102 protein-coding genes and 1 tRNA gene (1 of these 103 running past the window's edge) are annotated in these 114,196 nt (G+C 63.3%); 53 read left to right on the top strand and 50 right to left on the bottom strand.

The features are described 5' to 3' along the window. From JET14_RS18295 to JET14_RS18265, 7 genes are all read left to right on the top strand, one after another. A protein-coding gene (locus tag JET14_RS18295) for a DUF624 domain-containing protein (protein ID WP_200335392.1) crosses the window boundary here: on the top strand, positions 1 to 136 show its end. The gene continues 596 nt to the left of window position 1, outside the view; only the last 136 of its 732 coding nucleotides appear in the window; its start codon lies beyond the left edge, outside the window; the stop codon is at positions 134 to 136. 14 nt (positions 137 to 150) lie between these two features. Beyond that, positions 151 to 1,410 carry an ABC transporter substrate-binding protein gene (locus JET14_RS18290; protein ID WP_200335391.1) on the top strand — a complete coding sequence of 420 codons (1,260 nt, stop codon included), beginning with the start codon at positions 151 to 153 and terminating at the stop codon, positions 1,408 to 1,410. A gap of 170 nt (positions 1,411 to 1,580) precedes the next feature. Beyond that, positions 1,581 to 2,738 (top strand): galactokinase, encoded by a 1,158-nt coding sequence (locus JET14_RS18285; protein WP_200335390.1) that lies wholly within the window; start codon positions 1,581 to 1,583, stop codon positions 2,736 to 2,738. A gap of 15 nt (positions 2,739 to 2,753) precedes the next feature. Continuing rightward, positions 2,754 to 3,809 (top strand): UDP-glucose--hexose-1-phosphate uridylyltransferase, encoded by a 1,056-nt coding sequence (locus JET14_RS18280; RefSeq protein ID WP_246750371.1) that lies wholly within the window; start codon positions 2,754 to 2,756, stop codon positions 3,807 to 3,809. Positions 3,810 to 3,887: 78 nt separating this feature from the next. Then, positions 3,888 to 6,911 (top strand): glycoside hydrolase family 2 TIM barrel-domain containing protein, encoded by a 3,024-nt coding sequence (locus JET14_RS18275; protein ID WP_200335389.1) that lies wholly within the window; start codon positions 3,888 to 3,890, stop codon positions 6,909 to 6,911. Between the two features lie 44 nt (positions 6,912 to 6,955). After that, positions 6,956 to 7,948 carry a UDP-glucose 4-epimerase GalE gene (gene galE, locus JET14_RS18270; protein ID WP_200335388.1) on the top strand — a complete coding sequence of 331 codons (993 nt, stop codon included), beginning with the start codon at positions 6,956 to 6,958 and terminating at the stop codon, positions 7,946 to 7,948. A gap of 147 nt (positions 7,949 to 8,095) precedes the next feature. After that, positions 8,096 to 9,052: an IS481 family transposase gene (locus JET14_RS18265; RefSeq protein WP_200335386.1), complete on the top strand. Its 957-nt coding sequence runs from the start codon at positions 8,096 to 8,098 to the stop codon at positions 9,050 to 9,052. Positions 9,053 to 9,116: 64 nt separating this feature from the next. Here JET14_RS18265 and JET14_RS18260 read toward each other — a convergent pair whose 3' ends face one another. Beyond that, a complete protein-coding gene (locus JET14_RS18260) occupies positions 9,117 to 10,283 on the bottom strand; it encodes a pyridoxal phosphate-dependent aminotransferase (protein WP_200335384.1) in 1,167 nt (388 codons plus the stop codon). A gap of 164 nt (positions 10,284 to 10,447) precedes the next feature. Here JET14_RS18260 and JET14_RS18255 point away from each other — a divergent pair, with 164 nt between their 5' ends. Next, positions 10,448 to 13,951, top strand: coding sequence for a PAS domain-containing hybrid sensor histidine kinase/response regulator (locus JET14_RS18255; protein WP_200335383.1), 3,504 nt, complete (start codon positions 10,448 to 10,450; stop codon positions 13,949 to 13,951). 117 nt (positions 13,952 to 14,068) lie between these two features. On the opposite strand, the gene JET14_RS18250 is transcribed toward JET14_RS18255, so the two are convergent. Further along, complete coding sequence (locus JET14_RS18250; protein ID WP_200338162.1) at positions 14,069 to 15,136, bottom strand: DUF475 domain-containing protein; 1,068 nt, start codon at positions 15,134 to 15,136, stop codon at positions 14,069 to 14,071. 392 nt (positions 15,137 to 15,528) lie between these two features. On the opposite strand from JET14_RS18250, the gene JET14_RS18245 reads away from it, so the two are divergent. Then, positions 15,529 to 15,602: transfer RNA gene (locus JET14_RS18245), tRNA-Gly, on the top strand. Positions 15,603 to 15,682: 80 nt separating this feature from the next. Here JET14_RS18245 and JET14_RS18240 read toward each other — a convergent pair. The 4 genes from JET14_RS18240 to JET14_RS18225 all read right to left on the bottom strand — a co-directional run bounded on the left by JET14_RS18240 (position 15,683) and on the right by JET14_RS18225 (position 19,843). Further along, positions 15,683 to 17,509: a glycosyltransferase family 2 protein gene (locus JET14_RS18240; RefSeq protein WP_200335382.1), complete on the bottom strand. Its 1,827-nt coding sequence runs from the start codon at positions 17,507 to 17,509 to the stop codon at positions 15,683 to 15,685. 393 nt (positions 17,510 to 17,902) lie between these two features. After that, complete coding sequence (locus JET14_RS18235) at positions 17,903 to 18,319, bottom strand: tellurite resistance TerB family protein (protein WP_061449737.1); 417 nt, start codon at positions 18,317 to 18,319, stop codon at positions 17,903 to 17,905. 94 nt (positions 18,320 to 18,413) lie between these two features. Further along, complete coding sequence (locus JET14_RS18230; protein WP_200335381.1) at positions 18,414 to 19,091, bottom strand: S24 family peptidase; 678 nt, start codon at positions 19,089 to 19,091, stop codon at positions 18,414 to 18,416. Positions 19,092 to 19,195: 104 nt separating this feature from the next. Next, on the bottom strand, positions 19,196 to 19,843 hold the full coding sequence (locus JET14_RS18225) for a response regulator (protein WP_061449735.1): 648 nt from the start codon (positions 19,841 to 19,843) through the stop codon (positions 19,196 to 19,198). 259 nt (positions 19,844 to 20,102) lie between these two features. Here JET14_RS18225 and JET14_RS18220 point away from each other — a divergent pair, with 259 nt between their 5' ends. Both JET14_RS18220 and JET14_RS18215 read left to right on the top strand, forming a co-directional pair. Continuing rightward, positions 20,103 to 20,450 carry a DUF952 domain-containing protein gene (locus tag JET14_RS18220; RefSeq protein ID WP_200335380.1) on the top strand — a complete coding sequence of 116 codons (348 nt, stop codon included), beginning with the start codon at positions 20,103 to 20,105 and terminating at the stop codon, positions 20,448 to 20,450. Continuing rightward, on the top strand, positions 20,447 to 21,529 hold the full coding sequence (locus JET14_RS18215; protein WP_200335379.1) for a quinone-dependent dihydroorotate dehydrogenase: 1,083 nt from the start codon (positions 20,447 to 20,449) through the stop codon (positions 21,527 to 21,529). Before JET14_RS18220 ends, JET14_RS18215 begins: the two co-directional genes overlap by 4 nt. Here the strand turns inward: JET14_RS18215 and JET14_RS18210 are convergent. Together JET14_RS18210 and JET14_RS18205 are read right to left on the bottom strand one after the other, a co-directional pair. Further along, on the bottom strand, positions 21,526 to 22,017 hold the full coding sequence (locus tag JET14_RS18210) for a CAP domain-containing protein (protein WP_200335377.1): 492 nt from the start codon (positions 22,015 to 22,017) through the stop codon (positions 21,526 to 21,528). The genes JET14_RS18215 and JET14_RS18210 overlap by 4 nt on opposite strands. Further along, positions 22,014 to 22,280 (bottom strand): DUF6460 domain-containing protein, encoded by a 267-nt coding sequence (locus JET14_RS18205; RefSeq protein WP_183487819.1) that lies wholly within the window; start codon positions 22,278 to 22,280, stop codon positions 22,014 to 22,016. Before JET14_RS18205 ends, JET14_RS18210 begins: the two co-directional genes overlap by 4 nt. A gap of 160 nt (positions 22,281 to 22,440) precedes the next feature. On the opposite strand from JET14_RS18205, the gene JET14_RS18200 reads away from it, so the two are divergent. The 5 genes from JET14_RS18200 (at position 22,441) to pdeM (ending at position 27,802) form a co-directional block, all read left to right on the top strand. Continuing rightward, complete coding sequence (locus JET14_RS18200; RefSeq protein ID WP_246750370.1) at positions 22,441 to 23,394, top strand: class I SAM-dependent DNA methyltransferase; 954 nt, start codon at positions 22,441 to 22,443, stop codon at positions 23,392 to 23,394. 48 nt (positions 23,395 to 23,442) lie between these two features. After that, positions 23,443 to 23,748 (top strand): XRE family transcriptional regulator, encoded by a 306-nt coding sequence (locus JET14_RS18195; RefSeq protein WP_246750369.1) that lies wholly within the window; start codon positions 23,443 to 23,445, stop codon positions 23,746 to 23,748. Positions 23,749 to 23,870: 122 nt separating this feature from the next. Beyond that, the gene (locus JET14_RS18190) at positions 23,871 to 24,506 is read left to right on the top strand and encodes a YitT family protein (protein ID WP_200335375.1); all 636 of its coding nucleotides are present in this window, start codon (positions 23,871 to 23,873) and stop codon (positions 24,504 to 24,506) included. A 42-nt stretch (positions 24,507 to 24,548) separates the two neighbouring features. After that, positions 24,549 to 27,092 carry a ligase-associated DNA damage response DEXH box helicase gene (locus JET14_RS18185; RefSeq protein WP_200335373.1) on the top strand — a complete coding sequence of 848 codons (2,544 nt, stop codon included), beginning with the start codon at positions 24,549 to 24,551 and terminating at the stop codon, positions 27,090 to 27,092. Continuing rightward, a complete protein-coding gene (gene pdeM / locus JET14_RS18180; protein WP_200335371.1) occupies positions 27,089 to 27,802 on the top strand; it encodes a ligase-associated DNA damage response endonuclease PdeM in 714 nt (237 codons plus the stop codon). Before JET14_RS18185 ends, pdeM begins: the two co-directional genes overlap by 4 nt. An 11-nt stretch (positions 27,803 to 27,813) precedes the next feature. Here the strand turns inward: pdeM and JET14_RS18175 are convergent, their stop codons facing one another. The 7 genes from JET14_RS18175 to acnA all read right to left on the bottom strand — a co-directional run bounded on the left by JET14_RS18175 (position 27,814) and on the right by acnA (position 39,559). Then, the gene (locus tag JET14_RS18175; protein WP_200335369.1) at positions 27,814 to 28,605 is read right to left on the bottom strand and encodes a TIGR02186 family protein; all 792 of its coding nucleotides are present in this window, start codon (positions 28,603 to 28,605) and stop codon (positions 27,814 to 27,816) included. After that, positions 28,602 to 29,528, bottom strand: coding sequence for a sulfite exporter TauE/SafE family protein (locus tag JET14_RS18170; RefSeq protein ID WP_200335367.1), 927 nt, complete (start codon positions 29,526 to 29,528; stop codon positions 28,602 to 28,604). Before JET14_RS18170 ends, JET14_RS18175 begins: the two co-directional genes overlap by 4 nt. A 120-nt stretch (positions 29,529 to 29,648) precedes the next feature. After that, positions 29,649 to 33,851 (bottom strand): peptidoglycan-binding protein, encoded by a 4,203-nt coding sequence (locus JET14_RS18165; protein WP_200335365.1) that lies wholly within the window; start codon positions 33,849 to 33,851, stop codon positions 29,649 to 29,651. Positions 33,852 to 34,028: 177 nt separating this feature from the next. Then, positions 34,029 to 34,766: a DUF1223 domain-containing protein gene (locus JET14_RS18160; protein WP_200335363.1), complete on the bottom strand. Its 738-nt coding sequence runs from the start codon at positions 34,764 to 34,766 to the stop codon at positions 34,029 to 34,031. Positions 34,767 to 34,892: 126 nt separating this feature from the next. Beyond that, positions 34,893 to 35,486, bottom strand: a complete 594-nt coding sequence (locus JET14_RS18155) for an exopolysaccharide biosynthesis protein (RefSeq protein ID WP_200335361.1) — start codon at positions 35,484 to 35,486, stop codon at positions 34,893 to 34,895. A 99-nt stretch (positions 35,487 to 35,585) separates the two neighbouring features. Then, positions 35,586 to 36,671, bottom strand: coding sequence for a Gfo/Idh/MocA family protein (locus tag JET14_RS18150; protein WP_200335359.1), 1,086 nt, complete (start codon positions 36,669 to 36,671; stop codon positions 35,586 to 35,588). A gap of 194 nt (positions 36,672 to 36,865) precedes the next feature. Then, positions 36,866 to 39,559 carry an aconitate hydratase AcnA gene (gene acnA / locus JET14_RS18145; protein ID WP_200335357.1) on the bottom strand — a complete coding sequence of 898 codons (2,694 nt, stop codon included), beginning with the start codon at positions 39,557 to 39,559 and terminating at the stop codon, positions 36,866 to 36,868. A gap of 285 nt (positions 39,560 to 39,844) precedes the next feature. On the opposite strand from acnA, the gene ccmA reads away from it, so the two are divergent. From ccmA to JET14_RS18120, 5 genes are read left to right on the top strand one after another with little or no spacing between them, the layout of a single operon-like run. Beyond that, the gene (ccmA, locus tag JET14_RS18140; protein WP_200338159.1) at positions 39,845 to 40,501 is read left to right on the top strand and encodes a heme ABC exporter ATP-binding protein CcmA; all 657 of its coding nucleotides are present in this window, start codon (positions 39,845 to 39,847) and stop codon (positions 40,499 to 40,501) included. Between the two features lie 3 nt (positions 40,502 to 40,504). After that, complete coding sequence (gene ccmB / locus JET14_RS18135; RefSeq protein ID WP_200335356.1) at positions 40,505 to 41,164, top strand: heme exporter protein CcmB; 660 nt, start codon at positions 40,505 to 40,507, stop codon at positions 41,162 to 41,164. Positions 41,165 to 41,204: 40 nt separating this feature from the next. Continuing rightward, a complete protein-coding gene (locus JET14_RS18130; RefSeq protein WP_200338158.1) occupies positions 41,205 to 41,981 on the top strand; it encodes a heme ABC transporter permease in 777 nt (258 codons plus the stop codon). Further along, the gene (ccmD, locus tag JET14_RS18125) at positions 41,978 to 42,139 is read left to right on the top strand and encodes a heme exporter protein CcmD (RefSeq protein WP_138747548.1); all 162 of its coding nucleotides are present in this window, start codon (positions 41,978 to 41,980) and stop codon (positions 42,137 to 42,139) included. Before JET14_RS18130 ends, ccmD begins: the two co-directional genes overlap by 4 nt. Beyond that, positions 42,136 to 42,735 (top strand): DsbE family thiol:disulfide interchange protein, encoded by a 600-nt coding sequence (locus JET14_RS18120; RefSeq protein ID WP_200335354.1) that lies wholly within the window; start codon positions 42,136 to 42,138, stop codon positions 42,733 to 42,735. The genes ccmD and JET14_RS18120 overlap by 4 nt, the downstream gene beginning before the upstream one ends. A gap of 77 nt (positions 42,736 to 42,812) precedes the next feature. Here JET14_RS18120 and cydX read toward each other — a convergent pair whose 3' ends face one another. The 9 genes from cydX to JET14_RS18075 all read right to left on the bottom strand — a co-directional run bounded on the left by cydX (position 42,813) and on the right by JET14_RS18075 (position 52,620). Continuing rightward, positions 42,813 to 42,935, bottom strand: a complete 123-nt coding sequence (cydX, locus tag JET14_RS18115) for a cytochrome bd-I oxidase subunit CydX (RefSeq protein ID WP_200335352.1) — start codon at positions 42,933 to 42,935, stop codon at positions 42,813 to 42,815. Between the two features lie 67 nt (positions 42,936 to 43,002). Beyond that, a complete protein-coding gene (gene cydB, locus JET14_RS18110; protein WP_200335350.1) occupies positions 43,003 to 44,154 on the bottom strand; it encodes a cytochrome d ubiquinol oxidase subunit II in 1,152 nt (383 codons plus the stop codon). A 6-nt stretch (positions 44,155 to 44,160) separates the two neighbouring features. Next, the gene (locus tag JET14_RS18105) at positions 44,161 to 45,753 is read right to left on the bottom strand and encodes a cytochrome ubiquinol oxidase subunit I (RefSeq protein ID WP_200335348.1); all 1,593 of its coding nucleotides are present in this window, start codon (positions 45,751 to 45,753) and stop codon (positions 44,161 to 44,163) included. Between the two features lie 91 nt (positions 45,754 to 45,844). Then, positions 45,845 to 47,545 (bottom strand): thiol reductant ABC exporter subunit CydC, encoded by a 1,701-nt coding sequence (cydC, locus tag JET14_RS18100; RefSeq protein WP_200335346.1) that lies wholly within the window; start codon positions 47,543 to 47,545, stop codon positions 45,845 to 45,847. Continuing rightward, the gene (gene cydD / locus JET14_RS18095) at positions 47,542 to 49,329 is read right to left on the bottom strand and encodes a thiol reductant ABC exporter subunit CydD (protein ID WP_200335345.1); all 1,788 of its coding nucleotides are present in this window, start codon (positions 49,327 to 49,329) and stop codon (positions 47,542 to 47,544) included. Before cydD ends, cydC begins: the two co-directional genes overlap by 4 nt. 3 nt (positions 49,330 to 49,332) lie before the next feature. Then, positions 49,333 to 49,911 carry a GbsR/MarR family transcriptional regulator gene (locus JET14_RS18090; protein ID WP_200335344.1) on the bottom strand — a complete coding sequence of 193 codons (579 nt, stop codon included), beginning with the start codon at positions 49,909 to 49,911 and terminating at the stop codon, positions 49,333 to 49,335. Between the two features lie 275 nt (positions 49,912 to 50,186). Further along, entirely contained in the window at positions 50,187 to 51,389 is a 1,203-nt protein-coding gene (locus JET14_RS18085) for an MFS transporter (RefSeq protein ID WP_200335343.1), read from the bottom strand. A 48-nt stretch (positions 51,390 to 51,437) separates the two neighbouring features. After that, entirely contained in the window at positions 51,438 to 51,758 is a 321-nt protein-coding gene (locus JET14_RS18080) for an ArsR/SmtB family transcription factor (RefSeq protein WP_024709175.1), read from the bottom strand. Positions 51,759 to 51,852: 94 nt separating this feature from the next. Continuing rightward, on the bottom strand, positions 51,853 to 52,620 hold the full coding sequence (locus JET14_RS18075; RefSeq protein ID WP_200335342.1) for a LamB/YcsF family protein: 768 nt from the start codon (positions 52,618 to 52,620) through the stop codon (positions 51,853 to 51,855). Positions 52,621 to 52,846: 226 nt separating this feature from the next. Between JET14_RS18075 and pyrC the strand changes: the two genes are divergently transcribed. After that, on the top strand, positions 52,847 to 53,887 hold the full coding sequence (gene pyrC / locus JET14_RS18070; protein WP_200335341.1) for a dihydroorotase: 1,041 nt from the start codon (positions 52,847 to 52,849) through the stop codon (positions 53,885 to 53,887). Between the two features lie 92 nt (positions 53,888 to 53,979). Here pyrC and JET14_RS18065 read toward each other — a convergent pair whose 3' ends face one another. The 9 genes from JET14_RS18065 to obgE form a co-directional block, all read right to left on the bottom strand. Beyond that, positions 53,980 to 55,365: a S41 family peptidase gene (locus JET14_RS18065; protein WP_200335340.1), complete on the bottom strand. Its 1,386-nt coding sequence runs from the start codon at positions 55,363 to 55,365 to the stop codon at positions 53,980 to 53,982. Then, positions 55,355 to 56,746, bottom strand: a complete 1,392-nt coding sequence (locus tag JET14_RS18060) for a murein hydrolase activator EnvC family protein (protein WP_246750368.1) — start codon at positions 56,744 to 56,746, stop codon at positions 55,355 to 55,357. The genes JET14_RS18065 and JET14_RS18060 overlap by 11 nt, the downstream gene beginning before the upstream one ends. A 102-nt stretch (positions 56,747 to 56,848) precedes the next feature. After that, positions 56,849 to 57,331 carry a 23S rRNA (pseudouridine(1915)-N(3))-methyltransferase RlmH gene (gene rlmH / locus JET14_RS18055; RefSeq protein ID WP_200335338.1) on the bottom strand — a complete coding sequence of 161 codons (483 nt, stop codon included), beginning with the start codon at positions 57,329 to 57,331 and terminating at the stop codon, positions 56,849 to 56,851. Positions 57,332 to 57,511: 180 nt separating this feature from the next. Beyond that, the gene (gene rsfS / locus JET14_RS18050) at positions 57,512 to 57,943 is read right to left on the bottom strand and encodes a ribosome silencing factor (RefSeq protein WP_200335337.1); all 432 of its coding nucleotides are present in this window, start codon (positions 57,941 to 57,943) and stop codon (positions 57,512 to 57,514) included. 111 nt (positions 57,944 to 58,054) lie between these two features. Then, the gene (locus JET14_RS18045; RefSeq protein WP_246750367.1) at positions 58,055 to 58,927 is read right to left on the bottom strand and encodes a hypothetical protein; all 873 of its coding nucleotides are present in this window, start codon (positions 58,925 to 58,927) and stop codon (positions 58,055 to 58,057) included. Beyond that, positions 58,911 to 59,504, bottom strand: a complete 594-nt coding sequence (locus JET14_RS18040; RefSeq protein WP_200338155.1) for a nicotinate-nucleotide adenylyltransferase — start codon at positions 59,502 to 59,504, stop codon at positions 58,911 to 58,913. Before JET14_RS18040 ends, JET14_RS18045 begins: the two co-directional genes overlap by 17 nt. Positions 59,505 to 59,544: 40 nt before the next feature. Then, the gene (locus tag JET14_RS18035) at positions 59,545 to 60,825 is read right to left on the bottom strand and encodes a glutamate-5-semialdehyde dehydrogenase (RefSeq protein WP_200335336.1); all 1,281 of its coding nucleotides are present in this window, start codon (positions 60,823 to 60,825) and stop codon (positions 59,545 to 59,547) included. Then, positions 60,818 to 61,981, bottom strand: coding sequence for a glutamate 5-kinase (gene proB / locus JET14_RS18030; protein WP_200335335.1), 1,164 nt, complete (start codon positions 61,979 to 61,981; stop codon positions 60,818 to 60,820). The genes JET14_RS18035 and proB overlap by 8 nt, the downstream gene beginning before the upstream one ends. A 2-nt stretch (positions 61,982 to 61,983) precedes the next feature. After that, positions 61,984 to 63,042 (bottom strand): GTPase ObgE, encoded by a 1,059-nt coding sequence (gene obgE / locus JET14_RS18025; protein WP_200335334.1) that lies wholly within the window; start codon positions 63,040 to 63,042, stop codon positions 61,984 to 61,986. 197 nt (positions 63,043 to 63,239) lie between these two features. Here obgE and purD point away from each other — a divergent pair, with 197 nt between their 5' ends. After that, the gene (gene purD, locus JET14_RS18020; RefSeq protein ID WP_200335333.1) at positions 63,240 to 64,511 is read left to right on the top strand and encodes a phosphoribosylamine--glycine ligase; all 1,272 of its coding nucleotides are present in this window, start codon (positions 63,240 to 63,242) and stop codon (positions 64,509 to 64,511) included. Between the two features lie 235 nt (positions 64,512 to 64,746). Then, positions 64,747 to 66,150, top strand: a complete 1,404-nt coding sequence (locus JET14_RS18015) for an MATE family efflux transporter (RefSeq protein ID WP_200335331.1) — start codon at positions 64,747 to 64,749, stop codon at positions 66,148 to 66,150. On the opposite strand, the gene JET14_RS18010 is transcribed toward JET14_RS18015, so the two are convergent. Together JET14_RS18010 and JET14_RS18005 are read right to left on the bottom strand one after the other, a co-directional pair. Further along, on the bottom strand, positions 66,147 to 67,580 hold the full coding sequence (locus tag JET14_RS18010) for an FAD-binding oxidoreductase (RefSeq protein WP_200335329.1): 1,434 nt from the start codon (positions 67,578 to 67,580) through the stop codon (positions 66,147 to 66,149). The two genes, JET14_RS18015 and JET14_RS18010, sit on opposite strands and share 4 nt — an antisense overlap. A gap of 4 nt (positions 67,581 to 67,584) precedes the next feature. Then, positions 67,585 to 68,562, bottom strand: coding sequence for an L-threonylcarbamoyladenylate synthase (locus tag JET14_RS18005; protein WP_200335327.1), 978 nt, complete (start codon positions 68,560 to 68,562; stop codon positions 67,585 to 67,587). A gap of 68 nt (positions 68,563 to 68,630) precedes the next feature. Here JET14_RS18005 and JET14_RS18000 point away from each other — a divergent pair, with 68 nt between their 5' ends. From JET14_RS18000 to JET14_RS17985, 4 genes are all read left to right on the top strand, one after another. Further along, the gene (locus tag JET14_RS18000) at positions 68,631 to 69,005 is read left to right on the top strand and encodes a RidA family protein (protein ID WP_246750366.1); all 375 of its coding nucleotides are present in this window, start codon (positions 68,631 to 68,633) and stop codon (positions 69,003 to 69,005) included. A 126-nt stretch (positions 69,006 to 69,131) separates the two neighbouring features. Further along, positions 69,132 to 70,376, top strand: coding sequence for an aromatic ring-hydroxylating oxygenase subunit alpha (locus tag JET14_RS17995; RefSeq protein ID WP_200335326.1), 1,245 nt, complete (start codon positions 69,132 to 69,134; stop codon positions 70,374 to 70,376). A 1-nt stretch (position 70,377) separates the two neighbouring features. Then, positions 70,378 to 71,463 carry a hybrid-cluster NAD(P)-dependent oxidoreductase gene (locus JET14_RS17990; RefSeq protein WP_281435275.1) on the top strand — a complete coding sequence of 362 codons (1,086 nt, stop codon included), beginning with the start codon at positions 70,378 to 70,380 and terminating at the stop codon, positions 71,461 to 71,463. A 111-nt stretch (positions 71,464 to 71,574) separates the two neighbouring features. Then, positions 71,575 to 72,402, top strand: a complete 828-nt coding sequence (locus tag JET14_RS17985) for an SDR family NAD(P)-dependent oxidoreductase (protein ID WP_200335325.1) — start codon at positions 71,575 to 71,577, stop codon at positions 72,400 to 72,402. Between the two features lie 138 nt (positions 72,403 to 72,540). Here JET14_RS17985 and xylA read toward each other — a convergent pair whose 3' ends face one another. The 5 genes from xylA to JET14_RS17960 form a co-directional block, all read right to left on the bottom strand. Then, positions 72,541 to 73,851 (bottom strand): xylose isomerase, encoded by a 1,311-nt coding sequence (gene xylA / locus JET14_RS17980; protein ID WP_200335324.1) that lies wholly within the window; start codon positions 73,849 to 73,851, stop codon positions 72,541 to 72,543. Positions 73,852 to 73,931: 80 nt separating this feature from the next. Then, entirely contained in the window at positions 73,932 to 75,389 is a 1,458-nt protein-coding gene (gene xylB, locus JET14_RS17975; RefSeq protein ID WP_200335323.1) for a xylulokinase, read from the bottom strand. 33 nt (positions 75,390 to 75,422) lie between these two features. Next, entirely contained in the window at positions 75,423 to 76,451 is a 1,029-nt protein-coding gene (locus JET14_RS17970; protein WP_200335322.1) for a LacI family DNA-binding transcriptional regulator, read from the bottom strand. A gap of 217 nt (positions 76,452 to 76,668) precedes the next feature. Then, a complete protein-coding gene (locus JET14_RS17965; RefSeq protein ID WP_200335309.1) occupies positions 76,669 to 77,820 on the bottom strand; it encodes an extracellular solute-binding protein in 1,152 nt (383 codons plus the stop codon). Between the two features lie 191 nt (positions 77,821 to 78,011). Beyond that, positions 78,012 to 78,773 (bottom strand): DeoR/GlpR family DNA-binding transcription regulator, encoded by a 762-nt coding sequence (locus JET14_RS17960; RefSeq protein WP_200335307.1) that lies wholly within the window; start codon positions 78,771 to 78,773, stop codon positions 78,012 to 78,014. 224 nt (positions 78,774 to 78,997) lie between these two features. Here JET14_RS17960 and JET14_RS17955 point away from each other — a divergent pair, with 224 nt between their 5' ends. The 10 genes from JET14_RS17955 (at position 78,998) to JET14_RS17910 (ending at position 90,025) form a co-directional block, all read left to right on the top strand. After that, complete coding sequence (locus JET14_RS17955) at positions 78,998 to 80,275, top strand: hypothetical protein (protein ID WP_200335305.1); 1,278 nt, start codon at positions 78,998 to 79,000, stop codon at positions 80,273 to 80,275. A 61-nt stretch (positions 80,276 to 80,336) separates the two neighbouring features. After that, a complete protein-coding gene (gene phoR, locus JET14_RS17950) occupies positions 80,337 to 81,602 on the top strand; it encodes a phosphate regulon sensor histidine kinase PhoR (protein ID WP_200335303.1) in 1,266 nt (421 codons plus the stop codon). Between the two features lie 270 nt (positions 81,603 to 81,872). Beyond that, complete coding sequence (locus JET14_RS17945) at positions 81,873 to 82,901, top strand: substrate-binding domain-containing protein (protein WP_200335301.1); 1,029 nt, start codon at positions 81,873 to 81,875, stop codon at positions 82,899 to 82,901. 73 nt (positions 82,902 to 82,974) lie between these two features. After that, a complete protein-coding gene (gene pstC / locus JET14_RS17940) occupies positions 82,975 to 84,465 on the top strand; it encodes a phosphate ABC transporter permease subunit PstC (protein ID WP_200338152.1) in 1,491 nt (496 codons plus the stop codon). Then, the gene (gene pstA, locus JET14_RS17935) at positions 84,462 to 85,790 is read left to right on the top strand and encodes a phosphate ABC transporter permease PstA (protein ID WP_200335299.1); all 1,329 of its coding nucleotides are present in this window, start codon (positions 84,462 to 84,464) and stop codon (positions 85,788 to 85,790) included. Before pstC ends, pstA begins: the two co-directional genes overlap by 4 nt. Positions 85,791 to 85,825: 35 nt before the next feature. Continuing rightward, on the top strand, positions 85,826 to 86,593 hold the full coding sequence (gene pstB / locus JET14_RS17930; protein WP_200335297.1) for a phosphate ABC transporter ATP-binding protein PstB: 768 nt from the start codon (positions 85,826 to 85,828) through the stop codon (positions 86,591 to 86,593). 40 nt (positions 86,594 to 86,633) lie between these two features. Next, on the top strand, positions 86,634 to 87,347 hold the full coding sequence (gene phoU, locus JET14_RS17925; RefSeq protein ID WP_138750288.1) for a phosphate signaling complex protein PhoU: 714 nt from the start codon (positions 86,634 to 86,636) through the stop codon (positions 87,345 to 87,347). Between the two features lie 32 nt (positions 87,348 to 87,379). Next, positions 87,380 to 88,063, top strand: coding sequence for a phosphate regulon transcriptional regulator PhoB (gene phoB, locus JET14_RS17920; protein ID WP_024709144.1), 684 nt, complete (start codon positions 87,380 to 87,382; stop codon positions 88,061 to 88,063). Between the two features lie 256 nt (positions 88,064 to 88,319). Continuing rightward, a complete protein-coding gene (locus JET14_RS17915; RefSeq protein ID WP_200335295.1) occupies positions 88,320 to 89,015 on the top strand; it encodes an orotate phosphoribosyltransferase in 696 nt (231 codons plus the stop codon). An 83-nt stretch (positions 89,016 to 89,098) separates the two neighbouring features. Beyond that, positions 89,099 to 90,025, top strand: a complete 927-nt coding sequence (locus JET14_RS17910) for a carbohydrate kinase family protein (protein ID WP_200335293.1) — start codon at positions 89,099 to 89,101, stop codon at positions 90,023 to 90,025. A 33-nt stretch (positions 90,026 to 90,058) separates the two neighbouring features. On the opposite strand, the gene JET14_RS17905 is transcribed toward JET14_RS17910, so the two are convergent. Both JET14_RS17905 and JET14_RS17900 read right to left on the bottom strand, forming a co-directional pair. Beyond that, positions 90,059 to 90,274 (bottom strand): helix-turn-helix domain-containing protein, encoded by a 216-nt coding sequence (locus tag JET14_RS17905; RefSeq protein ID WP_024707696.1) that lies wholly within the window; start codon positions 90,272 to 90,274, stop codon positions 90,059 to 90,061. 3 nt (positions 90,275 to 90,277) lie between these two features. Then, positions 90,278 to 90,829: a DUF2975 domain-containing protein gene (locus JET14_RS17900; protein WP_200335291.1), complete on the bottom strand. Its 552-nt coding sequence runs from the start codon at positions 90,827 to 90,829 to the stop codon at positions 90,278 to 90,280. A 73-nt stretch (positions 90,830 to 90,902) separates the two neighbouring features. Between JET14_RS17900 and JET14_RS17895 the strand changes: the two genes are divergently transcribed. After that, positions 90,903 to 91,511 (top strand): hypothetical protein, encoded by a 609-nt coding sequence (locus JET14_RS17895; protein ID WP_200335289.1) that lies wholly within the window; start codon positions 90,903 to 90,905, stop codon positions 91,509 to 91,511. A gap of 113 nt (positions 91,512 to 91,624) precedes the next feature. After that, entirely contained in the window at positions 91,625 to 92,197 is a 573-nt protein-coding gene (locus JET14_RS17890) for a hypothetical protein (protein WP_200335287.1), read from the top strand. Positions 92,198 to 92,337: 140 nt separating this feature from the next. Here JET14_RS17890 and JET14_RS17885 read toward each other — a convergent pair whose 3' ends face one another. Beyond that, a complete protein-coding gene (locus JET14_RS17885; RefSeq protein ID WP_200335285.1) occupies positions 92,338 to 93,492 on the bottom strand; it encodes a GNAT family N-acetyltransferase in 1,155 nt (384 codons plus the stop codon). A 259-nt stretch (positions 93,493 to 93,751) separates the two neighbouring features. Between JET14_RS17885 and JET14_RS17880 the strand changes: the two genes are divergently transcribed. Continuing rightward, complete coding sequence (locus tag JET14_RS17880) at positions 93,752 to 94,147, top strand: DUF2794 domain-containing protein (protein ID WP_200335283.1); 396 nt, start codon at positions 93,752 to 93,754, stop codon at positions 94,145 to 94,147. A gap of 6 nt (positions 94,148 to 94,153) precedes the next feature. Here the strand turns inward: JET14_RS17880 and JET14_RS17875 are convergent, their stop codons facing one another. Together JET14_RS17875 and JET14_RS17870 are read right to left on the bottom strand one after the other, a co-directional pair. Further along, complete coding sequence (locus JET14_RS17875; RefSeq protein ID WP_200335281.1) at positions 94,154 to 94,687, bottom strand: GNAT family N-acetyltransferase; 534 nt, start codon at positions 94,685 to 94,687, stop codon at positions 94,154 to 94,156. 82 nt (positions 94,688 to 94,769) lie between these two features. Continuing rightward, positions 94,770 to 95,546 carry a Bax inhibitor-1/YccA family protein gene (locus JET14_RS17870; RefSeq protein ID WP_138750277.1) on the bottom strand — a complete coding sequence of 259 codons (777 nt, stop codon included), beginning with the start codon at positions 95,544 to 95,546 and terminating at the stop codon, positions 94,770 to 94,772. Between the two features lie 281 nt (positions 95,547 to 95,827). Between JET14_RS17870 and JET14_RS17865 the strand changes: the two genes are divergently transcribed. After that, positions 95,828 to 96,031: a YqaE/Pmp3 family membrane protein gene (locus JET14_RS17865; RefSeq protein ID WP_106312048.1), complete on the top strand. Its 204-nt coding sequence runs from the start codon at positions 95,828 to 95,830 to the stop codon at positions 96,029 to 96,031. A 69-nt stretch (positions 96,032 to 96,100) separates the two neighbouring features. Here JET14_RS17865 and JET14_RS17860 read toward each other — a convergent pair whose 3' ends face one another. Next, the gene (locus tag JET14_RS17860) at positions 96,101 to 98,650 is read right to left on the bottom strand and encodes an ABC transporter permease (protein WP_200338151.1); all 2,550 of its coding nucleotides are present in this window, start codon (positions 98,648 to 98,650) and stop codon (positions 96,101 to 96,103) included. Beyond that, positions 98,650 to 99,345: an ABC transporter ATP-binding protein gene (locus JET14_RS17855; RefSeq protein WP_200335279.1), complete on the bottom strand. Its 696-nt coding sequence runs from the start codon at positions 99,343 to 99,345 to the stop codon at positions 98,650 to 98,652. Before JET14_RS17855 ends, JET14_RS17860 begins: the two co-directional genes overlap by 1 nt. A 110-nt stretch (positions 99,346 to 99,455) precedes the next feature. Between JET14_RS17855 and JET14_RS17850 the strand changes: the two genes are divergently transcribed. After that, the gene (locus JET14_RS17850; RefSeq protein ID WP_200335277.1) at positions 99,456 to 100,103 is read left to right on the top strand and encodes an arylesterase; all 648 of its coding nucleotides are present in this window, start codon (positions 99,456 to 99,458) and stop codon (positions 100,101 to 100,103) included. A 65-nt stretch (positions 100,104 to 100,168) separates the two neighbouring features. After that, positions 100,169 to 100,762, top strand: coding sequence for an RNA 2',3'-cyclic phosphodiesterase (thpR, locus tag JET14_RS17845; protein ID WP_200335275.1), 594 nt, complete (start codon positions 100,169 to 100,171; stop codon positions 100,760 to 100,762). Here thpR and JET14_RS17840 read toward each other — a convergent pair. Beyond that, on the bottom strand, positions 100,714 to 101,184 hold the full coding sequence (locus JET14_RS17840) for a low molecular weight protein-tyrosine-phosphatase (RefSeq protein ID WP_200335273.1): 471 nt from the start codon (positions 101,182 to 101,184) through the stop codon (positions 100,714 to 100,716). The genes thpR and JET14_RS17840 overlap by 49 nt on opposite strands. A 56-nt stretch (positions 101,185 to 101,240) precedes the next feature. Between JET14_RS17840 and JET14_RS17835 the strand changes: the two genes are divergently transcribed. From JET14_RS17835 to rlmN, 4 genes are all read left to right on the top strand, one after another. Next, a complete protein-coding gene (locus JET14_RS17835) occupies positions 101,241 to 101,546 on the top strand; it encodes a 4a-hydroxytetrahydrobiopterin dehydratase (protein WP_200335271.1) in 306 nt (101 codons plus the stop codon). Positions 101,547 to 101,590: 44 nt separating this feature from the next. Beyond that, positions 101,591 to 101,968 (top strand): YkvA family protein, encoded by a 378-nt coding sequence (locus JET14_RS17830; RefSeq protein WP_200335269.1) that lies wholly within the window; start codon positions 101,591 to 101,593, stop codon positions 101,966 to 101,968. 209 nt (positions 101,969 to 102,177) lie between these two features. Beyond that, positions 102,178 to 102,681 (top strand): invasion associated locus B family protein, encoded by a 504-nt coding sequence (locus JET14_RS17825; protein WP_200335267.1) that lies wholly within the window; start codon positions 102,178 to 102,180, stop codon positions 102,679 to 102,681. A 274-nt stretch (positions 102,682 to 102,955) separates the two neighbouring features. Next, a complete protein-coding gene (gene rlmN / locus JET14_RS17820) occupies positions 102,956 to 104,179 on the top strand; it encodes a 23S rRNA (adenine(2503)-C(2))-methyltransferase RlmN (protein WP_200335265.1) in 1,224 nt (407 codons plus the stop codon). Positions 104,180 to 104,499: 320 nt separating this feature from the next. Here the strand turns inward: rlmN and JET14_RS17815 are convergent, their stop codons facing one another. Next, the gene (locus JET14_RS17815; protein ID WP_200335263.1) at positions 104,500 to 105,150 is read right to left on the bottom strand and encodes a LysE family translocator; all 651 of its coding nucleotides are present in this window, start codon (positions 105,148 to 105,150) and stop codon (positions 104,500 to 104,502) included. 151 nt (positions 105,151 to 105,301) lie between these two features. On the opposite strand from JET14_RS17815, the gene JET14_RS17810 reads away from it, so the two are divergent. The 5 genes from JET14_RS17810 (at position 105,302) to JET14_RS17790 (ending at position 112,957) form a co-directional block, all read left to right on the top strand. After that, positions 105,302 to 106,267: a phosphoribosylaminoimidazolesuccinocarboxamide synthase gene (locus tag JET14_RS17810; RefSeq protein ID WP_200335262.1), complete on the top strand. Its 966-nt coding sequence runs from the start codon at positions 105,302 to 105,304 to the stop codon at positions 106,265 to 106,267. Beyond that, entirely contained in the window at positions 106,267 to 106,869 is a 603-nt protein-coding gene (locus JET14_RS17805) for a TetR family transcriptional regulator (protein WP_432443046.1), read from the top strand. The genes JET14_RS17810 and JET14_RS17805 overlap by 1 nt, the downstream gene beginning before the upstream one ends. Positions 106,870 to 107,122: 253 nt before the next feature. After that, complete coding sequence (locus JET14_RS17800; RefSeq protein WP_210342048.1) at positions 107,123 to 108,277, top strand: efflux RND transporter periplasmic adaptor subunit; 1,155 nt, start codon at positions 107,123 to 107,125, stop codon at positions 108,275 to 108,277. 48 nt (positions 108,278 to 108,325) lie between these two features. Further along, positions 108,326 to 111,460 (top strand): efflux RND transporter permease subunit, encoded by a 3,135-nt coding sequence (locus JET14_RS17795; RefSeq protein ID WP_200335259.1) that lies wholly within the window; start codon positions 108,326 to 108,328, stop codon positions 111,458 to 111,460. 99 nt (positions 111,461 to 111,559) lie between these two features. Beyond that, positions 111,560 to 112,957, top strand: coding sequence for an efflux transporter outer membrane subunit (locus JET14_RS17790; protein ID WP_200335258.1), 1,398 nt, complete (start codon positions 111,560 to 111,562; stop codon positions 112,955 to 112,957). Positions 112,958 to 112,966: 9 nt separating this feature from the next. On the opposite strand, the gene JET14_RS17785 is transcribed toward JET14_RS17790, so the two are convergent. Next, on the bottom strand, positions 112,967 to 113,959 hold the full coding sequence (locus JET14_RS17785; protein ID WP_200335257.1) for a P1 family peptidase: 993 nt from the start codon (positions 113,957 to 113,959) through the stop codon (positions 112,967 to 112,969). Between the last annotated feature and the right edge of the window lie 237 nt (positions 113,960 to 114,196).

The raw sequence follows: 114,196 nt of genomic DNA, 5'->3' as shown, positions 1-114,196 counted from the left end.
GGTGGTCTTCAACTTTTCCCTTGGCGCGCTCGCATTGGCATTTGGCGCGCACAAGGCAACCGGTTTCGCGTTCTCCCGCATCAATCAGGGTGACGAGGACGCGAAAACCATGGCAACGGCGCAAAAGCGCGCCTAAACGGAGGAGTAATCATGAAAAACCTGCTCAAACTGACCCTTCTGGCAACGGTCGGCCTGATGCCGCTTGCCGCCCAGGCACAGGAGAAGACGACCATCAACTGGGCGCTCTGGGACTGGGACGCGACGGCCTATTACCAGCCGATCATCGACGCCTTCGAGGCCAAGTACCCCGACATCACCGTCGAACACACCGATCTCGGTTCGGCCGATTTCTCCACCATGCTGATGACCCAGCTTTCCGGCGGCGGCTCAGACCTCGATGTCGTCCAGGTGAAGGACATTCCGGGATACGCCAATCTGGTGAAGGCCAATCTTCTCGCTCCGCTCAACGACGATATCGCCGAAAACGACATCGACACAAAAGCCTATGGCGGCCTGATCGAGGCGTTGACGGTTGACGGCAATGTCTATGCCCTGCCGTTCCGTTCCGATGTCTGGATCCTTTACTACAACAAGGACCTCTTCGATGAGGCCGGCGTCGAGTATCCGACCAACGACATGACCTGGGACGAATTCGCCGAAAAGGCGCGCGCGCTGACCTCGGGTTTCGGCGCCAACAAGACCTATGGCGGCCTGTTTCACACGTGGCGTTCCACCGTGCAACTGCCCTGCATCATGGACGGTGAACATACGCTCGATGGTGGTTCCTACGAATTCCTGCAGTCCTGCTATGAACGCGTTCTCAGCCTCCAGGAAGACGGCGCCGTGCCGTCCTATGCCCAGCTGAAGACCTCCGGCACGCACTATTCCGGCCCGTTCTACAACGGCGCGGTTGCCATGCTGCCCATGGGAAGCTGGTTCATCGGCACGCAGATCCAGAAGGTTCAGTCGGGCGAATCGCTGGCCACCAACTGGGGCATCGCCCGCTATCCGCATATGGAAGGCGTCGAGGCCGGCACCACGGCTGCCACCGTCACCTCGATCGGCGTTGCGGCCAATTCCGAGAACAAGGATGCCGCAATGAAGTTCGCAAACTTCATTGCCGGTCCCGAAGGCGCCAAGGTGATCGCCGAAACCGGCACCTTTCCGGCGCTGATGACGGACGAGGTTCTCGCGACGATCACGTCGAAGGATGGTTTCCCGACGGACGAGACCAGCAAGGGGGCGCTCAAGACCGTCCAGAGCTATCTCGAAATGCCGGTCAACCTGAAGGCGGCCGATATCGAGGTTGTCTTGAACCGTGCCCATGACAACATCATGACCGACAACATCTCGGTCGAAGATGGTCTGAAGACCATGGATGAAGGCGTCCAGCAGGAACTCAACAAGTAAGTCCTGAACACAGGATACGCGTCCCGGCTGCTCCGCCGGGGCGCGCTTTTCTGCTATCCCCGCATTTTTTGGCATGTCTGCCCATAAAAAACCGGTCTTCTTGACAAGTCTGGTTGACGCCAAACCTCATTCATCATCACATGCGCCCGTCTTATTTTCAGGGAGGGAAGATGTCCGACACCGTTTCACTGCGTGAGGCCTTCGCCGAGCGTTTCGGCGGGAGCCCTCGATTTTTCCGCGCGCCGGGACGCGTCAACCTGATCGGCGAGCATACCGATTACAATGACGGTTTCGTCATGCCGGCGGCGCTCGAATTCGAGGCGGAGGCGGCGGCCGCCGCGCGCCAAGACCGGATCATCACGATCCACTCCCTCAACAACGGCAGGAGCGCCGAAATCGATCTCGACGCAGAGGCGAACGCGCCGCGCGGCGACTGGACGGATTACGCCTTCGGCGTCGCCGTCATGATCGAAAAGGCAGGCACGACGCTCAAGGGCGCGGATATTCTGGTCTCATCGAGCGTGCCCGTCGGTTCCGGCCTTTCCTCGTCGGCTGCCCTCGAAGTGGTGGTCGGCTATGCGCTTCTGTCGCTTTCCGGCTACGCGGTCGATACCGTCGAACTCGCGAAAATCTGCCAGAAGGCGGAAAACGAGTATGTCGGCATGCGCTGCGGCATCATGGACCAGTTCATCTCCTGCAACGGCGTGCATGACCATGCGCTGATGATCGATTGCCGCTCGCTGGAGCGCAAACCGGTGCCGATCGACCCGAAGGCGCGGATCGTGGTCGCCAATTCCATGGTCCATCATGCGCTTGCCGACGGCGAGTACAACAAGCGCCGGAACTCCTGCGAGGAGGGCGTGCGCCTGCTTCAGCCCGCGCTGGGCGACATTAAGGCTCTGCGCGATGTCAGTTTCGACGCGCTCGAGGAGCATCGCGATCTTCTGCCGGAGGCAACCTACCGACGCTGCCGCCATATCGTGACAGAGAACGGGCGCGTGCTCGCCGCCGCCGAGGTGCTGGAGCGCGGCGACCTGGACGCTTTCGGACGATTGATGAACGCCTCCCACGTTTCGATGCGCGATGATTACGAGATTTCCTGCGCCGAGGTCGATAAGCTGGTTGAGATTGCTCAGTCGCTGCCGGGCGTTTTCGGCGCGCGAATGACCGGCGGCGGTTTCGGCGGCTGCGTGGTCAGCCTTGTCGCCGTCGAGGCGGTTGATGACTTTATTGAAAGTGTGCGTGCGGCCTATTTCGAAGCCACGGGCCACACCTCCGACATCTTTGCCTGCGCCCCGCAGGATGGCGCCGGTCCCCTTTTCGGATGAAGGAAGGCCGGATGAATGAGAGGAGTTGAAACGATGAACGCGTTTTCCGATCACCCGCATCGCCGCTACAATCCGCTTTCGGGCGATTGGGTGCTGGTCTCCCCGCATCGCGCCAAGCGCCCCTGGCAGGGCCAGGTCGAGGACGCGGCGACGCAGGAGATGCCAGCCCATGATCCGGATTGCTATCTCTGCCCCGGCAATACCCGCGTTAACGGTGAGAAGAACCCCGATTACACGGGCACTTATGTCTTCGACAATGATTTCGCGGCGCTGACGGAGCACGCGCCGAAGGAGCGTTTCGAAGACGGGCTTCTTCTGGCAGAGGGCGAGAGCGGCATATGCCGCGTCATCTGCTTTTCGCCCCGCCACGACCTGACGCTGGCCCGCATGGCGGTCGCCGATATCGCCAAGGTGGTCGATAGCTGGGTCGCGCAATATGAGGAACTTGGCGTCCACCCCGACATCAATCACGTCCAGATCTTCGAAAACCGCGGCGCGATGATGGGGTGTTCCAATCCCCATCCGCACGGCCAGATCTGGGCAAGCCGCAGCCTGCCGAACGAAGCGGCAAAGGAAACGGAGAACCAGCGCGCCTATTACGAGAAGCATGGAAAGCCGCTTCTGATGGCCTATCTCGAGCAGGAACTGGCGCTCGGGGAGCGCATCCTGTTCGAAAACGAGGGCTTCGTGGTGCTGGTGCCCTATTGGGCTGTCTGGCCATTCGAGACCATGGTGCTGCCGAAGCGTCATATCCGCTCGATGGAGGAGATGACGGAGAGGGAACGAGAGGAACTCGCCGAGGCGCTGTCGAAGGTCACCGTGCGCTATGACAATCTTTTCAAGACGTCGTTTCCCTATTCCATGGGCTTCCACCAGCGGCCGACCGACGGCGATGATCATGATGAATGGGTGATGCATGCCCATTTCCTGCCGCCGCTCTTGCGCTCGGCCACGGTGAAGAAATTCATGGTCGGCTTCGAATTGCTCGGCTCGCCGCAGCGCGACCTGACGCCGGAGCAGGCGGCAGACCGGCTGCGCGACCTGCCCGACATCCACTATCTCGCAGACTGATTGGCCGGAAAGCCAGGATATTGAAACCGGCGGCTGTTGCCGCCGGCCACGACGCGTGAAGACCGAGAAAGACCGAAAATGACCATAAAGCCGCGTATCGATTGGCTTTCCGATCCCGAAATCTTCGCGGTCAACCGCCTTGATCCCGTTTCCGATCACATCGCCTGGCCTTCGGCGGAAGACGCGGCCGGCAGCACGCCCAATGCCTTGAGGCAGAGCCTGTCCGGGCGCTGGGCCTTCCGCCTGGCGCGGGACCTCGCCACGCGGACGGAAGGGTTCGAGGCGCGGCGTTTCGACTGTTCCGGCTGGGATTCGATCGAGGTGCCCGGCTACATGCAGCTTCAGGGCTTCGGGCAGAACCAGTACGTCAACACGCAATATCCTTGGGACGGGATCGAGGCGCTGCGTCCGCCGGCTGTGCCCGAGACCAATCTGGTCGGCTCCTATCTGCGGGATTTCACCTTCGAAAAACGCGCCGGAACCGGTCGCGTGGTGCTCACCTTCGACGGCGTCGAGACCGCCTTCTTCGTCTGGCTCAACGGCGTCTTCGTCGGCTATAGCGAAGACAGTTTCACGCCGGCGCGCTTCGACATCACCGACCTTCTGGAGGAGGGCGGGAACCGGCTGGCGGTTGAGGTGTTCCAGCGCTCCTCGGCCAGCTGGATCGAGGATCAGGATTTCTGGCGCCTGACCGGTATTTTCCGCGATGTCTGGCTGGAGCAGCAGCCCGCTCTTCACCTGGAAGACCTGTTCGTGACCACCGATCTTGCCGACGATTATGCCTCGGCGAAGCTCAGGTTGCGTATGCGGCTCGCGCCGGCGTGGAAGGGCGGGACGGTCGAAGTCGCGCTTTCGGACGAGACCGGCGAAACGGTCGTCGGCCAGAAGCGTTTCGAAGCGGCGGAGGAGATGGACCTCGCCTTCGACATTGCCGCGCCGAAGCTCTGGAGCGCGGAAGCGCCGCACCTCTACGATCTCGCCATCACGCTGATTGACGCGGCCGGGCAGACGGTCGAGTTCATCCCCGAACGCGTCGGCTTCCGCCGTTTCGAGGTCATCGACCGCATCATGCATCTGAACGGCAAACGCATCGTCTTCAACGGCGTCAACCGGCATGAGTTCAACCCGGTTCGGGGCCGGGCCGTGACCTATGAGGACATGCTGTTCGACGTTCGCTTCTTCAAACGCAACAATATCAATGCCGTGCGCACCAGCCACTACCCGAACCAGTCGGCCTTCTACAGGCTTTGCGACGAATACGGGCTCTATGTCATCGACGAGGCCAATCTCGAGAGCCACGGCTCCTGGCAGAAGGATGGCGCGGTGGAGCCGAGTTGGGTCGTGCCTGGCGACCGGGTCGAGTGGCGCGCCGCCGTTCTCGACCGCGCCCGTTCCATGCTGGAGCGCGACAAGAACCATGCCTCGATCCTGATCTGGTCCTGCGGCAATGAAAGCTTCGGCGGCAGCGTCATTTTCGACATGTCGAACTGGTTCCGCGAACGCGATCCCTCGCGGCTCGTGCACTATGAAGGCATTTTCCACGACCGGCGTTTCGACGGCACGTCGGACATGGAAAGCCGCATGTATGCGAGACCGCAGGATGTCGAAGCCTGGCTGAAGAATGATCCGCAAAAGCCGTTCATCCTCTGCGAATACACCCATGCCATGGGCAATTCCTGCGGCGGCATGCACCTCTACACCGATCTTGTCGACAAATATCCGCACTATCAGGGCGGTTTTATTTGGGACTATATCGACCAGGCGCTGGCGCTCGGCGACGGGCAGGGCGATCGCTGGCTCGGCCTAGGCGGCGATTTCGACGACCGGCCGTCAGACTATACTTTCTGCGCGGATGGCATCGTCACGGCATGGCGGCAGGAGACGCCGAAATTGCAGGAGGTGCGGGCGCTTTACCAGCCCTTCGACATCACGCCGGCGCGCGATGCGGTCACCATCCGCAACAGGAACCTGTTCGTGTCCTCCGCTGCCCTTCTGCTCAAGATCCGGTTGCTGAAGGAGGGCGTCGAGGTTTTCTCAACGGCCCTGGATCAGGAGATTGCGGCCGGCGAAACGGCGACGCTGCCGCTCGAACTGCCCGGCGACCTGCCCGCCGGCGAATATGCCCTGCAGGCTTCGCTTTGCCTGAAGCAGAAGACGGCATGGGCCGATGCCGGCCACGAAATGGCTTTCGGCGAACATGTCTTCATGATCGAAGGCGCGCCCGCCATGCCTGAACCGGTGCCGCTGAGGTTGGTACGCGGCGATCTTCATCTCGGCGTCGAGACGCCGGGCTATTTTGCGCTGTTTTCAGAAATCTTCGGCGGCATGACGTCGCTGAAGGCCGACGGCATCGAGCTGATGCATCGCCCGCCGCGCCTCACCTTCTGGCGAGCGATGACCGACAATGACCGCGGTCGTAATCACGGCTTTGAGCATGCCATCTGGCAGACGGCGAGCCTCTATGCGAAACGCGGTCCTGTCGACTTTGATATGAGCGGCGATGAGCCCGTGGTCCGCTATCGCTTTCCGCTTCCGGGTGTCCCGGTCATGCCGGAGGTTTCATACCGGGTCGGGCGCGATGGACTGATCCATGTGAAAGCCGATTTCCCCGGCGGCGAGGGGCTGCCGGATCTGCCGATTTTCGGCCTCCAGTTCACGCTTCCGCCGGCCTTCGATCGCTTTCGCTATTACGGGCTCGGGCCGGAGGAAAATTATGCAGACCGGCGCCGCGGCGCCCGCCTCGGCATTTTCGAGCGCTCCGTCATCGGCAATCTGTCGCCCTATTCCGTGCCGCAGGAATGCGGCAACCGGATGGGCACGCGCTTTGCCGAGGTGACGGACGAGGCCGGCAGGGGGCTTCGCTTTGCAGCGGAAGGCGCGCCGTTTGAATTCAATGCGCTGCCCTATGGCACGATGGAGCTTGAAACAGCCGAGCGGCCGGAGCATTTGCCGCCGGTGACCAAGACGGTGGTGACGATTGCGGCGCGGCAAATGGGCGTCGGCGGGGATGACAGCTGGGGTTCGCCCGTGCATGACCCCTACCGCATCGCTTCCCATAAGCCGCTTTCTCTTGCATTCTCTGTCGCGCCGATCGGCGTCTAGAACAACGTTGAGCAGGGCGCGTTGCGCCAGAAGGAGGTCCAGATATGGCAATACTCGTAACAGGCGGCGCCGGTTATGTCGGCAGCCACATGGCGCATGCGCTCATCGATCGCGGCGAGGACGTCGTGGTCATCGACGATCTGTCGACCGGCCACCGCGAGTTGATCCCCGAAAAGGCCAAGCTGGTCGAGGGGGATATCGCTGACAAGAAGCTGGTCTCGAAGCTGATCGCGGATGAGAAGATCAACGCCGTCGCCCATTTCGCCGGCTCGATCGTGGTCTCCGACTCGGTGTCCGATCCTCTGACCTACTACGAAAACAACACGGTCAAATCACGCGCGCTGATCGAAACGGCCGTGGCGGCCAAGATCGAGGCCTTCCTGTTTTCCTCGACGGCCGCCGTATACGGAGAACCCGGCGTTGATCTTCTCGATGAGGAACAGAACCTGCAGCCGGTCTCGCCCTATGGCTGGTCGAAGCTGATGACCGAAGTGATGCTGCGTGACAGCGCGGCCGCCTATGGTTTGAAATATGCGGCCCTTCGCTATTTCAACGTCGCCGGCGCCGATCCGGAAGGCCGCACCGGCGAGACCCGCGAACATGCCACGCACCTGATCGAGATCGCCGCCCAGGCGGCAACCGGACGACGCAATCGCATGCAGATCTTCGGCACGGACTATCCGACGCCGGACGGCACCTGCCTCAGGGACTACATTCACGTCACCGACCTGATTGACGCCCATGTGAAGGCGCTGATGCATCTTCTGAACGGCGGCGAGAATTTCGTTGCCAACTGCGGCTATGGCCACGGTTTTTCCGTGCTGCAGGTGGTTGATGCGATCAAGCAGGTTTCCGGCGTCGACTTCCGCGTGGACATGGCCGAGCGTCGTCCCGGCGATCCGCCGGCACTGGTCGCCGATTCAACGCGCGTGCGTGAAATCCTTGGCTGGGAGCCGCAATATGACGACCTCGAAACCATTGTCCGCCATGCGCTTGCCTGGGAAGACCAGTTGGTGAAGGGGCGGGTGAAGCTCTAGCGCATCGGCCCGAAAATCGGAATCGATTTTCGGAAAGCACGATGCGTAGATTCAATAGGTTAGATGTGGGCTTTCAGGAGGTTGTCCATTCGGAGCGGACCGAGGAGACTGGAGTTACCACGCTTCAGCACTCACCGGAGGCTCCGAATGAACATTCACAAGAATGCCCGACTGACCCCGCTGCGTCGAGAGGAGATGGCTGTTGCCGTTCTGTCTGGCGCGCTCACGAAAGCGCAGGCGGCTTTAGTCTATGCCGTTTCCCACAAGATCGTGTCTCGTTGGGTCGAGCGCTTCAGAAAGGGTGGACGCGCTGCAATGGCTGACCGGTCGTCGCGGCCCAGGAGCAGTCCCCGGCAGACCGATGCCATCTTGTGCGAGCGCATTGCCGCCCTTCGTCGTCAGCGCCTGACCGGCAGGCACATCGCCATGGAGACAGGCGTGTCACCGGCCACCGTCAGCCGCGTTCTCAAGCGGGTCGGTTTGTCCCGGATGAAGGACATTGCTCCAGCCGAACCGGTCGTGCGTTACGAATATGACGAGCCGGGCGGCCTGATCCATCTCGACATCAAGCGCCTTGGCCGCTTTAATCGCGTCGGCCACCGCATCACAGGCGACAGAACCGGCCAGAGCAATTCACGCGGCATCGGCTGGGAATATGTGCATGTGTGTATCGACGATGCATCCCGGATCGCATTCACTGACATCTTGCCCAACGAGAAGGCTGAAAGCGCCGTCGCCTTTCTCAAGGCGGCAGTCGCCTATTATCAAAGCTTCGGCATCACGGTGAAGCGGGTCATGACCGACAATGGCTCGTGCTACATTGCCGGGGATTTCGCGAAAGCCTGCAAGGCGCTCCATCTGAAGCACATCCGTACCAAACCCTATACACCAAAGACAAACGGCAAGGCCGAGCGCTTCATCCAGACGGCATTGCGCGAATGGGCCTATGCGCGCGCCTATCCATCCTCAGAGCACCGAAAACGGCATCTGCCGAACTGGAACCACATGTACAATTGGCACCGTCCGCATGGCGGCATAAAGTCAAAAACACCGATCAGTCGACTCGGCATGAACCGAGACAACCTCTTGAGGCTCCACAGTTAGAGCGTCCTTTGTGCGTCCGAAAGGACGCACGGCGCTCTAGGGGTACGCCCGCCCCGTCGCCCTCTCAAGTCCCCGCAATATAGTCCGCCAGCCGCTCTGCGGCGTCTTCCAACTGGCCGGCATTGCGCAGGAAACAGGCCCTGAGGAAGGGTTCCCCGCCTGGTCCGAAAGCCGAGCCGGGAGCGAGGCCGACGCCGGTCTTGTCGAGGATATCGAGCGCGGCCCGGCGGCTGTCGGTGAGGCCGTCCACCTTCAGGAAGGCATAGAGCGCCCCGTCGGGCTTCAGCGTCTCCACCCGGTTGGTGGCAAGCAGCCGGTCGCAGAAAATGTCGCGTCCGATCCGCGCGCGCTCATAATTCTCGGCAATCACAGGGTCGCCGTCGCGGATTGCGGCGAGCGCACCCTGCTGCATGAACTGGGCAACGCCCGACGTCGTGTATTGGACCAGGTTTTCGATCGTGTCGCCGATCTCGGGCGGGGCGACCAGCCAGCCGACGCGCCAGCCGGTCATCGACCAGTTCTTGGAGAAGGAATTGATGAACACGATCCGGTCGCCCTCTTCCATGATGTCGAGGAAGGAGGGCGCGCGGCCGCCGGCGAAATGATAGAGCGCGTAGATCTCGTCGGCGAGGATCCAGATGCCGTGACGGCGCGCGATCTCCAGAAGGGCGGAAAGATCGGCAAGACTTGCCGTCCAGCCGGTTGGGTTGGCCGGCGTGTTGACGAAGATCATCCGGGTGTTTTCGGTGATCGCCGCTTCCACGCGGGCGGGATCAAGGTTCCAGCGACCATCGGCGAATTCAAGCGGCACGCCGACCTTCTGCGCGCCGGAGACGCCGAGCGCTGCGGCGATATTCGGCCAGGCGGGCGTAAAATAGATCGCCTCGTCGCCGGGCTCCGTCATCGCCTCGACCATGATCTTGATCGCATGCATGCCGGAGCCGGTGACATAGACATGCTGCGGCGAAAGCTTCGCGCCGAAATGGCGGGCGTAGTAATCGGCGATCGCTGCGCGCAGCGGCGGGATGCCGCGCTGATGGGTATAGAAGGTCTCGCCGTTGTCGAGCGCCGCCTTGGCCGCATCACGGATGAACTGCGGCGTCGGCAGGTCGCCTTCACCCGCCCAGAGCGGCAGAAGCCTGTCGCGGTCGCGGCCATAATTGATGATTTCGACAATGCCGCTTTCCGGCGCGTCCTGTGCCCTGAGGCTGAGGCTTTTCGTGAGTGTCATGCGGTTCTCCGTGCTCAATCCGTTTTAATGCGGAGAACGGCCTGCATTCCATCAAATTCAGGAACGAAATCATTGTTTTTTGTGATGGCATCTGCTGCGACAGTCGCATTTGAAACCGGCCGCCGATAGCCTATGGTGGAAAAGCTCGCGAAGGGAGGCGTTTCATGCTGCCGGGCTGGCTGATCTTGTTGGCGGCGCTGCTTTACATCATGCTGCTGTTTGCCGTGGCGAGTTACGGCGACCGGCGGGCAAAGCGCGAGCTGGCGCCGCGGTCGGGCCGCAACTTCGTCTATGCGCTGTCGCTCGCCGTCTATTGCACCTCATGGACCTATTTCGGCGGCGTTGGCCTCGCCGCAACGCGCGGGCTCGAGTTTCTTGGCATCTATATCGGCCCCATTCTTGTCTTCACCGTTGGCATGCCGGTGGTTCGGCGCATCGTCTCTCTGGCGAAATCGGAAAAGCTGACCTCGGCGGCCGACTTTCTCGCCGCCCGCTATGGCAAGAACCCGATGGTGGCGGGGCTTGTGGCGTTGATTTCGCTTGCCGCCGCCATTCCCTATATCGCGCTGCAATTGAAGGCGGTCTCCGATTCGGTCGCCGTCATGGTCGGTGGTACGGTCGATCCGCCCTCCGTCGGCGCGGCCTTCGGCGTCGGCCTGCCGCTCGCCGTCACGCTGGCCCTTGCAAGCTTTGCCATCGTCTTCGGCACCCGCCACACGGACGCGACGGAGCATCAGGACGGGCTGATCCTGGCGATCGCCATGGAATCGGTGGTCAAGCTGGTGGCCTTCGGTTCCGTTGGCCTGTTCGTGCTGTTCGCACTCTATAACGGTCCGGCCGATCTTCTCGCCGCAGCCCGGGAAAATGCGGCGGCTGCGGCGGCGCTCACTTACGAGACGCCGATGAGCCGCTGGGTTCTGCTCACCGTGCTGTCGGCCTTCGCCATCCTGCTTCTGCCGCGCCAGTTTCACGTCACCGTTGTTGAAAACCGGACCGAGGGCGAGCTCAGTCTCGCCCGTTTCCTGTTCCCCGCCTATCTGATCGCGATCAACCTGCTGGTGCTGCCGGTTGCGATCGGCGGGGCGATAACGCTGGGGCCCGGCGTCGACCCTGATCTCTACGTGCTGCAGCTGCCGCTCACCCAGGGGCAGCCGCTGATCTCGCTGGTCACCTTCCTTGGCGGCTTTTCGGCGGCAACGGCCATGGTCATCGTCGCCTCGGTGGCGCTCGCCATCATGCTCTCGAACGATATCGTCAACCCCATCCTGCTCAGACGCCGGATGATTGCCGGCGGCGCCCACCGCCAGGATTTCTATTCGCTGCTGCTCAATATCCGCCGCGCATCGATCCTCGGCGTCATGCTGCTCGGCTATGCTTATTACCGTCATATCGACAGCGACCGGGGCCTGTTCTCCATCGGCCTTCTGGCCTTCGCGGCAATCGCCCAGGTGGCGCCGGCGCTGTTCATCGGCCTTGTCTGGCGCACGGCCAATGCACGCGGCGCCATTCTCGGCCTGTCGCTGGGCTTCCTCACCTGGGTCTATCTGCTGTTCGTGCCGAGCCTTGGCGGGCCGGACCATTCGGCGATTGCCGGCGAAGTGATGAACTTCATCATTCCGGGAACCGGACTTTTCGTCGGCCCGGATGCCGATATTCTTCTCAACGTCACTTGCCTGTCGCTGCTGATCAATGTCGCCGGCCTCGTTCTCGGCTCGCTCAGCCGCCAGGCGCGTCCGCTGGAGCGCATCCAGTCCGGCATCTTCGTCAAGCGCCAGGCCCGCTGGCAATCGTCCGCGCGTGGCATCGGCACGGGCGTTTCCGTCGGCATGCTGCGCGAGACCCTGAACGGCTATCTCGGCACGGAACGCACGGCGCGCTCCTTCGCCACATTCGAGCGCAATGCCGGCCGGCGCATGGGCGATGACGAACAGGCCGACATGGCGCTCATTCACTTTTCCGAGCAATTGCTCGGCAGCGCCATCGGCTCGTCCTCGGCGCGCCTCGTCCTGTCGCTGGTGCTGCAGCGCGCCGAAGCGGCCTCCGGCGATGCCGCCTTCCTGCTCGATCAGGCAAGCGAGGCGCTGCAGTACAATCAGGGCCTGTTGCAGACGGCGCTCGCCCAGATCGATCAGGGCATTGCGGTCTTCGACGCGTCTAACAGGCTTACGGTCTGGAACAAGAGGTTCCGCGCGCTGCTCAACCTGCCCGAAGAGGTCGGCCAGGTGGGCTATCCGCTGATCAACATCATGGGCCGGTTGTCCTCGCGCGGCGATCTTACCGGCGACGAGGCGCGAGAGGCGCTGCGCCGGCTGCGCGCGCACGAGAGCGCCTTTCCGATGGTTCTCGACAAGGGACGGCGCATCATCGAGGTGCAGTCGCGCGCCATGCCCGAAGCCGGCATGGTCGTCACCTTCACCGATGTCACCCAGCGGGTGGAGGCCGATCTGGCGCTCAAGCAGGCCAATGAGACGCTGGAACAGCGCGTGGCCGCGCGCACGGCGGAGCTCACCGAGGTCAACAAGGCGCTGCGTGTCGCGCGTGCGGCCGCCGACGAGGCCAATATCGGCAAGACGCGGTTCTTCGCCGCCGCCGGGCATGACATCCTGCAGCCGCTCAACGCCGCCCGGCTTTATGCAACTGCGCTGGGCGAGCGCATGCCCGCCGACGGCGAGGATCGCGCATTCGCCGAGAAGATCGATTCCGCGCTGCAATCGGTCGAGGATATTCTGGGTGCTGTTCTGGACATTTCCAGGCTCGACGCCGGCGCGATGAAACCGCATTTCACCGCGGTGAATCTCGGCGACATGTTGAAGCGGGTCGAAACCGACTTTCGTCCGCTTGCCGATGAGCGGGGGCTGAAATTCACCGTGGTCAGATCGTCGCTCAAGGTGCGCTCGGACGCCCACGCCCTCAGGCGTCTGGTGCAGAACCTGGTGTCAAACGCGATCAAGTACACGATTTCCGGCAAGGTGCTGGTCGGCGTGCGCCGCCATGGTGATCACGCGGTGATCGAGGTGCATGACACCGGCATCGGCATTCCGGCCTCAAAGGCGGAAAGCGTGTTCAAGGAGTTCACCCGGCTGGACGAGGGCGCGCGCGCCGCCCAGGGGCTCGGTCTCGGCCTTTCGATCGTCGACCGGTTGGCCCGCATGCTCGAACACCCGGTCGCGCTTTCTCCTGCGCCTGGCGGGGGCACCGTGTTCCGGCTGACCGTGCCGCTTGCCGACGCCGGAGCCGAGACCGCGCCGCAGGCGGCAAAGCCGACGGGCCGTTTGCCCGGCCAGGCCATCGCCGGCCTCAAGGTGCTCTGCATCGACAATGAGGAGGCCATTCTCGAGGGGATGCGGGTGCTCCTCGGCGGCTGGGGAGCGGATGTCCACGTCGCCCGCAGCGCGGAAACAGCCGGTGCGATCGACATTGTGCCTGACGTCATCATCGCCGACTATCACCTCGACAATGGCGGCAGCGGCGTGCGCGCGGTCGTTGCCCTTCGCGAGCATTACCAGCGTCACGTTCCGGCCCTTCTGCTGACGGCGGACCGCACCCAGGACGTGCGCGACCTGGCGGAGGAGGAGGACATTGTCGTTCAGCACAAGCCGCTGAAACCGGCTTTGCTGCGCGCCTTCCTCAATCAGATCGCGATCTTCCACCGGGCGGCGGCGGAATAGGGGGCGCCCCTCGTTTATGTCTCCGGTCAGTCAGGCCATCCTTTGACCGCGCGAACCGACGCGACGCCTGAGCAATCCCAGCGAGGGCGAAAACCGGCCTTGCGGGTCGGCAATGTTCTAAAGCGCCTGTTTTATCCGCTCCAGCTTTCGCCAGCGCAGCGATGACCAGAGCGAAAGCCCGATCAGGCCCGCGCCGACAAGCCCGGTCACTGCTTCGGGAATATGAACGAGGGTCTGGGCGAACATGATTACCGCGAGCACCAGGATGGCGTAGAAGGCGCCATGCTCGAGAAAGCGGAATTGGGACAGCGTCTTGCGGTCGACCAGCAGGATTGTCAACGAGCGCACATACATCGCGCCGATGCCAAGTCCGATGGCGATCACCAGCAGGTTTTTCGTCAGGGCGAAGGCACCGACCACGCCGTCGAAGGAAAAGCTCGCGTCCAGCACTTCCAGATAGATGAAGGCGCCGAGCCCGCCTTGGGCCGCCGTTTTTGCCGCCTTGGCCTGGCTTGCATCCAGAAAGCCGCTCAGGATTTCGACGGCAAGGAAGGTGATCAGGCCGTAAAGCGCGGGATAGAGGAAATCTTGCGCGCGCTCTTCGGCCACCAGGCCGGAAAAGACGAGGATGAGAACGAGCGCAATGCCGATCTCGATGCCCTTGATCGAGGCCGATCGCGCCATCGGTTCCTCCAGCCAGGGCAGCCAGTGTACGTCCTTGTCATGATCGAAAAAATAGGTGAGCCCGACCATCAGAAGAAAAGTGCCGCCGAAAGCGGCGATCGGCAGATGGGCATGATGCATGATCTCGGCATAGGCGCGCGGTTCGGCGAAGGCCAGATGAATGGCGGCGATCGGTCCGATTTTCGCGGCAAGCGCGACGATGACTAGCGGAAAGACAAGCCGCATGCCGAAAACGGCGATCAGAATGCCCCAGGTGAGGAAGCGCCGCTGCCAGACATGACTCATCGCCTTCAGCTTGTTGGCGTTGACTACCGCATTGTCGAAGGAGAGCGAGATTTCGAGCACTGCGAGCACGGCGGTGATGAAGAGAAAGGTCAGCGCTCCGCCGGCCCCGAAGCTGAAATAGCCGTAGGCGGCACTGGCGAGAAGGCCGACCGCCGTGACGATGAAGGCCCATTTGAAATAGGAAAGGGTGGAGGTCATGGCAGCACCTTCGATGATGCGGCGATGTCGTTGGACGCGCATGCGCCTTGCGCATGCGATCCGACGCGATGGTTGTGAAGCATGATAGACATGTCCGCCGGCTAATTTGCGGGCGGTGCCGACATCACGAGAGCGCCGTCAAACTCTCGCCAGAGGGGCCCGGCACCGGGTTTGCCGTCGCGCGCGGATTTTGGGGGATGACCCCGTCGCGCAAAAAATGGCCGGCCCCTGCGGGTCTGCCCTGTTGCGATCGGCGCTCACAGATTTAGCCACGCCGCGCGCGCCGTCAACCCCTCCGGCGTTGTGACCTCTGATTATGGCCTGTCGGCTCCGGCGCTCCGGGCCGCCGACCTGTTTTTCAGCTTGCCGGAAAGCCCGCGGCGGTGGTAATGATCGCCATCAGGCCATGCGCGGGTATGATGTAATGGTAGCCTGTCAGCTTCCCAAGCTGAACGCACGGGTTCGATTCCCGTTACCCGCTCCAATGGATTGCGACGCGCCCTTCCGGGAGCGCCTCGCCGATTGCACGGCGCTTGCTCTCATCACGGGCCTGTCCGGCGCGCCTCAGCGGCTCTCTTTACGGCTCGGCCGATGCGCCGTCTTGCGCCACAAAAACGGGGCACGATAGAGCTCGGCCAGCGCCTTCCAGGCAGCAAAGGACAGCATCAGCCAGTAGATCGGCAGGTAGAGCGCATCCGCGCGCATCTGCCGCGCTTCCTGCGGCTGCATGCGGGACAGGCCGAGCCTCAGGAAAACCCAGTAGCTTGCCAGGATGTTGGCAATGTCGATGCCCGAGAGAACCTGGTGAAGCGGACCGGAATCATAGTCCGGATGGATGATCGCCGCGGTCGTCATGAACAGCGCGGCGAAAAGGAGCGGGTGCAGCAGCGAGGACAGGACGACGCCTGCGCCGTTGGCGAGGAACACCAGTGCGCCAAGCGTGCCCAGTTCCGAAAAGAGCCGGGATGGCTCGCGCAGCGCGACCAGAAGCGTCTGCAGCCAGCCCTTGATCCAGCGTGAGCGCTGGGCGATCCAGGCTTTCGCACTTGTCGGCGCTTCCTCCAGCGTCGGGTTGCCGATCACGCCGCAGTGATAGCCGAGACGGTGCAGCCTCAGGCCAAGATCGGCATCTTCGGCCACATTGTAGGGGTCCCAGGCGCGGCACGCGCGCAGGACATCGGTGCGGAAATGGTTCGACGTTCCGCCAAGCGGCAGGGGGAAACGGTGGCGCGCCAGAAACGGCAGGATGCCCCGGAAGAGGCCTGCATACTCGCAGGCAAACAGCGCCGAGATCCAGTTTTGCCCGATATTGTCGACGACAAGCGGCGCTTGCAGACAGCCAAGCGACGCCGGTCCCGTCCGAAAGGCGCGCCAGGCCTCGCGCAGCTGGTCGGGATGCGGCCGGTCTTCGGCATCATAGATGGTGAGAAGAGATCCGCGCGCGCCGGAAAGCGCGTAGTCCAGCGCCTTCGGCTTGGTGCGCGGCAGGGCCGGCGGAACGCTGACCAGTTCGAATTGCGGCGGCAGCCTCTCGGCCCTTATGGCGGCGATGGTGGCGCTGTCATCGGCTTCGCAGACAAACTTGACGTCAAGCCGCGAGGCAGGCCAGTTCAGTCTCTTCATGTGGTCGACGAGCTGCGGGATCATGTTGGCTTCGCGGTAGAGGGCGACCAGCACCGTATAGACCGGCAAGGCGCCTTCCTCTTCGTCTTCCACGGATTGCGTTTCCTCGCCGGGACTGCTTGCCACCGCCGCAAGCCGGATGAGAAGGGAGAGGGCGTAGAGAGTTGAAAACAGGATATGCGTCAGGAGCAGCGTCTCGGCGGTGAAAAGGACAAGTCCGACGAGAAAGGTGGCAACGCTGCCGCCGAGCAGAAAGCCCTGCTTGCCCCAGAACACGATCCGCGCCGAAAAGCGCGGTTCCCATACCATCAGCCGGTGGATCGTGTTGGCGAGCCGGCGCTGAGCCCCCACCTGCCAGACGGTCTCGCGGATCGTCGACGGCATGGTTACCACCACGGCCCGGCGAATGGCGGGGCGGAAGGAAAGGCGGGCATGCAGATCTGCCAGGTCTTTCGCGCGCGGGATGATCGCGAATGTCGCGCCGCCCTCGCCGCTTTCCAGGCGCAGACCGGACGGAGAGACCAGCAGCCGGTCGATCCTGCGCCGGTCGGAAACGGCTTCGGAGTCGATCCGTGCAAGGAAAGGCAGGCCGAGATAGAAGGCGAGGCGACGATAATAGGCCTCCGGCAGAACAGAGCCTTCGGCGAGAAGTTCGTCCTCTATGGTGGTGCCGTTTTGCCGGGCGGATGTTTCGGCCCGTTCGATCAGCGCGTCCTCGTAGCCAAGACGGCGCAGCATGCGCCGCTCGCCGGCAAACGGATCGCTCAACCGACCGTCCCGCCGGGCCGATGGCTTCGGGCTTGGGCGCGGTACCGCGTACAAGGACGAAGCCGTCATCGAACCCTCCTGAAACCCGCAATACGTGCAATTCTGCAGGTTTCAAGTAAAGGCACGTTTTGAAAAAATCACAACATGTAAGAGCGATTTTTATCAAATACACGCTAAGATTCTTCGAGCCTGCGGCCTGACCCTCGCGTTCCCGGCCAAAAAATCAACAACCGCGTCCAGATCATCGGCTTGTCGAAAAACGAGTCCCACTTTCGCGCCCGACGCTGACATCCAGAGCGGTTTCGCCTTTCACGGACGCGCGGAACCGCCCTATCTCTTTGTTTTGATGCATCTTTGCGGTCGCCAGATGATTCCATCTGACTGCGAAATGCGTTAGAGCGCGCGGTAGCGCGCAATCGCGCCGCGTTCGATTGCCGCACAGGTCAGTTTGTCGAGGTGCAACCTGTCGCGCAGCAACTGCAGCAGGCGGATCTCCTCCGGTCTGATCGCCTGGTCCACCGACATGATCTCGACCGCGAGCGCGTAGGCCGTGTCGTAAAGCCGCGCCGGCAGCGTGTCTCGGATGATTTCGAGGGCGATATCCATGCCCTCGTCGCCGGACAGGATGTCGGCGCAGGCATGGGCGACATCGGTTATGCGGTCCTCGTCAAACCCGCGGAAGGCCGGCAGCGAGCGGGTGATATGGCCGATGCGGGCCAGTTCGTCATCGCTCATGGCGCTGTCTACAGCTGAAGCCATGACCATCACATAGATCAGGGCATCATAATGAGTGAGCGGTGTCCGGGTCATAGGCATGTCTTTCGATTGGATGCGGATTTCAGCATTCTATTGGCTTTCCTGCATTTTCGCGGAGGTCAGGCGTTCCGGCTGACTGCGAAATGCTTCACTGGCTCGCCCAGATGATGCGGGCGATCCATTCCACGGCGGCAAGATCGAAGGTGAGGTTTTCGTGGGCGGGGTTGATCGACATGAGCTCGATCTGGCGGCTGGTGCGGCGCACCAGAACCTTGGCCATGACTTCGCCGTCATGGGTCTTGACCACGACGCGGTCGCCCTTGCGGGTTTCGGCGTTGGCCTCGACGATCAGCACGTCGCCGTCGCGGTAGAGCGGCAGCATGCTGTCGCCCTGCACCTCGAGCGCATAGACGCTGTGGCTGTCGCGCGCGGGCGCGGGGAAATCGACCTCGTCCCAGCCCTGGCCGACGGGAAAGCCGCCGTCGTCGAAAAAGCCGCCGGTGCCTGCGCGGGCAAGGCCGAGCAGGGGAATGGTGGAGGGTTGCGGCGGGAAGGCGCCTGATGGCGGCGCGCCCCTATCGTTCGCGCGGCCGGCTTCCGCGTCGAGAAAGGCAGTCAGATCGCTGCCCGTCGCATCGAGCACCTTGGCGATCGATTCCATCGACGGCCAGCGTTCGCGCCCGTCCTTGCCAAGCCGTTTGGACTTGTTGAAAGCGGTCGGATCAAGCCCGGCCCTGCGCGCAAGGCCCGAGGGGGTCAGCTTGTGGCGCGCGGCCAGATCATCGATCGCGTCCCAGATGGCGCTGTGGCGAAGCCTGCTGGACATGATTGTTCACTCCGGCCACGATGGCGCGTTGATAACGGCGGGACTATAACGCATGGCCTATCATGACGTAAAGCCATGACAGGAATAAAATCCTTTGTCGCGCGTCACGCGACCATGGCCATGTTGACCTTGCCCAACTGAATCACCGCCTGGGTGCGGCTGTCGACATTAAGCTTCAGGAGGATCGCCGAAACATGCGCCTTCACGGTCGCCTCGGATACGCCGAGTTCATAGGCGATCTGCTTGTTGAGAAGGCCCTCGCACAACATGCGCAGCACGCGCGACTGCTGTGGGGTGAGCGTCTGCAGCCGTTCCAGCATGTCGGCGATGTCGGGGTCGGTCTCCTCGCCGCCCTCGAAGTTCTCCGGCGTATAGATCTCGCCGGAAAGCACGGTGCGAATGCCGTTGCGCAATTCATCGATGCCGGCGGATTTGGAGATGAAGCCGGAGGCGCCGAGCGCCAGCGAGCGGCGGATCGTATCGTCGTCATCGCTTGCCGAAATCACCACGATCGGCAGGCTGGAAAACTCCGCCTTCAGCGTGATCAGGCCGGAAAGCCCGCTGACCCCCGGCATGGCGAGATCGAGCAGCAGCAGGTCCGCCTCGGGGTTTTCCCGGGCGGCCAGCTGCACGCCGTCGAAATCGCCAGCCTCGACAACGGCGTAATAGGTCGCCATGCCGCTGATGGCCTGTTTCAGGGCGCTGCGGAACAACGGGTGATCATCGGCGATCAGTATTGTCTGTCCGGTCATTTCCTGCCTCCTCCCAAAGGCAATGTCACAACCTGAGCTACTTGTCACGCGAGAGAGGCAACGCGTCAATGCTGCAACAAAACGACGTAAGTCTTTTCCATGATCGCGTGTTTGCAACGGATATCAATAAAAAAAACGGGAACGACGCGGAAAAGCCCGCATTTGCTGTTGCTTTCATGCGGCGGGTCTCAATTGTCATGGACTTTTGCCCCTTACTGGTTCAAACCGTGCCGCAACCAAGCCACCGGAGCCGATGCTCATGCCGCAACCGATATTCAAGATTGTCGCGCGCTCAGAATGGCAGGCCGCCCGCCTTGCCGGCGTCTATCGGGGTGCCCCCGTCGATCTTTCCGACGGGTTTATCCACTTTTCGACGGCGGAACAGGTGGAGGAGACCGCAGCCCGTCATTTCGGAGGACAGCGCGACCTCCTGCTGGTCGCGGTCGACCCGCAGGCGCTCGGGCCGGCGCTGAAATACGAGCCGTCGCGCGGTGGCGCGCTGTTTCCCCATCTTTATGCGGTCCTTCCCTTTTCCGCCGTGCTCTGGGAGAAGCCGATCCCCGAAACAAGAGCCGGCGGCCATGATTTCAGCGGGCTTGTCGCATGATCAACCTGTTCAAATGCGGCGCGCGCAACGCCGTCTTCATGCTCGATCCGGAAGTGGCGCACGGGCTCACCGTCAAGGGCATCGCATCCGGTCTTCTGCCGCGCGCACGCCATGCCGCCGATCCCCGCCTTGCCGTTTCCGCGGCAGGCCTGTCCTTTGCCAACCCGCTCGGCGTTGCAGCCGGCCTCGACAAGAACGGCGAGGCGATCGACGGTCTGGTCAAGCTCGGCTTCGGCCATGTGGAGGTCGGCACGGTCACGCCGCGCCCGCAGCCGGGCAATCCCAAGCCGCGCCTGTTCCGGCTGGTGAAGGACGAAGCGGTGATCAACCGCATGGGCTTCAACAATGATGGCCATGAGGCGCTTGCAGCCAGGCTTGCGGCCCGCAAGCGGCGCGGCATCGTCGGCGTCAATATCGGCGCGAACAAGATGTCCGAAGACCGGATTGCCGACTATGTCGCCGGCATCGCCCGTTTCTCCTCGCTTGCCGATTATCTCACCGTCAACATTTCCTCGCCCAACACGCCGGGCCTCAGAGACCTGCAGGCGCGCGAACAGCTCAGGCAGTTGCTCGATGCCGTCGCAGAGGCGCGGGAGAAGGCGGAATCCCGTTTGCCGGTATTCCTCAAGATCGCGCCGGACCTCACCGAGGCAGGGCTGGACGATATCATCGCCGAGGTCACGGCAAGCACGCTCGACGGCGTGATCGTTTCCAACACCACGCTTGCGCGTGACGGCCTGACGGACGCAAGACTGGCGGGCGAGAGCGGCGGACTTTCCGGCGCGCCGCTATTTGAACGCTCTACGGCGCTTCTGGCGCGCGTCAGAGAGCGCCTCGGGCCGGAAAAGGTGATCATCGGCGTCGGCGGCGTCTCGACCGGCGCCCGCGCGCTTGAAAAGATCCGCGCCGGCGCGGATCTGGTGCAGATCTATTCCGGCATGGTCTATGAGGGGCCGCAGCTGATCGCGGACGGTCTTGCTGCCATGCTGGAAGCGCTCGACAGGGACGGTGCGTCATCGCTTCGCGAATTGCGCGACACGGCCGTCGGTGATTGGGCGTCGAGGCCCTTTCAAGTCTAGCTGCTGAGGCACATGGACCAGAAAGGCGTGTTGCCGGAATTCGGGCTCGTCGCCTTGGCGACGCCAAGATGGGAATAATTTCCCAGCATGTTCTCCAGATGCCTGGGCGACACCACCCAGGCCCGGAATGCGCGCTCGGGCGTTGCCTGATGCATGGCGATGTTTTCAGCCGCCGGCAGCGGCAGGTCGTTGCGCTTGAAGCGGGCGGCAACGCTTTCCGGGCCGGTGATGTGGTTCATCCTGTCGGCAAGGGCCATGCGGCTTGCCTGGTCGGCGGCAACCGCGTTGCAGGCCCTGGACGCGCTGACCGGGGCAAGGCCGCGGCTTTCCCTCAGCTCATTGACCCAGGGCAGGAAGGTCGATGTCATCGTCGTGGCGCTGACCTCGCCGCGCGGCAGCCCGCTGCCGGAGAAGAGACTGCAGGCCGAAAGCCCGATTGCGAAGATTGAAAGCGCAAGGGCCCGGCGGCTGGTCGTGGATAGGGTCAACGGCGATAGCTCAAGATACGGATGATGATGAAGACGGGCACGACGATGATGGCGCCGAGCACGAAATAATGGCCGATCTCGCCAAGCGCTGCAAAGCCGCGCCGCCAGAGATTGCCGAAGAAATCGATGACGCCATACCAGATGTCGAGCGGGTGGATATTGAGCGCGGAGAAGATGAAGCCGACGATCAGCGAGACCACCAGCAGCCTGACGATCGTGCCGACGACGGTACCGCCCAAAAATCGATTGACTTCATTGCTCATTGCGCGCGTCCTTTTTCCGGCCCGTCCTTAAGGCGACATTGGGGCGCAATCAAGATGGAAACCGCTCCCGGGAAAGGCAAGACTCGCCGCGCAATTCCGCTTGCTTTTCGTCCTGAAAAGCGACATTGGCGGTCAGTCCAACTGTCCGGTCCCGACCCCTTTGAACATATTATTCTTCTCCTCCGGCGATCTGATCGCCGATCGCCGCGCCGATTATGCGCGGATGCTGGATGAGGCGGGCGAATTTGCCGCCGCAGCCGAACTGATGGAACAGGCGCTCGATCTTGCGCCCGGCTGGCCGGCCGGCCTTGCCATGCTCTCAGCCTATCTCGAACATGCCGGCGAGACCGACCGCGCGATCGAGACGCTGGAAATCCTGGAAAGGCTCGATGACGAGGACATTTTCGCCGCGCGGCTGAAGCTGGCCGTGCTCGGCGCTGCGCGTGCGCCCGCCCATCCGCCCGGACGCTATGTCGAGGCGCTGTTCGATTCCTATGCCGAGCATTTCGACGAGGCGCTGACGGAGCGGCTGGGCTACAGTGCGCCGCAACGTCTCGCAGCCCTTCTTGCCGAAACGGAGGGCGCCGACCGGCAGTTTGCGCTGGCTGTCGATCTCGGTTGCGGCACGGGGCTTTCGGGCGAGGCGTTCTCAGAGCGCGTCACCCGGCTTGAGGGTTTCGATCTGTCGCAGAACATGCTGCAGAAGGCGGAGGAAAAGGGGCTTTATGCCGTGCTGGCGCAGGCCGACCTGCTGCTGACGCCGGAAGAAAGCGGCCTCTTCGCCGAAGACATGCCATGGCAGCGCGCCGATCTGGTGATTGCGGCAGACGTGCTGATGTATCTCGGCGGTCTCGAAAGCCTGATGGAAAACGTCAGGGCGCTGATTGCACAAAACGGACTCTTCCTGTTTTCGGTGGAGGCCGGAGAGCCGGGAAGCGATTTCACCCTGCTGGCCTCGCTGCGCTACGCGCATTCCGCGGCCTATGTCAGGAAGCAGCTTGCGCAGGCCGGCCTGTCCTTGAAGGCGGAACGCAGCACGGTATTGCGCAAGGATGCCGGCGAGCCGGTGCCGGGCATCCTGTTTCTGGCAGAACGGAACATCCGGCCCGCATGACGCGTTGCAGACGAGGTATCTCTTGAAACATCACCAAGGAGGCCCGTCATGACCCTGACACCGGAACTCTGTCACGCTGCCCGCATCCTCGCCCATATCGACCGCGAAGCGCTTGCCCATGAAAGCGGTCTTGCCGAAGACAAGATCGCCGAATTCGAAAACGGCACGGCGGAATTCGGCGAAGCCAGCCGCGACAAGCTGAAGGTGACGCTCGAGGCGCTCGGCGTCGTCTTCCTGCCGGAAGAGAAAGAGGGCGGAGTCGGTATCCGGCTGAAGTTCACCGAGAGCGAAACCCGGCGCATCCTCAACTGGGAAGGCGAGGGCGGCCGCGTCAACCAGGACGACGTCGTCTGAGGATTTGACGAAAGCCCCGTTTTGGTTGAAGAAGAGGCCGGGATGCGCGCCAGCGTCCCGGTCATGTCATTCAGGGGGCGCCCCCCTTGTCGGGGCCCCTGTTCCAGCCGGACGATCGTCACGTGTCAGAAAACAGGTTTCTCAGAAACATCCTCAATTCAACCTCCGAAAGCCATTCGGTGCTGGAGGATGTCCAGGGCATCGTCACCGGCGCGATGCTCGCCTCGCTCGGCGTTCTGGTGCTGAAGGCCGGCGGGCTTCTGACCGGCGGCACGGCTGGCCTTGCCTTTCTTCTGGTCTATTCGACCGGCATCGGCTTCGGACTTGCCTTCTTTACGGTCAACCTGCCGTTCTATTATTTCGCCTGGAAACGGCTCGGCCTCGCTTTCACGCTGAAGACCTTCATTGCCGTCGGCCTCACCTCGGTGCTGACCGGCATCATCCCGCGCTTCCTGTCGATCGGCGATACCCATCCGCTGGCCGCCGGCCTCTTCGGCGGCGCGTTGGTCGGGACAGCACTTCTGATCTTCTTTCGCCACAGCGCCAGTCTCGGCGGCTTCGGCATATTGGCGCTGTTCCTGCAGGATCGCTTCGGCTTCAAGGCAGGCTATGTCCAGCTTGGCCTCGACGGCATGGTGCTGGTGCTCTCCTTCTTCGTGGCAACGCCCTTCATCATCGCCTGCTCGATTGCCGGCGCGCTGGTCATCAACCTCATCCTCGCCTTCAACCATCGCCGCGACCGCTATATCGCAATGTAGAAAAGCCTTTCCCGTGGCGTTGTTTCCTGTAATCGTAGCCTCATGAACGAAACGGAAACATTGCCGGAGCGCTTTCGTCGCTGGTTTGCGGCGAAGGGCTGGCAGCCGCGCCCGCACCAGCTGGACCTGCTCAAGCGCGCAGGCGGCGGCGAGGACATGCTGCTGATCGCGCCCACCGGCGCAGGCAAGACGCTGGCCGGCTTCCTGCCCTCCCTTGCCGATCTCGATGCCCGAGGCCCGCTAAAGCCCGGAACGCGGCCGCGCGGGGTCCATACGCTCTATATCTCGCCGCTGAAGGCGCTGGCCGTCGATATCGCCCGCAATCTGGAACAGCCGGTCGCCGAAAGCGGCCTTGCCATCACCATGGAGACCCGGACCGGCGACACGCCGCAGGCCAAGCGCCAGCGCCAGCGCCTGAAGCCGCCGGACATCCTGCTGACGACGCCGGAACAGCTCGCGCTCTTGCTGGCCGGCAAGGACGCCGACCGCTTCTTCGAGGACCTGCGCTTCGTGATCTTCGATGAACTGCATTCGCTGGTCACCTCCAAGCGCGGCCATCTCCTGTCGCTCGGCCTTGCGCGGTTGAGGCGGCTGCGCCAGGAACTGACGGCGATCGGTCTTTCCGCCACGGTGTCCGACCCGATGGAATTGCAGCGCTGGCTGGTGGCCCAGACCGGCGAGGTGGACCCGCCCCATGCCGGGCTGATCACCGTTGCCGGCGGCGCGCGGCCGGAAATCACCATTTTGAGGACGTCACAACGCATCCCCTGGTCCGGTCACTCGGCGCGCTATGCCGCGCCCGACATCTACGCGGAACTGAAACGGCGCAAGATGACGCTGATCTTCGTCAACACTCGCTCGCAGGCGGAGATCGTGTTTCAGGAACTCTGGTCGATCAATGACGACAATCTGCCGATTGCGCTGCATCACGGCTCGCTCGATGTCGGCCAGCGTCGCAAGGTGGAGGCGGCGATGGCCGCCGGCAGGCTCAGCGCCGTTGTCGCCACGTCGACGCTCGACCTCGGCATCGACTGGGGCGATATCGACCTTGTGATGCATATCGGCGCGCCGAAGGGCGCAAGCCGGCTTGCCCAGCGCATCGGCCGCGCCAATCACCGCATGGACGAGCCGAGTCGCGCCATTCTGGTGCCCGCCAACCGATTCGAGGTGATGGAATGCCAGGCGGCGCTCGATGCCAATTATGTCGGCGCGCAGGATAGCCCGCCGATTGGCGACGGCGCGCTCGATGTGCTGGCCCAGCACGTGCTCGGCATGGCCTGCGCCGGCCCCTTCGATCCGGACCTGTTGTTTGACGAGGTGCGCTCGGCGCTGCCTTATCATTGGCTTTCCCGTGAGACTTTTTTCCGCGTGGTCGATTTCGTCGCCACCGGCGGCTATGCGCTTCGCACCTATGAACGCTATGCCAAGATCAGAAAGACCGCCGACGGACTCTACCGTCTGACCCACCCTGATTTCGCCCGCCAGTATTGGCTGAACCTCGGCACCATCGTCGAGATGCCGATGCTGAAGATCAGGCTTGTTCGTCCCGGCAAGCGCGGAGGGCCCTTGCGCGGCGGCGCGGTGCTGGGCGAGGTCGAGGAGTATTTCATCGAAATGCTCAGGCCCGGCGACACATTCCTGTTCGCCGGCAAGGTGCTGCGGTTCGAGGGCATCCGGGAGAACGAGTGCATGGCGTCCGCCGCCTTCGACAGCGACCCGAAAATTCCGGCCTATGCGGGCGGCAAGTTTCCGCTGTCGACCTTTCTGGCGGACGGCGTGCGCGCCATGCTGGACGACGAAGAGCGGCGCAAGGCGCTGCCCGCGTCCGTGCGTGAATGGCTCTCGCTGCAGGAGCTGCATTCGCATCTGCCCAAGCGCGGCGAGCTCCTGGTTGAAACCTTTCCGCTGGAAAACCGCTTCTACATGGTCGTCTATCCCTTCGAGGGCAGGCTTGCGCACCAGACGCTCGGCATGCTTTTAACCCGGCGGCTGGAGCGGGCGGGCGCGCAGCCGACCGGCTTCGTGTCCACGGATTATTCGCTCGCCGTCTGGGGCCTGAAGGATATCGGCGAAATGTTGGCCTCCGGCGCGCTCGACCTCAAGGCGCTGTTTGACGAGGACATGCTGGGCGATGATCTGGAGGCCTGGCTCGATGAAAGCTACATGCTCAAACGCACGTTTCGCGCATGCGCGACGATCGCCGGGCTGATAGAGCGCCGCTATCCCGGCAAGGAGAAGACCGGCCGTCAGATGACGGTGTCTGCCGACCTGATCTATGACGTGCTGAGAAGCCACGAGCCGGATCATATCCTGTTGCAGGCGACCCGCGCGGACGCGGCTTCCGGCTTGCTGGATATTGCCCGCCTTGGCACAATGCTTCAACGAATCAAGGGGCATCTGACGCATTACCGTCTGAAGCGCGTCTCGCCGCTCGCCGTCCCTGTGCTTCTGGAAATCGGTCGCGAAAGCGTCAATGGCGGGGCCGGCGAGGCGGTGCTGCGCGAGGCCGTCGATGAACTCGCCGCGGCGCTTGAGGCGGCGGAAAGCGAAGACGCTTACGAAGGGCAGGAAGAAACCGAAGTATGAGCCTGACCACGGCATCATTGAAGAGTGGCAATTTGAGCGATGCGGGGCCGTTTTTTGCCGGCCATCCAGTCGTTTTCGATTGCTCCGGCGCGCTGTTCTTTCCCGTGCTTTCGTTGCTTGTCGTTTCCGACCTGCATCTGGAACGCGGTGCGGCGCATGCCCGGCGCGGCGTTTTCGTGCCGCCCTACGACACGGCGCGCACGCTCTCCGCTCTTTCAGCCGTGATCGCCCGCTATCGTCCGGCCCGCGTCGTCTCGCTCGGCGACAATTTTCACGATCGCGTCGGCGCGCGCGAGATGGCGGACGATCACCGCGCGGCGCTCTCGGCGCTTGCCACAGGCCTTGATTGGGTGTGGATCAACGGCAATCACGATCCCGACGGCGTTTTTGGCCTGCCGGGCCGCGTCTTTGATGAATGGACATGCGAAGGGCTCACCTTCCGTCATGAGCCGTCGCGAGGGGGAAAAGCGGAAGTCTGCGGTCACCTTCACCCCTCCGCCACGCTCAGCCGTCCGGGCAAATCCGTCCGGCGGCCCTGTTTCGCGATGGACGAAAACCGGCTGATCCTGCCGGCCTTTGCCACCACGCGCGGCGGCCTCGATCTGCGCCACAAGGCCTTTGCCGGCCTGTTCGACCGCGCGGCGCTCACCGTCCGCATGCTGGGGCCGGACCGCGTCTATGCGCTGCCCTTTGCGGCGCTTGCCGGGTAGGGCCCGGAACCTCAGTTCTTCCTGAAGACGACGCTTGCGAACCAGCCGGAGAAGAGCGCGATGAACACCGCGCCAAGGCCGTAGAACAGCGGGTATTCGTGGGCGGCGGTGGTCAACTGGGCCTCAAGCCCGGTCTTGACCACATTGAGCGGCAGGTTCTGCGTTGAGATCTGGCGTCCTTCCTTGAACAGATAAGCCTGCACGGTGTGGGTGCCTTCGGGAATGTTCACCGGCAACCTCAGGCTCGCGCGAAACAGGCTGTTGGAAACGAATTTCACGCCGTCATCCTCGGTATCGTAAAGCCCGTCGGCCGCGTTCAGCCGAAGCATCGCCTCACGGAAGGTCGCGACATCGCTGGCATCGCCGAAATAGCCGACCGGCGAAATGCGCAGATGGGTGACGCCAATGCCGCCGGAATTCAGTTCCTGCGGCGATGTCACGTCTTCCAGCGGGCGCGTGCTGGAAATCGAATAGGAGCGCGGCACATGTTCGAAGGAAATGGTCTGGCGGTTGATCCAGATGCCGAAGACCCGCTCCTTGCGCCGCACGTCGGCCTCCGCCTTCGGGCCTTCGAGGATCACCACGATGTCATAGCCGCCCTTTGACAGAAGGATCGGATCGGCATCGTTGATGGCGCCGAACACGGTGAGGTCGGCGCCGGAGAAGTCCGAGGTGATGGCGATCTCGTTGGTCGATGTGCCGATCTCCAGCGTTTCCTGCTGGATGACGGGCGCCTGTTCCTGCGCCAGGGCAAGGGCGGGAGCAATGAGGAGTGCGAGGAGCGACAGGAGGGTTTTCATCATTCCGGCGCCCCCTCGAAGACGACGGAGAACAGGTCGGTCGGGGTTGCCACCAGGCCGATGGCGAGGCGCACGCCGACGGCCAGGATGAGCAGCGCGAGCAGCGCGCGCAGCTGTTCGCCCTTCAGCTTCTGTCCGACGCGCACGCCGTATTGCGCGCCGATCACGCTCGACATCATCAGGATCGTGGCGAGCACGATATCGACCGCATAATTGGTCACGGCCTGAACCACGGTCGTGTAGGCGGAGACGAAGATGATCTGGAACAGTGATGTGCCGACGACGATATTGGTCGGGATGCGCAGCAGGTAGATCATCGCCGGCACCATGATGAAGCCGCCGCCGATGCCGAGTGAGGAGGTCAGGACGCCGATCGTGCCGCCGAGCAGGAACACCGGAATGACGCTCAGATAGAGCTTCGACTTCTTGAAGCGCATCTTGAAAGGCAGGCGGTGGACCCAGTTGTGCTGGCCGGGCTTGCGGAAGGAGACCGGCTTCTGGCTGGCGCTGCGGCGGATCGCCCTTATGCTTTCCACCAGCATCAGCGCGCCGATCGAGCTCAACAGCACCACATAGAGGATCGAGATCACCAGATCGAGCTGGCCGAGATCGCGCAGAAGCGAAAACAGCCATACGCCGATCGTCGCGCCCACGAGACCGCCGGTCAGAAGCACCGTCCCGAGCTTCATGTCGAGCGTGCCGCGCCTGAAATGGGTGAGCGTGCCCGAGACCGAAGAAGCGACCACCTGGCTCGCTCCGGTGGCAACGGCGACGACCGGAGGAATATGGTAGAAGATCAGGAGCGGCGTGATCAGGAACCCACCGCCGACGCCGAACATGCCAGAGAGGAAACCGACTGCCGCGCCCATGCCGAGAATGACGAAGATATTCACCGAAAGTTCGGCAATCGGCAGGTAAATCGACACGCGTTTCCCCAATAGCGGAACGGCCGGACGGGTTTCGTCCAGCCTGTTTAAGGTCCGGTTTCTTTCTGCGACTTGATGTCGCTTGTGTCAATTCAAACGGTTGCGATCCGCTTATTCTTCTCAGACGCTGTTGCCGTTGAGCAATGTCTCCACCAGAGCGGGCGTGATCGCGCCGTTTGGCTCAAGGCCGTTTTTCGTCTGGAAGGCCTTGATCGCGGAATCGGTCTTTGCGCCGAGAAGTCCGTCTTCGGGACCGGCGTCATAGCCGCGTTCATTGAGGATCGACTGAATGTCGCGGACGATCGCCTGCTTGTCGGGCGCGCTTGCGACCTTTTCCTGCGGCAGCCATTCGGGCGGCGCGGTCACTGTATTGGCGGCCGGGAGAGGTTCCCTGGCTTCCCAGTCCGCTGCGAGCTTCCGGCCGCGGTTGAGATCGGCGTCGGACAGGGCTTCGGCCACTTCGTTGCGCCGCTTGGCGGCTTCCTCGTCGCCGCCGTCCGCGGCGATCGCAAACCATTTGTAGGACTGGGCGAGATCGCCATCGACGCCGGCGCCGCGCGCATGCAGGATGGCGAGATTGAACTGGCTGTCGGCGACACCGTGCTCGGCGGCTTCCCTGAACCATTTCGCGGCTTCGGCGAAGTCGGGTTTGCCGCTGCCGGCGCCGTTTGCGAGCATGACGGCGAGGTTGTGCATGGCGCTGACATTGCCGGCCCGGGCGGCCGAGCGGTAGAGCGTGATCGCCTTCGCTGCATCCTGGTCGACGCCGATGCCCTTCTCATAGAGGCTGCCGAGCTGGAAGGCGGCAGGCGCGGAACCGCGTTCGGCGGCTTCGTCGAACCAGACGGCCGCTTCGGCCGGATCACGCTTGAGACCAAGACCTTCCTGGTAGCGCATGCCGATCTCGTAAAGCGCGTCCGGATTGCCGTTCCGCGCCGCATCGGCGAGTGCGACCGGCTTTATGGTCCTGGGAACGGCAATGTCGAGCGGTGCGGGTTCCTTCGGTCGCTGCGCGGTCAGCGCCTCGCTCTTTCCGCTTGCCTCGGGCGGCGGCGAACTGCTGACGGCAGCGGCCGGCGTCTTCCGGGCCGCTGCCTGCGGGTCTTTGCGGACCGGCGCCGAGGGCACCGACGACGCCTCGCGTGCGGCCGACGGCGCGGCCAGCATGTCGAGTACATCCTTGGTGGTGACCGACGCGGTTTCAACCGGTGCTTCCATTTCGCGCGGCCTGGCAGCCGGCGGGGCGGCGGCAACGGGCGGCTCGGCGGGGGCAGCCTCCGGCGTTGAAACGGGACTGCCGGCCGTCGCGGCGACGGGCGCATCCGGCTTGATGCTGCCGGTCACGAGTGTGTTGTCGGCCTCGATCATGCGGAAGGCGTCGGCGGCGGGTGCGGCGGCAATCTCGCGGGCCTCGGCGGCGAAATTGGACTTGACCACGCCGCGTTCGGGCGCGCGCAGGGAGGGGGCGGCCGCGACGTTGCGGGTTGCCGGGGTCTGCGGCATCGCCTGGTCCGCCGGCGCGCGCGCCGGCGCGGCAAGGCTCGGCGGGTTGTTCTCGAAGGTCTTGACGGCCTCCATGATGGTTTCCCGATCGCGCCCGAAATCGGTGAGGAAGGGGTAGGCGACGATGGCCAGCAGAATGGCGCCGGCGGCAAGGTAGACGGGCCTGCGCGAGAAGCCATCGCCGGCGGCCCTGTCGCCATTGCCGTCCTTCGCGTGCCTGTCTGCCTTGGGCGAAACCGAGGGCGTCATGTCCTCGGCGTTGGCGAGCGCCGAACGGGCGGCACGGCGCGCCGCGGCAATCAGGTCGCCCTGCGGGCCGATGGCGGATAAGCGCTGGTTGCGCGGGCCTGCGGGCTTGCCGGGATCGCGCTTCTTGTATTCGGTCCTGGCCACGGGCCGGTCATGGACCGGCAGCACCGGGCCTTCGAACTTCTGTCCGGCGCGCACGCGCGAGAGGATATCGAGCACATCGTTGCTGGCCGTGTCGTCTGTCCTGACCTCGGGGGCAGGGACGGGCCTTGCTGCCGGCGCTGCAAAACGGGTCTCGAAGCGCGGCGGTTGCCGCTCTTCCCGGACTGTTTCCTCAGCGTCGCGCTTCGCTTCCGGTGCGGCGGACGCCGCTGTCGCGACGAAAGGGCCGGGCTCCTCGCGCCTCCGCTCACCGGTCGACGCCCTGCCGTCATCATCGACGTTCAGCGTGTCGAGCCTGCCCGCGATCGTCTTCAGCGTTTCATGCAGGGACGCGGCGCTCTCGCTGTCGCGGCCGGCCTTATGGAGGTTTCTCATGTCGGCGGCCAGCGCCTTGATGACGGCGATATGTTCGTCGGCCTCGCCCTTGCGGCGGGCCTCGAACGTCTTCAGCGCCTCCTCGGCGGCATGTTGCGCCGCCTCGATGAGATAATCGTCATTGCTGGCCGTCAGGCTCTCGATGCGCGCGCCGATGCGGTCCTCAAGCTCGGCCAGCGGCAGTTTGGGATCAGGCCGGCTGACGAGCGTGGTCAGTTCGGCGATCTGGCGCTCCAGTTTGGAAAGCGCGGGCGCGCCGGTATCGCGCCGACTTTCGTCGAAACGGCTGGCAAGGGCGGAAAGCTGGGCGCTGAGGCGTTCCTCCGCGCCATCGTTTTCCAGCGCGGCGATCCGGCGCGTGATGCGCTCTTCCGTACCGGAAAGATCAAGCGCGTCGATGCGGGCGGCGAGGCGCTTCTCGAAAGCTTCCGTGTCCAGGGATGCTGTCCTGCCGGCGGGCTCGCTTACGCGCGCCGGCATGGCGGAAATCTGGGAGGAGAGCCTGCGCTCGGCGCCGGCGAGATCAATGCGGGAAATGTTGTCGTTGATCTTCGCCACGGCCTGGTCGAGTGCCGCCGGCTCGATGCCGCGGCGGCCGTTTTCGATGAGGCCGGCAAGCCGTCTGATCTCGTCGCGAAGCGCTGCCCGGTCATCATCGCCCGTGGCGGAAAGGCTTAGCGAATCCAGTTTGGCGGCAAGGCGGCGTTCGCTGCCCTGAACGTCGATGCGCCCGATCCGCTCGTTGATGCGGCTGACGACGTCTTCGAGCGCGCGCGGCTCCAGCGCGCTGTCGGCGACGAGGCCTGCCAGGCGGTCCAGCTGTGTCTTCAGCTCACGCCGGTCGTCTTCTCCGAAGCCGGCGGACGCGGTGGCCTCGATCTTCTCGGAAAGCTTGCGCACCGCGCCGTCCATGTCGATCCCGCCGATCTTGTCGGAGAGCTCGGCAACGGCCTTGCCGAGGGCGTGGCGGTCCACTCCCGGGCCGATCCGTTCCACGGCGGCGGCGAGCTTTTCGATGCGCGCCTCAAGCTTCAGATGTCCGTCATCGCCGCGATGGCCTTCGAAACGACGGGCCATGCCGTCGAGGTTTTCCAGAAGCGTTGCCTGTTTGGCGCCCTGGTCGCGCATCTGCCAGTCGACGGCGGTAACCGCGCTCGCAAGTTCGGACAGCCGCCCCTCGAGCCGTTCGATTGCGGCATCGCGGACGGGTTCGGTCTGCCGGCGTCCGAGGTTTTCGAGATTGCGGTTGATGTCGTCGATCCGCCGTTCGATTGCGCCGATCTGCCCATCGAGCTTCTTGCCGACGGCGGGAAAGCGGGTGCACAGCATCTCCATGGCCTGGGCCAGCGACGACAGGCGGTGCTCGATATCCTCGAGGCTGCGGGCGCTGTCATCGTCGTCGGCCTGGCGGCGGAGGTCATCAATGCCGCGCGCAAGGGCTGCCAGTTCGGCATCGAGCCGGCCGGCATCGAAGGGGGCAAGCTGGCGTTCGATGTTTTCGAACCGGTTCTCCAGCCGGGTGATGCTCTTGGCGTCGGCAAGGCCGCGCAGAAGCGACTGCAGATGGTCGAACTCGGCCATCAGCCGGCTGTCGTCATCGGCCGCCGCATTGGCAACCAGCCAATCCACGGCCTCGGAAATGCGGATCAACTCACCGCGGGTTTCCTCATCGAGATCGCGCGTATCGGTCTGCCGGTCGAGATGGCTGAGCATGGTGTGCAGCCCGGCAAGCTCGTCGCGCAGGCTTGCGGAGAAGTCCTCGCGCACGCTGGCGCGCAGATCTTTCAGCGTGCGGCCGATCTCGCGCAGTTCGGCGTCGACGCGGGCGGAGCCGGGGTTGGGCATGGCTGAGCGTTCACGCGGGAACCGCTCCTGCTGGGGCTCGGGAAAGCGGCGCGGGGCGGGGCGCTGCGGCGAGGGGCGCGCTTCCATCAGATCGCTTAGGCGCGACTCGAGCCCTTCGATCGTGCGGTTGAGCGCATCGAGGGAGGGCCTGCCGCCCGTTGCGTCCTGGGTCATCCGCGTTTGCGCCATGGTTTTCGCCCGCTCTGGTTGGCGGTTCCTGCGGCGCATCAAGCAAGCTGTCCCCTTTACGCACGCAAGACCGCATCATAGGTCCTGACCATAGCTTTCGCCGAACATGGTAAAGAAGTTGTTAATTCTTCGGGCAAACCCGGTGTTGGGCGCCGAAAGTCCCGTTCGGCAGGCGCTTCAGCCGGTGGTGATCAGCGTGGCGCCGAGGATCGGGCCGGGATTGCCCGCCTTGTCGGTCGACTGCAGGAGAATGGCACAGCCATCGCTCTCGCGGGCGTCGAGCACACGGGCGGGAAGGGTGATCCGGGTCGGCGAACCGTGCCACATGCCGACCGTCTGCACATCGGTCACGATGTTGCGGTAGGTGATCGTCTTGCCCTTGTTCTCGCCTTCCTTGATGGCGACCTCTTCCTCGCCCTTGAGATAGACGACGAGGACGTCCGCCCTGCCGGAGCCCGCGCCGATATCGATCAGCACCTCGTCGCCGTGCATTTGCGTGGAAACCGGTACGTTGAGGCCGTCTCCCTCGGCGGCAAGCGTTCTGAGGCTGTCGTTGAGGTCGGCTCTGCTGGTGCCGATCATCTGCTCGCGGCCGTTGAGGATCGCCTGCGGGGTGTAGACCCCGCTGCGGCCCATGGCTTCGCCATAGGCATATTGCCGTTCGGTGTTTTGACGGCTGCTCATCGTGTCCTTCCAGCCGAGATAGTTCCAGTAATCGACGTGAAAGCTCAGGACGATGATGTCCCCTTGGTCGGCGATCTCGGCTGCTGCCCTGTCGGCCGGCGGGCAGGACGAGCAACCTTGCGAGGTGAACAGCTCGAGGACACCGAGCGGGTTCTGGATCTTGCCCGCCTCGGCCGTGGAGAAGGCGAAAGCCGCAATAAAGGCGGCCGATATGATCGTCTGCTTCAGCACGGCAGGAACCTTCACCGGTTAAAGGGATCGCGCGGCCATTATCAGCCGGCGCTTGTCAAGCACGGCGTCAATCTAGCCTCATCGCTCTTCAACCGAAAGTCACGATGGGGTGAAAAAAACATGTAATCAGAAGATGACGGTCTTCCCCGTCCAGAGAGCCGCTGCGATCGGTACCAGCGCCACGAGCGCGAACAAACCGTCGCGGCTCAGCATTGCATAGGCGACCAGCATGACGGCAAGCCCGAGAAGGGCCGAGGCGAAAGGGACAAGCTCGAGAACCGGCATGAAGGCGCCGGCCAGTACGCAGGCAAAAGGCAGGATGAGGGCAATGGGATCGCGGAACAGGAAGGCGAGCCGCCGGCGCGAATGCCGGTCGATGAAACGGGTCGCAGGCAGCATCTTCTTCATCGCCCCGGCCGCCTTGTCGCTCTCGATCGAGCGGTTGCGGATGAAGCCCGGGAGCCAGATGCTCTTCTGCCCGATCAGCCGCTGACCGGCGATCAGCACGATCATGATGCCGAACAGCGAGGACAATCCCGGCACGCCGCCCAGCGGCGACATGACCAGCAGAGACGGCAGGATCAGGAGCGGCACGAAGGAGGCCGATCCGAAGGTGGTGAGCATGTCGTCAACGGAAACCCGCTCTCCATCGGAATGGTCGAGCGCCTCGCGGGTGATCCCGGTCAGCGCGTTTTTGTCGTCGTCCTGGTTGCTGCTCACGCTTTGCTCCGCTCAATGTGTCCCTTGGCGGCAAAACGCGAAGGCGCGCGCATCGTTCCGATTTCAAGTACGAAGGATTTGCAACCCGGTCTGGCGGGTTCAGGCGGTGGCGCGGCCCCAGGCTTGCGTCTCGCTCGTCACCGGCGTCTTGTCCGCGGCGGCCTTTTGCATCACCTCTGCGAGATAGCAATCCTGGGCGGCTTCGGCGAAGCTGTAGGATGAAATGCCCCTTTCGACGAAACGCCGCATGTTCTGCAGGCAGGTCGCGACCGCGATCTCATCATCGGTCAGGTGCGGACCGGGGAAGGGGTTTTCGTAGACATAGCGTCCGCCGGCCATGATGGCGTGGTGGTGATAGCCCTCGAAATTGGTGAAATGTCCCTTGTCCATGCGGGCAAGTTCCACAGACATCGGCGTGCGCTCGTCGATCAGATAGGTTGCACGCTCCGGCGTGATCTCGCCGCGTTCGCCGCGCACGGTGATGCGCGGCGCGCGGATGCGGCTTCTGTGCTGGCTCTCGGCAAAGTCGTAGATGCCGATCCTGTCGCCGAAATCGAAGGTGGCGATGGTCTGGTTGGCCTCGATGATCTCGAGGCGTTCCGGCTGGTCGTAGCGGCCCGGCCCCTTGACCACGGGCAGCGAAAAACTGCTGGCAGTGACAGTCGCGTTTTCAAAGCCGATGCCGAGCAGTTTCCGCATGACGGAAATGCCGTGATAGGTCTGCATGATCGAGACATGGGCGTAGCCGGGCGTTCCGATCAGCCCGTCGGCGATCAGGCGCCGCATTGCCGAAATGACCGGGTGGAGGAAATACTGCTCGGCCACCTCGATCCTCGCGCCCGCCTCGACCAGTTCGTGGAGCGCGCGCAATCCATCATGATCGGGGGCGACCGGAGTTTCGGTGAGGACCGGAAGGTCGCGCGCGGCAAATTCCGAGATACGTTCGACGATCTCGCCCTTTCGCACCGAAACGACAGCGAATTCGGGCCGTTTTGCCGCCAGAAGCGCGTCGACAGAATCAAATACCGCGACGTTCCAACGCTCCGCCAGCGCCCTGCGTTCAGCCTCCGGCCGACCTGAGACGATGCCGACGGCGCGGAAATGGTCGGGAAGAACTCCGGCGATCTTGAGAAAGAACGACGCCCGCCATCCCGAACCGATGACTGCGAAGGGTATGGGTGACATGCTCGAAGGTTCCCTGAAAATGCGCTTGAGAGGTGGGTTACAGGGTGTATGGCCTCAACACAACCTGCCCATACCGCCTGGACCCTCGTGTCAAACACGAGGAAGACACGCTGTGGAGGGAAGGTCAGGCACAAAAAAAACCGGGCAGCTTGCGCTGCCCGGCTTCAAATCTCACATCGATGGCCATGGCCTTCTCAGGCAGCCAGATCGCGCAGCACCGTCTGCAGGATGCCGCCATTGTTGACGTAGGTGAGCTCGTCGAGCGTATCGATGCGGCAGAGGATCGGAACGTCCTTGACCGTGCCGTCGGAGAAGGTGACCTTGGCGATCTTCTTCTCGCGCGGCTTGATGTCGGCGAGGCCTTCGATCGAGACGGTCTCGTCGCCCTTGAGTCCGAGATTTTCCCAGGTCGCGCCGTCTTCGAAGGTGAACGGGATCACGCCCATGCCGACGAGGTTGGAGCGGTGGATACGCTCGTAGCTTTCGGCAATCACGGCGCGCACGCCGAGCAGGTTGGTGCCCTTGGCCGCCCAGTCGCGCGAGGAGCCGTTGCCATATTCGCCGCCGGCGAAGATGACGAGCGGAACGCCTTCCTTCTTGTATTCCATCGCCGCGTCGAAGATCGACATCTCTTCCTTGGAAGGATAGTGGATGGTGTAGCCACCTTCCTTGCCGTTCGGGCCGAGCATGTGGTTGCGTAGGCGGATATTGGCGAAGGTGCCGCGCATCATCACTTCATGATTGCCGCGCCGCGTGCCGTACTGGTTGAAGTCGGCAACAGCCACATCGTGACCCATCAGGTATTCGCCGGCGGGCGACTGAGCCTTGATCGAACCGGCCGGGGAAATGTGGTCGGTGGTGATCTTGTCGCCAAACATGCCGAGAATGCGGGCGTCCTTGATGTCAGAAACGGCCGTTGGCGTCTTGCCCATGCCGACGAAGTAGGGCGGGTTCTGGACATAGGTCGAGTTATCGTCCCAGGCATAGGTCTGGCCGTCGGGAATCTTGACCGCCTGCCAGTTTTCGTCGCCCTTGAAGACGTCGGCATATTTGGTCTCGTAGAGTTCGCGGGTGACGTATTTCTCGATCGTCTCCTGCACTTCCTTCGAGGACGGCCAGATGTCCTTGAGGTAGACCGGGTTGCCGTCCTTGTCCTCGCCGAGCGGCTCGGTGGTCAGGTCCTTCCTGACCGTGCCGGCCAGCGCATGGGCGACAACCAGCGGCGGGGAGGCCAGGTAGTTGGCCTGAACGTCCGGCGAGATGCGGCCTTCGAAGTTGCGGTTGCCGGAGAGAACGCCGGCGGCAATCAGGCCCTTGTCATTGATGGTCTTGGAGACCGGGCCCGGCAGCGGACCGGAATTGCCGATGCAGGTGGTGCAGCCGAAACCAACAAGGTTGAAGCCGAGCGCGTCGAGATCCTTCTGCAGGCCGGCCTTTTCCAGGTATTCGGCAACGACCTGCGATCCGGGCGCGAGCGACGTCTTGACCCAGGGCTTGGTTTTCAGGCCCTTCGCGACGGCGTTGCGGGCGAGAAGTCCGGCGGCGATCAGCACCGTGGGGTTGGAAGTGTTGGTGCAGGACGTGATCGCGGCAATGGCGACATCGCCATGGCCGAGATCGTAATCGGCGCCTTCGACGGCATAGCGCTTCTCGATCTCGCCCTTGTCCTTCTTGTACATGTCGACCATGGCTTCGGAGAAGCCGGATGCGATGTTTTCCAGCGCGATGCGGCCTTCCGGACGCTTGGGGCCGGCCATCGACGGCACGACGTCGCCGAGGTCGAGTTCCAGCGTGTCGGTGAAGACCGGATCCTCGCCGCCCGATTCGCGGTACATGCCCTGTGCCTTGGTATAGGCGTCGACCAGCGCGATGCGCTCCTTGGTGCGGCCCGACATGTCGAGGTAACGCAGGGTTTCGAAGTCGACGGGGAAGAAGCCGCAGGTGGCGCCGTATTCCGGACCCATATTGCCGATGGTGGCGCGGTCAGCGAGCGTCATCGAATCAAGGCCGGCGCCGTAGAACTCGACGAATTTGGAGACAACGCCCTTCTTGCGCAGCATCTGCACGACGGTCAGCACGAGGTCTGTCGCGGTCACGCCTTCCTTGAGCTCGCCCGTCAGCTTGAAGCCGATGACTTCCGGCAGCAACATCGAGACCGGCTGGCCGAGCATGGCCGCTTCGGCCTCGATACCGCCAACGCCCCAGCCGAGAACGCCGAGGCCGTTGATCATCGTGGTGTGGCTGTCGGTGCCGACGCAGGTGTCGGGATAGGCGATTTCAGCGCCATCCTCTTCCTTGGTCCAGACGGTCTGGCCGAGATATTCGAGGTTCACCTGGTGGCAGATGCCGGTGCCGGGCGGCACGACGCGGAAGTTCTTGAACGCCTGCTGGCCCCATTTCAGGAAGCGGTAGCGTTCGCCGTTGCGCTTGTATTCATATTCCACATTGTGGGCGAAGGCCTGCGGCGTGCCGAATTCGTCGACGATGACCGAATGGTCGATGACGAGGTCGACGGGGACCAGGGGATTGATCTTTTCCGGATCGCCGCCGAGATTGACGATGCCGTCACGCATGGCGGCGAGATCGACGACGGCGGGAACACCGGTGAAGTCCTGCATCAGGACGCGGGCCGGGCGGTAGGCGATCTCGGCGCCGGCCGTGCCCTTGTCGTTAAGCCACTTGGCGACAGCAAGAATGTCGTCTTTGGTGACCGAGCGGCCGTCTTCGTTGCGCAGAAGATTTTCGAGAAGCACCTTCATGGAGAAGGGAAGCTTCGAGACGCCTTCGAGCCCGTTCGCTTCTGCCTTTGGCAGGCTGTAGTAAACATATTCTTTGCCGTCCACATCGAGTGTGGAGCGACATTCAAAACTGTCGAGTGATTTAGCCACGGATAAAACCCCGCTCATTCTGATTGGCCAAGACTAGCCGTGCGAACGCCTATGTACTTACGACATCAGGATGCGGGTGCGACCATTTCCGCTGTCCGCACGTGAGGCCGAATGACCTCAAGTTCGGCACAAGGATGTGTTTCACGCCGGCCGCTGGCGTGGTTGCGCATTGTATAGATAATTTCTAAGAAAGGTGCCAGATAAACAATGGTTGAAATTTAAATTTTTTTTAGCAACCGGCAAGTTATGCGGGCTGCCGTGTCCGGCGAAGGGGAGCAAATGGCTTTGCGCATAGAGGCTGCAGGCCTTTCGGTCAGCCGGGGCGACATGCTGATTTTCAGCAAATTGTCGCTTACGCTCTCCGCCGGCCAGAGCATGGTCTTCACCGGCCCGAACGGCGCGGGCAAATCGACGGCATTGCGCGCGCTTATGGGTCTTGTCGGGAAGACCGACGGCCATGCCCATTTCATCGGCGATGACGAAAACGCGCTGCCGCTCGCCTTTGCCGCCCATTATCTCGCGCACCAGAACGCCATGAAGCAGGAACTGACCGCGCGTGAAAATCTGGCCCTCTGGAAACGGATACTGGGGGATTTTGAAGGCAGCGCGGGCTTGGTCCCGGAAGAGGCCGCCGAGGCTGTCGGTCTGGAAGGCGTGCTCGATCTTCCCTTTGCCTATCTCTCGGCAGGGCAGAAACGCCGTATTGCCTTTGCCCGTCTTCTGGTTGCCCATCGCCCGGTCTGGCTCCTGGACGAGCCGACGGCCGCTCTCGACAAGGCCGCCAGGGAGACGGTCGCCGCGCTGATGAACAGCCACCTTGGCAAGGGCGGCATCATCATTGCCGCGACTCATGAGCCGCTCGGTCTTGAGGACGCTAAGGCGATGGCGTTCACCGGCCCTACGCGTCTTGTCGCAGACCCTTTCATGGCGGAGGCGTTCTAGACCATGGGCGCGCTTTACCGCCGCGATGTGATCCTTGCCTTGCGCGCCGGCGGCGGAGCGTTGGTTGGACTTTTGTTCTTCCTCTGCGTGGTTGCCACCGTGCCCTTCGGCGTCGGCCCCGATCTGGCCTTGCTTGCGCGCATCGGCCCGGCAATCGTCTGGATCGCGGTGCTGCTTTCAACGCTGATCGGGCTCGATCGGCTGTTTCGCGCCGAGCGGGACGATGGCTCGCTCGACCTTCTGAAGATGCAGGACGAGCCGCTGGTGCTGATCGTTCTGGTCAAATGCCTGGCCCACTGGACGGCCTATGTCCTGCCGCTGATCATCCTCTCGCCGGTCATGGGGTTGTTGATGAATGTCGGCCCGGCGGGCCTTGGCGCGGCCTTTATCACGCTGCTTGTCGGCTCGCCCGCCATCACCTTCATCGGCGCAGCGGGGGCCGCGATTGCCGTCTCGCTGCCGCGCGGCGGGCTTCTGGTGCCGATCCTGATCCTGCCGCTTGCAATCCCCGTGCTGATCTTCGGGGTCGGGGCAAGCTATGCGGCGACCTCCGAGATCGAGGCATTTTTGCCGCCCTTTCTCATTCTTGTCGCGCTCACGCTTTTTTTTGCCGTCGTCGGGCCTCTTGCCGCAAGCCTGGCCTTGCGTCAGGGCGATGATTGAGCGAAACCCGATAGAAGCCTGGAGGACGCTCTTGAACGAGATGAAGCCAAAGACGGGGATGATTGCGGGGCTTGCGAACCCGACGCGGTTCCTCACGCTCGTCGGCCGCGTTCTGCCGTTCATGATCGCGATCACGCTTGTCCTGTTTGCCGTCGGGCTTTTTCTCTCCTTCACCTCCGAAGCCGATTACCAGCAGGGCAATACGGTGCGCATCATGTATATCCATGTGCCCGCCGCCTGGCTTTCGATGATGTGCTACATGGTGATGGCGGCGGCAGCGCTTGGCACGCTGGTCTGGCGTCATCCGCTTGCCGATGTCGCCCACAAGGCTGCTGCCCCCATCGGCGCGGCATTCACCTTCCTGGCGCTTCTGACCGGCTCGCTCTGGGGCAAGCCGATGTGGGGCGCATGGTGGGTGTGGGACGCGCGGCTCACCTCGGTCTTCATCCTGTTTCTCATGTATCTCGGCATCATCGCGCTCAACCGGGCCGTCGACGAGCCGCAGCGCGCGGCCCGGCTTTCGGCGATCCTGATCCTTGTCGGCGTGATCAACATCCCGATCATCAAGTTTTCCGTCGACTGGTGGAACACGCTGCACCAGCCGGCAAGCGTCATCCGGCTTGACGGGCCGACCATCGATCCGGTGTTCCTGTGGCCGCTCGCCGCCATGGCGCTTGCCTACACTTTCGCCTTTTTCACCATGCACCTTGCCGCCATGCGCAACGAGATCTACCGCCGCCGGGTCGCCGCCATGCGCCGCGTCGCGGCGAGCCGGGCGGAGGAGGCGGCGCGCCCGCAGCCGAGGGAGCAAGAATGAGCCACGCCTTCTTCATTTCCGCCGCCTATGGCGCGACGGCGCTGGTCTTTGCCGGGCTTGTCGCATGGCTGGTGTTGGACGGTCGCGCCCGCCGGCGCGAGCTCGCGGCCCTTGAAAAGGCCGGCGCACGTCGCCGCAGCGCGGGCAAGGGCGCATGAGCGAAGAAGAGAATACGGGGCAGGGCGCGGGCAACAAGCGCTATTTGATGGCGGCCATACCGCTGATCGTGGTCGCGGCGTTGTTCGCCGTCTTCGGCTGGCAGATCCTCTCCGGCCGCGATCCCCAGGAAATCCCTTCGGTCCTGATCGGCAAGAAGGCGCCCGCGCTTGACCTGCCGCCGCTTGAAGGCAGCAACCGCCCGGCGCTCACCGATGCGGAGATCGCCGGCAAGTTCACCCTCGTCAACGTGTTCGCCTCCTGGTGCGTGCCCTGCCGGCAGGAACATCCGTTTCTGATGAAGCTTGCCGAAGACCCGGCGATCAACGTCGTCGGCATCAACTACAAGGACAACCCGGACAATGCGTTGCGGTTTCTCGGCCAACTCGGCAATCCTTACGCCGCGATCGGCGTCGACCGGAGCGGGGCCGCAGCGATCGACTGGGGCGTCTACGGCATTCCCGAGACCTTCGTCGTCGGGCCGGACGGCACGATCATCTTCAAGAAGGTCGGCCCGATCGATGCCACATCTTATGAACGGGAAATCCTTCCCGTGATCAACCGCTCGATCGGCCCGGCCTCGCGCCTGATGAACTGATCCCAAGGACCGATGAAACCAAAAGCCCGGGCCTGCGCGTGGCAGACCCGGGCTTTGTTCAGTGCGACAGGGATGTATCAGCCCTGTTTCTGGCTCTGGCGCGCCTTGGCGCGGTCATCCATCAGTTCGTACCACATCGCGTTGAGCACCGCGAAAAGAGCGGCAAGCGGCAGGCCGAGGATCCATGCGAAATACCACATTTGAAACTCCTTGTGTTTCGGTCGGGGCGGGCCGCGCCCTTCAGGAGGCGCGGCCCTGCCTCGGTGATCAGTAGGCGTGTCCGCCGCCGTTGATGTCCTTGTCGGTCACCTTGCCCCACATGATGTGGAAGACCCACGACGTGTAGGCGAGGATGAGCGGCACGAAAATGAGGGCACAGACCAGCATGATGAACAGCGTCAGGTGGCTCGACGATGAATCCCAGGCCGTCAGGCTTGCAGCGGGCTGCTCCGACGACGGCAGGATGAAGGGGAACATCGCGACGCCGGGCGTAGCCACGACGCCGAACACGGCAGCCGAGGACGACAGCATGGCGAGCGCCGGTTTGGAGCCCTTCAGCCCGATGAAGGCGCCGATCGCACCGAGGAAGCCGAGCGCCGGCGCCAGCATCATCCACGGGTAGCGTCCGTAGTTGACGAACCAGGCGCCCTGTTCACGGGCAACGTCGTTCAGGAGCGGGTTCGAAGGTCCTGCGGCGTCAACGGCGCCGGTATAGGCGTAGCCGTCAATGCCGTAATAGAGCCAGACGCCGGCGAGCGCGAACAGCACGATCAGCGCGAGCGCGGAGACCGAGCCATAGGCGCGGGCGCGGTCGTTGATCGGGCCTTCCGTCTTGGTCGACAGGTAGGCCGCGCCGTGCATGACAAGCATCGCGACGCAGACGAGGCCAGCCAGCAACGCGAAGGGGTTCAAAAGGCCGAAGAACGAACCGTCGTAGAAGATGCGAAGGTCGTCATCGAGCCGGAAGGGAACGCCCTGCAGCACATTGCCGAGCGCCACGCCGAAGATCAGCGTCGGCACGAAGCCGCCGATGAACAGCATCCAGTCCCAGGTATTGCGCCAGGTGGCGCTTTCGCGCTTGGAGCGGTACTTGAAGCCGACCGGGCGCAGGATGAGCGCGAACAGAATCGCGAACATCGCCAGGTAGAAGCCCGAGAAGGACACGGCGTAGATTGCCGGCCAGGCGGCGAAGATCGCGCCGCCGCCGAGAATGAGCCAGACCTGGTTGCCTTCCCAGACCGGGCCGACCGTGTTGACGACGATGCGGCGTTCGGTGTCACCCTTGGCAACGAAAGGCAGAAGCGTTGCCGTGCCGAGGTCGAAGCCGTCCATGATGGCGAAGCCGATCAGCAGGACGCCGAGCAGCAGCCACCAGATCACGCGGAGGACTTCGTAGGAGATGAGATCGTGTAGTACCATGATGATTTACTCCGCGGGTGTCATGGTGCCCTGGACGCGGCGGAAGCCGAGCACAGGCATCTCGGGTCCGTTGTCAGGCTGCGGTCCCTTGCGGATCGCGGCGAGCATCAGGCCCATTTCGATGACGAACAGCACCGTATAGATTGCGACGAAGCCGGCGAGCGTCAGAAGCAGCGTGCCTGCGCCGAGGCTGGAAACGGCGAGCGCCGTCGGCAGGATGCCCTCGATGATCCATGGCTGGCGGCCGAGTTCGGCGACGATCCAGCCACATTCGGCGGCAATCCACGGCAGCGGAATGATCCAGACCGCGACATGCAGCAGCCAGCGATGTGCATCGAGGCGGCGGCGGGCCGACAGGTAGAAGAAGGTCGCCATCACCGCGATGAACAGGAAGCCGGCTCCGACCATGATGCGGAACGACCAGAACAGCGTGCCGACCGGCGGAACGAGGCTGTTTGCGGCCTGTTCGATCTGGGCCGGCGTCGCCTGGCTCGGGTCATCGACGAAACGCTTCAGAAGATAGGCGTAGCCGAGATCGTTGCCATACTGCTCGAAGATCGCCTGGTCCGCCGTGTCCGGCGTGCCGGTGCCCATATTGGCGCGCATGTTGGTGAGCGCGGTATAGGCCTGGATGCCGTTTTCGATCCGGGTCTTGCCGCTTTCCACCAGTTCGTTGATGCCCTCAATCGGCGTGTCGAGCGATCGCGTGCCGATCAGGCCCATGACCCACGGGATCCTGACGGCGTAATGCGTCTCGCGGTCCTGCGTGTCGGGAATGCCGAACAGGGTGAAGGAGGCGGGCGCGGGCTCGGTTTCCCACATGGATTCGATTGCCGCCAGCTTCATCTTCTGGTGTTCGGTGGTCAGATAACCGCTTTCGTCGCCGAGCACGACCACCGAAAGGGCAGCGGCCAGGCCGAAGGAACAGGCTACCGTCATCGACCGCTTGGCGAGCTCGGAATGCCGGCCTTTCAGCACGTACCAGGCGGAAACGCCGAGCACGAAGACCGAAGCGGTGACATAGCCGGCAGAAACGGTGTGGACGAACTTCGCCTGGGCGACCGGGTTGGTCAGAACCGCGAAGAAGTTCGAGACCTCCATGCGCATAGTGACCGGGTTGAAGGTCGAGCCGACCGGGTTCTGCATCCAGCCATTGGCGATCAGGATCCACAGAGCCGAGAGGTTCGAGCCGATGGCCACGCACCAGGTGGTGATCAGATGGGCGACCCGCGACATGCGGTCCCAGCCGAAGAAGAACAGGCCCACGAAGGTTGCTTCGAGGAAGAAGGCCATCAGCCCTTCAATCGCGAGAGGTGCGCCGAAGATGTCGCCGACATAGTGGCTGTAATAGCTCCAGTTCATGCCGAACTGGAATTCCATCACGATGCCGGTCGATACGCCGAGCACGAAATTGATGCCGAACAGCGTCCCCCAGAATTTAGTCATTTGCCGCCAGATCTTGCGGCCTGTCATGACGTAGGTCGTCTCCATGATCGCAACGATCATGGAAAGGCCCAGCGTCAACGGCACAAACAAAAAGTGGTATAGCGCCGTCATAGCAAATTGAAGGCGCGATAGCGCCACGATGTCCAGTTCCATTGCGTCTCTCCCGCGTTCAAACCGGGTCTCAAGTTTCATCGGTTCTGCCGGACCAACGGCAGCACCGCATTTCGTTATTGGAGGCCGGGGTCTAGTCCGGCCTCAAGGCGGCGAGCGCGGCGTCAAAGCCGGGTTCGCCTCGTTTGGGGGCGGAAATGATCCGCCCCCGTTCGATAACAAGCAGCCGGTCGGCGATTTCCGCCTCCCTGCGGATATGCGTCGCGACGAGGAGCGTACGGCTCTCGCCGGCGCGCGCATTGATCCGTGACATGACATCGCGCGCCGTTTTGCCGTCGAGGCCTTCGGTCGGCTCGTCGAGCAGGAAGACCGGCGTGTCGCGCAAAAGCAGGCGGGCAAGCGCCAGGCGGCGCGACTGGCCGCCGGAAAGGCCGATGCCCTGTTCGCCGAGATCGGTATCAAGGCCTTGCGGCAGGGCGCGAACGGTTTCACCGAGTCCGGCCGCATCAAGCGCCGCCATCATGGCGTCGTCATCGGCGGCAGGGGCTGCGATCTTCAGGTTGGCGCGCAGCGAATCCTGAAAAAGCTCCGTGCGCTGGCTGAGGATCGTCGCGTCAAGGGCGGCGACGGTTCCGGCCTGAGGTGCGGCCTCGCCTGCAAAAAGCGCCATGATCGAGGATTTTCCCGCACCGCTGGCGCCGATCAGCGCGACCTTCTCGCCGGTCTTCACGGAAATCGAGAGGTTCGAGACGGCGGCGCGGGCGCGGCCTTCGTAGCGCATGGTCACATTATCGAGCGCGAGCGCATGGCCGGGCTTCGGCGCTTCCGGCCGGAAACGGCTGCCAGGCTCCGCATCAAGGCGCGGCGAAAGGCGGCGCGCGGCCAGAAGCGTGCGGCCGAGTTCCATCGCGCCGCGGCGCAGGCCGGCAAAGGGCTCCAGCGCGGCAAAGGCGATCAGCAGAGCAAGGGCTGCCAGCGGCGCTGTGACCGTGCCTGCGGAAGCAAGCGACGCGCCGGCCAGCAGGACGCCCGACAGGATGAAGGCGGTGACGATGTCGAAGCCGAAACCGGCATTGGTCTCGATCCGGTTCAGCGCCAGATCCGAGGCATGTTCGCGGGCGTCGGCCGCCGCAACGCGGGCGCGCTGGTCCTGAAGACCGCCGGCAAAGGCAAGCTCGCTCTGGCCGGCGACCAGATCAACCGAGCGGGCGCGCAGTGCCTCCTGCGCATGGGCGAGGCGACGCGCCGGTTTTTCGGCAAAGCGCGCGGAAAGTGCCGGAATGGCGAGGCCCGGAATGACGATCGCGGCGCCGACGGCAAAGGCAAGCGGCCAGGACAGCGCGCCGAGCGCGGCGATGGTGACGAGGCCGGCGATGATGGCGACGAAACCCGGCACCAGAACCCTGAGATAAAGCGAATCCAGCGCGTCCACGTCAGCCGTCAGGCGGAACAGCAGGCGGGCGGGGCGCAGCGCAAGCGCCTTCGCGGCGCCCGGTGCGGTAAAGCCCTGAAACAGGCGCACGCGCAGGCCGGCGAGCACCCTGAGCGTCGCGTCATGGGTCTGCAGCCGCTCGAAATAGCGCGCCGCCGTGCGCGACAACGCCAGAAAGCGGATGGCCGCCGACGGGGCGAAGACGTCGAAGGCAAGCGCGGTGGCGGTCGTCAGCCCGGCGATGGCCGCGGCGGTGACGAACCAGCCGGAAACGCCGAGAAGGGCAATGCCGGCAAGCACGGTGGCAGCCGAAAGGGCAGCGCCCGCCATTAGCCCGCCGCGCCGTTCGCGCCAGAAAAGCCGGATGATCGGACCGAGGCTTGTAAACTTGCCGGCTCTCATCGCGCGACCTCCCGAAAATCCTCGTTGAGGCGGATGACGCGGTCCATGCGTTCGGCGAGCAGCGGATCATGGGTGGCGACGATCAGCGTGCGGCCGCTTGAAAGCGTCAGCAGCGCCTCGGCGATATCGCTAGCCGTGCGGTGATCGAGATGGGCGGTCGGCTCATCGGCGATGATCAGCCCGGCGGCACGATTGGCGGCAGCGCGCGCCAGCGTCAGCCGCAAGGCCTCGCCGCCGGAAAGTCCCGCGCCGTTCTCGCCGACCATGGCATTGCCATGAGCCTCGGCCACATGGTCGAGCGAGGCAAGCTTCAGCGCATCGGCCACGGCCTCGCGGGAAATGTCGTCGCGGTGCAGGCGGATATTGCCGGCAATCGAGCCCGCGAAGAGATGCGGGTTCTGGCCGATCCAGGCCATGCGGGTGCGAAGCCGCGCCGCATTGGCATCATCCAGCGTCACGTCGTCGATCAGGATGCGGCCGTGGCGAAGTTCGGCAAGGCCCGCCAGCAGGGCCAGAAGCGTCGACTTGCCGCTGCCGGACGGACCGAGCAGGGCGACATGTTCGCCGGGGGCAACGTGGAGATTGAATCCCTCGAACACCGGATCGCGCGAGCCCTGATGGACAAAGCCGAGATCGCGGAACTCGACGCTGACGGGACGAACCCGATCCGATGCTTTTGCAGGAGCGATGTCTTCCTTCTCGGCGCCGACCATCGACAGGCCATCCTCGGCCAGTTTGTCCAGGGCGGAAAGTGCGGCCTCGCCCGCCGCGCGGTCGTGCCAGACGGACGAGAGCATGCGCAGCGGATCGAAGAAGGCGGGGGCCAGCAACAGGATGAACAGGCCTTCGGACAGCGTCAGCGTGCCGCCCCAGGCGCCGAAGCCGATCTGGCCGAGCAGATGAAAGCCGATATAGGCGGCCGCCATTGCGACGCCGAGCGCGGAGAAGAGTTCCAGCACCGCAGAGGTCATGAAGGCGATGCGCAGCACAGACATGGTGCGACGGCGAAGGTTTTCCGCCCTGAGCGTCAGGCGGCGGGAGACGAGATCGACGGCATCGAAGGCGCGGATCGTCGAGAGCCCGCGCAACCGGTCGAGGAGAAAGGCATTGAGCGTGCCCATGTCGGCGAGGTGCTTTTCGCTCGCCGACTGCGCGCTCCAGCCGATCAGCGCCATGAAGACGGGAATCAGCGGGGCGGCGATCAGGAGGACAAGGCCGGCAATCCAGGAAAACGGAAAGATGACGGCGAGAATGGCAAGCGGCACGACCGTGGCCTTGAACCGGGCCGTCTGGAACCGCGCCAGATAAGGCACGATATGTTCGGCCTGCTCCGCGATCACGCTCGCAGCCTCGCCCGAGGCCACGCGGCTGGTATCGAGCGGCGAACGGCGGCTGAGCGCTGCGAGCGCTGCCTCGCGTTTCTCGCTCAGGATCGCACGAGCGGTCCTGTAGGCAAGACGGCTGCCCGCACGTTCGGCGATCGCCTTCAGAAAACCGAGCGCAAGAACGGCGGCTGCAAGCGGCAGCACGGCCGAAACGCCCTCGCCGCGCGCCATCAGGCCGATGCCATGGGCGAGACAGGCCGCCTGCGGCAGCCACATCAGTTCGGCGAAGGTCTGCAGCCATGCGGCAATCTTCAGCCCGCGCGGCTTGGGCGCACGGGCGCGCCGCTGGCTCTTTTGTGCGGTTGAGGCAGGGCGCACGGCAGCGCGTTCCGCGCGGGGTTGCCCGTGCGGCGCGTCCTTCCGTTCGTCGGCGGCTTTTTCAAAGACAAGCTCGCTCATGCCTCAAACCTTCTCATTCTGATCGCGCCCGGCCTTGCGGCCGAACGATGTCATCTTGTCTGCCGTCTCAATGAGCCGCGTTACCCGCGCGCCCATGCCCAGCAGCATCAGCAGCCTTTCCGTCTCCAGGCCCTTCACATCGTCGTACCAGGACGAGAGCCTTGCGATCAGGTCATGCATTTCGCCCATGCGTTTCTGGGCGTATTCCTCATCCTCGTCGCGCGGCGTGCGCGTGGTGACGTCGGCAAGCAGGGCGAGCGTCGGGTCGACCTCCCGCTTCTTCCGCTCCTCCGCCAGTGTCCGCAGGATGGACCAGACATCCTCCGGCGTCGTGTAGTAGTCGCGCCGGTCGCCCGGCCTGTGCCTCAGGAGAACCAGCCCCCACGACTGCAACTCCTTCAGTCCGGCGGCCACGTTGGACCGCGAAATCTTCAACTCGCTCACCATGTCGTCGGCGCAAAGCGGCTCGCGCGAGGCATAGAGAAGAGCGTAAATCTGTCCCACCGACCGGTTGATGCCCCAACGGCTGCCCATCTCGCCGAAATGGAGAACGAAATCCTGTACGATGGGCGACATTGTCATCGGCTATCCTGATCGGGCTGTATTTTCAGTTTTTTCTGAAAACTCTGTACCGCGATATCTGATATCGTGCAAGGCCATCCCCGCCCGACATCAAATTGCGCAACCGAACCCCCTTCTATTTCAACGGGTTTAGCCGAGAGGGCCCGCGGGCAATTTGATTTATGTCATGCAGAATGAAAAAAGCAGAATGCGCCCACCGGTTGTATCCCGAAAATTCAGGTGTTGCCGAATTAACCGGAATTGAGTCGAAGCGGGGGAGGAGATATGCGCGCCGGTCAGGCGCGCGAGGCGCTGGAGAAACGGCCGAAGAGAAGCGGCACGAGGACAACCAGAACGGCAGGAAAGACCAGCCAGTTCATCAGGCTCCAGCCGTTATCGGTGTTGACGAGGGCGCCGGCGAGGAAGGAGGCGGAGGCCACCGAGCCGAAAACCAGGAAGTCGTTCAGCCCCTGCACCTTGCCGCGTTCTTCCGCCGTATGGCAGTCGGTGATCATCGCGGTGGCGCCGATGAAGCCGAAATTCCAGCCGACGCCGAGCAGGATGAGGGCGGCCCAGAAATGGGTGAGCCCGAGACCGGACAGCGCGATCGCCGCGCAGGCCGCGATCAGGACAAGGCCCGTGGCGGCGATTGTCTCCTTGCCGAATCGGGCGATCAGTCTTCCGGTGAAGAAACTCGGCCCGAACATGGCGAGCACGTGCCACTGGATGCCAAGCGTCGCCTCGCCGACCGTGTGCCCGCAGGCGACCATGGCAAGCGGCGTCGCCGTCATGATGAAGGCCATCAGTGCGTAGGAAATGACGCCGGTGCCGGCGGCAAGGATGAAGCGCGGCGAGCGCGCGATCGCGGACAACGGGCGCCCGCCGGAAAGATTGACGGCGGCGGCCTTGTCGGCGCGCGGCACCTTCAGCTGCGAAACCAGAAACAGGGTCAGAAGGGCGAGGCCGGAAAGGCTGATGAAGCTCGCCACATAAGGCAGGCCCGGCACGGCGTCGCTGGTCCATATCACCACCTGCGGGCCGATGATGGCCGCGGCCAGTCCGCCGATCATCACCCGCGAGATCGCGAGCGCCTTCATGTCGCCGGAGACCGAATCGGCGGCGGCGAAGCGGAAGCTCTGCAGGTAGGCGCCGTAAAGCCCGATCAGGATCGTGCCTATGCAGAAGATGAGGAAGGTGGAGGCGGCAACGCCTGTCGCCGCCACAAGCCCGCCGCAAATGCCGATCAGCGCGCCGAAGATATAGCCGAGCCGGCGGCCGACCCGGCGCATGATGAAGGCGGCCGGAAGCGTGCCCGCGGCAACGCCGAGATTATAGAGGCTGACGGGAACCGTGGCGAAGGCCGGATCGGGCGAAAGAACCTGCCCGACAATGCCGCCGAGCGAGATAACGATGGGTGGCGCGGCCCCGCCGACGGCCTGCGACAGGGTGAGGATGCGGATGTTGCGGCGGGCGGTGTCCGGGCTGTCGGCGGTGTTCATCGGCAGTAAGGGGCTCCGGGGCGTTCGCCCGTGTGATGTGCGGGTGGCTCAGCTCGTCCGGTTGCGGTCTTTCACGCAATAGGCGTCGTAAAGCGTGGTGAGGATCTGCCGCGCGGGTTCGCTCTCTATCCGGTACCAGATCGTCTGCCCCTCGCGCCGACCGGCAATCAGCTTCTCGCGCCGCAGAAGCGCCAGATGCTGGGAAACGGTGGAATCCCGGATGCCGAGAAAATCCGCAAGTTCACCGACGGATCGTTCGCCATCGATGAGCTGGCAGAGAATGAGAAGCCGGTGACGATTGCCCAGCGCCTTCAACAGCTCGCAGGCTTCATCCGCGGATTCGACCATGTTTTCGGATTCAATCTTCATAATTTCGTATATACGATTTTCTCTAGAGAAGTCAAGGTCGAATACCGGGCCGCCGCAATGCGGCCGAAAAAGGTCAATCCGCCCCTGTTACAGTCTAGCGTATGAAGTTGGCAATGGCGAAGCCCTGCTTTTCCAGGCCGTTGCGCACGGCCTGGGCGATCGCGAGCGCCTCGGGCGCGTCGCCGTGGACGCAGATCGAGCCCATCGGCGTTTCGAGCCGCTTGCCGGAAACGGTGACGATCGCGCCTTCGCTGACCATTTCAACAACGCGCCAGGCGGCGGCATCCGGATCGCGGATCACCGCCCCCTTCATGCCCCGCGGCACCAGAATGCCCTCGTCGGTATAGGCGCGGTCGGCGAAGATTTCCGAGACCACGGTCAGTCCCATTTCCTCGGCAATGCGGTGCTGCTGGCCGAGCGCGATGGCAAGGCAGATCAGCGAGGAATCGACCGCCTTGATCGCATTGCAGATGGCGCGGGCGACGGCCTCGTCGTGCTGGGCGAGATTGCCGAGCGCGCCGTGGGGTTTCACATGGGTGATCGGGTGGCCGACATATTGTGAAATCGCCTGCGCGGCGCCGATCTGGTAGGCGACGAGCCGCTCGATCTCGCCGACCGAATAGGGGATCTGCCGGCGCCCGAAGCCCATCAGATCGGGAAAGCCCGGATGCGCCCCGACGGCGACATTGCGCTCGCGCGCCAGCGCGAAGGTCCTGGCCATGATATCGGGATCGCCGGCATGGAAGCCGCAGGCGATGTTGGCGGAGGAGACGACCTTCAGCATCGCCGCGTCGTCGCCCTTCTCCCAGGCGCCGAAGCTTTCCCCCATGTCGCAGTTGATGTCGATCCTCTGGCGGGTCACGGTCTCGCCTCCCTGTGGTTTCAGCGCGTCATCCTGCCAATGTAGGGGCTCCGGGGACGGGCAAACAATGGGTTTTTCATGGTTTGGTTTGCGTTTTTCTCATGCGCTCCATGCGAAAATGCATATCTCCGGCAGTCGGGCCTGTCTTTTACAAGAGACTTCCCGCCTTTTCTTCCGGCCTGAAATTCTCTATTGCCGGATCAGGTCGAGCCCATGGAGTGAGATGATGAAAAGCCTGACGATCCGCCGCCCCGATGATTGGCATCTGCATCTGCGCGACGGCGCGATGATGGAGGGCGTGATCGGCGATACCGCCCGCGACTTCGCCCGCGCCATCATCATGCCCAATCTGGTGCCGCCGGTGGTGACGGCCGCCGATGCCGCCGCCTATCGCGAGCGGATCATTGCGGCGCTGCCGCAAGGCGCGGCCTTCACCCCGTTGATGACGCTCTACCTCACCGAGACGACCGACCCGGACGACGTCGCGCGCGCTTACGAAAGCGGCCTTGTGACCGCCGTCAAACTTTATCCCGCTGGTGCCACAACCAATTCGGCAAGCGGCGTGCGCAATTTCGACAACGCCATGCCGGTGCTGGAGAAAATGGCGGAAGTCGGGCTCAATCTCTGTGTCCATGGCGAGGTCACGAGCGCCGATGTCGATATCTTCGACCGTGAGGCCGTCTTCATCGACACCGTGCTCGATCCGCTGCGCAAGCGCCTGCCGGAGCTGAAGATCACCATGGAACATGTGACGACCAAGGACGGGATCGATTATATCTCGGCGGCGGAGCGCAATCTCGCCGGCTCGATCACCACACACCACCTGATCATCAACCGCAACGACATTCTCGTCGGCGGCATCCGACCGCATTACTACTGCCTGCCCGTGGCAAAGCGCGAGGCGCACCGCAAGGCCCTGGTCGCGGCCGCGACCTCGGGTAATCCCCGCTTCTTCCTCGGGACCGATTCCGCCCCGCATGTGGATCCGGCCAAGGAATGCGGCTGCGGCTGCGCCGGCATCTATACAGCGCCGAACACGATGAGCTGTCTTGCCCATGTGTTCGAGAACGAAGACGCCCTCAACCGCCTCGAGGCCTTCGCTTCCCTCAACGGTCCGGCCTGGTACGGGCTCGCGCCGAACGAGGAGACAGTGACGCTCGTCAAGCGCGACGAACCGGTCGACTATCCCAAAAAGCGGGAAACCGGCGCCGGTCCGGTGACGGTGTTCGACCCGAAATTCCCGCTTTTCTGGGCGGTGGAGCGGTAAGGCGGGTCATTCGGTTTCAGGTTTGCCTGTAACGCCGAAAGGCCGGGCGAACCCGGCCTTCTTGCAAACAAATAAGTTTTGCTGGAGCGCCCTTAATGGGCGTCCTCCATTTCCGGCTCCTGCGTCATTGCGTCGGCCTTCGCCGCCTGGAGTTCCTCGACCGCCTTTTCCGGGTCGGCGGGGAAGGCGGCGTCGGTGATATTGCCTTCCAGAAGGTCGATCGCGTATTTCAGCTGGACATCGTCCTCGGTCTCGCGCGGCACATAAGCGACCGAACCCGAACCCTCGTCGGTTTCCTCGTCGCCCTGGATATGGCCGCGCAGCGCGCTTTCGCCTTCCGGACGGATCACGCCTTCCAGATCTTCCGGCAGCACCTGCTCGACGGTGATGTCGGGACTGATGCCGGTGCCCTGGATCGAGGTGCCGGAGGGCGTGTAGTAAAGCGCGGTCGTCAATCTCAGCGAGCCTTCGACGCCGAGAGGCACGATGGTCTGGACCGAGCCCTTGCCGAAGGTGCGGGTGCCGACCAGCGTCGCCCGTTTCAGATCCTGCAGCGCGCCGGCGACGATTTCCGACGCAGACGCCGAGCCGCCGTTGACGAGCACGATCAGCGGCTTGCCGTTGGTGAGGTCGCCGGGCCCCGCGTCGAAGCGGCGGGTTTCGCTTGAATTGCGGCCGCGGGTGGAAACCACCTCGCCCTCGTCGAGGAAGGTGTCGGCCACGGCAACGGCCTGGTTGAGGAAGCCGCCGGGGTTCAGCCGCAGATCGAGAATATAGCCCTTGAGCTGGTCATCCGGCACTTCGGCGCGGATTTCCTCGATCGCGTCATTCAGGCTCTCGTCCAGCTTCTCGTTCATGAAGGTCGAGATCCGGATATAGCCGATATTGTCGTTTTCGACCCGCCATTTGACCGATTGCACCGGAATGACGCCGCGCACGATGGTCATCTCGATCGGCTTGGCAACGCCATCGCGGATGATGGTGATGTCGATCGGCTCGCCGACCTCGCCGCGCATGCGGTCCACCGCATCGTTGAGCGACATGCCGCGCACGCTTTCGCCGTCGATCTCGACAATGCTGTCGCCGGCAAGGACGCCGGCATTGGACGCCGGTGTGTCATCGATCGGGGCGACGACCTTGACGACCTCGTCTTCCATCGTCACCTCGATGCCGAGGCCGCCGAACTCGCCCTTGGACTGGTCGCGCATCTCCTCGGATTCTTCGGCCGTCATGTAGCTTGAGTGCGGATCGAGCCCGCTCAGCATGCCGTTGATCGCATCCTGGATCATCTTCTCTTCGTCAGGCGGCGAGACATACTGGCTGCGCACGCGCTCGAAAACATCGCCGAACAGCGACATCTCGCGATAGGTGCTGTCGTCACTTGCCGCGCGCGCCGGTATGTCGGCGGAAACCAGAATGCCGGTCGCCGAGGCGCCGATCACAGCGCCTGCCAGCAGAAGCGTTGCCCTACGTATCATTGCGTGCCTTTCCATCATTTTTGTCCGCCCACCAAGGTCCGGAATCGACCGGCTTGCCGTTTTGCCGAAGCTCAATGTAGAGCGTCGGCCTGTCTGTTTCCAGCGCCAGCGTCGCAGCGCTTGCAATGCGTCTGGCGCCCATCTGCGCAAGGGGTTCGCCGGAGAACACGAAATCGCCCTGGCGCACCTTCAAACCCTCCATGCCCGTCATCACCAGATGATAGCCGTCGCCGACATTGAGAATGATCATCTCTCCGTAGCTTCTGAAGCGCCCGGCGTAAACCACCGTTCCGTCCGCCGGCGCCGTCACCAGAGCGCCCGGTCGCGCCGCGACGGTGATGCCGGTCGCCTCATGGCCCGTTCCGTCCGGATCGCCGAAGCGGCGCAGAATATCGCCGGCCACCGGCAAAACCAGCCGGTTCTTCAGGTCAGAAAACGGATATGCGGGCGTAATGCGGTTTTTATCGGGCGAAGATGTGAGCGCGCGGCTGCGCGCCTCTTCCCGCTGTGCTTCGCTCATCTGCCGGCGGCGCTCTTCCTCCTGTCGGGCAAGCAGCGCCGCGTTGCGCGCGGAGGTGATTTCGGTCTCGAGCGAGGTGATCAGGCCGTTGAGGTCGGTGGCGCGCGCGGCAAGCGCCTCGGCCTGGCGTCGCTCCTCGGCGAGCGCCTCGGCGCTTTCTGCGCTCGCCTTCTCGTTTTCGGCAATCAGCATGTCCATGCGCCTGGTTTCCTCGGCCAGGCTGTCGAGGTCGGCGGCAAGCGCGTCGCGCGCGTTCTCGCGTTCCTGCTTGACCGCCTGCAGTGATCTGAGATCGCCAAGCACGCTTTCCATGCGCGCGCGCATCTCGGGCACCACGCCGTCGAGCAGGATAGCGCTGCGGACGGAATCGAGCGCATCGCCGGGAGCGACCAGCAGGGCAGGCGGCGGGTCGCGGCCCATGCGCTGCAGGGCAGCCAGAACATCGGCCAGCACATCGCGCTCCTCGTTCAGAGAGGCCTTGAGGACGGCTTCCTCCCTGGAGAGTTCGGCAATGCGCGCCTCGCTCTCGCCGATCTGTTCCTCCAGCGCGCGCCTGCGGTCCGCCGAGTCCACCAGCGCCTGTTTCAGGCTGGCGGTGTCGCCGGCAAGCTTGTCGATCTCGCTCTGCAGGCCGGCAATCTTTTCTTCAGAAACGGTGATGGAACTGCGGATCGTGTCGAGTTCAATCTCGGTTTCGCTGCGCCTTTCGGAAAGCCTGTCCACGAGCTCGCGGGAATCGGTCTGCGGCGCGGGATCGGTCTGGGCCAGGCTCGTGCCGGGCGCAGACCATGCCGCAACCGCAAGCAGCATCAGGCTGCATGCGGAAAGGAGACGCACGGTATTGTCCCTTGCAAAGCCCATTCGTCCTGACTCTTTCGGTTGGAGCTTGAGCGCAGCCGATATAGAACGCCGACAGGTTAACGAAAGCCGAACATCTTTATAAGACACAAAGTTTTGAAGCAGTCATACCCGATGATAGGGGTGGCCGGCCATGAGCGTCACGGCGCGGTAGAGCTGTTCGGCAAGCAGGATGCGCACGATCTGGTGCGGCCATGTCATGGCGCCGAAATTGATGGTCAGGTCGGCACGCTCGACCAGGGCCGGATCAAGCCCGTCGGCGCCGCCGATGGCGAAGATCATCTCGCGTTTGCCCTGATCGCGAAAACCGGCGATCTTCCCGGAAAAGGCGGGGCTGTCGAAGGACTTGCCGTTTTCGTCCAGCAGCACGAGAATGGTCTCGGGGGAGAGGACCGCTTCCAGCGCCTGCGCCTCCTCGCGCTTGCGGGTCGCGGCATTGCCGGCGCGGCTTTCATTGACTTCGTGGACACGGGTAAAATCGATGCCCTGCGCCTTCCCGGTCTTTTTCAGCCGATCGAGATAGCGGGCAACCAAGTCCTTCTCGGGACCGGATTTCAGCCGCCCGACGGCGAAAATGCCGATCTGCATTGTTTTTTCCTTGGTGCGTCCGGTCGGACGAACAGTACTTCAGGCTAAAGCTTACAGTGCCCGCAAAATCCGTCTGGTTTGAACCAAAGCGGAACTTTCGGGCCAGCACAAGGCCACAAAGATCATGCCCGCGCGCTTTGGCGCGGCAAACGGCAGTCACAGGCGCCTCGATGCCAGGCGCTAGTGCAGCCGTCCCTCGTTCATTTCAGGCGCGGACCACATCTTCTCGATATTGTAGAACTCGCGGACTTCCGGCCGGAACACATGGACGATCACGTCACCGGTGTCGATCAGCACCCAGTCTCCGGCCTCCTGGCCCTCAACCCTGGGCGTGCCAGCACCCGATTGCTTGATGTCCTTGACCAGATGGTCGCAAATCGCCCCGACATGGCGGTTCGAACGTCCGGACACGACCACCATGTGGTCGCCGAGCGCCGATTTTCCCTTGATGTCGATGGTTACGATATCTTCAGCCTTGGAATCCTCAAGACTGGCGAGGACGGTGGACAAAGCCTGATCTGCGGCATGGACGCCGCTTTTCCTGCTCTTCGGTGCAGCATCGTCTGCGGCACCCTTCGCGTGCAATGTTGTCAGGGGTCTTCCTTTCTTCATGGACCGGAACAAGCACGATTGCGACTCGTGGCGCCCACGAGTCTCTATAAAGATAGGAGCCAATGGGGGTATCGCGCAAGGTTCTCGTTGAAAAACGCCCCACCGGCGTCTTCAGGGAATGCGGAAGGCAAGGCACGTGGCGTCGTCGCTGATCTTGTAGCGCGGGAAGCGTTCGCCTTCCGGGTCCTCGATCCGTTCGATTTCGCGCAATCGTGCCAGAAGCGCCGGAAGGCCCTCGTCGAAAGCGGCATCGACCAGTTCCCGAGGGCCGAAAGCGTCGTAATTGTCACAAAGGGCGGCGAAGCCATCCGAACAGAGCAGGCCGCGGGCAGGGGCGGCCAGGCCGGTTTCCTCGCGCACGATCTCGTCTGCCGCTTTTGGCACCAGGCCGAGCGTGAAGATCCGCCCGCCCGGCATGTTGTGTTTCGAGCGGCTTTCGCGCAGGGCCGCGCGAGTCTTCTCGTCGCCGCCGATGTCGTTCTTGCCGCCGAAGCCGCCGGTGCGTGCCAGATGGGCGCGGGCGGCGGCGATTTCCTTCACGCGGTTGCCCTTCAGGGCCGTGGTCTCGAATACCCGCCCGTCCGCTTCGGATTGCAGGAACAGGCGGCAGTCGCCGAGCCCGTAGGAGACAAGCCGGTCGCCTTCGATCCTGAGCATCTGGAAGGCGGCGGCCGGCCACATGTAGCGCGGCAGGTCGCCGGTCCCGGCTGCGGCAAGATAGGTTTTGCGCGCCTCAGCGTTGAGGCTTGAGACGATGTCGGCGACGCTCTCTTCGCTCCCCGCCCTGGAAAAAACCGCGGCCGCGTGGTCGGCAAGCCAGGACGCGTCGCTCGGATGGTCCGTCATCACCTGTCGGTCGGCAATGCCGGTCGCGCCGTCGATGACGAAGGCGCTGTGCCCGTTTGCGCCGGCCCGATCCTCGCTGTGGCCGCCGGGTTTGCCGGGATCGTTGAGACAGGCGACGACCTCAATCCGCGTCATCATGGCCTCGCCTGAGCGCTGTGGAGCTGACATTCGAACGCGGACCGTGGATGAAGGTCCAGGCCGGCGGCGTCATCCGCGCCAGCGCCCGGGCATCGCGCTCGGCAATGCGGGCCTTGTCGAGCGTGCGCGCCGCCTTTGAGGAAAGATAGGTCAGCGTCGAGCCGGGCCGGTCGATCACGGCAAGCGGCACGGTGCGGGCGATCGTGCGCCATTCCTGCCAGCGGTGAAAGTCGCCGAGATTGTCGGCGCCCATGATCCAGACGAAATGGACGCCCGGGTTGCGGCGTACGATATGGCGGATGGTGCGTGCCGTATAGGCGGTGCCGATCCTCTTTTCGAGTGCGCTGACGCGAATGCGCGGGTCGCACGCGAGTTTCTCGCTCAGCGCCAGCCGTTCCTCGAGCGGGGCAAGGCCGTTTCCGCTCTTCAGCGGGTTGCCGGGCGTGACCAGCCACCAGAGCTGGTCGAGGCCGAGACGCTGGATCGCGAGGCTCGCCACCAGGAAATGCCCCTCATGCGGCGGGTTGAAGGAACCGCCGAAAAGGCCGATCGCCATGCCCGGCTCGCAATAGGGCATGGCAAGATAGCGCTGGTCGATCGTCCCCTCGGTCAAACTGTCAGGCCCGCGTCTGTCCCGTGCCGCGCACAAGATATTTGAACGAGGTGAGCTGTTCGACGCCGACCGGTCCGCGCGCATGCATCTTGCCGGTGGCAATGCCGATTTCCGCGCCCATGCCGAATTCGCCGCCATCGGCAAATTGCGTCGAGGCATTGTGCAGCAGGATGGCCGAATCGATCTCGTTGAAGAAACGCGAGACGACCTCGTGGTCCTCGGCAATCACCGCTTCGGTATGGTGCGAGGAGTATTTTTCGATGTGCTCGATCGCGCCGGAAATGCCGTCGACGAGCTTCACCGAAATGATCGCGTCGAGATACTCCGTGGTCCAGTCGTCGTCATTTGCTTCATCGCGGCCGCGGGCATAATCGATCATGTCGTGGTCGACGCGCACCAGGCAGCCCTTCGCCTCCAGCGCCTCGATCAGCGGGGTCGCGAAGGTCTCGGCGGCGGCCCGGTCAATCAGCAGCGTTTCGGCCGCGCCGCAAATGCCGGTGCGGCGCATCTTGGCGTTGACGACGATGTCGCGCGCCATGCCGAGATCGGCGGATTTGTCGACATAGATATGGCAGAGTCCTTCCAGATGGGCAAAGACCGGCACGCGCGCTTCCGATTGCACGCGGGCGACGAGGCTTTTGCCGCCGCGCGGCACGATCACGTCGATATTGCCGGACAGGCCGGACAGCATCTCGCCGACGGCGGCACGATCGGTGGTCGGCACGATCTGGATCGCGTCTTCAGGCAGGCCGGCTTCCGCAAGCCCGGCCTTCAGCGCGCCGTGGATCGCGCGCGCCGAATGGGCGGAATCCGAACCGCCGCGCAGGATCACGGCATTGCCGGCCTTCAGGCAGAGCGCCCCGGCATCCGCTGTCACGTTCGGCCTGCTCTCATAGATGACGCCGATGACGCCGAGCGGCGTGCGCACCCGCGAGATCGTCAACCCGTTCGGCCGGTCCCATTCGGCGATCAGCTTGCCGACCGGATCGTCCAGCGCGGCAATGGCGCGGATGCCCTCGGCCATGGCGGCGATGCGGGCGTCATTGAGTTCAAGCCGGTCGATGAAGGAGCCGGTGATACCGTTCGCGCGGGCTGCGGCGACATCCTTCTCGTTCTCGGCCAGGATCTCCGGCGCGCGCGCCTCGATCTCGCGGGCCATGGCGGCAAGCGCCTGGTTCTTGGTCTCGGTCGGGGCGATCGCCAGCTTGTGGGCGGCGGCGCGCGCGCGCGTTCCAAGCTCCCGCATCACGGCGGCGATATCGTCTTTGTGAACCTGATCAAGCATGGGTCGAACCTTCGTTCTGTTTCTTCTTGCCGACGGCGGCCATCACCAGATCATCGCGGTGGACCATGGCCGCGCGGGCGGGATAGCCGAGAATCGCCTCGATGTTGACGGTCTTCTGGCCGGCGATCATGCGCGCTTCGTCGCTGTCATAGCCTGACAGTCCGCGCGCGACCTCGCCGCCTTTCAAGTTGACGATCGCCACAGTGTCGCCGCGGGAAAAATGGCCGTCAACCGCCGTCACGCCGGCCGGCAGAAGGCTGTTGCCGCGTTTGAGCGCCGCCACCGCGCCATCGTCGATATGGATCGTGCCGGCGGGCAGTAGCTGGCCGGCAATCCATGTCTTGCGGGCATTCACCGGCGTGTGCGAGGCGTGGAACATGGAATGGCGCGCGCCATCCTCGATCGCCTTCAGCGGGTGGTCGATCTTGCCGGAGGCAATCACCATGGCGCAGCCGGCGGCGGTCGCGATCTTGCCGGCCTCGATCTTGGTATGCATGCCGCCGCGCGACAATTCGGAGGCCGCACCGCCCGCCATCGCCTCGATCTCAGGCGTGATCGCCTCGATCTCCGCCAGAAAATGGGCATGGGGATCGAGATGCGGCGGGGCCGTGTAAAGCCCGTCAATGTCGGAGAGCAGCACCAGCAACTCCGCGCCGATCATGGTCGCCACGCGGGCCGCAAGCCGGTCATTGTCGCCGTAACGGATCTCCGAGGTCGCGATCGTGTCGTTCTCGTTGATGATCGGAACGGCGCCCGCTTTCAGAAGCTGCAGGATCGTGGCGCGGGCGTTCAGATAATGCCGCCGCTCCTCGGTGTTTTGCAGCGTCAGCAGGATCTGGCCCGCGAGGATGTCGTGATGGCGCAGGCTCTCGGTCCAGGCGCCGGCAAGGCCGATTTGACCGACGGCGGCAGCCGCCTGCGCCTCCTCCAGCTTCAGCGTGCCGGAATGGCTGTGCAGCACGGTCCGCCCCAGCGCGACCGCGCCGGAGGAGACAACCAGAACCTCGACGCCTGCGGCCTTCAGCGCGGCGATGTCATCGCACAGCCGGTTCAGCCAGTCATGTTTGAGCCCGCGCGCTCGGTCGATGAGCAGCGCCGAGCCGATCTTGATCACGATCCGCCGATAATGCGTCAGCGAACGGTGCATGCCGTTCATTGTCAGGGCTCCCACTTGTCGTGCCGGCCCTTGTCGATGCCCCGTTCGGGCGCGGCAATGCCAAGGCGCGCCTCTTCGGCGCGGATGATTTCGGCAAGCGCCGAAAGCACTTCGGACATGCCTTTCTGGGCAACGGCCGAGATCGCGAAGACCGGCCCGCCGGATGCCTCTTCTAGCGCCATCTTCTTTTCCGCAAGCGTCTCGTCGTCAAGGATGTCGATCTGGGACAATGCGACGAGTTCATGCTTGTCTGCGAGTTCATGGCCATAGGCCTGAAGCTCGTGACGCACCGTGCGATAAACGGCGGCGACATCCTCTTCCTGGGAGGAGACCAGATGCAGCAGCACGCGGGTGCGCTCCACATGGCCGAGGAAGCGATCGCCGATACCGATCCCTTCATGCGCGCCTTCGATCAGGCCGGGAATGTCGGCGAGAATGAACTCGCGCCCATGGATGCTGGCGACGCCGAGATTGGGATGCAGCGTCGTGAACGGATAGTTGGCGATCTTCGGCCGCGCGCGGGTCACGGTCGCCAGAAAGGTCGACTTGCCGGCATTGGGCAGGCCCACGAGCCCGGCATCGGCGATCAGCTTCAGCCTCAGCCAGATCGTCTTTTCCTCGCCCTCAAGGCCAGGGTTGGCCCAGCGCGGGGCCTGGTTGGTCGCGGTCTTGAAATGGGCGTTGCCGAAGCCGCCATTGCCGCCGGAAGCCAGCCGGTAGCGCTCGCCGATCTCGGTCAGGTCGCAGATCAGCGTCTCGCGATCTTCCTCGAAGATCTGCGTGCCGACCGGCACTTTCAGGGTCACGCTCTTGCCGTTGGCGCCGGTGCGGTTGCGGCCCATGCCGTGGCCGCCTGTCTCGCCCTTGAAATGCTGCTGGTAGCGGAAATCGATCAGCGTGTTCAGCCCTTCGACCGCTTCCACCCACACATCGCCGCCGCGTCCGCCGTCGCCGCCGTCCGGGCCGCCGAACTCGATATATTTCTCGCGGTGGAACGAGACAGACCCTGCCCCGCCATCGCCGGAGCGGATATAGACTTTTGCCTCATCGAGAAATTTCATGGTTCGTCGCTTTTGTCTTCATGTGTGGGGTAAAACCGCCCGCATCGTTAGCGTCCGTCGGCGGCAAGGTCAAAGAATATCGTGAAAAACCGTTGCTGCAACATACCGCGCGGCGGCAACGGCACGCAACGCGGCCTTGACCTTTGCCGCGCGTCTGCTTACCCAACCGCCAGCAGGTGACAACTGGAGCGAACCCCATGAATGTCCTTCTGATCGGCTCGGGCGGGCGCGAACACGCGCTGGCCTGGAAAATCTCGCAATCGTCGCGTCTCGGCGTGCTTTATGCCGCCCCTGGCAATCCCGGCATTGCGGCCCACGCCGAATGCGTGAAGCTTGATCCGGCCGATCATGCGGCGGTCATCGCCTTTTGCGGCGAGAAGGAAATCGGCCTCGTCGTCGTCGGCCCCGAAGCGCCGCTGGTGGACGGTCTTGCCGATGCCCTGAGCGAAGCCGGCATCAAGGTCTTCGGCCCGACAAAGGCCGCCGCCCAGCTCGAGGGTTCGAAGGGTTTCACCAAGGACCTCTGCGCCCGATACGATATTCCGACCGGCGCCTATCGCCGCTTCACCGATGAAGAAGAGGCCAAGGCCTATGTCGGCGAAATCGGCGCGCCGATCGTGATCAAGGCCGATGGTCTTGCCGCCGGCAAGGGCGTGACCGTTGCCCGCACGAATGCCGAAGCGCTGGCCGCCATCGACGACTGCTTTTCCGGCACGTTCGGCGCTGCCGGGGCCGAGGTCGTGGTCGAGGAATTTCTGGTCGGCGAGGAGGCGAGCTTCTTCTGCCTCTCCGACGGGAAAAATGCGCTGCCGCTTGCCACCGCGCAGGATCACAAGGCTGTCGGCGACGGCGATACCGGCCCGAATACCGGCGGCATGGGCGCCTATTCGCCAGCCCCCGTCATGGACGAGGCGATGATTGCCCGCACCATGGCGGAAATCATCGAGCCGACGATCCGCGGCATGGCGGAAATGGGCCATCCCTTCAAGGGCGTGCTCTATGCCGGGCTGATGATCACGGAAAAGGGCCCGGAACTGATCGAATACAATGTCCGCTTCGGCGATCCGGAGTGCCAGGTGCTGATGATGCGGCTTCAAAGCGATCTTTTGGACCTTCTGGAAGCCGCCGCAGATGGCACGCTCGACAAGGCTTCCGCCGATTGGAGCGGGGATACCGCGCTCACTGTCGTCATGGCGACAAAGGGCTATCCGGGCTCCTACAAGAAGGGCAGCGAAATCCGCGCCTTGCCCGCCGACGGACCCGAGGCGCGCACCTTCCATGCCGGAACGGCCCTGCGCGACGGAAAGCTCGTGGCAAGCGGCGGACGCGTCCTGAATGTCACGGCGCTCGGCCACAACGTCACCGAGGCCCAGACCCGCGCCTATGCGCTGATTGAGGATATCGATTGGGCTGACGGCTTCTGCCGCCGCGACATCGGCTGGCGGGCAGTGGCGCGCGAGGAGGGCTGAACCGGTTGCCGGTCGCGGGTCTCCCGGCAAACGCGCTTGACTTGTCCCTTCGCTCGGCGCTAAGTGCGCGCGGCCTCGCGACGCCTGCCGCCCGCGCGCCTGCTTTTCCAGGCGAAGGTGAAGTCGTGTGATCCTTTGTGCGTTGTTTTTTTCTGAACGACACTCGAAGCCTATGGCAATGCGGGTCCCATAAACGGTCGCCTCAGGCGTCACGAGTGTCCCGAGGGACAACGACATGGATACCTCTTCAAACCCGGGGGCAAACCCCTATCTTTCGGGGCCGATTGCCCCGCTTTTCTTCAAGACCGCAGCCCCGATCGTGCTTCTGATGCTGGTGAGCGGCCTCTTTACTGTGGTCGACGCCATCTTTCTCGGCGTTTATGTCGGGCCGCGCGCGCTTGCGGCCGTCACACTGGTCTTTCCTCTGTTCATGGCGCTCAACGCGCTGGCGACGCTCGTTTCCTCCGGCATGGCGTCGATCCTGGCGCGGCGGCTCGGCGCCGGCGATCACGCGGGCGCGCAATCGGCCGTGCAGTCGGCGACGGCGCTTGCCATGCTGGCGGCGCTGGGGCTGATGGCGTTTTACCTGGCAGCAGGCAGGCCGCTCATCGGCTGGCTGTCGGGCGGCGACGCGGCGCTTGCGGCGATGGCTTCGACCTATATCGCGCTCCTGTTCTTCGGCAGTCCGCTGCAATTCCTGATCAGCACCCAGGGCGACACGCTGCGCTCGGAGGGCCGGCCCGGCACGATGGCGCTGATCGGCGTTCTGGTGACGCTCGCCAATATCGGCTTCAATTTCGTCTTCATCGCTCTTTTGGGCTGGGGCGTGGCGGGATCTGCCATTGGCACGCTTGCAGCACAGCTTCTGGCGCTTGTCGCCGTGGTCGTTCTCAGGCTTTCCGGCCGCACGCCGATCCGGCTCTGGGAGCGCACCGGCAAGCCGCTGACGGAGGCCTGGCGGCGGACGCTTGCGCTCGGCCTGCCATCCTCGCTGTCACTGATCGGGATCAGCCTTTCGACGGCCTGTATCCTGGTCTCGGTCAAGGCCTGGTTCGGCACGGATTACGACCTGACGATCGCCGCCTACGGCATTGCCTCCAGGCTTTTGACCTTCGTCTTCCTGCCGCTGATGGGCCTGAACTTCGCCTGCCAGTCGATTGTGGGCAACAATTACGGCGCCGCGATCTATGAGCGGTCCAACCGCACGCTCGTCGTCGGGCTTGTGACCGGGCTCTTCTACGGCCTGATCGTGCAGGCGGTGTTTCTTTTCGCGGCAGGCCCGATTGCGGCCCTCTTCGTGGATGATCCCGAGACGATCGCGGCGACGACCCATATCGTGCGCATTATTACCGCCGCCTATGTCGTCGTTGCGCCGGTGATGGTGCTTGCCGGCTATTTCCAGGCCATCGGCAAGGCCGTGAGCGCGGGCGTGATGAGCCTCGGGCGGACGTATTTTTTCAATATTCCGCTGATCTTCCTGCTGCCCTTCCTCTTCGGCAGCCAGGGCATCTGGATGGCAGCCCCCTCGAGCGACCTCGCCATGCTCGGCCTCGTGGCAGCGGTGCTGTGGTTTCACGGCAGGCGGACCGGCGCGAGATGGGGCGTGTTTCATCAAGAGGCTGCGGCGGTAATGCGCTAGCGCGGCGTCACCTTCAGCACCTTGTCGGGGTTCATGATCCCGGCAGGGTCGAAAGCCTGCTTGATGCGGTGCATCAGATCGATCTCGATCGGCGCGCGGATTTCGGCCAGTTCGTCGCGCTTCAGCCGGCCGATGCCATGTTCGGCGGAAATCGAGCCGCCATGGGCAAGCACGATGGCGTGGACGCGTTTGTTGATCTCGCCCCAGCGGGCGACGAAGGCGGCCTTGTCCGCGTCTTCCGGCTGGGAGATGTTGTAATGAATATTGCCGTCTCCGAGGTGGCCAAAAGCGCAGATGCGCGCGCCGGGGATCGCTTCCATCACGGCCTCGTCCGCCTCGTGCAGGAAGGTCGGAATGGCCGAGACCGGCACGGAGACATCATGTTTGATCGAGCCGCCTTCGGGTTTCTGCGCCTCCGACATGGTGTTGCGCATGTGCCAGAGCTCGTCGATCTCGCTTTGCGATTTGGCGATCACCGCATCTTCCACGAGACCTTCTTCGAAGGCCTCCTCCAGAAGCGTCTCCATCATCCGGTCGGCGGACTGCTGGCTGTCTGAAGTCGAAATGTCGATCAGCGTATACCAGGGGTATTTTTCGGAAAGTGGATCGCGCGCGCCGTCCGTGTGCTTTACCGTGAAATCGAAGGCCATACGGGCCATCAATTCAAAACCCGTCAGCGCCGAGGCGCAGCGGTTAGAGGCGAGGTTGAAGAGGTCTAGCGCCTTTTCCGTGCTCGACACCCCGGCAAAGGCAACCTGATGGCCGCGCGGCTTCGGGAAAAGCTTCAGCACCGCACCGGTGATGATGCCGAGCGTGCCTTCCGCGCCGATGAACAGGTCGCGCAGGTCATAGCCGGTATTGTCCTTCTTCAGGCTTCTGAGCCCGTCCCAGATCTCGCCCGTCGGCAGCACGACCTCAAGGCCGAGGCAGAGCGCGCGCATATTGCCATAGGCAAGCACCGCCGTGCCGCCGGCATTGGTGGAGAGGTTGCCGCCGATCATGGCCGAGCCTTCCGAGCCGAGAGAGAGCGGAAAGAGGCGATCATTGTCGCTTGCCGCCTTCTGCACATCGGCGAGGATCGCGCCGCCATCGGCGATGACGACGTTGGCCGAGGTGTCAATCTTGCGGATCCTGTCCATGCGCTCCAGCGACAGCACGATATCCGTGCCCTCTTCGCGCGGCACGTGCCCGCCGACATGGCCGGTGCGTCCGCCGGCGGGCACGACCGGCGTTTTCGTTTCGCTTGCAAGCTTCAGGATGGCGGAGACGTCCTGCGTCGAGCCGGGCTTGAGCACCAGCACCGTCCTGCCCCGGTAAAGTCCGCGGTTCTCGGTGAGATAGGGCTCGATATCGGCGGCGTCCGTCAGCGCGTAAGGCGCGCCGACGATCTCGGAAAAGCGGGTGACGAGTTCGGGTGCGGGCGTGGTCATGCGGTCAGTCATCCTTCCGGGGTGCGGCGGCGCGGGCAAGCCTGTCATTGATCGCCTCGCCGATCCCGTCTTTCGGGATCGGGGCGAAGGCAATGGCGGTCGCGCCGCTCCGGTCTGCCTCGATCATCGTGTCGTATAACCGGCTTGCCGCTTCCGCAAGGTCGGCGGTCTCGCTCAGCTGGAAGACGGCGCGCGCGGCCGAAACATTCTCGACCTCGCAAGGCCCGAACAGCACCAGCGCCTCGCCCGCACCGACGCGCGTCGCATCGAGGCGAACGGCGGCTTTCGGCGCATAATGCGAGACCATCATGCCGGGGGCAATGACTGCGGTTTTGTGCTGCGGTCTTGTCACCGTGCGACCGGTCAGCGCCTCGACCTCGGCCGCGGAAATGCCGCCCGGCCTGAGCAGGGTGATCATCTCGTCCTCGACCGTCAGGATCGTCGATTCGACGCCGACCTCCGCCGGTCCGGCATCGAGAACAAGCCGCAGCTTTTCACCAAGATCAGCCTCCACATGAGCAGCCGTTGTCGGGCTGATCCTGCCGGATGTGTTGGCGCTGGGGGCAGCCAGCGGCCGTCCGGTTTCCGCGATCAGCCGCCCGGCAAAGCCCTGGGGCACGCGCACGCCGACGGTCGGCAGGTTCGCCGTTGCCGCAGGCGCAATCGCAGCCCCCTGTTTCAGCGGCAGAACAAGGGTCAGCGGGCCGGGCCAGAAGGCTTGCGCGAGCGTGCGCGCCAGCGGCGAGAAGACGGCATAATCCTCGGCCATCTCAAGCCCGGACATGTGGCAGATCAACGGGTTGAAGGCAGGCCGGCCCTTGGCGGCATAAATTTTCGCGATTGCCTGGGGGTTCGTCGCATCGGCGGCAAGGCCATAAACGGTTTCCGTCGGCATGGCGACCAGTTCGCCGGCCAGCAAAAGAGCGCTGCCTTCGGCCAGCGCAATGTCTTCCTCAACCGCGATGTCGATGATGCGCGCCATTTGAAACCCGTTCCTGTATGAGCGTTTCCCGTTTAGAACAAAGGTCCGGCACAACAAAGGATTTTTTGATGACGATAAGACGGATTGCCTCAGGCGGCATTTATGAAAAGAAGATTGGTTACTGCCGGGCGGTGGTGGCCGGCGGCTTTGTCCATGTCGCAGGCACGACAGCGCAGGGGGAGAATATTCCGGAGGATGTCGCCGGCCAGTGCGGTTCGGCGCTTGCGGCGATCGGAAGCGCGCTTTCCAAGGCCGGCTGCGGCTTCGAAGATGTCGTGCGGGTGACCTATTACCTGCCGGATGCCGCTGATTTCCCGGCCTGTTGGCCGCTTCTCGCCGAAACCTTCGGCGATAATCCGCCGGCGGCGACCATGCTGGAATGCGGACTGATCGACCCGAAATACCGGATCGAGATCGAGGTGACGGCGCTTCAGCCGGGCTGATGCCGGCGGCCGGTGCGAATTCCCCGTGTCGTCATTTCCGAAAGTCATGTCGTGATTGGGACGCGGGGTCGTAACCGGCGATGGTTTAATATGCCTTATTGTCCGTCTTCGCCGCGGAGGCTGCCCATGACCACACGCCAGAAAATGCTCGACGAACTGAGGAGCCGTCAGGACGGTTTCACCCTGTCCCGCGCCTTCTACACCGATCCCGACTATTTCCGGGTCGATATGGAGAATTTCTATTACCGCGACTGGCTGTTCGTCGCCCATGATTGCGAGCTGGCGCGGCCCGGCAATTACCTGACGATCCAGGTCGGCGACTATTCCGTCATCCTGACGCGCGGGCGCGACAAGGTCATCCGGGCGCTGCACAATTCCTGTCGCCATCGCGGTTCGCGCGTCTGCTCCGCCGACAAGGGTACGACCGCCAAGCTCGTCTGCCCCTATCACCAGTGGACATATGATCTCGACGGCACGCTGCAATATGTGCGCCATATGGGCGAGGATTTCGACAAGTCGAAATTCGGTCTGAAGCCTGTCCATTGCGAGAGCATCGAGGGCTATATCTTCATCTGTCTGGCCGATGTCGCGCCCGATATCACGCCGCTGCGCACGGCCATTTCGCCCTATATCGCGCCGCATAACATTCGCGACGCCAAGGTCGCCTTCAAGAGCACGATCGTGGAAAAAGGCAACTGGAAGCTTGTCTGGGAAAACAATCGTGAATGTTATCACTGCGCGGCCAATCATCCCGAGCTCTGCCGCACCTATCCCGAAGCCGCCTCGGTGACCGGGGTGCAGGGGATGATGGAGGACCCGGAAATCCAGGCGCACTGGGCCCATTGCGAGGCGGCGGGTCTTGAAGCGAAATTCCTCATCAATCCGGACGGCCAGTTCCGCATCGCCCGCATGCCGCTGATCGCGGGAGCGGAAAGCTACACCATGTCGGGCAAGCGAGCCGTGCGCAAGCCGATGGGCGAGAAGACGGCGGCAGCCGGCATCGGCGCGCTTGTTCTGTTTCACTACCCGACCACATGGAACCATTTTCTCGGAGACCACGCGATCTCCTTCCGCGTCCTGCCGCTCGGGCCGGAGGAAACGCAAGTCACCACCACATGGCTGGTGCCGAAGGATGCGGTGGAGGGCATCGACTACGATCTCGATGAGCTCACCCATGTGTGGACCTTCACCAATGACCAGGATCGCCAGATCGTCGAGGAAAATGCCCGTGGCATCCGTTCGCCAGCCTATCAGCCCGGCCCCTATTCGCCGGAAGACGAGGGCGGCGTGATGCAGTTCGTCGAATGGTACGCCAATCACTCGCTCGAACGCCTGTCCGACGAAAACGCGCCTCTGTCCATCGTCGCCTGATATGCTGAAACCAAAACCGTTCAAACATATCGACGAGATGGTGCCGTGGAATGGCCGCGAGCACATGCTGGAATGCGTCGCCTGGACCCCGGAAGCTCCGGACGTGATGACCTTCACCTTCAAGGCGGAGGAGGAAAACATCTGGTTCCGCTACCTGCCGGGGCAATACATCACGCTGGAACTGCCGGTCGGTCCGGAACCGATCATGCGCACCTACACGATCTCCTCCAGCCCGACGCGGCCCTTCACCATCGCCGTGACGGTGAAGGCCCAGAAAGACAGCATCGGCACGCGCTGGATGTTCGAGAACCTGCATCCGGGCATGAAGCTCAAAGCCATCGGCCCCCTCGGCGATTTCTCCTATGTCGAACATCCGGCCGAGAAATACCTGTTCATCTCGGCCGGCTCCGGCATCACGCCGATGATGTCGATGACGCGGGATCTCGGCGACCGCGATCCCGATACGGACATTGCCTTCATCCACTGCGCCCGCTCACCGAGCGACATCATCTTCCGCTGGGAGCTGGAGTACAAGGCGCGCTACATGCCCTTCTTCAATCTCGGCTTCATCGTCACCGAGCTTGAGCGCACCCAGCTGTGGTCGGGGCTCAGAGGGTTTATCGACCGCGCCAAGATCGCGCTTCTGGTGCCGGATTTCCTCGAGCGGCGCGTCTTCTGCTGCGGGCCGGACCCGTTCATGGCAACGGTGAGGGATTCGCTCGAAAGCTCGAATTTCGACATGGAAAACAATTATTTCCAGGAGACGTTCAAGCCCGAAGTGCCGCCGCCGGCCGTCTTCATCGGCGAAAGCGGCGACGAGGACAAGCTGTTCACCGTCGCGTTTGCCGAATCGGGCGTCACGGCGGAAGTCCAGCCCGGTTTCACCATCCTGCAGACCGCCCGCAATGCCGGCGTGCGCATTCCCGCCGCCTGTGAAAGCGGCATCTGCGGCACCTGCCGCACCCTGTGCAAGTCCGGCAAGGTCGACATGCAGCACAATGGCGGCATCCTCGATGACGAGATCGAGGAAGGCTATATCCTCGCCTGCTGCTCGCGCCCGCTGTCGGATGTCGAGGTGGAGGCGTAAAGCCTTGCGTTGCCGCCGGCTGTCGGCCAGACTTGCACCCCTCACATCGTAAAGCCGCCGCCTTCTTCAGGGCTCCGACATGGCGGTCCAGCCATTCAGGGGAGGAACAAGATGGCCGATCTTCAGGGAACACTGTCCGTGGTTACCGGCGGCGGTCGCGGCATCGGGCGCGAAATTGCCTTGCACCAGGCCCGCGCCGGTGCGACGGTCGCCGTTCTTGCGCGCACCGCGGCGCAGATCGAGGAGACGGCGGCGCTGATCGAGAACGAGGGCGGCAAGGCGAAAGCCTATGCGGTCGACCTCGTCGACCGGGCCGCGGTCGAGGCGACATTTTCAACCATCGCCTCGGAAATCGGCCCGGTCGACTGCCTGATCAACAATCACGGCTCGTTTCGCGCCTTCGGCCCGATTTGGGAATGTGATCCTGACGACTGGTGGGGCGATATCGAAATCAACCTGCGCGGTTGCTTTCACACCTGCCGGGCGGTCGCTCCGGCGATGCTGGAACGGGGCGCCGGTCGCATCGTCAATCTTGTCGGCGGCGGTACGGGCACCAGCTTTCCCCATGGCTCCGGTTATGCGGCGAGCAAGGCGGGTATCATGCGCTTTACCGAGAGCCTGAACGACACGACCGTCCCCGGCGGCGTGCGCGCCTTTGCCGTCGATCCTGGCCTGGTGCGCACGTCGATGACGGAGATGCAGCTCAACACCGAGGCGGGCCGCACCTTTCTGCCGGGTATCCAGCAACTCTTCGAAGACGGCATCAACGTCCCGCCGTCGCGGGCCGCTGCGCTGATTGCGGATATTGCCCGTGGCCGTTTCGACCGCCTTGCCGGTCGTATGCTCAGCGGCCCGGACGACCCTGACGGGCTTGAGCGCACGATGAATGACATCGTTGAAAAGGATGGCAGGGCGCTTCGCATCACGGGGGTATCCTGAACACGCTGCGTTGCGCATGCCCGCGCGGCATAATGCCCGGTGATGCGGAATTCGATTTGTGTCCCCTGCTCGAGGGAAACAAAAAAACCGGGGCGCATCCACGCCCCGGCTTCCTTGCCTTCAAATTGCGTCCGGTGATCAGACGTATTTGTTGACGATGTTTTCCAGATATTCCTGGCGGCCGGATTTCGGCTGAGGGTTGATGCCGTCCTTTTCGACCATTTCGGCGATGTCTTCCAGCGTCATTTCGCCGGCAAGCATCTTCTTCGCCGTTTCGCCTTCCCAGCCGGCATAGCGCTCGTCAAGCGGGTTCGAAAGGGCGCCGTCTTCAACCATCTTCGCTGCTGCCTTCAGGCCGCGGGCGCAGCAGTCCATGCCGCCGATATGGCCGTGAAGCAGGTCGGCCGGATCGATCGACTGGCGGCGCAGCTTGGCGTCGAAATTGGTGCCGCCGGTGGTGAAACCGCCTGCGAGCAGAACCTGGTAATAGGCAAGCGCCATTTCCGGAACATTGTTCGGGAACTGGTCGGTGTCCCAGCCGGACTGGTAGTCGTTGCGGTTCATGTCGATGGAGCCGAGAACGCCGAGCGTGCGGGCAAGCGCCAGTTCATGTTCGAAGGTATGACCGGCGAGGATCGCGTGGCCCTGTTCGATATTGACTTTCACTTCCTTTTCCAGCCCGTGCTTCTGCAGGAAACCGTAGACGGTGGCGACGTCATAGTCGTACTGGTGCTTGGTCGGTTCCTGCGGCTTCGGTTCGACCAGAATCTGGCCTTCAAAGCCGATCTTGTGCTTGTACTCGACAACCATGTGCAGCATGCGCGCCATCTGGTCGAGTTCGCGGCCCATGTCGGTGTTGAGCAGCGTCTCGTAGCCTTCTCGGCCGCCCCAAAGGACATAGTTCTGGCCGCCGAGCTTTTTGGTGGCGTCCATGCAGGTCTTGATGGTTGCTGCGGAGAAGGCGAAGACGTCCGGATCCGGGTTGGTGGCAGCACCCGACATGAAGCGGCGGTGGGTGAAGAGGTTGGCCGTGCCCCAGAGAAGCTTGACGCCCGTTTCCTCTTGCTTTTCGCCGAGATAATCGACGATCTCGTTCAGGTTCTTCGTGTTTTCGGCGAAGTTCGCGCCTTCCGGACGGACATCGACGTCGTGGAAGCAGTAGAAGGGCGCGCCGAGCAGGGAAAACAGCTCGAAGCCGACATCGGCCTTCAGTTTCGCCTTGTCCATGGCGCCGTCATACCACGGACGGTCGAAGGTGCGGCCGCCGAAGGGGTCGCCGCCTTCCCAGGCCAGCGAATGCCAGTAGGCGATGGCAAAGCGCAGATGTTCCTTCAGCGGCTTGCCCATGACGATTTCATCGGGATTGTAATGCTTGAAGGCAAGCGGGTTTTCGCTTTCGGGGCCTTCATACTGGATCTTGGCGATGTCGCCGAAAAAGCCGGTGCTCATCTTGGATACTCCCTGTTGGGGTTGTCATTGTCCGCGGGGGCGCGGGGGCCGGGCGTGCAGCCGGGCGCCCGCTCTTCGCGTCATTCTCCGGAAAGGGTCTTGATGGCCGGATACAGCGCCCGGAAACGCTGATAGGCCTCCTCGAAGGCAGCCGTATGGGCCGTCTCCGGGTCAACGGTCTCCGCCGTTTCCGGCGGGGTGCAGACGGCGAGCGGATCGGCGCCGGTCGCGGCCAGGAGGCCGAGACGGGCAGCGCCGAAGGCCGCGCCGAAATCGCCGTCGGCGGGAATGTCGATCGGCAGGTTGAGGGCGGTTGCCACCGCTTTCAGCCAGTAGCGCGAACGCGATCCGCCGCCGATGGCGGTAATGCGGGAAAGCTCGGTGCCGGCGGACCGCAAAGCCTCGAGATTGTCGCGCAGCGCAAACGCGACGCCTTCCATCACCGCGCGTGTCATCGCCGAGCGGTCGCTTTCATGCGCAAGGCCGATGAAGGCGCCGCGAATGGCGGCGTCGTTGTGCGGCGTGCGCTCGCCGGAAAGATAGGGCAGGAAGGTCACATCGCCCGGCGCCTGAAGCGTGTCGCCAACTTCGGTCGAAAGCTGGGCCGGGCTCTTGTCGGTCACCTTGGCGTACCAGTTGAGGGCGTCGGTGGCCGACAGGATCACGCCCATCTGGTGCCAGGTGCCGGGAAGGGCGTGGCAGAAGGCATGGACGGCGCTTTCAGGTTTCGGCCTGTAGCGATCGTTGGCGGCGAACAGCACGCCGGACGTGCCGAGCGAGACGAAGGCCGCGCCGTCTGCAACCGTGCCCATGCCGCAGGCAGAGGCCGCATTGTCGCCGGCGCCGCCGGCCACGACGACCGGGCCGGTCATGCCCCATTCCGACGCCAGCGCCTGTTTCAGTGCGCCGCCCGCTTCCGATCCTTCGACAAGGGATGGCATCTGTTCACGGCGAAGGTCGGTTGCCGCCAGCAGTTCATTCGACCAGTCGCGCCTGGCCGTGTCGAGCCAGGCGGTGCCCGCAGAATCCGACATTTCGGAGATATATTCGCCGGTCAGCCAGAAGCGGAGATAGTCCTTCGGAAGCAGTACCTTGGCCACTTTGGCGAAGGTTTCCGGCTCGTTCTTCTTGACCCAGACAAGCTTCGGCGCGGTGAAGCCGGGGAAGACGATATTGCCGGTGATCGCGCGGAAACGCGGGTCGTCGTCGAGCTGCGCGGCCTCCACATAGGAGCGGGTGTCGTTCCAAAGGACGCAAGGCCGCAATACCTCGCCGGCCGCATCGATCAGCGTTGCGCCGTGCATATGGCCGGAAAGGCCTATGCCCTTGACGGCGGAAAGCTCGGCCGGATGGCGTTCTGCGAGGCGGCCGACGGCAATCTTGCAGGCGGCGATCCAGTCAGCCGGGTTCTGCTCCGACCAGCCGTGATGCAGGCGCTGGACGGTGAGCGGCGCATCGGCGCTGGCGATCACCTTCTGGTTCTCGTCGATCAGCATGGCCTTGAGGCCGGAGGTGCCGAGGTCAAGCCCGAGATACATGTCTTTCCTCCCTTGTTGTGATCAGCTTCCTGTTCACGGCAGATTGTCCTTGATGAAGATGTCGATACGGATGCGCTCCTGGGCGGCGATCACCTCCAGGCCGTCGGCCTTGGCTTTCAGCACGCGGATGGCGCTTCTGACCTCATGGCCGGCATCCTGGTTGAGGACGACGTCGAAGAGGCCGGTTTCGAGCGCTTCGCGTGAATGGGCGGAGAGCTCATGGGCGATGGTAACGAGTTCGCGACCCTTCGCCCGGGCCTCTTCCAGCGCTGCGATCAGACCGCGATTGCCCGCGCCAAGGCTGTAGAGGCCGATCATGTCCGGGTGGGCATCGATCGCGTCTGAAACCAGTTTCCGGGCAAGCGTCGAATCATCCCGGCCCTCCATCGGCGGCAGGATGGAAAGCGCCGGAAAATGCGTCGCCATGATTTCGGAGAAGCCGGAAAATCGGTTCTGGTGGTCGCGCACGGAAAGCGAGCCGGCAAGCACCCCGACCGTGCCTTTGCGCGGCGAGAGAAAACGGCCCAGCAGGGTGGCGGCGGTGCGGCCGGCGGCGGGGTTGTCGACGCCGGCATAGTGATCGCGGGTGCTGTCTTCCAGATCCGAGACGAGCGTGACCACGGGAATGCCCCGTTCGGTCAGCCTGCGCACGGCCTCGCGCACCGGATCGGCCTGGACGGCAACGACGGCGATGCCCGCAGGATTGCGCTCGCCCGCTGCAAGCAGAGCCTCGGCCAGCGCCTCGGCATCGAAAGCGGGCACGTCGACAATGGTGATCTGCGTGCGCTCGACGCGACCACGTTCATCGGCCTGGACAACGGCCGCGCGCAGCTCGGCCATGAAGGCGTTCTCGTTGCGGGGCAGGACAAAGGTGAAGGGATAGATTCGCCCCTTGGCAAGATTGGCGGCCGCGACATCGCGCACATAACCGAGTTTTTCGATCGCCTGCTCCACCTTGACCTTGGTCTTTTCCCTGACGCCCGGACGTGCGTTCATCACGCGGTCAACGGTCGCAAGGCTCACGCCTGCCTCTGCAGCGATATCATGTACGGTGGGGCGCATATTGTCCGCCTGGTCTGTTTCGCTCCTCGCCGGAGCCGAACGGCCCCGTCCGAGACCTTTGCGGTCCTCGTTGGGCGGACTATAGCGCGAAGAATGATGTACGTAAATCAAAAATCGCCGGTCGAATGAAATTCCCTGAAAATGGCTGCCCCGGGGAGCAAGGAGGCCATCGCTTGACGTTTGCAAACACAGCGATCGGCGGCATGCATGGCGCCGCCTAGACTGCGGCCGCTGGCGCAGCTACGAAACTGTCCTCGAAGAGCTTGTTGAGGCGGCCGATGACGGCGATCGCAGGCGCTTCGGTGCGCAGCGCCTCGATGATGACGTCGGAGGCCTCCTGCTGGAAGCGGACGTAGCCGCCGTGGCGCGGGCGGCAGAAGGCGCGTTCGAGCGCGCCGCGCGTGTCGCGGTAGAAATTGCCGGAGGCCGCATTCACCCTCTCGTCGTTCCAGGCGGCGGCGTGGGCGGGCTGGCCGCCGGCGTCGGCGTAGAGAGAGGACTGGACCGGACCGCTTGCGATCCAGTGGCAGAAGTCGATCGCCTCTTCCGGATGACCGCAAGCGGATGATACGGCAATGCCGGTTCCCCCGAGCGCCGAGGCGGCGGCGCCGTCGCCCCGGATCGACGGAACGTCGGCGAAGGCAAGCCGGTTGGCGCGAAAACCCTCGGTCGCATAGTTACGGTAGCCGGCGATGAAGGGAGCCGCGACCGCATCTGTGTCGCCTCCCGAGAGCCTTTCCAGAACGGCGACGGGGTCGGCCGCCAGATTGTCCTCCGGCACGAGGCTTGCCAGTTCCGCAAGGCGCTCGTAAACGGCGATGCCCTCATCCTCGTCGATCAGCGGCCCTTCCTCTTCCGCCCGGCAGGGTGTGCCGAGGCCGGCTGCGATGGTGAAGAACACCATCACCGCATGCGGCGACCCCAGCGGCAGCAGGACCTTGCCGTCTTCGGCAAGATCCATGAGCGCTTGCCAGTCGGCCGGCGGCTGGCTGAGGCGGTCGGGACGAAAGGCCATGACTTCGACCGAGGCATCGATCGGAAAGGCCCATTGCTGCCCCCGGAAATGGTAGGCGCGCCAGGTCTGGCCGATGGCGCCGGCCTCGATTTCCCGGCGCGCGCTTTCCCGGCCTTCGATTTGCAGCGGCAGCAGGCATCTGTCGCGGGTCAGATGGCCCAGTTGCGTGTGGTCGATGACGAGGAGGTCGTAGTCCTGCGTCAGCGCCGCGGCGGAAACAGTGCTGAAGTCCTGCAGGCTGCCCGTATCCCACTCGATGCATGTGCCGGTTTGCGCCCGCCACGCTCGGGCAGCGGCCTCCAGCGGCGCAAAACCGCGCGGATGGCTCCATGTCAGGCCTTTCAGTGTCGTCATCAAATCTCGCGCTCCGCGTCATGGCACCGCGACCGGCCGGGACTGGCGGTGCGGCAGCTTTCGGTTCCCAATGGCATGCGTTTCATCCGGCCGGCAGGGCCGCTCTTCCCGAGAACAAAGCGGGCAGGGGCCTGTTTGTTCCGTTCGGGAAGGCGCGGCGGACGTTTTGCGGCCGCGCGGAAGGAGAAGCTTCAGCCGGCCACCACGATCTGTGTGTTCCACGCCTTGCAGCGGGCGCTCAGTCCGGCTTCAGGCGGACGATCGGTGAAGAAGGTGTCGATATCGGCGAGCGAGGCGATCCGGGCGGGGGCCGAACGGGCGAATTTCGTGTGGTCGGCGACAAGGAATGTCTTGCGCGCCCGCGCGATCGCCGTCTGGCTGACGCCGACCTCCAGCATGTCGAAGTCGAGAAGGTCGCCGTCAGCGTCCAGCGCCGAACAGCCGATGATGGCGAGATCGAACTTGAACTGCTCGACGATGCGGTTGGCAAGCGTGCCCACCAGACCGCCATCGGTTCGCCGAAGCTGCCCGCCGGCCACCACGATCTCGCATTCCGGATTGGCGACAAGCGTGTTGGCGACATTGATGTTGTTGGTGACCACAAGAATGCCGCGATGGCCGATAAGGGCGCGTGCGACGGCTTCCGTGGTCGTGCCGATATTCATGAAAATCGCGGCATTGTCGGGGATTTCCGCGGCGCAGGCGGCAGCGATCGCCTCTTTCTCCGCCGTGTTGAGTTCGCGTCGGTCGGCATAGCCGATATTGCTTGTGCCCGACGCCAGCACGGCGCCGCCGTGAACGCGGGTAAGCTTGCCGGCTTCAGAGAGTTTCAGCAGGTCGCGCCTTATCGTCTGCACCGTCACGCCCATGCGCTTTGCAGCGTCCTCGGCCACAATCCGGCCTTCCGTGCGGGCCATCTGCATTAGGTCATCGAGGCGGAAAGTTTGCGACATTGTTCCCTCAGGCTTTGTCCCTAGGCCGCTGATGCGGCACACTGCCCGCAAGGGAGACATTTTTCCCGCGCTTTTGCAACGCTTTGCAGTCGTGGCGCGTTGTTCTCCGGCCGGCGGGAGGATTGCTTCGTTGCAGGCTGCATTCGGTATTTTGCCTTGATCGGACGGGGGAAACACTGTCAATAGCGTTTTGAGTGCCTCATGAAACGTGACGGGATGAAAGTGTGAGCGGACTGGAACAAGCCATCAGGAAAGCGCTGGAGAGCACCGACAGGGAGGATGCCAACCAGCGGGCGCGGATCTATCAGTCCGCGCGACAGGCGCTGGAAAGCGGGCTGGCCAAGCAGGGCATCACGGAGACCAAGGCGATTGGCCGCCAGCGTCGCCGCCTTGACGAGATCATCACTGCAATCGAGCGGGAGGAGGCGGAAGCCGCCCGCAAGGCGCGCGCGGCGCGTCAGCCCCGGCCTGATGTCTTTGACGATCCCTTTGCCGTCGGCCGTGTGCCGGAAAGCCCCGGCCACCGCGCCGCCCCCGAACAGCCGGAAGGGCGGGAACCTTCGTTCGAGCCCGAGCCGCCGGACGCGCCCGGGCTCGATGACATGGCATTGCATGGAGAACCTGAAGCCCATTTCGATTATCCCGCAAGCCCGGTTGTGGAACCCGAGATCAGAAGGGACGCCGATTTCACCGAGGCCGACTTTGCCGTCTCGCCGGAGGACCGCAAGGAGAGCGGGCATCTCGACGCGGCGGCGTTTTCGGCCATCGATGATCTCACGGCCGTAACCGAGGAGCGCCGGCCGGTCGGCAAGACGCTGAAGGCTTCGAAGGCGAAACGCCCGAAGAAAAGGGAAAAGGCGCGCCGGTCGGAAAGGGCCGAGCGGCCGTCCCGCAGGCGCGGGTTCTTCGCCCGGGCGCTGATCGGAATCGTCGTGCTCGCCTTCCTTCTTTTCGGCGGCTGGTGGGTCGTCACATCCAATTTCGCCCTCAACCCCGATACACTCGACACCGCCGTGCCCAATCCCGCGCCGCTGATCGAGGCGGAGGACTTCGAAGGCGCATCCAGCTGGACGAGCGTATTCCAGCCGGGCGGCGCAAACAGTCTTGTTCCCGGGTCTGCGGCGACAATGGAGAGCGTCACGGTCGACAGCGCGCCGGCCGTCGAGATCGCGTCTCGGGCAACGGGCGATGCCGGCGCGGTCGCCGTGGCCCTGCCGACGGCGGTCAGGGGCATGCTGGAGGAAGGTCCGGTGCTGGTCGAGGTCAGCGTGCTCGCGCCTGACGGCGGCGGTCAGCAGGTCGGCATCTACTGCGCCGACGGCACGATCGACGGCTGTCAGCGCCATCGCTTCACCCCGAGCGCCCATCGCGAGAGCCTTGTGGTCCGTCTCGATCCGGGCCGGGGCGGCGTTCTGCCGACGCGGCTGATGATCTCGAGCGATCTCAGCGGCGCGGGCGCGCCGCTCGACATTTTCGCCATCCGGGCGCAGTTCGCTGACTGAAGATATGCGGCGTTGAATATTCCTGTCACAAAAGGCGTATATGCAACGCTTCTTGCGGAGAATGCGAGGGAATCAGGTGAAAAGGCTGGAAGAGACGGTTAGGGCGATTGCAGCCCGGGCGCTTGCCGCGCGGCTTGTTCTTCTGGTTGCTGCTGTCACCGCCGTTTCTGCCGTCTTTTTCGGCCTTGCTCCGCCGGTCGCGGCGATCGTCGGCTGGCTTTGCGTTTCGATTGCCGCCCTGATCGGGGCCGTGCCCGCCGGCGGCGAGGCGAAAGTGCCGGAAGAGGCGTCGGCGCCCGGCGAGGGCCGGGCGGATTTCGGCGACCTGCCGCGGTTTCTCGACGAGATCGATCTTGCCGTCTATCTTCTTGCCGCTGACGGAACCGTGCTGTTCCAGAATCGCGCGGCCGGAGCCACATTCGGCAGTTTCCCGCTCGGATCGCATATCTCCGCCCGCATGCGCGCGCCGGGCGTTCTCGACGTCATCCGCGATACGCTCGCGAACAACCGCGTCAACCAGATCGAATATTCCGAGCGTCTGCCGTCGGAACGCGTCTATCTCGTCAGGGTTGCTCCCGTTGCCGGCGTCGAGGGAGGCAAGCCGGTCTTCATGCTGGTGCTGCGCGACATTTCCGAGGCCCGGCGGATCGACCGCATGCGGTCCGATTTCGTTGCGAATGCGAGCCATGAATTGAGGACGCCGCTAGCCTCCCTGCGCGGCTATATCGAGACACTGCAGGGGCCGGCGAAGAACGACGCCAAGGCGCAGGAGCGCTTCCTGCCGATCATGCTCGATCAGGCGACGCGCATGAGCCGGCTTGTCGATGACCTGATGTCGCTGTCCCGCCTCGAGGCCAAGGCGCATCTCTCGCCGGACCAGAAGGTGAAGCTCAACGCGCTGCTCGAACATGTGCGCGACAGCCTTCTGCCGCTTGCCGAGGAACTGGACGTCGCCATCAATCTGTTCCTGCCGGAAGAGCCGGTTATAGTGAACGGCGACAATGACGAACTGGTCGAAGTGTTCGAGAACCTGATCGAGAACGCCTGCAAATACGGCGCCGAGGGCGGACGGGTCGATGTCTATCTCAAGCCGCTCGAAAACGGCGGACCGGAGGTCTCCGTCGTGGATTACGGCCCTGGCATTCCCGCCGAACACGTTCCGCGCCTGACCGAGCGGTTCTATCGGGTCTCGGTTGCCGACAGCCGTTCGAAGAAGGGTACGGGGCTGGGGCTTGCGATCGTCAAGCATATCCTCACCCGCCACCGCGCGCGGCTGGTGGTCAAGTCGGCGGTTGGCAGGGGTACCACCTTCACGGTGCGATTCTGACGGCCTGTCGTTTGGCGCATCGGCCCGAAAATCGGAATCGATTTTCGGAAAGCACGATGAGTCGATTCAATAGGTCAGAGCGTCCTTTGTGCTTCCGAAAGGGCGCACGGCGCTCTAATAAAAACGTCATAAAAACAATAGGCTGAACTGTCATAAAACTGAATCAAAAATGACATAAAACCGGGCTGTCCGGTTCCGGCGGTTCGTGACGGAAGCGGACCAGGCATCGCATCGAGACGATGCAAACATGTAACCCGCAAGGGATGCGTCATGAAGCTAATCGTAATGAGGGTCGCTGCGGTTCTTGCCGCGCTTCTTGCCTGCGGCCCGACGCAAGCGCGAGATCAGATCCAGATTGCCGGTTCGTCGACCGTTCTGCCATACGCGAAGATCGTTGCCGAGAGTTTCGGCGAGATATTTCCCGACTACAAGACCCCGATCGTGGAATCCGGCGGCTCTTCGGCCGGCTTGAAGGAATTCTGCCGGGGCGTCGGTCCGCGCAGCATCGATATCGCCAATGCATCGCGGCCCATCCGTCCGGGCGAGATCGCTGCCTGCGCGGCAAACGGCGTCACCGGGATCGCCGAAATCCCCTTCGGTTATGACGGGATCGTCTTTGCCACCGACGTCTCGATGCCCGCCATGGACCTGACGCCGCTCGATCTTTATCGGGCGCTTGCCGCCGAACTCGTGATAGACGGCAAGCTCGTAAAGAACCCCTATGCGCGCTGGTCCGAGATCGACCCGGCGCTGCCGGATGTCGAGATCAAGGCTTATATTCCCGGCGAGAAGCACGGCACGCGCGAAGTCTTTGAGGAAAAGGTGCTGGGCGTCGGTTGCGAGCAGGCGGGCGCGCTTGCCTTTCTCGAGGAAAACTTCGGCGCAAAGCAGGGCGGGGACCGTTGCATTGCCGTGCGCAAGGATGGACGGGCGCCGGGCATCGACGGCGACTATACCGAGACGCTGGCGCGGGTTGTGTCCGACCGAACGAGCCTCGGCGTGTTCGGCCTGTCCTTTTATGACAACAATGCCGACAAGCTGAACGTGGCCACGATCTCCGGCGTCACGCCGACAGCAGAAACGGTCGAATCCGGCGAGTATCCTGTGTCGCGGCCGCTGTTTTTCTACGTCAAGATGGCGCATGTGGGCGCGATTCCGGGCCTGAAGGACTATGTCGAATTCTTCCTCTCGGACGCGATGGCCGGCCCCTATGGCCCGCTGGCCGAATATGGCCTCGTGCCAGCGTCGGAGCGGCAACGCGCCGACATGCTGGCAGGCTTCGAGGCGGCGCTGCAATAACACCCGGTTGCCATCCGCAAGCCGGGGGCAATCGCAATCAATGTCCGGAATTGCCCGGACGGTCTGGATCGATATGACGCACGTCTTTTTGATCATCTTGGCGCTCGTGCTTGCGCTCGGCGTCGCCGGCTATTTCTCGGCGCGGGCGAAGGCCTATGCGCTGGCCGGTTCGCGCCTCGCGCGGCTGAACTCAAGGCCTGCCCATCACGCAAGCCTCGCAGCGATCGCCGCCGTCATCCCGGCATTGGTGGTGATGGCCGCGTGGATGGTGGCAAGTCCGCTCGTCATCGGGTCGGAGATCCGCTCCGGCTTCCCAGAGAGCGTGAAGGAGCAGCCGGAGGCGGCGCAGTCTCTGGTCTACAATTCGGTCACCTCCGTTGCCTACGGCCTGAGACAATTGCCGAAAGACGCGCGGGCGCGGGTCAATGAGGATGCCGGCGCGCTGCGCGCCGTGCTGGCCGAGCGCGGCATTCCGCTTGCCGCTTCGCCGAGGCCCTTTGTTCTTGCTTCGGCCGAAAGGCTCAACGCGCTTTCGGCGCGGTCAAACGCAGCCATGGCTGCGGCCGTGCTCGCCGTGGCGCTGGTCTCACTCGGACTTGCCTATCGGTCCGTCAGCCCTGCCTTTGCCGCGCGCAGGCGGGTCGAGCAGGTGGTGCTCGCGGTCCTGCTTCTGGCATCCACGATCGCGGTCCTGACGACCGTCGGCATCGTTCTGTCGATGCTGACGGAGACGCTGCGCTTCTTCTCGGCCGTGCCCCCGGCCGACTTCTTTTTCGGCACGGTCTGGGATCCGCGCTTTGCCGCGGCCGGCGAGGCCGGTTCGGCCGGGCAGTTCGGCTTGATCCCGCTGCTGGCCGGCACGCTCTACATCTCCCTCGTCGCCATGGCGGTGGCCGTGCCCGTCGGGCTTTATGCGGCGATCTACATGTCGGAATATGCAGGCGCCAGGCTACGCTCGGTCACCAAGCCGCTGCTGGAAGTGCTGGCGGGCATCCCGACCATCGTCTACGGCTTTTTCGCGCTCGTCACCGTCGGCCCGATGCTGCGCGACATCTCGGCGGAACTGAACGGGCTTTTTACCGGCAGCTACCGCAATTTCATCGAGGCGCAATCGGTGCTGACGGCCGGCGTGGTCATGGGCATCATGCTCATCCCCTTCGTCTCCTCGCTGTCGGATGACATCATCAGTCAGGTGCCGGACAGCCTGCGCAAGGGTTCGCTCGGCCTCGGTGCCACGCGCTCGGAAACGATCAAGCGCGTGGTCCTGCCGGCAGCTCTTCCCGGCGTCGTCGGGGCGCTACTCCTGACGGCTTCGCGCGCGATCGGCGAGACGATGATCGTGGTGCTTGCCGCAGGCGTTGCCGCGCAGTTGCAGATCAATCCGCTGGAGCCGATGACGACCGTCACGGTCAAGATCGTCAACCAGCTGACGGGCGACCTGCAGTTCGACACGCCGCAGACGCTGGTCGCCTTTGCGCTCGGCCTGACGCTCTTCGTGATCACGCTCTGCCTCAATGTCTACGCGCTCTACATCGTGCGCAAATACCGGGAGCAGTATGAATGACCGAGACATTCAGCACCGCGACCGAGCGGGAGGAAAGCCGCAGGCAACTGGCGGAAACCCGGCGCAAGGGACTGAAGCGCCGCCATGCGGCTGAACGACGCTTCCGCCTTTACGGCGTGCTCGCGATCTCGTCAGGGATCTTCTTCCTCGCAGCCCTTCTGCTCTCCGTTGTCGGCAAGGGCTATACCGCCTTCGAGCAGACGACCGTCACCCTGCCCATCACCTTCGATGCCGCCGTCATCGATCCCGAGGGCGCGCGGGAAGACGATCCCCGTCTGCTGCTGACGGCTGACTATCCCGAACTGGTCGAGGCGGCGCTCGCCGAAACGCTGGAAATCAGCCCGGCAAACGGCCCCGAAATGCGCGCGGCGATGCGGATGATCTCGCGCTCGAGCCGGGTGGAACTGCGCGATGTCGTGCTGAAGGACCCCTCGGTGATCGGCGAGACGGTCAATGTGCGGCTTCTGGCGTCGGCCGACATCGATTCGGCCTACAAGGGGCAGATCGACCTGACCGTGCCGGAGACGAGCCGGCGCGTCTCCGATCGCCAGCTTGAGTGGCTGGAAAGGCTTGAAGCGCTCGGCCTGATGCAAAAGTCCTTCAACACCGGCTTCTTCACTCACGGCGCATCGAGCCGCCCGGAATCGGCTGGCATCGGCGTCGCCTTTGTCGGCACGCTCTACATGATGGGCGTGGTTCTGCTTCTGGCCTTGCCGATCGGCGTCGCCTCGGCGATCTATCTGGAAGAATTCGCGCCGAAGAACCGGTTCACGGATATCATCGAGATCAACATCAACAATCTGGCGGCCGTTCCCTCGATCATTTTCGGCCTTCTGGGCCTTGCCGTGTTCATCGGGCTTCTGGGCCTGCCGCGCTCTGCCTCGCTCGTCGGCGGGCTGGTGCTGACACTGATGACGCTGCCGACGATCATCATCGCCACCCGCGCGGCGCTGCAGGCCGTGCCGTCCTCCATCCGTTCGGCGGCGCTCGGCGTCGGGGCTTCGAAGATGCAGGCGGTGTTCCACCACGTCCTGCCGCAGGCCATGCCCGGCATCCTGACGGGAACGATCATCGGCCTCGCGCAGGCGCTCGGCGAAACCGCGCCGCTGCTCCTGATCGGCATGGTCGCCTTCGTCGCCGATTATCCGGCAAGCCCGCTTGATCCGGCAACGGCGCTTCCGGTTCAGATCTACATGTGGGCGGGAGAGGCTGAGCGGGCCTTCGTCGAACGCACCTCCGCCGCCATCATCGTGCTTCTGGCGTTCCTCATCCTCATGAACATCACGGCCGTCATCCTGAGGCGCCGTTTCGAGCGACGCAGATAGGCCATGGCGAACGCGAAAAGACTTGGAAACAGACAATGAGCAACATGACCTACAAGATGGCCGGCCAGGCGGTATCCGTCTATTACGGACAGAAGCGCGCGCTGTTCGATGTCAGCCTGAATATCCGCGAAAACGCGGTCACCGCGCTGATCGGTCCGTCGGGCTGCGGCAAGTCGACCTTCCTGCGCACGCTCAACCGCATGAACGACACGATCGACAATTGCCGCGTCACCGGTACGATCACGCTTGACGGGGAGGACATCTACGCCTCGGGGATCGATGTGGTGGAGCTCAGGGCGCGCGTCGGCATGGTGTTCCAGAACCCCAATCCTTTCCCGAAGTCGATCTACGAGAATGTCGCCTACGGGCCGCGCATCCACGGGCTGGCCCGCCATCGCGGCGAATTCGACCAGATCGTCGAGACCAGCCTGATCAAGGCGGGCCTGTTCAACGAGGTGAAGGACCGGCTTCACGAGCCGGGCACCAGCCTTTCCGGCGGCCAGCAGCAGCGGCTGTGCATCGCCCGCGCCATTGCCGTCAATCCCGAGGTGATCCTCATGGATGAGCCCTGCTCGGCGCTCGATCCGATCGCGACCGCACGCGTCGAGGAATTGATCTCGGAGCTGAAAGAGAACTACACGATCGTGATGGTGACCCATTCCATGCAGCAGGCCGCGCGCGTTTCCGAACGCACGGCCATGTTCCATCTCGGCCATATGGTCGAGGAGAATGACACCGACACAATTTTCACCAATCCCGCGGACCAACGCACCCAGGATTACATCATGGGACGTTTCGGCTGAGGGGCGGTTGCCGCACGCTCACGCCAAGGAAGGAACAGACATGGCTCCCTCGCATATTCTGACGGCATTCGATGACGAGCTGAAATATCTCCAGCGCCGCATTTCCGAAATGGGCGGCCTGGCGGAGGAGATGGTAAGCGAGTCGGTTTCGGCACTCGTCAACACCGATACCGAGCTTGCCGAAAAGGTGATCAAGGACGATCTTGTGCTGGACGAGGCGGAGCGCGAGATCGGCGAAAAGGCGGTCGTCATCATCGCAAGGCGCCAGCCGGTGGCAGCGGACCTGCGCGAAATCATGGGCGCTATCCGTATCGCCTCCGATCTCGAGCGCGTCGGCGACATGGCCAAGAACACCGCCAAACGCGTGATCTCGGTGCAGGGCTCCGGGGTGCCGCGCAAACTTGCCCACGGCATTGAGCATCTGTCGGAACTGGCGCTCCTGCAATTGAAGGAAGTGCTCGACGCCTACACATCGCGCCAGGCCGACAAGGCGAGCTCCATCCGCGAGCGCGACGACGAGATCGACGCGATCTACACCTCGCTGTTTCGCGAGCTCCTGACCTACATGATGGAGGATCCGCGCAACATCACCTCGTGCACCCATCTTCTGTTCTGCGCCAAGAATATCGAGCGCATCGGCGACCACGCCACCAATATCGCAGAAATGATCTACTACATCGCCACCGGCTCCCAGCCGCAGGGAGAGCGTCCGAAGGACGACAATTCCCCGGCCGTCGGTTCCGATGATCTTTAGAAGCCGTTTGAGACAAGGGAGACATACGTCCTATGGTTCCGAAAATCGCAGTTGTTGAAGACGAGGAAGCGCTCAGCGTTCTGCTGCGTTACAATCTCGAATCCGAGGGGTATGAGGTCGAAACCATCATGCGCGGCGACGAGGCCGAAATCCGGCTACAGGAGCGGGTGCCCGACCTGCTTCTGCTCGACTGGATGCTGCCCGGCGTTTCCGGCATCGAGCTTTGCCGCCGCCTGAGAATGCGGCCGGAGACCGAACGCCTGCCGATCATCATGCTGACGGCGCGCGGCGAGGAGAGCGAGCGGGTGCGGGGCCTGGCGATCGGCGCCGATGATTATGTCGTCAAGCCGTTCTCCACTCCGGAGCTGATGGCGCGGGTGAAGGCCATCTTGAGGCGCGCGCGCCCGGAAGTGCTCTCCAGCGTGCTGAAATGCGGCGATATCGAACTTGACCGCGAGACCCACCGGGTGCACCGCAAGGCGCGCGAAGTCCGCCTCGGCCCGACCGAGTTCAGGCTTCTCGAATTCCTGATGACATCGCCCGGCCGGGTGTTTTCACGCGCGCAACTGCTCGACGGCGTATGGGGCCATGACATCTATGTGGACGAGCGTACCGTCGACGTGCATGTCGGTCGACTGAGGAAGGCGCTCAATTTCTCGCAAATGCCGGATGTGATCCGCACCGTGCGCGGCGCGGGCTATTCGATGGAAGTCTAGCTGCGTCAACGAAACAGCCGAAAAGATTTTCTAAACGATTTAATATCCGTCATTGCGGGCGTAACCGGTTGCGCTATGCTGTCCCGGTCAGCCGTTCGGCTCTGTTGAAACAGCCCTGCGGCGATTGATTTTTCACGCCCGATTGTCCAATTGGACATCGGGCGGCCGTCAGCGGAGTTTCGCGCCGGCAAGAGGGCTTTTCAGGGATGCCGCCTCCCCGCATCCCGAAAAGCCGCAGCACAAGAGGATTGTTGAGATGAGCAGAGCAAGTTTCGCGGAGCCCGCGGTGATGGGCGATCTGATGGCGCGCATGCTGTGGGAAATCGGCGCCGTTCACTTTTCGCCGGACGAGCCCTACAAGCTTGCCTCCGGCCTGGTCAGCCCCGTCTATATCGACTGCCGGCAGCTGATTTCCTATCCGCGCATCCGCTCCACGCTGATGGACTTTGCCGCCGCCCGGGTGCTTGCCGATGCGGGCTTCGAGAAATTCGATTGCGTGGCGGGCGGCGAGACGGCCGGCATTCCCTTCGCCGCCTTCCTGGCCGACCGGCTGGAACTGCCGATGATCTATGTGCGCAAGAAGCCGAAGGGCTACGGCAAGAACGCGCAGATCGAAGGCCACCTGCCGAAGGGCGCACGGGTTCTGGTGATCGAGGACCTGACGACGGCCGGCGGTTCCATGTTCAACTTCATCAATGCCATCCGCGCAGCCGGCGGCGTGGTGGAACACGGCATGGCATTGTTCTATTATGGGATTTTCGGCGAGGCGGAGAGACGTTTCCGCGAAGGCGGCGTTGCCCTTCATTATATCGCCACCTGGAAGGACGTGCTTGCTGTGGCGCGCAAGGACGGGCTCGCCGATCAGGCGACCCTCGATGCCGTCGGCGCCTTCCTCGACCATCCGATGGACTGGTCGCGGGCGCGCGGCGGGCTTGAGGAACTGATCGTCTGAGGGGAGGGGACGCCCGCCTCGGTTGGCGGGCGAACTGCCGCGACCCGGCGCACGGACGCCTTACAGAAATTGGGAGAAGATGAATGATTTTATGCTGCGGGGAAGCCCTGATCGACATGCTGCCGCGCGAGACGGACAGGGGCGAGCCTGCCTTTGCCCCTTACGCGGGCGGCGCGGTCTGCAACACGGCGGTCGCGCTTGCGCGGCTCGGACGCAAGACGGGCTTTTTCTCCGGCATTTCGTCCGACCTGATGGGCGATATCATCCGCGAAAAGCTTGATGCGTCGAAGGTCGATCACAGTTATGTCGCCATTTCCGACCGCCCGACGACGCTCGCCTTCGTCAAGCTGGTCAACGGCTCGGCAAGTTACGCTTTCTACGACGAGAACACGGCGGGGCGGATGATCACCGAGGACGATCTGCCCGAGATCGGCGCTGATTGTTCGGCGATGCACTTCGGCGCGATCAGCCTCATCCCCGAGCCCTGCGGCTCCACCTATGAGGCGCTCCTGATGCGCGAAGCGGACAAGCGCGTGATCTCGCTCGACCCCAATATCCGCCCGACCTTCATCACCGATCCCGACAGCCACCGGGCGCGGATCGAACGGATGGCGGCAAAGTCGGATATCGTCAAGTTCTCCGACGAGGATCTCGACTGGTTCGACCTTGAGGGCTCGCTTGACGACAAGGCGCGTCACTGGATTGCGGCCGGGGCGAGCCTTGTCGTGATCACCTGCGGCGCGGACGGCGCGATCGGTTACACCGGAGAGCACAAGGTCGCGGTGCCGAGCGAGAAGGTCGCGGTGGTCGATACCGTCGGGGCGGGTGACACGTTCGATGCCGGTATTCTGGCCTCGCTTGATATCGCCGGTCTCCTGACCAAGGAGCAGATCCGCACGCTTGCGCCCGAGGCGATCGCCGAGGCGCTGGCGCTCGGCGCCAGGGCCGCCGCCGTCACCGTCTCCCGCGCCGGCGCAAATCCGCCCTACGCGCATGAAATCGGGCTCTGACGTCTCGTTTCCCGCTTTGTTGGCGAAAGGTGATCAGCCGGTGTCCTCCGGCTGATACTCGAGGATGTCGCCCGGCTGGCAGTCGAGCGCCTCGCAGATTTTCTCCAGCGTCTCAAACCGCACGCCCTTGACCTTGCCCGAGCGCAGCAGCGAAATGTTCTGCTCGGTAATGCCGACATGTTCGGCGAGGACCTTCGCCCGCATCTTGCGGCGGGCGAGCATGACATCGAGATTGACAATGATCGGCATGGGTCAGACGAAACGCTGATAGTCGTCGTTGATCGCGGTGGCGAGCACCATCACGTGACCCATCACGAACAGCAGCCCTGCGAGCAGGAACAGCATCAGTTGATCGCTGCCGAGCCCGATCGCCAGCGCCCGGCTGCCGGGCGGGTTGGCGATCGTCGCCAGAAGCGTTGCCACGGGATGCAGGACAACGCCGGCAACGGCCCCGGCCAGCGCGATCAGGCCCGCACGGCGCAGAAGCGCCGCGACCTCATGGGAAAACGGACTGTCATGCTGGAGCCTGTCGAACAGCGACCAGACGGTCTGCAGTCCGTAGAAAAGCAGCCCCGCCAAGAGCGCGAAGAGCGTGAAAAGCGCCAGCCCCGTTGCCGGCGTCAGCGTCACGGCGACGGCAATGTCGAGCGCATCGGCAAGCCAGGTCGAGACCCGGTCCGGCCGCACAAAGGCCGCCCAGGCCGCATAGGCGAGGCCCGCCGCAAGACCGGCCTGAATGATCCGCGTCAGGAGCTTCATCTGGCCGCATAATCTGGAAAGCGCGACCGCATTGTTCGATTTCATAGGAATGCCTCTTGTGTTACGAGATAAAATTATCGTAAAACAATAAGAAATTGATGTCAATCGAGGAAAGATTATGTTCCGATCCTTTCTTGTTCGCGCCTGTTGCTTCGTCGGCCTGCTGGTGTCGGCGGCCTGTTCGACAATTGGCGGCGTCGCGCCGGCCGCGCTCGAGGCCGTTTCGCCGCTTGACGCCGATCTGGCCACGCTGGTGATCGAAGTGACCAAGCCGGCGGCGCTGCCGGTCGACGACAATGATCTGGCGCTTGCCCTGCGCTGGGACGTACCGGGCCAGGAACGTCTGGAGGAAGAGGCGGGACTGAGGGTGTCGCGCCGGACGCCGGCCGCGGCCGCGGCGGACCGGTTGGCCGGCGGCGCGCGGGATACGGTTGATCTCGTGCTCGCGCCGGAGGATGCGGTGCGCATGGCGGAGCTTCTTGCCCGGATCCGGCGTGACAAGCAGGAGGGCATCGACGGCAAGGGCGCGCTCTCGGTGTCTTTCACGGCGCATTGTGTCGAGGGCGGCGCGGATCTTTCCGGCATGACCGTCGATGTCGCGCTCACCCTCGAACCCGATCAGCCGCCCATCGACCTGATGAGGGACGCGAAAATCGGCAGGCTGCTGGAAAGCCATGGCCGCGAACGGTTGCCCGATTGCCGGAAAGGGCCGGCTGGCGGCCTGTAGCGAGAGCTCCTCCGGGGAATGACGGGCATGGAACGGGCCGCTCGTCTCTTTACTCGGCTTTAAGCTATCGCCGATAGTATGAATGATTATTAACCATATTTGTGACGCCCAGTATGCCCGATTTCAAAAAACTCATGGTTGCTTCCGGTCTTGTTCTTCTTTCCGCCTGCTCCTTGAATTTCCTGCCGGGCGCCAAACCGACGATCCCGTCGCCGATCGCGGCCAATCCGGCATCCCTCAGGATTGCGGTGCTGGCGCCCGAAGAGCTGCGGCTGCCGAAGAATGAGATCGTTCTGACCGTTTACCAGAAATCCGGTTCCGGCGAGATCAGCCGGGACTACACGCTTGTGGCGGCGGATGCCGGGCAGGAGGCTGCGGCGGTGGCAGAATTCCGCAAGCCCGGCCAGAAGCTGACCGTGCTGCGTCTGTCGCCGACCGATGCATTGGCGCTCAGGGACCAGCAGCAGGAGATGGCCGCAGCCCGCGAGACCGGCGGGGCCAAGCCGGGCTTTTCGGTCGATCTCGACGCGGCCTGCTGGAACGGGCCGATGATCGCGCCGGCCGTGCCGCTCGACGTCCTGATCGAAGCCGGAACGGAGGAGGGTTTCCACCCTCTGCTTCAGGATATCGACATTTTCGCGCTGATGAACCGGCCAGAGGAATCGCGGCTGAAATCCTGCTCTTGAAGCATCAGCCGCAGGTCTGCGCCATAGAGCTTTTCGCGGTCAGATGGAAACATCTGACGTCAAAGAAGATGCGTTGAAACAAATAGATAGATCATTTCCGCGTTTCCAGGAAATGCGGAAACGATCTAGAGACTGGCGTTTTATGCGTCAGCGTCCTCGTATGTCGCGGCAACGCTGTCGAGGGCGCGCTCCATGCCCGGGCGCAGCGCCACGAGCAGGCTGGCATAGCCGTCTTCTCCTGGCCAGAATCGTTCGGCGAGAAAAGGGCCGGCGCCAGGCGTAACCCGGGTGACGGCGATATTGGCATCACCGAGATTGAACTCGGTCAACCGCATCATCAACTGTTCGCCCAGCGCCAGCGCCTCCATGTCCGGCCGCACCAGCATTTTCCAGACCCATGCCGCGCCCATATGCACCGGCTGTATGGCGGCCGCAATCAACTGGTCTTCGAGATAGAGCGCATGGATTCTGAGCCGGTCGTTCTCCGACAGAAGCCTGGCCACCGGGACGAAGGCCGAAAAGCGGCTGGCATTTTCGGGCGTGTCGCACAGAAGCGAAAGGTCTTGCAGCGCGGCGGAGACTTCACGCGGGTTGCGGGCGACGTGATAGGCGATCCGCCCCTTCCTCCGCAGCGCTTCCCATTTGCCGAGATTATCCTGCCAGGCATCGCGCTCCGCCCGAGAGAGCGCACCTGTGGGGTCCATCCTGCCGGAAAGGGCGCGGCCGCGGAAGGCGCCGGCAACGCGGAAGGCAAGGCCGCGGGCGGCTGCCACGGCGCGTGCCGAGCGCATGAAGGCGCCATCGGCCAGAAGCGCCGGAAAGGCGATGATGCCCGGAAGATTGGCAAGCGAACCGGCCAGCGCCTCGAACAGCTGGTCAATGGTGGCCATCGGACGGTGACGTGCGATCAGCGGCGCGTGATACCCGCCTTCCGCCGTCGCCGCGACCATGTGCGAGCCGCGGTCCGTAACTGAAAAGCCCATGAGCGCCGCAAGCGCGCCGGCCTCGCCGGCCGTGTCTTCGACGAGCGCGAGGCGCTGATGAGCATGGCTTTGCCCGAGCGCCGTCATCACGAAAGCGGCCGACTGGAAGGGGTTCGCTTCGATGGCCTGGTTGGCGAGGCGATCGATTGCCGGCTCGAGGTCATCCGGGGCCTCGGAAAAAATGGAGAACTCGCCGCCGCTCCTCAATTCCAGACGGAGGTCGGCAACCGCCTTGCCGGGTCGCACGACCGAGAGTTTCGATTTCAGCCGTGCGGGGGGCCTTGGTCCGAGATCCTTGCGGATGATGCTCATCGGCGCGCCGCCTTTCGCCCGCCGTGGCGGCGTGCGGCTGCCGGGCGCCACTCAAACGCGCCGGAGGCGAGCGGTCTTTTGCGGACTGAACACATGGATACGCACTACTGATCGAGAACCCTTGGCAAAGTGATAAGCCGTCTGGGTTAACAAATTATTGGTCCGCACCGGCGGAGCGGGTTCCGCACGGCTCTTGCAATTCTGGCTGAAGCGGGCAGACTGTCTTCAAAATGTCATCACGCATGCGAGGCGGGAAAGCATGGCGCAAAAGCCGGATACGCAACGCAGGGACGGTGCCGACGACAACAATGTCGTCGAGCTGTCCCAGTTCAGGCCAGGCGGAAAGGCCGAGCCGCTGCCCGTGACCTTTCACCGGCGCGAACTCGATGCGATCCTCTGGGTTTACGGACGGATGGTCGGTGAGGGGGAGTGGCGCGACTACGCCCTCGACCATATGAAGGACAAGGCGGTCTTCTCCGTGTTCAAGCGATCCGGGGAAATGCCGCTGTTCAGGATCGAAAAGAATCCGAAGCTGGCCTCGAAACAGGGCGCCTTCAGTGTCACCAACACGCATGGCATGGTGCTGAAACGCGGCCACGACCTGCGCCAGGTGCTGAAGGTCTTCGACCGCAAGCTGAAGCTCGTCGAAAAGTAAGGGCCGTCAGAGCGAAAGAGGCAGCGGGTCGGTGGTATTGCCCGCGCCGAGCGGGCGCTGCATGAATACGGTGTCGAGCCAGCGGCCATGTTTGAAACCGGTGCCTGTCAGCCGTCCGGCATCGGCGAAGCCGCAGGATCTGTGAAGCGCCATCGAGGCCGGGCTCGCGCCGCCTATGACGGCAACCATCTGGCGGAAGCCGCGGGCTTCGCATTCCTCCACCAGCCGCAGGAGCAAGAGCTTGCCAACGCCGCGTCCGCGCGCCTGGGGCGCGAGATAGACCGAATTTTCGACAAGCCAACGATAGGCCGGACGGGTGCGGAAAGCGCTGGCATAGGCATAGCCAAGCAGCGCGTCGTTCTCGACGGCAGCGAAATAGGGAAAGCCGCCCGCCGCGATCGTTTCCATGCGCGCGGTCATCTCGGCGCGGGTCGGCGGTTCGAGCTCATAGCTGGCAACGCCGTTCAGGACGCTTTCGGCGTAGATTTCGGTGATGGCGTTGATGTCTTCTGCGGTGGCGGGGCGGATCGTGACGGACATGATGGCTGCGGTTCTTGCTGGTTCAGGTCATGAAAAAAGGCGGCCCCGAAAGGCCGCCTTGATTGGATCGTTTTCTGTTCGATCAGTTCCGGTTGCCCATCAGGCGCAGGAGGAACAGGAACATGTTGATGAAGTCGAGGTAGAGCGTCAGGGCGCCCATGACAGCCTTGCGGCCCGCGACTTCATGACCGTCGCCTTCATAGTACATTTCCTTGAGCTTCTGCGTGTCCCAGGCGGTCAGGCCGGCAAAGACCAGAACGCCGATCACCGAAACGGCGAAGGACAGCGCGCTCGACTGCAGGAAGATGTTGACCACCATGGCGATCAGGATGCCGAACAGGCCGATCACCATGAAGGAGCCCATGGCCGACAGATCACGCTTGGTGGTGTAGCCGTAAAGCGACAGCGCGCCGAACGAGGCCGCGGTGATGAAGAAGGTCTGCACGATGCTGGCCGTCGTGTACATGATGAAGATCGACGACAGCGACAGGCCGGTGAGCGCGGCATAGACCCAGAACGAGGTCTGCGCGGCGCTGACGCTCATCTTGTTGACCCTGAAGGCCAGGAAGAAGAACGCGATCAGCGGCGCGAACATGACCAGCCACTTCAGCGGCGAGCCGTAGACGGCGGCGCCGACGCTCGTCAGCAGGATGCCGTTGGGCAACTGCGCAACGGCGGCAGCCTGATCCGTGGTGGTGGCGAGCGAGCTCAGGCCGAAAGCCATCACGCCGGTGATCACCAGACCAAGCGCCATGAGATTGTAGATGCGCAGCATGTAGGCGCGCAGACCCTGATCGATTTCAGCACTCGCGTGCGCTCCCGCCTGCGCGCGGTTCTGATAGTTACGAAGATCAGCCATCAATTTCCTCTTAAAAAGCCCCTCGTTGATCACGGTGTCGGGAAAATGCGGCAAAAATGCACTATCCCAGGCGCCGCTGGGGGGCTCCAGCAAGCCTGACAACAATATGATAGGAACGGCAATGGGATACAAGGCATTCAGGAATGAAAAGCGACGGCGCTTTCTCAAATTTTCGTAAGAAACGTTCCGCCAGACCTGAAAAACGGACAAGGACCGCCCCATCTAGCAGGAAATCGTCCGGCTTTGAAACGCGGGACAGTCTGAAAGAGAGGATATCTCCCATGCGCTATTTCATCGCCGTCATTCTGCCCTGGCTTTCCTTCTTCACCATCGGCAAGCCGATCTCCGGCATCATCTGCCTGATCCTGCAGCTTACGCTGATTGGCTGGCCGGTCGCCGCACTCTGGGCGCTTTTCGCGGTGCAGAACTATTTCGCCGACCGCCGCAACGAGGAACTGATGGAAACGCTGCGTCGCGACAGATAGTCGCGCAGTCGATCGCAGAAGCATTCAGCCAGCCGGCAGGGGCGACCTGCCGTCCGGTTGTGCGTTGGGTCAAAGCTCGCGCAAATAGAGCGCAGGCTTCTGGCCCAGAAGGTGCCATGTGCCGAAAAGCCCGATGGCGACGGTGACGAGGATCGCGCCGCAGACGGTCGCGAGCGCGACAGAGGGCAGCAGCGCGAAGGGCAGCATCATGATCTGGGTCAGCGCATACCAGGCCGCCGCCGATCCCGCGACTAGGGCGAAGAGGCCGGTCATCGCGCCGAGGATCAGATATTCATAGACAAAGGCCCGGATCAGCGCCGGGCGTGTGGCGCCGAGCGTCTTCATGATCACCGCGTCATGGCCGCGCCGTCGGTTTCCGGCCGCAAGCGCGCCGGCGAGCACCATGACCGAGGCGATCAGCGCAATCGCGGCCGCCGCCCTGATGGCGGTGGCAAGCTGGCCGACGAGCTCGCCGGCGATCTCAAGTGCTGCCCGGACCTCGATCGTCGTGACGGTCGGGAAGGTCCGGGTCACGGCGCCGAGGATTTCGGCGTTCTTCTCCGTACTGCCGTCCGGATTGGTCAGCGTCGCCAGCCAGGCATGCGGCGCGCCGGCAAAGGTGTTGGGCGAAAACACCATGACGAAATTGATCGACAGCGATTCCCACTCGACCGAGCGGAAGCTTGCGATCCGCGCGGTGATCTCGCGTCCGAGCACGCTGACGGTCACGGTGTCGCCGAGCTTCAGGCCAAGTTCCTGGCCCTCTTCGGCGGCAAAGGAGACGAGCGGCTCGCCGCTATAGTCCTCCGGCCACCATTCGCCTTCGGCAAGCGTCGAATTTTCCGGCAGGTCCGCGTCATAGGTGATGCCGCGGTCGCCGCGCAGCACCCAACGCGCTTCAGGCGGAGCCTCCCACTCCGAAGCCCTTGTGTCGTTCAGCGCCATGATCCGCCCGCGCAGCATCGGCACAAGGGAAAGCTCGCCCTCGGGCGCTTCCTCGGCGATCAGATCGCGGAACCCGTCGACCTCGTTGCCCTGAATATCGACGAAGAAGAAATCGGGAGCGCGTTCGGGAAGCGTGCGGGAGAGTTCGCGGTTGAGATTGCCGTCGATCAGCGCCAGCGCCACCAGCAGCGTCAGTCCGAGGCCGAGCGACAGCACGACCGAGCCGGTGAGCGCGCCGGGGCGATGGATATTGCCGATGGCAAGGCGCAACGAAGGCGCGCGCGGATGCGGCGCACGGCGTGCGAGCCATTTGATGGCAATCGCGACCAGCCGCAGCACCAGGAAGGCGCCCGCGACGGAGGCGAGAAACACGCTTGCAACGAAACGCTCGTCCGCCGTGAAGATGGCGAGCGCCGCCAGCGCGGCAAGCGTTATCGCCGCGGCGGCCACGAAAGGCCATGCCGGCCGTCCGCCCTCGTCAAAGCCGTGTTCGCGCAGAAGCGCGGTTGCCGGCACGTTGCGGGCGGCGGCCAGCGGCAGGATGGCGAAGGCGATCGCGGTCAGAAGGCCAAACAGGGCGGCGATAAGGAGCGCCAGCGGGAACACGCCTGCGGGAATCGCGATCTCCAGCAGGGAGGAGAGGAGCGGCAGCGCGATCAGCGGGATCACCGTGCCGAAGACGAGGCCCGCCGCGATGCCGATCATCGCCACCAGCATGATCTGCAGGAAATAGATCGCGACCACCATATTGGCCGGCGCGCCGAGGCATTTGAAGGCGGCAATCGCGCGCCTGCGGCTCTCCAGATAGGCGCTGACCGCATTGGCGATGCCGACGCCGCCGGTAATCAGCGTCGCAAGCCCGACAAGCGTCAGGAATTCCGAGAGGCGATCGACATTCTCGCTCAAGGACGGCGCAGCGCGGTCGCTGACGCGTACCGACCAGCCGGCATCGGGGAGGGCCTCCTCGGCGGCTGTCTTGACCGCGTTCGGATCCGGTGAGGAGGCCGGCAGGCGGACGCGGTAGGCATATTCGGCAAGGCTGCCAAGCTGGACGAGGCCGGAGGCTTCGAGCGCGTCGCGCGAAATCAGGATGCGCGGCGCGAAGGCAAAGCCTTCCGAAAGCGAATCCGGCTCCTGTTCGAGCGTGCCGGAGACCCGGAGCTCGGCATTGCCGAGGAGCAGCGTGTCGCCGGCGGCAAGGCCGAGCCGGTCGGCGAGAAGCGGCGCGACGAGCACGCCGAAGCGGCCGTCCCCGCTTTCCGACAGCGCATCTTCAAGCGGCATCGCAGGATCGGAAATCACGCTGCCATAGAGCGGATAAAGACCGTCGACGGCCTTCACTTCCGCCAGAGACTGGTCGGAACCGTCGGGGAGCCGCGTCATCGAGCGCATCGTCACCGACTGCGACATCGTGCCGAGGTCTTCGACATAGGCGAGTTCGTCGCCCGCCAAAGCCTCGTTGTCGCGCTCGAAGCGGATATCGGCGGCAAGGATCTCGCGGCCGCGTTCGGCAATGCCTGCATTGACGGCGTCGGAGACCGAATTGACGGCGGCGATCGCGGCAACGCCCAGTGCGATGCAGGCGAGGAAGATGTAGAAGCCGGAAAGCCCGCCGCGCATTTCGCGCAGCGCAAATTTCATGGCGAGCGAAAGGTTTATCCGGTTTGCCTGCATCACTCGGCGACCCCGGCGCGCTCATGGCCGACGATCTCGCCGGAGCGGACCTGGACCTGCCGGTCGCAGCGCGCGGCAAGTGCGGGGTCGTGGGTGACGAGCACCAGCGTCGTGCCGCTGTCGCGCTGGCGGTCGAACAGAAGGTCGGCGATCTGTGCGCCGGTGTCGCCGTCGAGATTGCCGGTCGGCTCGTCGGCGATCAGCACGGATGGTTCGGGGGCGAGCGCGCGGGCGATTGCCACGCGCTGCTGTTCGCCGCCGGAAAGCTGGCCCGGATAATGCGTCATCCGGTGGCCGAGGCCGACGCTCTCAAGTGCCGCGCGGGCGCGCTCAAAGGCATCGGCGCGGCCGGCAAGCTCCAGCGGAATGGCGGTGTTTTCGAGCGCCGTCATGTTGGCGATCAGGTGGAAGGACTGGAAGACGATGCCGATATTTTCGCCGCGAAAGGCTGCCAGCGCATCTTCCGAAAGGGCGGAAAGCGCCGTACCGTCTATCGTGATCTCGCCGCTGTCGAGCCGTTCGAGCCCCGCTATCACCATCAGCAGCGTCGATTTGCCCGAACCCGACGGACCGAGAATGCCGACGGATTCGCCGCGGCCAATGTCAACGGACATACCCTTCAGCACGTGGACGGCGGCCGAACCCTTGCCGAGGGTGAGGTGGGCATTGTCGAGCGTGATCAGATTTTCAGACAAGGAACAGTCCTGCTTTGAAATTTCGGGCGGGTCAAACACATATAGACAATACGGACCCTGACGCCGGATGGACCGGCAAACGGGTATGAAAAGGATTTAGGAGCGAGATGATGCGATTGAAAGCGACGGTGCCGATTGTTTTTGCGTTTCTGGCGGCGCTTGTGGCTGCCTTGCCATCAAAAGCGCGTGAACCGGTCAATCTCGTGGTGTTGGGTGATAGCCTGGTCGCCGGCTACGAGCTTGGCCCCGCTGAAGATTATCCGGCACAGCTTGAAGCGGCCTTGACCGAGGCCGGCTATCAGGTCGCCGTCGCCAATGCCGGCGTTTCCGGCGATACGACGAGCGGCGGCCTGGCGCGGGTCAACTGGTCGGTGCCCGACGGCACGGACGGGGTGATCCTCGAACTCGGCGCCAATGACGCGCTGCGCGGCGTCGCGCCGCAAAAGGCGAAGGAGAACCTCGCCGCCATCATCGAGAGCCTCCAGGATCGCGATATTCCTGTGATGCTGATGGGGATGATGGCGCCGCCAAATATGGGCGCGGACTATGCGGACGCCTTCAATCCGATCTACGAAGCGCTTGCCGAACAATACGGCGTTCCGCTCTATCCGTTCTTTCTCGATGGCGTCGCCGCCAATGCGGCGCTGCAGCTTTCCGACGGCATGCATCCCAATGCCGACGGCGTCGCGGTAATGGTCGAAAACACGCTTCCCGCCGTAACAGCCTTCATCGACACTATCGGGGGACAAACAAATTAACGCTTGCGTCAACATGGCTTAGATGATTCGCTGGAGGGGTCACTAGCAGATTCGGGGAGCTCGCCATGCCGAGAATTTTCACCGCCCTCGAAATCCCGCGCGAACAGGCGTTAAGTCTTTCGCTGTTGCGCGGCGGCCTGCCCGGGGCCCGCTGGATCGATGTGGAAAATTACCACATCACCCTGCGGTTCATCGGCGATGTCGATTTTCGCACCGCCGACGAGGTGGTCCATTGGCTCGACCGGATCGAGCGACCCTCCTTTCAATTGAGCCTCACCGGAACCGGTGCCTTCGGCAACAAGAAGCCGCACGCGATCTGGGCCGGCGTTTCGCCGGCGCCGGAGCTTTTCGCGTTGCAGGGCGAGATCGACCGGATTTGTCAGCGGTTGGGGCTGAAGGCCGATCCGCGCAAGTTCACGCCGCACGTGACGCTGGCGCGGCTTCGCGGATCGAAGGTGCAGGACGTGGTGGAATATCTTTCCGCCCGCGGCAATTTCCAGACCTTGCCCTTTACGGTGCCGCGCTTTGTGCTGATGTCGTCGCGCGATTCCGTCGGCGGCGGACCCTACCAGGTGGAAGAGGCCTTCGATCTTTATGATCCGAGCGAGGCCTACAGCTTCGACATGAGCGACTGGCAGCCCGCCAAAAGCATGTGGTAGACGGTCTCAAACCCGTCATCGCCGCCGTAATAGGGATCCGGCACGTCCCGGCGCTCGCCGAGTGTATATTCCGAAAACAGCGCGACTTCGGCAGCGGCGCTGGTGCCGGCAAGCCGTTTCAGCGCGGCCATATTGCCGCTGTCCATGCCGAGAATGATCGAGAACCGGCTGAAGTCGACAGGTCTGATCTGCCGCGCGCGCTGGCCGGAGATGTCGAAGCCGTAGCGCCTGGCCGTCGCGCGCGACCGCGGGTCGGGGAGCTCGCCTTCGTGCCAGTTGCCGATGCCGGCGGAATCGGCGCTGAATTCGTCGCTGCGTCCGGCCTGTGCGGCAAGATGCGTGAACACGCCCTCGGCGAGCGGTGAACGACAGATATTGCCGCTGCAAACGAAGAGAATGGAGCGTTTTTCAGGTTGTGCCATGATGTTTACGCAATTGTCTGGAGGATCGGAATTTCGATGATCGGGGAGACAATGACATGAATGATGCGCGACTGGAACCTGAAGCGCTGCGGACGGCCATGCAATCGTGCGGGAACTGGGCGATCAGCGAGGACGACACCGCGATCTCCCGTGATTTCAAGTTTACCGATTTTCGCGAGGCCTTTGCCTTCATGAGCGAATGCGCGCTCGCCGCAGAGCGCCTTGATCACCATCCCGAATGGAGCAATGTCTATAACCGCGTCGGCGTTTCGCTGACCACGCATTCCTCCGGCGGCATCAGCGCCCGCGACATCGAGATGGCCGGCATCATGGACAGGGCGGCAAGCCGTTTCGGCGTTTGAACCGGGGCCGCGCCGTCCTATATTCCGGTGCGAAGGAGCCTTTCATGAGTGACATCAAGTATGGAGACATCCTCGAACCCGGCGACGAGGAGACCAGGGCCGAAAACGAAAGGACGGTGCGGGAGGGGTTCTGGGCGAAACTGCGCAGGACGGCCGCTCATATTCCCTTTGCCCGCGATGCCGTGGCTGCCTATTACTGCGCGACCGACCGCGACACGCCGCTTGGCGCCCGCGTGGTGCTCTATTCGGCGCTGGCCTATTTCATCATGCCGGCCGATCTTATTCCGGACATCTTCCTGTTCGTCGGCTTTACCGACGATCTGGCCGTGCTGACCACGGCGTTGACGATGATCCGCAGAAATATGAGAATAGAGCATTATGACCGTGCAGACCGGGCGCTGACGACGCTGGATACCGACTAAGTTTCAGTTCATGCCGCAATCTTGCCCTGATTGGCGGCATGTGTCTTTGCACCATCATCCAGGCTTCCGGCCTTCGCTAAAATCCACGTCATGTTGAGGTTTTGGTAACCTCGAATGCGTATTGAATTGAACGAATTCGAAACGTATCGGCCTTGCCGCTTTTTGACAGGGCAGGGGCCGGCGGCAGCAGAGAAAATCGGCAGGATCATATGTTTGCAAAAAGAATCGTCCTCGTACTGGTCATTCTGTTCACCGGCGCCTCGATCGCTTCCGCGCAGACGCCGACACCGATCCAGAAATTCGACGCCTGGGTCGCCTATTCCTACAATTCCGATGCCGGCAAGGTCTGCTATGTCCTTTCGGTGCCGGCCAAGAAGGAGCCGGCCAATGTCGACCACGGCGACAATTTCTTCGTCGTTACCAAATATCCGGGTCAGAACGTCACGCTCGAGCCTCAGGCCATGATGGGCTACAATCTGCGCGAAGGTTCGACCATCGACGTCATCGTCGATGGCAAGAGCTTCCCGATGTACCACAAGGGCCAGGGCGGCTGGCTGGAGAACGCGGCGCAGGAGCCGGCGCTGGTGGCGGCCATGAAGGCCGGCCGGACGATGGAGGTGAAGGCCACCTCCGCGCGCGGCACCAACACCACGCATACCTATTCGCTGATCGGCATTACCGCGGCGCTCGACAAGATCAGCGCCTGCAAATAGACACAGCGCTTCCCAAACAAACCCGGCCCAGGCCGGGTTTTTCGCGCCCGGCCTTGCCGTCTGCGCGGGTGAGCCATGCGGCACAGGGGATGACGGCCGGAAACAGACATGCTATAGGCTCGCCGCAATTGCTCAGGCGCGCCTTTGTTGTGCGGCGCCTGATGGAGCTGAAAGCAAACTTCTTTACTCTTTTGCGGGTCGCGCACCGTCGGGATGAAAGCCCGGCGCAGAAGCGTGGATTACCCGCGATCGGCGTTTTTACGGGAGCCCGAGAATGTCCGCTGTCGAAACCATCGATATCGAAGCCGAGCGCGCCAAACCGCGGCCGAAATCGGCTGCCGGGAACACGCTGATCGGTCTTTCCAAGCCGGAACTGGCCGAAGCGCTGTCTTCGATCGGCGTGCCGGACAAGCAGATCCGCATGCGCGTCAACCAGGTCTGGAACTGGCTCTATGTGCGCGGCGTCTCCGATTTTTCCGAGATGACCAATATGGCGAAGGACCTGCGGGCGAAGCTGGCGGAGACCTTCGACATCGCACGGCCGGAGATCGTCACGGAACAGATATCGACCGACGGCACCCGCAAATGGCTGATGCGCTTTCCCGCCCACGGCGCCGGACGCCCGGTGGAAATCGAGACGGTCTATATCCCGGAAGAAGATCGCGGCACGCTGTGCATTTCGAGCCAGGTCGGCTGCACGCTCACCTGTTCCTTCTGTCACACAGGCACGCAGCGTCTGGTGCGCAATCTGCGGCCGGAGGAAATTCTCGCGCAGCTTCTCGTTGCGCGTGACGCGCTCGGCGATTTCCCGAACCGCGATGCGCCGAACGGCGCCTTCATTCCCGAATCCGACCGCAAGGTCACCAATATCGTGATGATGGGCATGGGCGAGCCGCTCTACAATTTCGAGGCCGTGAAGAAGGCGCTGCTGATCGCCTCCGCCGAGGACGGGCTGTCGCTGTCGAAGCGCCGGATCACGCTGTCGACCTCCGGCGTGGTGCCTGAGATCTACCGCACGGGCGATGAGATCGGCTGCATGCTGGCGATCTCGCTGCATGCGGTGCGCGATGACCTGCGCAACATTCTGGTGCCGATCAACAAAAAGTATCCGCTGGAGCAATTGATCAAGGCCTGCCGGGAGTATCCCGGCCTTTCCAATGCGCGCCGGATCACCTTCGAATATGTGATGCTGAAGGACGTCAATGACAGTCTGGAGGATGCGCGCGATCTGGTGAAGCTCCTGAAGGGCATTCCCGCGAAGATCAATCTGATCCCGTTCAACCCCTGGCCGGGGTCGAACTACCAGTGTTCCGATTGGGAGACGATCGAGCGTTTCGCCGATTTCATCAACCAGGCCGGCTATGCCTCGCCGATCCGCACCCCGCGCGGCCGCGACATTCTCGCGGCCTGCGGACAGCTCAAGTCGGAATCGGAACGCATGCGCAAGACCGAGCGCCTGGCCTACGAGGCGATGATGATCGCCAATCACGGGGATTGAGGAGAGGCGCTGCGATTGCCGCTTGCTCCCAATACTCTCTCCCGCTGGCGGGAGAGATGCCCCGACAGGGGCAGTGAGGGTGGCGCGGCATCTCAAATCGTGACGGCGTTTGCGGGGTTAGACTCCCCCCTCACTGTCGCTTTCGCGACATCTCTCCCCTCCGGGGCGAGAGTTTTTGGGGGCTATGCGGTGAGGCACCGTCGTAATCGGGCCGCGCGTTTGTCCTACGAGCCCGCGACCAGTCGATAGCGTCGCTCAAGTCTTCGCCTGCCTCAAACCGCCTGCCAAATTCTTGTGCCTTCATGGCTTTCGAGCTTCTCTCACCGCGCCTGCGTCAGCAATATTTTCACCGCAAACAGCGAAAACACGCCGGCGAACAGGTAGTCGATGGCGCGCAGCACGCGTTTGTGGGCCATCAGCCAGCCGGATAGACGGTCGGCGGCGACGACGATGGCGACCGTCGGCAGAAGCGCCACGGCGATGAAGGTGAAGCCGAGGAAGATCAGCTTTCCGGTGACGTGCGGATCTCCGGCTTCCACAAACTGCGGCAGGAATGTCATGAAAAAGATGATGACTTTCGGGTTCAAGAGATTGACCCAGAATCCGCTTGCGATTGCCGCCCTCACGCGACCGCGCCTGCGCTCCGTTCTCGCTTCCGCCTCCAGCACGAAATTGCTGCCCTTGCGGATCGCCATCGCCGCGATCCAGAACAGATAGGCAGCGCCCCCTGTCTTCAGGATCATGAAGGCCGTCGGCGAGGCGACGATCAGGGCGGAAACGCCGAAGGCGACCAGCATCGTGTGGACGCAAAGGCCGAGATTGGTGCCGATCAGCACGGCAAGACCCGCGGCCCGACCCTCCTTCAGCGCCTTGTTGATCGATAGCGTCATGTCGGGGCCGGGGGTCAGCGCCAGAAGCAGGGTTGCCGCCGAAAAGGCGAGAAGCACGGGGAGCGAGGGTATGAAATCCATGAGAAACCGTCGAAACCTGGAACGCCGGCCGCGCGTTCACCGTTCAAGATGATTGCCGATAAGGTTAACAATCTGTAATGAGAGCGAAGCGGTTTGGCAACAATCCGCAGTGAGGCCCAGGGGCCGCCGACAGGACTGAAGGACGATTTTCTTGCGCATTCTCGATGAAGCCTTTTTCCCGGAACTGCCGAATTATTACCGCGGCAAGGTGAGGGAGAACTACGACCTGCCGGACGGGCGCCGGATCATCATCACCACCGACCGAATCAGCGCCTTCGACCGGGTCCTGGCCTCCATTCCGCACAAGGGCGCTATCCTGACGCAGATCGCGCGTTTCTGGTTCGACGCGACCGCCGATATCGCTGACAATCATGTCGTCGCCTATCCGGACCCGAACGTCGTCGTCGGCAAGAGGCTTGATATCCTGCCGGTCGAGATCATCGTGCGCGGTTATCTTGCAGGCACCACCGACACCTCCGTGCTGACCCGCTACAAGCGCGGCGAGCGCAGGCTCTATGGCTTCGACTTTCCGGACGGGATGCGCGACAATCAGGTCCTGCCGGACCCGATCATCACGCCGACAAGCAAGGCCTTCGACGGCGGTCACGACGAACCGCTGACGGCTGACGAGATCATCGAACGCGGCCTCCTGACCAAGGCGCGCTGGGAGGAAGTTTCCGAAAAGGCGCTTGCGCTTTTTGCCCGCGGCCAGGAAATGGCTGCGCGCCAGGGTCTGATCCTTGCCGACACGAAATACGAGTTTGGTATCGATGCCGAGGGCAATCTTCTGCTCGCCGACGAGATCCATACGCCCGATTCGAGCCGCTACTGGATGGCCGACAGCTATCAGGCGCGCTTTGCTGACGGCGAACGGCCGGAAAGCTTCGACAAGGATTTCATCCGCTCCTGGGTGGTAGAGCGCTGCGATCCCTATTCGGACCCGATCCCCGAGATCCCGCGCGATGTGATCGAGGCGGCGTCCGGCGTCTACGCCCGGGCCTTCGAAATGATCACGGGAACGCCGTTCGTGCCGGATGAGAGCGGCGCAAGCGTGAAGGACCGGGTGCGCGCCAACCTCGCTGCCTATTATCCGGAGGCCGACTGGGGAGAGGGGTGATGCGCAGACCGCGGCGATCGGCAGAAGAAACACGCGAGGCCATCCTCGAAACGGCCGAACGCCTGTTTCGCGCGCGCGGTTACAGTGCGGTTTCGATCGCCGATATCGCGGGCGAGCTCGGCATGTCGCCGGCCAACGTCTTCAAGCATTTCCGCAGCAAGCTGACGCTGGGGCGGGCCATTGCCTATCGTCATGCCCGCCGCCTTGCCGAACGCTGCTCGATCGAGGACCTTTCGGACCCGCCGGACCGGCGGCTGACAACCTTCCTGTCGCGGCTTTCGCGCGAACATGTGCGCGACAAGCGCGAGAACCAGTACCTGTTCGAGATGATCCCGCTGGTGCTGGAAGATCCGGCCAAGGGCGGCCGCATCTATCGCCGGCTCGTCGAGGAGAAACTGTGCTCGCTGATCGCCGAAGGCATGGAGGAGGGGATCTACGGTCCGGGCGATCCCGCGCTCGATGCCGCCGCGATCGTCGACATGCTGGGCTGCGTCCTCAATCCGCGCATGATTTCATGTGCCGATCCCGCAACACTGGCTGACAAAACGCAGCTGATCGTCGCCCTTGTCGACGGCGGATTGAAAAACCGCGTTGTAAAGTGACGTTATCTACGATACGTCACCAAGGAGATTCGTTTTGTGCCTTGTGGCGAACTTTTGCCGCAATCGCTGACACGCGAGATATTGAGTTTCTGCGCTGTTAGGATTGTGTTAAGAAAGTGGCCATTGATTGATTTTCTATTCTGGATAGGTGCCCATGCTGTCGCGCAAGCTTCCAATTGCCGCTCTTAGTGTTCTTGCAATGGCGCTTAGCGCTTGCAGTGATGACGGTAAGCAACAACAGGGCGGCATGCAGATGCCGCCGCCCCAGGTGGGCGTGATCACGCTTGAAAAGCAGTCCGTGCCGATCACCACGACGCTTCCGGCGCGCGCGGTCGCCTACCGGTCTGCCGAAATCCGGCCGCAAGTCAGTGGCATCATTACCGAAAAGGCCTTCAAGGACGGCGCCTTCGTCCAGCAGGGAGACCTTCTCTACCAGATCGAGCAGGATACTTACGAGGCCAATCTGGCCCTGGCGCAGGCCTCGCTCGACAAGGCGAATGCCACCGTGCCGGGCCTCGAGGCCAATTACGAGCGCTACAAACGCATCGTCAACCAGGGCGCCACCGAAATCCAGCTGACCGACGCGCGGACCGCCTACGAGCAGGCGCTGGCCGATGTCGAATCAGCCAAGGCTTCTGTGAAGACGGCCGAGATCAATCTCGGCCACACCGACATCACCGCGCCGTTCAAAGGCGTGCTGGGCGTCTCCAATATCTCGATCGGCAACCTTGCTTCGCCGTCGTCAACCACGCCGCTCGTCAGTCTCAACCAGCTCGATCCGATCTATGTCGACATGTACGAGTCGGCCGCCCAGGTGCTGAGCGCTTCCGGGAAGTATCCGGACTTCAAGAGCGAGCAGGACCTTTCGAGCGTCAAGGTTGTCGTCAAGCTCGACGACGGCAGCGACTATTCGGTCGCCGGTCATCTCGACGTCTCCGAGCGGACGGTGAACGAATCGACCGGCACGGTCAATCTGCGCGCCGTGTTCGACAATCCCGACAACGTCCTGCTCCCCGGCATGTTCGTGCGCGCCACGCTGACGGTGGCCGAGGAAGAAGGCTACCTCATTCCGCAGCTTGCGGCCCAGATCGAGGCCGGCGGCAAGGTCTCGGCGATGTTCGTCACGAACGACAACAAGGTCGAGACGCGCGTGTTCCAGAATGTGCGGGTATCCAACGACTCCTGGCTGGTGACCGACAAGGTGTCGGACGGCGACCGCCTGATCGTCGATGGCTTCCAGCGTCTGGTGGGCGGCATCACCGATGTCACGCCTGTGCCGGTCAAGATCAACGAGGACGGCGTTGTGGTCGATGCGAATTCGGACTCCGGTTCGTCCTCGGGATCGTCTTCCGGTTCCGGCTCGGGTGGCGGCGCGTCGGGCTCATCGTCATCAGGCGGAAACGGCTGAGCGTGAAGGTGTTCAGGCTCTAGAACCCAAGCGCTCGAGGAATATTGAATGGCTAATTTCTTCATCAACAGACCGGTTTTCGCCTGGGTGATCGCAATCGTGATCATGCTGATCGGCGGTCTCGGTATCTCGCAGCTGCCGATCTCCCAGTATCCGCAGATTGCGCCGACGACCATTTCCCTTCAGGCATCCTTCCCGGGCGCGAGTGCCAGGACGGTCGAGACGACGGTGACGAATGTCATCGAGGACGGGCTTTCCGGCTTCGATGACATGCTCTACCTGACGTCGAACTCCAGCCCCGGCCTGTCTCAGATTTCGGTCATCTTCGGCCCGAGCATCGATCCTGAAATCGCGCAGGTGGAGGTGCAGAACAAGCTGCAACTGGTGCAGCCGCAATTGCCGGACATCGTCCGCAGCCTCGGCATCACGGTCAACCGCTCCTCGTCGAGCTTCCTCATGGTCGTGGCGCTGACGGATGAAAGCGGCAACTACTCCGCCGCCGATCTCGGCAACATCATCGACAGCACGATCAACGACCCGATTTCGCGCCTTGACGGCGTGGGCAGCGTGCAGGGCTTCTATACGCCCTACGCCATGCGCATCTGGCTCGATCCCTACAAGCTCAACCAATACAATCTTACGGTTTCCGACGTTTCAAACGCCATCCAGGCGCAGAACCAGCAGGTTGCCGTCGGCGATGTGGGTGACAATCCCGTGGTCAAGGGACAGCAGCTCAGCATCACGGCGGTGTCCTCGAGCCAGCTCGAAAACGTTACCGAATTCGAGAACATCATCCTGCGCACCACCGAAAATGGCGCGACGGTGACGATCTCCGATGTCGGGCGGGTCGAACTCGGCCAGCGTTACTATCAGTTCAGCACGTTCTACAACGGCCTTCCCGCCGCCGGTTTTGCCATCGAACTCGCCAACGGCGCCAATGCCGTCCAGACGTCCGCGCGCGTGATCGATTTCATGAACTCGATCAAACCGACCCTGCCGGAAGGCGTCGACATCATCTATCCTTATGACACGACTCCCTTCGTCAAGCTGTCGATCGAGCAGGTGGTGCATACGCTGTTCGAGGCTATCGTGCTCGTCTTCGTTGTTCTGCTGGTTTTCCTGCAGAATCTGAGGGCGACGCTGATCGCCACGCTTGTCGTGCCGGTCGTGCTTCTCGGCGCCTTCGGCGTGCTCGCCTTTGCCGGCTTCTCGATCAACACGCTGACCATGTTTGCCATGGTGCTGGCGATCGGGCTTCTGGTGGATGACGCCATCGTCGTGGTGGAGAACGTCGAGCGCATCATGCACGAGGACGGGCTTCCGCCGAAGGAGGCGACCCAGAAATCGATGGGCGAGATCTCCGGTGCTCTGATCGGCATCGTGATGGTGCTGACGGCCGTGTTCATTCCGATGGCCTTTATCGGCGGCTCCACCGGCATCATCTATCGCCAGTTCTCGATCTCTATTGTTGCCGCGATGATCCTCTCCGTGCTTGTGGCGATGATCTTCACGCCGGCGCTCTGCGCGACCATGCTGAAGCCGGTCGACCCGACCAAAAAGGATCGTGGTCTTTCCGGCATGTTCAACCGCGGCTTCAACAGCGTCACCGACGGCTATACGCGCGCTGTCGGCTTCCTGCTGAAAATCCCGTTGATCGTCTTCGCGGTCTTCGCCGTGCTTCTCTTCGGCGTCTATCACTACTTCATGCAGCTCCCGGAATCCTTCCTGCCGGATGAGGACCAGGGGTCGCTCTTCGTGATCATCAACCTGCCGACGGGGGCGACCACGGAACGCACCCAGGCGGTCAGCGACCAGGTTGCGAGTTACTTCCGGAACGAGGAGAAGGACGCGGTCGAGGCCGTCTTCAACGTGCTCGGCTTCTCCTTCGCCGGGCAGGGCCAGAACTACGCGATGAGCTTCATCGAACTGAAGCCCTTCGAGGACCGCACCACGGAAACGCTGACGGCCGCGTCGGTGGCCCAGCGCGCAAATGGCTTCTTCTACACGCATGTCCGCGATGCTCAGGTCTACGTCGTCCAGCCGCCGGCAATCCCGGGTCTCGGCCAGTCGACCGGCTGGACCGGCTATGTGGTCGACAGCGGCAACCAGGGTCAGGCGGCAACGCTCGCCACGACCCAGCGCATCATCCAGCAGATGAATGGCGGCGGCATCGCCGCGCAGGTTCGCACGGATACCTTGCCGAACGAGACGCAGATGCTCATCGATATCGACGAGCAGCGCGCCGGCGCCTATGGCGTCAGCATCGCGGAGGCGACCGGCATGCTTTCGACGATCTATGCCGGCACGAATATCAACAACTTCACACTGAACGACAAGGTGAAGAAGGTTTACGTGCAGGGCGATGCGCCCTATCGCATGCAGCCGGAGGATATCTACAAATGGTATGCCCGCAATTCGAGCGGCGAGATGGTGCCATTCTCGGCCTTTACCGATATCGACTGGACCACCGGCGCACCGTCGCTGTCGCACTATAACGGCAACACTGCCGTCGATATCCAGGGCTCGACCAACCCGGGCTTTAGTTCGGGCGAGGCGATGAACCAGCTCGTATCACTGGTCGAATCCGCGCCGGGCGGCTTCACCGTCGCCTGGACGGATATGTCGCTGCAGCAGGTGATCTCGGGCAATGAGGCGGCGTATCTCTATATCGTCTCGATCGTCTTCGTGTTCCTTTGCCTTGCCGCACTCTACGAGAGCTGGAGCATTCCGTTCTCGGTCATTCTGGCGGTCCCCGTCGGCATTCTCGGCGCGGTCGTGGCGGCCAACCTCGACGGTCAGGACAACGACATCTACTTCAAGGTCGGTCTGCTGACGACGATGGGCCTTGCGGCGAAGAATGCGATCCTGATTGTGGAGTTCGCTCGGGAGCAGAGCGAGAAGGGCGACTCGCTGTTTGATGCGGCCATCCATGCGGCGCGGATGCGTCTGCGACCGATCATCATGACCTCGCTCGCCTTCATTCTCGGCGTCACGCCGCTGGTGCTGGCGACCGGCGCGGGCTCAGCCGCACAGAACGCCATCGGCATCGCCGTCTTCGGCGGCATGCTGGCGGCAACGACCTTGGGCATCTTCTTCGTGCCGTCCTTCTTCGTCGCCGTTTGCCGCGTCATGGGCATCGGCAAGAAGGAAGACAAATCGGCAGAAGAGCAACAGATCGTTTAAAAGAAAATTAACGATATTGCGCCGGCCTCGCGCCGGCGTCTAAAACAGTAAGGGTAGGCGGCCCGGGTTCGGGCTTGCCGAGATGACAGGATTGAGACCATGGTGTTGAGCCGCGTTACCCCCGTTCCGCTTTTGCTGCTGCTTCTGGCCGGCTGTGCCGTCGGTCCGGACTATGTGGCGCCGGCAACAGCATTGCCGGACAAGTTCTCCGAAGGCAGCAGTCAGAGCGTCGGCGACGTTACCGATGTCGCCTGGTGGAAGAGCTTCAACGATCCGCTGCTGAATTCCTATGTCGAGGCCGGCATGGCGCAGAACCTGTCGGTGCTGCAGGCGCTGGAGGCGATCGTGCAGGCCGAGGCCAATGTCGTCACCTCGACGGCCGGCGCCTTCCCGCAGGTCAATCTTCAGGCCTATGACACCGGCGCCGGGGCGGGCGGTGACGGGGCCTCCGCCCAGGCGCGCAAGACCTCGAACACATTCGGCGGTTCGGTGCCGATTTCCTGGGTTCTCGACCTTTTCGGCCTCTATCAGCGTTCCGGCGAAGCGGCGATGGCTCAACTCGACGCCGCCTATGCCAGCGCCGACGTCGCCAAGCTGACACTGATTTCCAGCCTTATCGACAGCTACATCAACGCCCGGCTTTACCAGGAGCGCCTGTCGATCGCGCGCTCCAACCTGAAGAGCCGCCGCGAAACGCTGCGCCTGACCCAGTTCCAGCTCGATGCCGGAGCGGCTTCGAGGCTCGATGTTGTGCAGTCGGAAGGTCTGGTGAACGCGCAGCTTTCCACCATTCCGCAGCTTGAGGCTGCCTATCGTCAGCAGGTATACGCGCTGTCGACGCTGATGGGATTGCCGGCCGCGACCCTGATTGACCAGATGAACAAGGTCAAGCCGATCCCGGTTACCCATGCGCGGCTTGCCTCCGGCGTCCCGGCCGACCTGATCCGCAACAGACCGGATATTCGCGAAGCCGAGCGGAACCTCGCTGCGGCGACGGCTTCGATCGGCGTGGCCGAGGCCCAGCTCTATCCGATGATCTCGCTGAGCGGCACGCTGCAGGCCAGCGTTTCCGCCAATTCGCTTGGCAATGCCGGCCAGACCTCCTGGTCCTTCGGTCCGACGCTCAGCCTCCCGATCTTTGACGGCGGCGCCCTGCGCGCGAATGTCTCGAGCGCGGAATCCCAGGCCCGGCAAGCCTATCTCGCCTGGAAGCAGACGGTGCTCAATGCCGTACAGGAGGTCGAGACGGCGCTTGCCGTCGTCACCCGCGACGGGCGGACCGTGTCTGCCCTGCGGGCAACCGTCGCCTCCTATCGCGACGCGCTTGAACTGTCGACCTCGAGCTACCGCGACGGCGCGACCTCGCTGCTCGACGTGCTCGATGCCCAGCGCGCCGTCTCCGATGCCGAAGCCAGCCTTGCCGACGCGATCGCGCAACAGGCCGGTGACTTCGTCGCCCTCAATGTTGCGATCGGCGGCGGTTACGCGGCCCAGTAGACCGGCCCTTCAGCCGGCTTCGAATTTGTCTCTCCAGCTTGGCAACGCTCCCCTTTGCGGGAGCGTTTCTGCTTCATAGACCCCTCGGGCTATGGCCCGGGCCATCGTCCGCATCGCCTCATGGCAGATCTCGGCAAAGGCGAAATCATCGGGTGCCGGTTTCTCGCCGGTCGCCGCGGCGAACACCGTGTCGCCGTCATAGGGCAGGTGCGCAGGATGGATTGCGCGGGCAAAACCGTCATGGGCCATGATCGCCAGGCGGTAGGCCTGCTGCTTGGTCAGCGTGGCATCGGTTGCAACCACGCCAAGAGTCGTTGCGGTGGTCGGCCCGCCCTTTATCGCAATCGGCAAGGCATCATCCGGTATTGAAACCGGCAATCCCAGCCCGCCGAACTCGTCTTCGTCTTCAAGTGCTGCCGCCCAGAAATGCGGGCCGCTGCCGATGGTCACGCTGCCCATGGCATTGACGGCGACAAGTGCGCCGACCCTGAAACCCGAAGTGGTCTCAGAGCTCGTCGATCCGAGTCCCCCCTTGAGGTTGACCGTCGTTGCGCCTGCTCCGGCGCCAACCGTGCCGAGGGCAAAGGGCCCGGTCTTCGCCGCCCGATAGGCTTCATAGCCCAGGTCGCGGTAGGGCGCGTGCAGGCCCCAGTTCTTGTCGCCGCCGTTCAGGAGATCCATAAGGATGGCGCCGGGCACGATCGGAATGCGGGCGGGGCCGAGTGGCAGGCCGCGCCCGTCTGCCCTGAGGCCGGACTGAACGCCGCCGGCGGCGTCGAGGCCGAACGCGGAACCGCCGGCCAGAACGAAGGCATCGACGGCCGCAACCGTCCGGCCAGGTTCGAGCAGCAGTTGGTCGCGGCTGCCCGGAGCGCCGCCGAGGGACAGTCCCGAAGCGGTGACGGGCCGGTCAAAAACGATGGCCGTCACGCCGGAGGCAAGATTGCGGTCCTCGGCGTTGCCGACGCTTATGCCGGCGATGTCGGTAATGAGATTGCGCATGTCTGCTTCCCCGTTGGTCGCCATACAGATATCAGCAAACCGGGGCGATCGGGTGCTGGAACGAGAAAAGAGTCGGATTTTTTCAGATTTTTGAAAAATGCGTGTTGACTTTGAAGGTCGGCTCACCCTATATGCGCATCACCGACGGGGTCGACGGTCGCTCTCGCGACCAACGATGTTGCCCTCACCTCCGCCGATTAGCTTTGCTGATTGACGTGTTTGAACTTCAGGGTTTTG

Source organism: Martelella lutilitoris (genome assembly GCF_016598595.1).
In the GTDB taxonomy this organism is placed as follows: domain Bacteria; phylum Pseudomonadota; class Alphaproteobacteria; order Rhizobiales; family Rhizobiaceae; genus Martelella; species Martelella lutilitoris_A.
This window is presented reverse-complemented; position numbering and strand designations above follow the sequence as displayed.

Excerpts from the sequence above, each read along its gene's own strand:
- JET14_RS18290 (WP_200335391.1), top strand. The coding sequence starts at position 151 with ATGAAAAACCTGCTCAAACTGACCCTTCTGGCAACGGTCGGCCTGATG.
- JET14_RS18285 (WP_200335390.1), top strand. The coding sequence starts at position 1,581 with ATGTCCGACACCGTTTCACTGCGTGAGGCCTTCGCCGAGCGTTTCGGC.
- JET14_RS18280 (WP_246750371.1), top strand. The coding sequence starts at position 2,754 with ATGAGAGGAGTTGAAACGATGAACGCGTTTTCCGATCACCCGCATCGC.
- JET14_RS18275 (WP_200335389.1), top strand. The coding sequence starts at position 3,888 with ATGACCATAAAGCCGCGTATCGATTGGCTTTCCGATCCCGAAATCTTC.
- galE (WP_200335388.1), top strand. The coding sequence starts at position 6,956 with ATGGCAATACTCGTAACAGGCGGCGCCGGTTATGTCGGCAGCCACATG.
- JET14_RS18265 (WP_200335386.1), top strand. The coding sequence starts at position 8,096 with ATGAACATTCACAAGAATGCCCGACTGACCCCGCTGCGTCGAGAGGAG.
- JET14_RS18260 (WP_200335384.1), bottom strand. The coding sequence starts at position 10,283 with ATGACACTCACGAAAAGCCTCAGCCTCAGGGCACAGGACGCGCCGGAA.
- JET14_RS18255 (WP_200335383.1), top strand. The coding sequence starts at position 10,448 with ATGCTGCCGGGCTGGCTGATCTTGTTGGCGGCGCTGCTTTACATCATG.
- JET14_RS18235 (WP_061449737.1), bottom strand. The coding sequence starts at position 18,319 with ATGACCCGGACACCGCTCACTCATTATGATGCCCTGATCTATGTGATG.
- JET14_RS18230 (WP_200335381.1), bottom strand. The coding sequence starts at position 19,091 with ATGTCCAGCAGGCTTCGCCACAGCGCCATCTGGGACGCGATCGATGAT.
- JET14_RS18225 (WP_061449735.1), bottom strand. The coding sequence starts at position 19,843 with ATGACCGGACAGACAATACTGATCGCCGATGATCACCCGTTGTTCCGC.
- JET14_RS18220 (WP_200335380.1), top strand. The coding sequence starts at position 20,103 with ATGCCGCAACCGATATTCAAGATTGTCGCGCGCTCAGAATGGCAGGCC.
- JET14_RS18215 (WP_200335379.1), top strand. The coding sequence starts at position 20,447 with ATGATCAACCTGTTCAAATGCGGCGCGCGCAACGCCGTCTTCATGCTC.
- JET14_RS18205 (WP_183487819.1), bottom strand. The coding sequence starts at position 22,280 with ATGAGCAATGAAGTCAATCGATTTTTGGGCGGTACCGTCGTCGGCACG.
- JET14_RS18195 (WP_246750369.1), top strand. The coding sequence starts at position 23,443 with ATGACCCTGACACCGGAACTCTGTCACGCTGCCCGCATCCTCGCCCAT.
- JET14_RS18185 (WP_200335373.1), top strand. The coding sequence starts at position 24,549 with ATGAACGAAACGGAAACATTGCCGGAGCGCTTTCGTCGCTGGTTTGCG.
- pdeM (WP_200335371.1), top strand. The coding sequence starts at position 27,089 with ATGAGCCTGACCACGGCATCATTGAAGAGTGGCAATTTGAGCGATGCG.
- JET14_RS18175 (WP_200335369.1), bottom strand. The coding sequence starts at position 28,605 with ATGATGAAAACCCTCCTGTCGCTCCTCGCACTCCTCATTGCTCCCGCC.
- JET14_RS18165 (WP_200335365.1), bottom strand. The coding sequence starts at position 33,851 with ATGGCGCAAACGCGGATGACCCAGGACGCAACGGGCGGCAGGCCCTCC.
- JET14_RS18150 (WP_200335359.1), bottom strand. The coding sequence starts at position 36,671 with ATGTCACCCATACCCTTCGCAGTCATCGGTTCGGGATGGCGGGCGTCG.
- ccmB (WP_200335356.1), top strand. The coding sequence starts at position 40,505 with ATGGGCGCGCTTTACCGCCGCGATGTGATCCTTGCCTTGCGCGCCGGC.
- JET14_RS18130 (WP_200338158.1), top strand. The coding sequence starts at position 41,205 with ATGAAGCCAAAGACGGGGATGATTGCGGGGCTTGCGAACCCGACGCGG.
- ccmD (WP_138747548.1), top strand. The coding sequence starts at position 41,978 with ATGAGCCACGCCTTCTTCATTTCCGCCGCCTATGGCGCGACGGCGCTG.
- JET14_RS18120 (WP_200335354.1), top strand. The coding sequence starts at position 42,136 with ATGAGCGAAGAAGAGAATACGGGGCAGGGCGCGGGCAACAAGCGCTAT.
- cydX (WP_200335352.1), bottom strand. The coding sequence starts at position 42,935 with ATGTGGTATTTCGCATGGATCCTCGGCCTGCCGCTTGCCGCTCTTTTC.
- cydB (WP_200335350.1), bottom strand. The coding sequence starts at position 44,154 with ATGGTACTACACGATCTCATCTCCTACGAAGTCCTCCGCGTGATCTGG.
- JET14_RS18105 (WP_200335348.1), bottom strand. The coding sequence starts at position 45,753 with ATGGAACTGGACATCGTGGCGCTATCGCGCCTTCAATTTGCTATGACG.
- cydC (WP_200335346.1), bottom strand. The coding sequence starts at position 47,545 with ATGAGAGCCGGCAAGTTTACAAGCCTCGGTCCGATCATCCGGCTTTTC.
- cydD (WP_200335345.1), bottom strand. The coding sequence starts at position 49,329 with ATGAGCGAGCTTGTCTTTGAAAAAGCCGCCGACGAACGGAAGGACGCG.
- JET14_RS18090 (WP_200335344.1), bottom strand. The coding sequence starts at position 49,911 with ATGACAATGTCGCCCATCGTACAGGATTTCGTTCTCCATTTCGGCGAG.
- JET14_RS18085 (WP_200335343.1), bottom strand. The coding sequence starts at position 51,389 with ATGAACACCGCCGACAGCCCGGACACCGCCCGCCGCAACATCCGCATC.
- JET14_RS18080 (WP_024709175.1), bottom strand. The coding sequence starts at position 51,758 with ATGAAGATTGAATCCGAAAACATGGTCGAATCCGCGGATGAAGCCTGC.
- pyrC (WP_200335341.1), top strand. The coding sequence starts at position 52,847 with ATGAAAAGCCTGACGATCCGCCGCCCCGATGATTGGCATCTGCATCTG.
- JET14_RS18065 (WP_200335340.1), bottom strand. The coding sequence starts at position 55,365 with ATGATACGTAGGGCAACGCTTCTGCTGGCAGGCGCTGTGATCGGCGCC.
- JET14_RS18060 (WP_246750368.1), bottom strand. The coding sequence starts at position 56,746 with ATGGGCTTTGCAAGGGACAATACCGTGCGTCTCCTTTCCGCATGCAGC.
- rlmH (WP_200335338.1), bottom strand. The coding sequence starts at position 57,331 with ATGCAGATCGGCATTTTCGCCGTCGGGCGGCTGAAATCCGGTCCCGAG.
- rsfS (WP_200335337.1), bottom strand. The coding sequence starts at position 57,943 with ATGAAGAAAGGAAGACCCCTGACAACATTGCACGCGAAGGGTGCCGCA.
- JET14_RS18045 (WP_246750367.1), bottom strand. The coding sequence starts at position 58,927 with ATGATGACGCGGATTGAGGTCGTCGCCTGTCTCAACGATCCCGGCAAA.
- JET14_RS18040 (WP_200338155.1), bottom strand. The coding sequence starts at position 59,504 with ATGCCCTATTGCGAGCCGGGCATGGCGATCGGCCTTTTCGGCGGTTCC.
- JET14_RS18035 (WP_200335336.1), bottom strand. The coding sequence starts at position 60,825 with ATGCTTGATCAGGTTCACAAAGACGATATCGCCGCCGTGATGCGGGAG.
- proB (WP_200335335.1), bottom strand. The coding sequence starts at position 61,981 with ATGAACGGCATGCACCGTTCGCTGACGCATTATCGGCGGATCGTGATC.
- obgE (WP_200335334.1), bottom strand. The coding sequence starts at position 63,042 with ATGAAATTTCTCGATGAGGCAAAAGTCTATATCCGCTCCGGCGATGGC.
- purD (WP_200335333.1), top strand. The coding sequence starts at position 63,240 with ATGAATGTCCTTCTGATCGGCTCGGGCGGGCGCGAACACGCGCTGGCC.
- JET14_RS18015 (WP_200335331.1), top strand. The coding sequence starts at position 64,747 with ATGGATACCTCTTCAAACCCGGGGGCAAACCCCTATCTTTCGGGGCCG.
- JET14_RS18010 (WP_200335329.1), bottom strand. The coding sequence starts at position 67,580 with ATGACCACGCCCGCACCCGAACTCGTCACCCGCTTTTCCGAGATCGTC.
- JET14_RS18005 (WP_200335327.1), bottom strand. The coding sequence starts at position 68,562 with ATGGCGCGCATCATCGACATCGCGGTTGAGGAAGACATTGCGCTGGCC.
- JET14_RS18000 (WP_246750366.1), top strand. The coding sequence starts at position 68,631 with ATGACGATAAGACGGATTGCCTCAGGCGGCATTTATGAAAAGAAGATT.
- JET14_RS17995 (WP_200335326.1), top strand. The coding sequence starts at position 69,132 with ATGACCACACGCCAGAAAATGCTCGACGAACTGAGGAGCCGTCAGGAC.
- JET14_RS17990 (WP_281435275.1), top strand. The coding sequence starts at position 70,378 with ATGCTGAAACCAAAACCGTTCAAACATATCGACGAGATGGTGCCGTGG.
- JET14_RS17985 (WP_200335325.1), top strand. The coding sequence starts at position 71,575 with ATGGCCGATCTTCAGGGAACACTGTCCGTGGTTACCGGCGGCGGTCGC.
- xylA (WP_200335324.1), bottom strand. The coding sequence starts at position 73,851 with ATGAGCACCGGCTTTTTCGGCGACATCGCCAAGATCCAGTATGAAGGC.
- xylB (WP_200335323.1), bottom strand. The coding sequence starts at position 75,389 with ATGTATCTCGGGCTTGACCTCGGCACCTCCGGCCTCAAGGCCATGCTG.
- JET14_RS17970 (WP_200335322.1), bottom strand. The coding sequence starts at position 76,451 with ATGCGCCCCACCGTACATGATATCGCTGCAGAGGCAGGCGTGAGCCTT.
- JET14_RS17965 (WP_200335309.1), bottom strand. The coding sequence starts at position 77,820 with ATGACGACACTGAAAGGCCTGACATGGAGCCATCCGCGCGGTTTTGCG.
- JET14_RS17960 (WP_200335307.1), bottom strand. The coding sequence starts at position 78,773 with ATGTCGCAAACTTTCCGCCTCGATGACCTAATGCAGATGGCCCGCACG.
- phoR (WP_200335303.1), top strand. The coding sequence starts at position 80,337 with ATGCGAGGGAATCAGGTGAAAAGGCTGGAAGAGACGGTTAGGGCGATT.
- JET14_RS17945 (WP_200335301.1), top strand. The coding sequence starts at position 81,873 with ATGAAGCTAATCGTAATGAGGGTCGCTGCGGTTCTTGCCGCGCTTCTT.
- pstC (WP_200338152.1), top strand. The coding sequence starts at position 82,975 with ATGACGCACGTCTTTTTGATCATCTTGGCGCTCGTGCTTGCGCTCGGC.
- pstA (WP_200335299.1), top strand. The coding sequence starts at position 84,462 with ATGACCGAGACATTCAGCACCGCGACCGAGCGGGAGGAAAGCCGCAGG.
- pstB (WP_200335297.1), top strand. The coding sequence starts at position 85,826 with ATGAGCAACATGACCTACAAGATGGCCGGCCAGGCGGTATCCGTCTAT.
- phoU (WP_138750288.1), top strand. The coding sequence starts at position 86,634 with ATGGCTCCCTCGCATATTCTGACGGCATTCGATGACGAGCTGAAATAT.
- phoB (WP_024709144.1), top strand. The coding sequence starts at position 87,380 with ATGGTTCCGAAAATCGCAGTTGTTGAAGACGAGGAAGCGCTCAGCGTT.
- JET14_RS17915 (WP_200335295.1), top strand. The coding sequence starts at position 88,320 with ATGAGCAGAGCAAGTTTCGCGGAGCCCGCGGTGATGGGCGATCTGATG.
- JET14_RS17910 (WP_200335293.1), top strand. The coding sequence starts at position 89,099 with ATGATTTTATGCTGCGGGGAAGCCCTGATCGACATGCTGCCGCGCGAG.
- JET14_RS17905 (WP_024707696.1), bottom strand. The coding sequence starts at position 90,274 with ATGCCGATCATTGTCAATCTCGATGTCATGCTCGCCCGCCGCAAGATG.
- JET14_RS17900 (WP_200335291.1), bottom strand. The coding sequence starts at position 90,829 with ATGAAATCGAACAATGCGGTCGCGCTTTCCAGATTATGCGGCCAGATG.
- JET14_RS17895 (WP_200335289.1), top strand. The coding sequence starts at position 90,903 with ATGTTCCGATCCTTTCTTGTTCGCGCCTGTTGCTTCGTCGGCCTGCTG.
- JET14_RS17890 (WP_200335287.1), top strand. The coding sequence starts at position 91,625 with ATGCCCGATTTCAAAAAACTCATGGTTGCTTCCGGTCTTGTTCTTCTT.
- JET14_RS17885 (WP_200335285.1), bottom strand. The coding sequence starts at position 93,492 with ATGAGCATCATCCGCAAGGATCTCGGACCAAGGCCCCCCGCACGGCTG.
- JET14_RS17880 (WP_200335283.1), top strand. The coding sequence starts at position 93,752 with ATGGCGCAAAAGCCGGATACGCAACGCAGGGACGGTGCCGACGACAAC.
- JET14_RS17875 (WP_200335281.1), bottom strand. The coding sequence starts at position 94,687 with ATGTCCGTCACGATCCGCCCCGCCACCGCAGAAGACATCAACGCCATC.
- JET14_RS17870 (WP_138750277.1), bottom strand. The coding sequence starts at position 95,546 with ATGGCTGATCTTCGTAACTATCAGAACCGCGCGCAGGCGGGAGCGCAC.
- JET14_RS17865 (WP_106312048.1), top strand. The coding sequence starts at position 95,828 with ATGCGCTATTTCATCGCCGTCATTCTGCCCTGGCTTTCCTTCTTCACC.
- JET14_RS17860 (WP_200338151.1), bottom strand. The coding sequence starts at position 98,650 with ATGCAGGCAAACCGGATAAACCTTTCGCTCGCCATGAAATTTGCGCTG.
- JET14_RS17850 (WP_200335277.1), top strand. The coding sequence starts at position 99,456 with ATGCGATTGAAAGCGACGGTGCCGATTGTTTTTGCGTTTCTGGCGGCG.
- thpR (WP_200335275.1), top strand. The coding sequence starts at position 100,169 with ATGCCGAGAATTTTCACCGCCCTCGAAATCCCGCGCGAACAGGCGTTA.
- JET14_RS17840 (WP_200335273.1), bottom strand. The coding sequence starts at position 101,184 with ATGGCACAACCTGAAAAACGCTCCATTCTCTTCGTTTGCAGCGGCAAT.
- JET14_RS17835 (WP_200335271.1), top strand. The coding sequence starts at position 101,241 with ATGAATGATGCGCGACTGGAACCTGAAGCGCTGCGGACGGCCATGCAA.
- JET14_RS17830 (WP_200335269.1), top strand. The coding sequence starts at position 101,591 with ATGAGTGACATCAAGTATGGAGACATCCTCGAACCCGGCGACGAGGAG.
- JET14_RS17825 (WP_200335267.1), top strand. The coding sequence starts at position 102,178 with ATGTTTGCAAAAAGAATCGTCCTCGTACTGGTCATTCTGTTCACCGGC.
- rlmN (WP_200335265.1), top strand. The coding sequence starts at position 102,956 with ATGTCCGCTGTCGAAACCATCGATATCGAAGCCGAGCGCGCCAAACCG.
- JET14_RS17815 (WP_200335263.1), bottom strand. The coding sequence starts at position 105,150 with ATGGATTTCATACCCTCGCTCCCCGTGCTTCTCGCCTTTTCGGCGGCA.
- JET14_RS17805 (WP_432443046.1), top strand. The coding sequence starts at position 106,267 with ATGCGCAGACCGCGGCGATCGGCAGAAGAAACACGCGAGGCCATCCTC.
- JET14_RS17800 (WP_210342048.1), top strand. The coding sequence starts at position 107,123 with ATGCCGCCGCCCCAGGTGGGCGTGATCACGCTTGAAAAGCAGTCCGTG.
- JET14_RS17795 (WP_200335259.1), top strand. The coding sequence starts at position 108,326 with ATGGCTAATTTCTTCATCAACAGACCGGTTTTCGCCTGGGTGATCGCA.
- JET14_RS17790 (WP_200335258.1), top strand. The coding sequence starts at position 111,560 with ATGGTGTTGAGCCGCGTTACCCCCGTTCCGCTTTTGCTGCTGCTTCTG.
- JET14_RS17785 (WP_200335257.1), bottom strand. The coding sequence starts at position 113,959 with ATGCGCAATCTCATTACCGACATCGCCGGCATAAGCGTCGGCAACGCC.